Origin of the sequence: Pseudomonas sp. Y5-11, from assembly GCF_022368695.1 — a bacterium.
GTDB lineage: Bacteria > Pseudomonadota > Gammaproteobacteria > Pseudomonadales > Pseudomonadaceae > Aquipseudomonas > Aquipseudomonas parakoreensis.
Genome location: NZ_CP058974.1, coordinates 4,250,319 through 4,356,780 on the forward strand (window position 1 = coordinate 4,250,319; position 106,462 = coordinate 4,356,780).

Sequence of the window (106,462 nt, forward strand, 5' to 3'; positions counted from 1 at the left end):
GAACTCGGTCATCCAGTTGCCGCCGTAAATGAAAAAGGTCTGGCGCTGATTGACATCCCACCACGACAACAGCTTCGACCTGTCATCCAGCGCCGGGATGTTCACCGCACCGGTACTCTTCAGCACCGGGGTGGCGATGTAGGTCGCCGGCACGTGGTCAACCAGCGATGGCAGGTCGTAATGCGTCGGTTTGAGCATCGCCGTGCCCACCGACACTTCGGTGCTCAGTGTCTCGTTTTCGTGGATGCGGTAACTCGGGCTGCCGGCGGTGTTCAGACACAGGCTTTCGTTCCACAACGCCGGAAATTGCTGGCGAGTGAAATCCACGCAACGCTGATAAATCAGCATCACCTTGGCGAACAGTTCTTCCGGTGAGCCAAGTATCCCCGGCACGCCCATGCCCACAAACGGGTCGTAACCCATAAACCCGGCGAACACCAGGTGCTGCGGGTTGGCGCTGATCAGCGCGAGCATCTGCCTCAGCACACTCACATCACCGACCCCGCCGCGATGCAGGCCGACATCCAGCTCGATGTTGATCCGCATCCGTGTGCCCAATCCCTGCGCCAGCGCCAGGTACTGCTGCAGACGTTCGGGATTGTCGATCAGCCATTGCAGCTGCTTCGCCGGGTCGAACGGGCCTTTGTGGGTTTGATAGAACAGCTGTGCCGAACGCACCGGCAGCGGCTTGCCGAGCAGGATATCGGACTGGGGAAACATGACGGCATCGTGATTAAGGAACGGCTGGTGAAACGACATGAGCTTTTGCGTTCCGGCCCGTTGCGCGATGTAGCTCAACAGCCCCGGTGACGGCAGCGACTTTTCCACCAATCGCAATTGCTTGCCGCCGCGTCGCACCGACTGCATGACCACGTCGATGTTGTGGTCGAGGCGATCCAGATCGATCAAAAGCACCGGACGCATTGGTCCGTTGTCTTTCAACTCTTTATTCAGGGCGCGGAAATACTCGCTGTACGGGCCGCCATGATCGCCCGGTCGTAACCAGGCACCGACTCCCAGCAAAAAGGCGCCAACGCCCACGGTGCCCAGCATGAAACTGCGTCGATTGACCGCCATCAGCTCACCCCCAGAATTGACGACAGATGCGCGTTGAGAAAACGTCCGCTGGGGTCCAGTGCCTGGCGTACGTCGACAAACTCGCGCCAGCGCGGGTACAGCGGTTGCAGGGTGCGCGCATTGAGCGTGTGCAATTTGCCCCAGTGCGGGCGACCGTTGTACTTCCAGAAAATCGGTTCGATGGCGGCGAAGAAGTTGTGATGGTCCATCTGGTAATGCTGGTGCACCGAGATCGAACAGCTGTCGCGGCCCTCGAACATGCTCAGCGCAATGTCGTCGGCCTTGACGTAGCGGTACTCGATGGGAAACCAGGTGCGCAGGTCCTTGTCCTGAATCAGCTTGAGGATTTCGCGCAGGCAGGCCGGGCCGTATTCGGCGGGCACCGAGTACTCCATCTCGTTGAAGCGCACGGTGCGCACGTTGGCGTAGATGTCGAACGAGTCGCCGACCCGATCATCGAAACTCGCCAGATGCCGCAAACTGTTGAGCAACGAGGTGCGCAGGCCGGGGAAATCACTGCCGTACTTGTCGATCTTCTCGATCAGGGTCACGAACTCGTTGCCACCCTCCTCCTCGGGCGGGATCGGCGGCGTGGCCGGGTCGCCGGTTTCGTTGAGGGCGATGGACAAGGCGTAGTCGGAATGGGTGACCACGAGCATTTCCCAGTGCTGGTTGTCGCGGGTGTTCTTGTCGAGGTCTTCGAGCAACTCTTCGGTCCTGGCGATCCACTGGGTTTCCCGCAGACGATACGCCGGACGGTTTTGCAAGCGGATTTTAGTGGCAACACCCAACGCGCCGAGGGATACCCGGGCGGCATTGAATACGTCCGGATGACGCTGGCTGTCGCAGTCCAATACCTCGCCACTGGCGGTCACCAGTTGCATCCCGCAGACATGGGCCGAGTAAGACTGAAAGGTTTTGCCGGTGCCGTGAGTCGAGGTGGAAATGGCGCCGGCGAGGGTCTGGTAATCGATGTCGGCCATGTTCTGCAGGGCCTGGCCGATGTCCTTGAGCGGCTTGCCCATACGCGACATCGGCGTGCCGGCGGCGAATTCGGCTTGCAGGGTTTTCGGGTCGTGATCGAGCAGACCGTTGAAGTAGCTCAGCGACAGCAACGTGCCGTCGGTGGGCACCAGCGCACTGAAGGAATGCGCCGAGCCGACCGGACGAATCTTGCCCGGTGCCTGTTGGATGACTGCGATCAATTCATCCAGATTCTTTGGCGCTACCCGCGCCGCCGGCAGGCAACTCTGCCCGCCCGACCAGTTGCGCCAGGGAATCAGCCGTGGCGCGCGCATCAACTGGCCCAGCGCCGGATTGGAAGCCAGCGCGCTGAACGCGCCGACGATACTTGCCCGTTGCAACAACTGACGGCGTGTCAGATCCATGCTCATGCGCGCGCCCTTATTGTGGGAGGGGCTGATTGGCCATGAAGCCGATCAGTTGCAGGAATTGTTCTTCCGAACACTCGACGCACTGGCCCATCGGCGGCATGCCGTTGTAGCCGTTGATGGCGTGATCAAGCAGGGTGTCGGCGCCCTGCCGCAGGCGTGGTTCCCAGGCCTTGCGGTCGCCGGTCAGCGGCGCGTTGGCAGCCGGGTTGGCATGGCACAGCTGGCAGCTGTTGGCGTAGATCTGCGCCAGTGCCGGGTCGGAGGGCGTGGCGTTGTGGGTGGTCGCCGGCGGTGCGGCTTTTTCACCGCAGCCGCACAGTGCAACGGACAGCGCCAGCATTAAAGTGAGTGGGATTGCCCGCATAACGATCCTCGCCTGGGTAGCGCTTTTTGTTGTGATCACACCTTAAGGCAGGCACGGCAGCGGGTTGAGGGCATTGCGGGACAACGAGGGGGCCATCCGGGGCCACACCGATGCCCTCTGTAGGAGCTGCCGCAGGCTGCGATCTTTTGATCTTGATCTTCAAAAGCAAAGTCAAAAGATCGCAGCCTGCGGCAGCTCCTACAGGGACTGGTGTGAGCATTGCGGCTCTACTCCGGGACTTGGCGTGACATTCGCGTGACATTCGCGGGTTTAAATTCCCGCGTATTCAGGCGTATAACCTGTACTGACTTTTGGATCTGCATACGGACATCAATAGGGGGTAGCGACATGACCACAGCAAACATCCTTGGCAACCTGTTCCCTTCTGTCAGCGACATCCCGGAAAAATACCGCCTCGACGCTCAGGTCGAGCAACGCGAATACCTCGTCGATGGCGAACTGCGGCGCTGGGACGGCCCGCTGGCCACGGTACGCAGCCCGGTGTACCTGCACGGCGAGAATGGCGATGAACAAGTGATTCTCGGCAGCACCCCGCTGCTGGATGCCGACACCGCCCTCACCGCCCTTGATGCCGCCGTACGCGCGTACGATCGCGGTCAGGGCCTGTGGCCGACCATGCGCGTGGCCGAACGCATTCAGCACGTCGAAGCGTTCCTCGGCCGTATGCGTCAGCAGCGCGAAGCCGTGGTCAAATTGCTGATGTGGGAGATCGGCAAGAACCTCAAGGACTCGGAAAAAGAGTTCGACCGCACCTGCGACTACATCGTCGACACCATCAACGCGCTGAAAGAACTCGACCGCCGCTCCAGCCGGTTCGAACTGGAACAGGACACCCTCGGCCAGATTCGTCGCGTGCCGCTCGGTGTCGCGCTGTGCATGGGCCCTTACAACTATCCGCTGAACGAAACCTTCACCACGCTGATCCCGGCGCTGATCATGGGAAACACCGTGGTGTTCAAACCGGCCAAACTCGGCGTGCTGCTGATCCGCCCGCTGCTTGAAGCGTTCCGCGACAGCTTCCCCACCGGCGTGATCAACGTGATCTACGGCAGCGGCCGCGAGACTGTCAGCGCGCTGATGGCCAGCGGCAAGATCGATATTTTCGCCTTCATCGGCACCAACAAGGCCGCCAGCGACCTGAAGAAACTGCACCCGAAACCACACCGTTTGCGCGCCGCGCTGGGTCTGGATGCGAAGAACCCGGGTATCGTCCTGCCGGAAGTCGATCTGGACAACGCCGTCAGCGAAGCGGTCACCGGTTCGCTGTCGTTCAACGGCCAGCGCTGCACCGCGCTGAAGATCCTGTTTGTGCATGAGGATGTGGTCGACGCCTTCATCGAAAAATTCAACGCCAAACTCGCCACGCTCAAGCCAGGCATGCCGTGGGACAGCGGCGTGGCACTGACGCCGCTGCCGGAGTCGGGCAAGGTCGACTACCTGCACGGGCTGGTGGCTGACGCGCAGAGCAAGGGCGCGCAAGTGGTCAACCCCAATGGTGGCGAGAGTCGAGAGTCGTTCTTCTACCCCGCCGTGCTATACCCGGTGACGCCGCAGATGCGCGTGTACAACGAAGAACAATTCGGCCCGGTGGTGCCGATCGTGCCGTACCGCCACCTCGATACCGTGATCGATTACGTGCTGGAATCGGACTTCGGTCAGCAACTGAGCCTGTTCGGTACCAACCCGGTGGCGATCGGCCGACTGGTCGATACCTTCGCCAACCAGGTCGGGCGGATCAACCTCAACGCCCAGTGCCAGCGCGGCCCGGACACCTACCCGTTCAACGGGCGCAAGAACTCCGCCGAGGGCACGCTGTCGGTACACGATGCACTACGGGTGTTTTCGATCCGCACACTGGTGGCAACCAAGTTCCAGGACAGCAACAAGGAGCTGATCAGCGAAATCATTCGCGGCCGCGATTCGAGCTTCCTGACCACCGACTACATCTTCTGACGAGGACTTTGCACTGAGTACATTCAGCACCCACCGACTGCCACCGCTGCTGCGGCGAATCCTGCGTCCGTTGCTGGACCCGTACCGCCGCTACCGGCATGCCCGGCTGATCCACGCGGTACGGGTCGCGTTGGGGCTGCTGGCGACCATCCTGCTGACCACCGGCATCAACCTGCCCCACGGCGAGTGGGCGTCGGTGACCATGCTGGTGGTGATCGGCGGCTTGCAGCATCACGGCAACATCGGCAAAAAAGCCGCCGAACGCGCCACCGGCACCCTGATCGGTGCCGGCGTCGGACTGGTGCTGGTGGCGCAACAGGCATGGCTGGGCCTGCCATGGCTGACCTACTTTGCCATGGCGGTGGTCTGCGGATTCTTCTCCTATCACGCGATCGGCAAAGGCGGATACACCGCCCTGCTCTCGGCGATTACCGTCTTAATCGTTGCCGGTCATGGCGACAACCCGATCACCGACGGCTTGTGGCGCGGGGTCGACATCCTGATCGGCATCGCCCTGGCCCTCGCCTTTTCCTTCGCCCTGCCGCTGTACGCGGTGTATTCGTGGCGCTACAACCTGGCCGATGCCCTGCGCGACTGCGCCACGTTGTACGGGCGAATCATCAGCGGCCAACCGGTCAGCGCCGATGAACACCTGAAGCTGATGGGCAGGGTGACCGCGGTGATGGTGCAACTGCGCTCGCTGATGCCTTCGGTGTCCAAGGAAGTGAAAATTTCCATGACCGAACTGGACGCGATTCAACGCAACCTGCGCATGTGCGTCAGCACGCTGGAAATCCTCGGCAACACCCGCCCGGATGCGAACGACCCCGACGCCATGGCGCACCTGCAATCGGCACTGCGGGCCGAGCACCGGGTGATCCGCGTGCAACTGATCGGCATGGCCCGGGCCTTGAAGTCCGGCGCCACGCAGCGCCTGCAGCGCCCGCTGGAGTTGCCGGACGCCAGTCTCGACACTCCGGTCTACAGCACACTGGACGGTTACCGGTTGCTGACCCGACAACTGGCCGCGAACATTGGTGAACTGCGCCAACGCCTGGCGATGACGGCGCCGCGCTGGAACATCTGAGCCAGCGGAAAAATCCGTGTAACAAAGCGGACACCATCACTACAATGCGCCCACAACGGATGTGACATGGACGCATAAATGCAATTCAGGAAGAGTATCAACGCCCTGCGGGCACTGGCCGTGCTGTCGGTCGTGCTGTTTCATTTCAAGGTGCCAGGGTTCGAGGGCGGGTTTGCCGGGGTTGACGTGTTCTTCGTCATCTCCGGATTCCTGATGACCGGCATCATCGTCAATGGCGTGCAACAACAGAACTTTTCCCTCCTCGGCTTCTACGCCTCTCGCGCCCGCCGCATTATTCCTGCCCTGCTGGTGCTGTGCGTTACGCTGCTGGTCTTCGGTTATCTGTACCTGCCGCTGGACGACTTGCGCGAGACGATCCGCACGATCAAGAGCAGTCTGCTATTCAGTTCGAACTTCAGTTTCGCCGAAAGCGGCAATTATTTTGCCGCACCCCTGCACGAAAACTGGTTGTTGCATACCTGGTCACTGTCGGTCGAATGGCAGTTCTATCTGCTCTATCCCGTGCTGATCATGGGTTTGCACAAGTGCTTCGGCGCCGATAAAACCCGCTTTGCCCTGGTTGCCCTGGCGTTGATGTCGCTCGCGGCGTCCATCATCGTGACCCGCGTCAACCCGACGTTCGCCTTCTACATGCTGCCCACCCGCGCCTGGGAAATGATCGCTGGCGGCCTGGTTTTTTTGTTTCCGCTACGATTGAGCCCGCGCGGCGGCGCGATTTGCGAAAGTCTCGGCCTGCTGGCGATTGCCGTCAGTGTGCTGGGCTTTTCTGAAGCCGATCTGTGGCCGGGCTACCTGGCACTGCTGCCGGTGCTGGGGACGATGCTGGTGATTCACGGCAATACCCGGTCGGTGTTCAGCAGCAATTCTGCGCTGCAATTTGTCGGGAGTATTTCCTACTCGGTGTATCTGTGGCATTGGCCGCTGGTGGTGCTGCTGTACTTGTGCGGGCTGTTGACCAGTTGGCCACATGTGATCGGCGCGATCATCGCCTCGTTCACGCTCGGCACCCTGTCCTTCTACCTGGTGGAATCGAAGGTGAAGAAAGGTACGACCGCCACACGCACAGTCATCAAATTCGCGTCGCTGACGGTGGCTGTGGTTGCCGTGTCGGCAGTCACGTCGTCGCTGGTCAAGCAGCATCCCGATTGGCGCCCGGCGCTGGTCGAACTCGGTCAGCCGGAATACACCAGCAAACTGTATCCGCAGGAATGCTACCCCAACGCTTATGCAGCGGCGGATTGCAAACTCGGCACAGGCGAGGTGTCGGTGATTCTGTATGGCGACAGCCACGCGCAATCGACTGCAGCAGCGGTGCAGATAGATAACCCTCAAGCGGCGCTGTCTTGGTCACGGGGCGGTTGCCCGACCCTGGCGCACTTCGCCATGCACGACAAAACCGTCGAAAGCCAATGTCGAGGCTTCAATCAGGAAAAGCTGCAACAACTGAAAACCGCGTACGCCGGCGTGCCCGTGGTGCTGTTCAGCCGCGCGGCGCTGTACGCGGATTCAGGGCGGGAAAACAGCTATCGGATTTCCTTTCCCGAGCGTCAGGCCGCGTTTGCCGAAGCCTATACCGAAGAGTACGTCAGCACGGTCTGCTCAATCGCTGAAAACCATCCGGTGTATATCGTCAAACCGATCCCGGAAATGCCCTTCAGCGTCTACAAGGGTTTGAATCTGAATCAGCGGTTGTTCGGGCAAACCTCGGACATTTCCCTGCCGTTACAGGCTTACGAGAAACGCAATCGCATCGCCATCGCGACCATCGAAGCTGCGGCCAGCCGCTGTAACGCGACGGTAATCGACCCGACGCCGTACCTGTGCCCCGATGGCCACTGCATGGGCTCCATGGACGGCGTCCCGCTGTACTTTGACGACAACCATCTGGTGGATGCCGGCAATCAGCAGTTGAAAGGACTGTTCCGGGCTGTGATCAAACCGATCTGAGCTGACGCCGGGCTTTCAAGCCCCAGCCCTGTTGCATCCCGGCGGCGGCCAGCAGAATCGCCGCCACGCCGACCCATTGCAGGATTTGCAGGCGATGGCCGAAGGCAAACCAGTCGACGAAGATCGCCGCAATCGGGTAGATGAACGACAGCGCACCGGTCAGGGCGGTCGGCAGTTTCTGGATCGCGCCGTACAGCAGCACATACATCAGGCCGGTGTGGACGATGCCCAGCGTCACCAGACTGGCCCAGGCTCCGTGTGTTTGCGGCAAGCCGTTGAAGTGCGCGAACGGCGCAAGCAACAGCACTCCGGTGCAGACCTGGATCAGCGCGATCAGATGCGGCGGCGTGCCGGTCAGACGCTTGATGATCAGCGCCGCGATCGCGTAAAGCAACGCCGCGCCCAGCGCCAGCGCAATGCCCAGCAGATATTCGTGACCGCTCTCGCCCTGCCCGCCGTGGGCGCTGACGATCGCCAGCATGCCAAGGAAGGAAATCGCTAGCCAGAACAGTTTCTGCAAGGTGATTTTCTCGCCGAGAAACAGTGCCGCCAGGCCAACCAGCATGAACGGCTGCACGTTGTAGACGGCCGTCCCGATGGCAATTGAGGCCCGGGAATACGAAGCGAACAACAGCACCCAGTTGCCAACAATCGCGGCGCCGCTGAGGACGGCCAACAGGAACGTGGTACGGGTCAGAATGCCCGGACGCAGGAAGCCGAACGCGGCACAGATCAGCAGCAAGGTGCCGGCGCCGAACACGCAGCGCCAGAACACCACGTCCAGCACCGGCTGCCCGGAGACCAGCACGAACCAGCCAATGGTCCCGGAAATCAGCATGGCAGCGGTCATTTCCAATGAACCACGGCGGATTGAGTTGTCCATCATCGATCTCCCTAAACGTTTTGACGAAAGCGTGGGCAAAGTATGCCAAGCCGGCTCCCTGCGCCTCCAGCGCAAAAAGCAGGCTAAACTCGATTTTTGCCTTTTTTATCGCGGGTGGTTTCCCGCAAATGCCTTATGCCGGAGTTGCGCCATGACCGACGATATCGACCAGATCCTCATCAGCGCCCTGATGGAAGACTCACGCCGCTCGCTCAAGGCACTGGCGCAGATCAGCGGCCTGTCGTCGCCCAGCGTGGCCGAGCGCCTGCGCCGACTGGAGGAGCGCGGCGTGCTCAAGGGCTATACGGTTGAGATCGACCCGAAATGCTTCGGCTATCAACTGCAGGCCATCGTCCGGGTGAGACCGCTGCCGGGGCAATTGCAGGAAGTGGAACGACAGATCCTGTCAATTCCGGAATTCACCGAGTGCGACAAAGTCACCGGGGAGGACTGCTTCATCGCCCGCCTGCACGTGCGCTCGATGGAACAGCTCGACACCCTGCTCGACCGCCTCAACACGCTGGCCGAAACCAACACTGCGATCGTCAAGAAGACACCGGTCAAACGCCGCTTGCCGCCGATGGCGTGAGTGCTTTTTGCGCGTGTTCGGCGTAGATTGAGATTTTTCCGGCGAAGGATTGGCGGTAATGAAATTTCAGGCATTGATGCTGTCGGCAGTATTGCTCACCGGGTGCGGGACGGTGCAAACGGTTGCGTTCAGCGACAAGTTTTCCGTGGACCAGCTGAAAACCGAGAAAACCTACTGTGGCGCCGTTCCGCGCATTTACAGCGGTGCGACCTACGACTTTTGCATGCTGCACGCCGAAAAACCGGATGACGTCGACGCGTTCAATTACAACAATGCCTCTTTTGGCCTGGTGGTAGATGCCGCGGTTTCGGGTGTGCTGGATACATTTCTGCTGCCCTACACCATTTACAAACAACAGGCCGATGGCAGCATCGTGATCAACTGATCTGCTTTTCGCAGACAACAAAAAACCCGCCGATGCGGGTTTTTTGTTGTTTCAGGCCAGCGATCAGTCGTCGCGGCTCATGATGCCGAAGATCTGCAACAGGCTGATGAACAGGTTGTAGATCGATACGTACAGGCTGATGGTCGCCATGATGTAGTTACGCTCGCCACCGTGGATGATCGCGCTGGTCTGGAACAGAATGCAGACTGACGAGAACAGCACGAAACCGGCGCTGATCGCCAGTTGCAGGCCGCTGATCTGGAAGAACATGCTTGCCAGAGTGGCACCCAGCAACACGAAGAAACCGGCGGTGATGAAACCACCGAGGAAGCTCATGTCCTTGCGGGTGATCAGCACGTAGGCCGACAGACCACCGAACACCAGCGCGGTCATCGCGAATGCCGAACTGACCACTTCAGCGCCGCCCTGCATGCCCAGGTAACGGTTGAGGATCGGGCCGAGCAGGAAGCCCATGAAACCGGTCAGCGCAAAGGCGGAAACCAGGCCCCACGCGGAATCACGGAGTTTGTTGGTGAGGAAGAACAGCCCGTAGAAGCCGATCAGCACCACGAAAATGTTCGGGTAGCCAACACGCATCTGCTGGGCCACAAACGCCATCACACCGCTGAATGCGAGCGTGAGCGCCAGCAAGCCGTATGTGTTGCGCAGGACGCGGCTAACCTCTAGCTGCTCAGCCTGCACGCTGTTGTGAACTGCGTAATCCTGTTCGCGCATGGCGACACTCCTGTTGGTTTGAAACGTTCAGTGGCAAAGATCATAACAGACGCTCTGTAACAAGCCATGCACAGAGTTTGACAGTGTGTTTCATTCAGGTATTATGGCGCCCGCAACGCAAACGGAGGTGTGGCCGAGTGGTTTAAGGCAACGGTCTTGAAAACCGTCGACTGTAACAGGTCCATGAGTTCGAATCCCATCGCCTCCGCCATCTTATGTACGACAAAGCCCTGATTATTCAGGGCTTTGTCGTTTCTGACATTCGGAAATTTTGCTCATCTTTTTCTGGATGGTTTCCGCATCTTTTCAGTCATTTCGTCAAGCCGTGACGAATTGGCTGGCAGCCACTACCGTTACCTCAGTCGAATCGAAAGGGGCGGACTCGAGTCACCGATAGTGGCTAGCGATGGCCAGCCCATATGGTGAATAACCAGTTCTGGTTCACCTAACCCCCGTCAACCCGGCTCGTGCCATATCCAGCCAACAGCTGGTTACAGACTTATATCTGCGATTTGACTGGCTGCTGGAAGCAAGGGGCCGAGTCGATTACGAGTAGCATCTATTGGCCGAATGCGGTTTGCCCCAAAGGGCAGCAACCGGCCAAAAGCGATCGGTGAGTCACTGCGCGAGTCCAATCCGCTTCCACTGCCGCGCCTGATCGACGGCCAATAAGGGGTTTCACAGATGGCGGCGTCCTGATTGGACGCCGCCTCAGGTCATTACACGACCACGTTCAACAGCAACACCACAAGCAAACCGACCACGGCGACGATCGATTGCACCACCGAAATAGTCTTGGTGGCTTCGCCCATCGTCATGCCGAAGGATTCCTTCACCATCCAGAAACCTGCATGGTTGGCGTAGTTGAAGAACAACGAGCCGCAGCCAATGGACAAGGCCAGCAGCGGCAGGTTGAGGCTGGGATCAGCACCGGCAAGCGGCGCCAGCAAGCCGGCAGCCCCCACGATACCTACCGTGGCGGAACCGGTAGACACCGAAAGCAACATGGCGATCAACCAACCGAGGATCAGCGGAGGGAACGCCGACTGCTGAGTCAGATGCACAATCGCATCGCCCACCTTGGCGCTGGTCAGCAGTTCCTGAAAGGCACCGCCGCCAGCGATGATCATGATGATCGAGGCGATTGGCTTGAGGCTCTTGCCCAGCGAGTCGCGCAATTGCCCCGCATCGCCGCCGCGCGCGAGTACCAGACTGGCCCCGGCGAACAGCACGCCCAGCAGCATCGCTATCAGCGGATTGCCGAGGAAACCGGCCATTTTCAGCAGCGCATTGTCCTTGGCCAATACCATCTCGGCGACGGCATGGAACAGCATCAGGATCGCCGGCAGCAAAGCTGCCAGCACGCCAAGGTATACGCTGGGGCTTGGTTTATCGTCGGCTTTTTCAGCCAGGGTGAACTGATCCAGCAACACCTGATCGGGCCGAGTGCTCATGCGCGGGGAAATGAATGCGCCATACAATGGGCCGCCTAAAATCATGGCCGGGATAGCCGCCAGGAAGCCATAGAGCATGGTCGGCCCGACCGAGGTTTTCAGCGCGGCGATGGCCGTCAGCGGGCCAGGGTGCGGCGGAACCATGCCGTGCATGGCGGCCAGTGCGGCAATCACCGGAACGCCCACATAGATATACGCTGAACCCTTGAAGCGCGCCTGACTTTCCAGCTTGCGGGCCACGCTGAAGATCAGCGGCAGCATGATCACCAGGCCGACCTCGAAAAACATCGGTATGCCAATCACAAACGCGACCATCATCATCGCCCACGGAATCATCCGATCCGTTGTGCGCTTGAGGATGACCGCAGCAATCTGCTCGGTGACGCCAGCGTCAGCAAGAATTTTGCCGAGCATCGCCCCCAGCGCAATGACCACCCCCACTGCCCCCAGTGTCTTGCCGGCGCCGGTGACCAAGTGGGAGACGATGCCATCTGGCTCCATACCGGTTGCAAAGCCTACGCCGACGGAAACTACCAGCAAAGCCAGCAGCGGGTGCATTTTGAGGCGCGAGACGATCAGCGCTACCAGCACCAGGACGCTGATCAATGCGGTCAGTAACAGATCTATATCTAAGGGAGTCATGAAAGGTTCTCGGTTGGGCTGGTGCCCAAATTCTTGTATGTGGGTGAGATGAATGGCATCTGCAACGGCCAGGTTTCAGCGTTCGACTTTCTAAAAACCGAATAACCTTCGAGGCGCTTGCACCAGCAGCGAGTCGCTGGCTTGCGCCGAAAGTTCCAAGGCTTGCAACTGGTCGACGACGGTGGCGAAACCGATGCTTTGCTCATGCTGCGTATGCGGCCAGTCACTGCCCCATACCAACTGATGCAGGCCGAAGCTTTGTTCCAGCAACGGTAATGCCCTTCGAGCGAAATCAATGTTCTGTTGTGGCGTACCTCCCAAACGATAGATTCCCGATACCTTGATCCAGATCGGACTTTTCGATCCGGCCTCAAGCAACTCGCCAAACCCGGGCTGATCGAGACCCGCATTCGCGTCCGGCCGCCCAAAGTGATCGATCACCAACTTCACGCCGAACGGCGTCAATTGCTGGATCAGGCCCGGCAGTTCCTTGACTTCCCGGTGCAACTCGACATGCCAGTCGAGATCAGCGATATCGCTGAAAAACCCTTGCCAGGCACTGTCACGAAAATCAGGTAACGCCTTGCCGATCAGGTTCAAGCGCACGCCGACCACGCCCAGTCGAGCCATGTCATTCAAGGTAGAACGACTGACGCTTGGCTCCAGCACTACCACACCGCGCAACTGCTGCGGCGCGTGCTTCAACGCCGCCAACAGGTAGCTATTGTCGGTGCCAAGGAAACTGGGTTGCACCAATACACCGTGACTCAGACCATGCGTTTGCAAATGCTCAAGGTACTGGCCAAGCGTGGCGTCGTACTCAGGGGTGTAGCGCCGTGCACCGATCAGATGCAGATCACGGCTGAACACATGGGCATGGGAGTCGATGCCGGTGATCGACTTGGGGCGGGTATCTGACATGGGTTTTATCTACTGAAGGTTAGGATCATCACGCCCGAGCGCGTTGATTGCCGCTGATACCGGCCGAAACGGAGGTGGCATTGGCTTCAAGGTCCCTGCCCCGGGTTTCAGGCAGGCACAGTGCGGCAAACACCGCCACGCCGTAGGCGATCCCGGCATCGATACCAATCGCCGAACCCAGCGACATGGAGTCACTCATGTGCCCGACCAGGAATGGAAATACAGCGGACAGCACCCGGCCAAAGTTGTAGCAAAAGCCAACGCCGGCGCCACGTACATCGGCAGGGTAAAGTTCGTTGAAGAGCGCTCCCAGACTGGCCGGAATACCGGCGGCAAAGAACCCCAACGGGAACCCCAGGAACAGCATCTGCGTATTGGTCAGCGGCAAAAATACGTAGCACTGCACCGTGACCACGCAGCACAAGGCAAACAGCACAATGTTTTTACGACGGCCAATGCGATCGATCAAATAGCCGCTGGCCACACAACCACACCAGAAGGCGAAGATGATCACCGCCAGATACGCGCCCGAGTTCAGCACAGAGAGATTGCGCTCGGTCTTGAGGAAGGTCGGCAACCAGGTCATTACCGCGTGATAGCCACCGTGCGCGCCCAGTCCCAGCAGCCCGCCAAACAGGGTCACGCGAATCAGTTCCGGGCGAAAAATGCCGGCGAGCGACTTGAAGAAACTCTGCGGGATGGCGTTGTCTTTTTGCAGACGCTGGAAGCTGTCCGGCTCCTCAACGTTACGACGTACCCAGATGATCAGGAACGACGGCAGCAACCCGACAAGGAACATCACACGCCAGGCCATGTCCTGTGGCACCCAGGTATAGATCAGCGTGAACACCCCGACCGCCAGGCCCCAGCCCACCGCCCAGGCACTTTGCACAGTGCCCATGACCTTGCCGCGATAGTGCGGATTGATCGTCTCGGCCATCAGCACCGCGCCGGCCGCCCACTCCCCGCCAATCCCGAAACCCTGCAGCGCCTTGACCACCAACAGCTGATTGAAGCCCGTGACGAAGGCCGAGAGAAAGGTGAAGAACGAGAACCACACAATCATCAACTGCAACGTGCGCACACGGCCATAGCGGTCAGACAACGTCCCACCCACCCAGCCACCGAGTGCCGAGGTGACGAGGGTAACGCCGCTGATCAATCCGGCATCGCCCTTTGTCAGCGCGAAAGCGGCGATCAGCGCCGGAATCGCCAGACCGAACATTTGTACTTCCAACGCGTCGAGCGACCAACCGCCGAAGCAGGCCCAAAACGTTTTGCGCTCCCGAGGCGTGACTTGGCGATACCAGCTGAACATGATTCTTATCCTTATAGGTGTTACGCAAGGCAGCCGACAGCCAACCGCACCGCGACAGGGTCAGCTTTGGCAAACAAACAGAAATCGGGCGGCGATCTAGCCGCCGCAGAACGCTCCGCTACGCAGGCAGACGTCAGCGAATATCCACGCTGTAGCGAAAGTGCTCCGCGTGGCCGCGCGAGCGACGCCATTCCAGCGGGCTACCCGCGTAATCGCGGGCCAGACGCTCGATCACGATCACCGGACTGTTGACCGCTACCTGGAGCAATCGGGCATGCACGTCATTCACCGATTCAGCGGTCAGCGTCTCTTCGGCCGATGCAACAACCTGTCCGCATACTTCTTCGTAGATCGGATACAGCAGCGGTCCTTCGCGACTGAGGTCGATCTCCAGCAGCGCCTGAAACCGCTGGCGGGGCAACCAGATTTCTTCGGCGAGCACCGGCTTAACATCGAGCAGACGCACGCGAACAATACGAATGACCGGCGCATCGGCGGGCAACCCCAGTGCTTGCGCTACGGCCGACGGTGCGGCAACGGGCTCGATCGAGAGGATGCGACTCTCCGGGACCTGACGCTCACCGGAAACAGTCTGGAACCGGAAGAAACGGAACAATGAGGATTGAAACTGCGCCCGGCGAATGAACGTCCCTCGCCCTTGCTGACGCTCCAGAATGCCCTCACTGACCAACGCATCAATCGCTTTGCGCACCGTGCCGGTGGACAGTTGGTATTCCGCAGACAGCGCCGCTTCAGTAGGGATCGCCTCCCCCGGACGCCAGCGATTATTGGCGATCTGCTCAGCCAATTGGTCACGCAGGCGTTGGTACAGCGGGAGTCGGGCATCACTGGATAAAGAATTCATCGACTTATTCACCTTGTTATCTAGTCATCTATATGAATCTTGCGGCGAGTATTTGCCCAGATAACTTGCCTGTCAAGGAGGGGCTTTTCGTTCTGCTGACGAATGGCTGTCCCACTGCCCTTTTCATAGACATGTGGGGTTGAGCTGGCGATGTCAGATGCTGGCCGAATGTGGAGGGTCAGGAGTGACAGACGAAATGTGACGGCCGAGGATGACCGCTCCTGGCCGAAACCCGCCTGTCACGAAGGGCAACCACCGACCCAACTCTGCCGGTCATAACAGGCCTCTATCGACTCATAGCTACCGGTCGCCCAAAGTAGTTATCACCGTCGCAGCCTTTCAATGCGCCACTCCTGCGCGAGTAACGTCTAGCCAGTTACGGCTTTTTCTCAATAGCTTCGATGGCTGCCACATACGCATCATTGCCGATCCCGACTTGGCCCCACACCTCACGTTCTTCTCCACGTTGACGGTCATATTGTTCGTCAGCATCCCAAAGCGTGAGTATCTGGTTCGGAAAGCAGTACTCGTAACGGTCGAACTCATGGGGGCCAGAATCGTCCGAGGCAGCCATCAGTGAGAACAACTCAGCCGCAGAGGTAGCAAAAACATCAACTCCTTTAAACGTGAAGTTGAGTTGAGAGCTCCAGGAAACGCCTATGAACTGGACTTCATCGCTAGGGCCGTACTCAAGCTGGATTGAAGATTCGCAGAAATAATCGACGCGGCCATTGGAGTACTCCAGCTGGAATCCACTCACAGACATTGCTTCCCTTGCTGCGGTACGTGAAGCGCCAAGCCGTGCGGGGCCGATTGCTTCCAGCGGCAAAATCTCAAAAACAGGCATTCACAATGCTTCCTGAAAATGAACAACCTAATCATCAACCTGGTGCGATTTCAAAATGTTAAAGCGTCGTTCCCAAAGACCGCTTCTGGCCGGTAGCGGTCGGTTTCCCGATGTCCGCTTCTGACTGTTTCCTGCCTGTCACGACTGACTAGCGCAATCTCTCAGCGGATCGATGCCGTCGAGATTTCTGGTTCATCAATGATGAAACTTCTCCAACTTGAGATGGTGCGATCAACATGCTCAAATAAGTAATGGCCTTTTGCTACGGTACTCTCAATTGAAACAGAATCGCGGAATCATCCTATTTTTTTTGGCTATGACTTTGCTCTTTATCCTGGTACAGGTATGGCACGCAAAATCTGCCCAGGAAGAGAAAAAACAGGAGCGGGAGCGCCAACTCAAAGGGCTCGCGCTCATCATGAGTGTGCTGTCCGAAAAAGTATCTGATGACTCAACTCGCGTCGATTCTGTGACCTACAGCGATGAGGTCATGCGTATCTCTTACACACTCACAAAAGTTACCAAAGACGAAATCGATTCTGAAGAATTCACCAAAAATGCAAGAGCGATTGCAGCTTCTGCATTCTGTAATGAAAAAGGTTTGGGACAGTTCGTGAAATCGGGTCTTTCCATTGACCTCCTCTACAAAGATTCAACCCGTTCACCGATCGTCAATTTTCAGATAGGCAAGTCCGACTGCCTCTGAAGCCCCTTGAAGCCCGCCTCTCTCGCGGGCTTTTTTCTGCGTGTCGTGCCACAGTGAGTCCGCGCAACAGACACAACTTCCGGTGGCTGCATCAATCATTTCTGATCGGAAGATCTGTCAATCCCCTCACGCGCAGGCCAGTCAGTGGCGCGCCTTTCATCAATTGAGTCGTGCTTGTGTCTGCCGGTGTACAGGAAAACATAAGTCATTGGAGTCGCTTCAGCTCCGACAGGCAGACGACAGACAGCGGTGCTTGGCTCACCGGTCTTGACCTGCCTGCAAAATACAGTTGAAGCCTGACAAGCCGCTCAAGACCGTGAAAGCGTTTTCAGGCGCTCCACCAAAGCCGCTTCAAAAATGACGTACAGCTTTTCAGCATCGCCAGCACGCAAAACCTCACTGGTTTCCAGCCCCAGCACGAAGCCATCCGCACGCGCCCCCGCCTTCACCGCAATGATCATCGAATCTGCCCGGACAATCTGCGCCAGCAGCCGATCAGCTTCGCGCTGCATCTTCTCGCTCAACACTACGCCTTCCACTTTCTCACCTTGCCTTCAATGCGACATCGAACAAATGTGTGTTCAAGGCTACGCTGCCGATAACGGTGCCTCAAGCCACACGCAAACGATCCTTAATTATGGTAGCCATCAGACCCCTTCAAGTGAACGAATCCGTTTTGCCGGCAATCAAATGCGAAGTTTCAAACGCGTTTAGCCGTTGCCAGCTCGAACAATCATGACCGGAGAACACTGCATGCCTCTCAGTGACACCATTCACAGAGCGTTGCTAAGCGCAGAGGAACGTTCCTCTATCGCTGAAATTGAAGCCACTACCAATATTCTGCAACTGGTCACACGCATGACCGGGACGCGCTTTGCGGCGATCGCCAAATTCACCGACACGGAATGGATTGTCTGTTCCGCCTACGATCCGATCGAGCTTGGAATCCACACCGGTGACACGCTGGAACTGGAAACCACGCTGTGCAGTGAGTTTCGCAGAGACCCCCAAGTGCTGTTCGTGCCACAAATCAGTCGCGACGGCAGGTTTTCCACGCGTCCCGTGGTGAAGCAATATCTGATTGAAAGCTACGCCGGCGCGCCCATTTTTCTTCCCGACGGTCAACTGTGGGGCGCACTGTGTGCCTTGGACTCCAGGGCGGTCATATTCGACGACCCGGATCTGGCGGACACGTTAGGCCTGTTCGCGAGGCTGATCGGCTGCATCTTTTATTCGAATCTGACAGACGTCGGCAGCGGCTACAGCAAGAACGGTTGAAGTATTTTCGAATTACTAAAAAACAGCCCTGAATATTCAGGGCTGTTTCATTTCTGGCGTGGGAGATTGGCGCTCCATCCTTCAACACCCGCAGGAAACATCGACGTGGTGCGCAAAACCTGGTTCCAGGACAGGCGCTACGAGTCCGCCGCCCAAAAGCGGGCCGACGTTTGCATAGGGCTGAGCCGCACGCTGCCACTTGGCTTCTGAGCGAAACGCCGTTCCCCCCGTAATTGACTTTTATCAACCACTGACACGCTGTTCTCGCCAACATTGAAGCTGACGTGGCAGGGCGAAACCTCTGCCAACCACTGAGCGCTCCGGTTCGGGTTTCCGTGAGCCGCCGTCCATTCGCAAAGGAGAATTCAAAATGAGCAACTCCGTGAAGAAAATGCCGGTCACTACCGATACCAAAGACAAATCCCTTCAGCATCCGCTGACTGCAGACTTGTGGCGCCCTCTGGAAAAACTGCGCCAGCAGGTCGATCACCTGTTCGAAGACTTCAACCGCGGTTCGGGGTTTTCACCCTTTGGTCGTGGGCTGTTCGACGTCGAACCGCTCTGGCGGCGCGAACTGATCGGTCACGGCATGCCGGCCGTGGATATCAGTGAAAAGGACAAAAGCTACGAGATCACCGCCGAATTACCCGGCATGGATCACAAGAACATCGAGATCAAATTGTCGAACGGCAGCCTGATCATCAAGGGCGAAAAGAAAGAGGACAAGGAAGAAAAAAGGAAGGGCTACCACCTGAGCGAGCGTCACTATGGTTCCTTCGAGCGGGTCTTCAACCTGCCCAAAGGCGTCGACGCCGAGAAGATCGACGCGAGTTTCAGCAAAGGTGTGCTGAGTATCTCGTTGCCGAAAAAGCCTGAAGCCATGAAAGCGGACAAAGTCGTACCGATCAAGGGCGAGTAAGTTTCGCGCTGTCGTACCCCTTGCCGGGAAACCGGCAAGGTTTTTTTACTGCCACCCTTTGCACAACTGTCGCAAACGCTGGCCGCACGGACTCACTATTTGCGGCTGGCCTTTTCCAGCATCCGGCTGGCGCGTTCATTGGCCTCATCGGCCGTACGTTGTGCCTGACTGGCTGCAGCGGCTGCCTGATCCGCCCTGGAGTAAGCCGCGTCGGCACGGGATTGTGCCGCGCTTGCAGTGCTCTGGGCGGCGTCGATTCGCGTGTCCATTTCCTGCGCCTTTTTATTGCTGCACCCCGCGCTCATCGCCAAAAGGACGCTGAGCAGAACCACAGATAAACGCTTGTTCATGATGACTCTCCTTGGGTGATTGCGCCGGGAAAAGTCCGGCGCCCCCTGAAGTATCTGGCGTCAGCACGGCCGGCCTCTGATTTTTGTCAATGAACGGCCAACCGGCAGGCAACTGGATGTTGGCAGTGTTAATCACCGGTCGACACTGCAATAAACCCATCACGGCATTTGTCGCAGGCAGACGTCGCTGTCAGACCGCCAACAGGTTGCACGGCACCTGATAAAGAATATGTTCGGTGGTGCTGCCCAGCAGCTTGTCCAGCCCGTGGTATTGCACCCGGCCCATGACGATCACATCCACATGCTGTGCATCGGCGAACTCACTGAGTGCGGCAACCGGGTGGCCGACCACGAAATGCCGGCGCTCGGCGGGTACTCCATAGCGCTTGGCCAGGTCGATATACGCGCTCTCGAACTCTCTGCGCAGTTCCTTGGTCAGCTCTGAAACCGTCAAGCCTTCGCCCAGCTCCTCCAGGTACTCCTGCGAAATGTCGTAGGCGTACAACAGATGCAACTCGGCGTCACACTGGATCGCCATGGCCGTGGCCTGATCGATGATGCGCTTGTTCAATTGGTCGTTGACCGGGTCGCTTGCGGAGGCGTCGACCGCTGCCACGATCTTGCGTGGCAATGCCTGGCCTGCCCCGCCCAGCAGATAGACCGGGACCGGGCAATGACGCAACAGGTGCCAGTCCAGCGGGGTGAAGAAGGCGCGTTTGAGCAACGACTCATGCTGCACTTGCTTGATCAGCAGGTCGGGCATCATCTCGGTGACGAGGTCGAGGATCTCTTGCTTCATGTCATCCGACCAGGCGACTTCGACTGTCACGTCAATGCCTCTGTCGCGCAGGTTGCCGGTCTGATATTTGAGCCAGTCGCGATGATCCTGCAAATAGTTGGCCCGGGCTTTTTCCCGATCGCCTTCTTCAAGCAACCAGAGAATGTCCAATGACTTGACCAGCGCCACGATATGCAAGGTCGCCCCGCTGGCCTTGGCCAGCGCAGCCGCATGGCTGATCGCCGGAGAGCGGCGCAGAGCCGGATTGATCACCAGCAACAGACTTTGATATTGGCTCATGATTGTTCTCCAGTCGGATGAACCGTGCGGAACGGTCAAGATCGTCAACAGCGGATTTGAAGCGGTCACTCCTGCCGCTCGGTTGGAGGCACATCGGCAGCGGCACCCAGTTCGGCGCTGTCCCGGTACTCCGGCACTGACACCGACCAGCCCAGTTCCAGACTGATACGCCGCCGCAAAACGTCCGAGGCGTTGGGTTCGCCATGCACCACGTAGGTGTGTTTCGGTGCACGTTTGAAACCACGCAGCCACTGGATGATTTCATCGGCATCGGCATGCGCGGACAGGGTCTGCATCGGTACCACTTCAGCGCGGATCGGCACCTCCTGACCGTGGATACGCACTGACGGCGCACCGGCAACGATCTGTGCGCCCCGCGTGCCGCCGGCCTGGAAACCGGGCATCAGCAGCGAGTTGGCCGGGCTCGGCGCCAATGCCTTGAGGTGGTGCAGCACCCGTCCGCCGGTGGCCATGCCGCTGGCGGCAATGATCACGGCCGGAATGCGCTGATGATCGAGATCGATCGACTCTTGGGTCGAACGAATGAAACGCGTGCCTTGGCACATGCCCTCGCATTCTTGCAGCGACAACCGGTGCTCACTGCGAAAACGCTGATACAGACGCGTGACATCCGTCGCCATCGGGCTGTTGAGGTACATCGGCAGATCCGGAATCGCGTGTTTCTGCTTCAAGCGATACAAGTGATACATCAGCAGTTGCGCCCGACCGACCGCAAATGACGGTACCAGGGTAATGCCATGGCGCAACGCCGTGCGGTTGATCACGTCGGTCAGTTGTTGCTCGGGGTCGTCGTCAGGGTGCCGGCGGTCACCATAGGTCGACTCGATCAACAGGTAATCCGTTTGCTCGATGGTTTCGGGGGCAAACATCAACGGATCGTTGGGCCGCCCCAGATCGCCGGAGCAGACCAGCGTGACACCGTCGGCAACCACCTCGACCGTGGCCGCACCCAGAATGTGTCCGGCACCGCGCAGCAAGATGCTCAGACCGGGAACAATCTCGACCCGATGATGCAGCTCCACCGGCTGCAACAGTTTCAATGCCTGCTCGGCGTCCTGTTCGGTGTACAGCGGCAACGCCGGCGCATGCCTGGAAAAACCATGGCGGTTGGCGAACCCGGCTTCTTCTTCCTGCAGGCGCCCACTGTCGAGCAACAGGATTTTCACCAGTTCACAGGTTGCTGCGGTGGCATAGATCGGGCCACGGTAGCCGTTGCGCACCAGCACCGGCAGGTAGCCACTGTGATCCAGATGAGCGTGAGTCAGCACGATCGCGTCGAGATCCCGCACGGGCAGCTGGAAAGGATCCCAGTTGTGCAGGCGCAATTGCTTGTAACCCTGAAACAGCCCGCAGTCGATCAGCACATGCCGGTCGCGGTGATCCAACAGGTATTTGCTGCCGGTGACCGTGCCTGCCGCTCCCAGAAAGGTGATTCGCATGGCCGTCTCCTGAATGTGGATAAGAACGCCGACACTTTCAGCCCAAAACGCTGATTCATGGTGTTTCGAGATGGTTGCCGGCTATTTGCGATTGGCCTTCTCAGCCAGCCGTTTGGCACGCTCATTCGCTTCATCGGCAGCACGTTGCGCCTGTTCCGCCTTGAGCACCGCCTCATCGGCCCTCAGCCTGGCAGTCGCCGCGTTGTCTTCAGCGGACTCCAGCCGCGCGTTGAGTTCATCGGCCTGCCGATGACTGCAACCAGTGGTCGCTGCCAGCAGCACACTCAGCACCACAATCGGCAAGCGCTTGTTCATGGTTGTTCCCTCGATTGCTCACGACGGCAAAGGTCATGATTCGAGTATCTGGCGTTATCCGGTCACCACTCTGATCTTTGTCAAACAATCACCGACTTGCAGACGCCATCAGCCAATGCGAGGGCGAGGCCGGCATTGTTGATATACCTCAATGCGCGCGCGTCACCGCGGTGTAGAAAAACAACAGCAGGCACGTTTGACCGATCGACACCTACCTGAAAGAGGACACCGTCATGAGCGACTTGAACCTGCGCAAAAATATTCTCGAAGAACTCGAGTTCCAGCCGGAAATCGATGCCGCCAACATCGGCGTCACGGTGGAGGACGGTGTGGTCACCCTCAGCGGGCATGTCAAAAGCTATGCCCAGAAGGTCAGTGCCGAGCGCGCAGTGAAACGCATGAAAGGCGTGCGCGCAGTGGCTGAAGAGCTCCAGGTACGACTGGACAGGAATGCCGGCACCGCGGACGACACCATCGCTGCCCGGGCGCTGAAGATAATCCACTGGAGCTGCGACATTCCCGAAGGTGACGTCAAGGTCATCGTGCAGAGCGGACGCATCACCCTGGAAGGTGAAGTCGACTGGCAGTATCAGAAGGAAACCGTCGAGCGTTCGGTACGCAAGCTGTCCGGTGTGACCGGCGTGAGCAATTGCATCACCCTGCGTCCACGGCTGGATGTCTTCGATATTCAGCAACGCATCGAGGCCGCGCTCAAACGTAACGCCGAAGTCGATGCCCAGGACATTCACGTCAAAGTCGAAGGCGATGTGGTGCGGCTCGAAGGCCGGGCTCACCTGTGGCGCGAACGCCAGATCGCCGAGCGCGCGGCCTGGTCAGTGCCCGGCGTCGGCCGGGTCGAAGACCATCTGTTGCTGGCGTGACACGCTCTTCTTCCTGGAGCCAGGCCAATGCTTGCCGTCACACTGATCAACAGCCTGGTCGTGGTCATCGCGGTAGTGATCCACTATGAGTGTCTGCTGCGCCTGAATGACTGGATGCCGCGCCTGAAAATCTGGAGCCGGTTCAGAATCGTTGTCGGGGTGTTGGGCAGTCTGCTGGCCCATGCCATCGAGGTCTGGGCGTTCGCCGTGGTTTATTTCCTGATGTCCCGCGCGGGCGAATGGGGACAGCTGACCGGCAACTTCGACGGCTCTTTGATGGATTGCGTGTACTTCTCCTTCACGACGTACACGACCATCGGTTTCGGCGATATTTCGCCGGTCGGCCACCTCAAGTACCTGACGGGGCTTGAGGCCTTGACCGGCCTTGTCCTCATAACCTGGACCGCGTCGTTTCTGTTTCTGGAAATGCAGAAATACTGGAAGAACAAATAGCCACTCATGGCGTCTGGCGGGGTGTCCATTGCCAGTTGCGCACTTCGGGAAGGTCTTCGCCGTGCTCGATGAGGTACAGCTTGTGTTGCTCCATGACGGCCCAGTAACGCTCCCGCGCAACGTTTACGAGATCCTGCAGGCGTGGCACCCGCTCGATCACGTCCAGCGCCAGTCGGTAGCGATCAAGATCGTTGATCACGGCCATGTCGAACGGCGTAGTGGTCGCGCCCTCCTCCTTGAAACCTCGTACGTGAAAGTTGGCATGATTGGCGCGTTTGTAGACCAGCCGATGGATCAGCGCCGGATACCCGTGAAAGGCAAAAATCACCGGTCTGTCGACGGTGAACAGCGCATTGAACGCGCTATCCGACCAGCCATGAGGGTGCTGACTGGACGGCTGCAGCAGCATCAGGTCGACGATATTGACCACCCTGACGCGCAAGTCCGGCACATAGTCGCGCAACAGGGTCAAGGCGGCCAGGGTTTCCAGCGTCGGCACATCGCCGGCGCAGGCCATGACGACGTCCGGATCCTGATCATCGTGACTGGCCCACGCCCACCGGCCGCCACCTGCCTGGCAGTGTTGCTGTGCCGCGTCGATGCTCAGCCACTGCCATTCCGGTTGCTTGCCGGCGACGATGACGTTGATGTAATTACGGCTGCGCAGGCAGTGGTCGGCGACCGATAACAGGCAGTTGGCATCGGGCGGCAAGTAGATGCGCGCCACGTCCGGCTTCTTGTTCGCCAGCATGTCGATGAATCCCGGATCCTGATGCGAGAACCCATTGTGGTCCTGACGCCAGACGTGGGAGGTCAACAGCAGGTTCAGCGATGCCACAGGTTTGCGCCACGGCACCTCGGCGGCTGTCTTCAGCCATTTGGCATGCTGATTGACCATCGAGTCGACGATATGGACAAACGCCTCATAGCACGACAGCCATCCATGCCGACCCGTCAGCAAATAGCCTTCCAGCCAGCCCTCGCACACCTGCTCGCTGAGAATTTCCATCACCCGGCCGTCCGCCGACAGGTTCAGGTCGTCAGGTTCCAGCGGATCGATCCAGGTCTTGGCGCTGACCTCATACACCGCATCAAGGCGATTGGAGGCGGTTTCGTCAGGGCCAAACAGCCGAAAGTTGCGGCTGGCCAGGCTGTTTTTCATCACATCACGCAGGAATTCTCCCAGCACTCGGGTGGCTTCGGCGCGCAAAGTCCCCGGCCCAGCCACGCTCACGGCGTAATCGGCAAAACCCGGCAGGTCCAGCGCACGCAACATCACACCGCCATTGGCGTGGGGATTGGCACTCATGCGCCGGTGTCCGGTGGGCGCCAGCGCGGCGATTTCCGGCATCAAGGCACCTTGGGCATCGAACAATTCCTCGGGACGATAACGGCTCAGCCACTCTTCCAGTTGTTGCAAATGGAGCGGTTGGGTGAAGTCGGCCAGCGGCACCTGATGCGCGCGCCACGTGCCTTCAACCCGATGGCCGTCGACAAATCCGGGGCCGGTCCAGCCCTTGGGCGTGCGTAACACCAGCATCGGCCAGAGCGGCCGCGATACTGCCCTGGACGGCGGCCGTTGCCCTGCTTCGAGCTGAATCTGGCGAATCTTCAGCACGATGGTGTTGAGTGTCTGCGCCAATGCCTGATGCACTTGCGCCGGATCATCGCCCTCAACGAAAAAAGGATCGTAGCCATAGCCGTACATCAGCGCCGAGACTTCATCCTCGCTGATTCTGGACAGCAACGTCGGGTTGGCAATTTTGTAGCCATTGAGGTGCAGGATCGGCAGCACCGCCCCGTCACGCACAGGATTGAGGAATTTGTTCGAGTGCCAGCTGGCCGCCAGCGTGCCGGTCTCCGCCTCACCGTCGCCGATCACGCAGGCGACAATCAGGTCAGGGTTATCGAACGCGGCCCCATAGGCATGCGCGAGGCTGTACCCCAACTCCCCGCCCTCGTGAATCGACCCTGGAATCTGTGCCGACACATGACTTGAAATTCCGTACGGCCAGGAAAACTGCCGAAACAGGCGCAGCAGACCGTTGGTATTGCGCTCCACCGCCGGATAACACTCGGTATAGATGCCTTCCAGATAGGTCTGCGCCACGATCGCCGGCCCGCCATGACCGGGGCCGGTCACAAAAAACATGTTGAGGTCGTACTGTTTGATCAGCCGGTTGAGGTGGGTGTAGATCAGGTTAAGCCCCGGCGTCGTGCCCCAATGCCCCAGCAAACGCGGTTTGATATGAGCCCGGCGCAAAGGCTCCTTGAGCAGCGGGTTGTCCTTGAGGTAAATCTGCCCGACAGCCAGGTAATTGGCAGCGCGCCAGTAAGCGTCCAGGCCTTCCAGTTGTTGCGCATTGAGGAAATCGCTCATGAGGTTTACCGCCCCGGGGTTCGCTGAACAGAGATTCGTCCGTCGATTCTGAAAGCCTGAAACCTGCAAGACTTGATTTAAATCAAGCGCCGTCATCAGTGCTCCGGTTCTATGGGAAACAGACGCTGCAGGAGGGAGCGCAACTCAGCGCTTTCTTGCAACGCGAGGAGAATCATCGTGCGTGCCATGATCCTGTATTCACCCGGGCAACCGCTGCAATGCGAAGAACGGCCGATCCCCACGCCCACCGCGCAGCAACTGTTGCTCAGGGTACTGGCTTGCGGGGTGTGTCGTACCGATCTGCACCTGTTCGACGGCGAGTTGCCACAAGCGGTTCTGCCCCGCGTGCCGGGGCATGAAATCGTCGGAGAAGTCATCGCCGCAGGCGCCGATGTGGCAGTTGAATGGATTGGCCGGCGGGTTGGCGTGCCGTGGCTGGGCTGGACCTGCGGCGAATGCGTCTTCTGCCGCTCGGGGCGGGAGAACCTCTGCGATCAGGCGCAGTTCACCGGTTGTCAGCTGGATGGCGGCTATGCCGAATACACCGTCGCCGATCAGCGCTTCTGCTTTGCAATCCCGGATACGCTGAGCGACATTCAGGCGGCGCCGTTGTTGTGCGCCGGCCTGATCGGCTTTCGCGCCTTGCAAATGGCTCAGGGCGCGCAACACCTGGGGCTGTACGGATTTGGCGCGGCGGCACATCTGGCAATTCAGATTGCCCGCGGTCGCGGGCAACAGGTCTACGCCTTTACCCGAGCGGATGACCACGAAGGCCAGGCCTATGCACGCACCCTGGGCGCCGAATGGGCCGGGCCTTCGGATCAGCCGCCACCCCATGCGCTGGACGCCAGCCTGATCTTCGCGCCCGTCGGGGCGCTGGTGCCACTGGCGCTGTCCGCCACCGTCAAGGGCGGCTGCGTGATTTGCGCCGGCATCCACATGAGCGATATCCCCGCCTTTCCCTATCGTTTGCTGTGGGGCGAACGCAGCGTACGCTCCGTGGCCAACCTGACCCGTGAAGACGGCACCGCGTTTTTTGCGCAGTTGCAGCACACCCCCGTGCATTGCGACGTCACCCGTTTTGCCCTGAAGGACGCCAATCAGGCGCTGACGTGTCTACGCGGCGGGCACTTCAACGGCGCCATCGTACTGACGCCCTCAGACTCTGTGGGAGGCGCCCGACGCCACTGATTGACAACGTCCTGTTCGCCCCCCGTCACCACTCGGCCGGTACAAACCGGTTACGCCCCGCCGTCTTGGCGTTATACAGCGCTTGGTCGGCCACCTCGATCAAACCTGGCACGTGATCCAGTCGTGCCCCCGACGCCGCCGCAATCCCGATGCTCACGGTTACACGCCCGACCGGGCTGGAGGGGTGCGCAATATGCGCTTGCGCGAGGCGATCCAGGATCAATTGCGCGACGACCGTTGCACCGGCAACGTCGGTGTCCGGCATGATCACCGCCATTTCTTCTCCGCCATAACGCGCCAGCAGATCCGACGGGCGCCTTACGCAACCCTCGAGGATTCTGCCGACCCTCTGCAGACAAGCATCGCCGGCAACATGCCCGAATGAATCGTTGAACAGCTTGAAGTAATCGATATCGATCATCAGCAACGCCAGCGTCGTGCCGTCACGTTGGGCGCGCCGGGCTTCCATGGCGAGGCTCTCATCGAAGCAGCGCCGGTTGGCCAGACCGGTCAGGGCATCCTTCATCGCCAGCAACTCAAGCTGGCGATTGGAGGAGAGCAACTGCTGCTGCGTGCCACGCAATTGCTCTTCAGCCCTGGTACGCCGGCGGATATCCAGCATCAGGCACCAGCCGATCAGCCCGGTCAGCCCCAGCAATCCCGTGACCACCACAGCCGACAGCCAGGCTTCCATGCGCCACGCCGCGAGGGCCTCGCGCTTGCCGAGAGCGACGGTGGTAATCAGCGGCAGCCGGTCGCTCTTGCGGAAGGCGTAAAGCCGCTCGACGCCATCCAGGCTGGAGGTAAACGACGCGGTGCCGACGGATCGATCGACCAGATACTTCGCATAGATCGGCGACTTGGAAAAGTTGCGCCCCATGTCCTGCTCGCGGAAGGGATAGCGCACCAGCAACGTACCGTCGGTATAGGACAAGCCGATGGCGCCCTCCTGCCCCACATCGATCTTGCCGAACAGGCGCAGAAAGTTTTCGACCCCCAGCGTCACCGCCACCACCCCGGCAAATTCGCCGTGCGCATCGTTGAAACGGCGGCTGACGGTTATCACCCACTCCTGATTGGAGCGGCTCTGAATCGGCGGACCGATAAAGGTGTCGCGGCTCGGATCGTCGCGATGATGGATGAAGTAGGCGCGATCACGGCTGCTGGCCCCGGCCGGAATCGGTCGGTTGGACGACATCAGCCAGCGGCCCTGATTGTCGTAGATGGTGATGCCGCTGAGCTGCGGCATCAGCGGTTCCTGACGGTTGACCAGTGCACTCAGACGCTGGATCTGCGCGGGGCCACTGCCTTCGGTTTCCAGACGTTCGACGAGCCCGAGCAGCAGCAACGAACTCTGGCGCACAATGCCCTCGGAATAAGTCGCCAGCGCCTGGGTCAGGTTCAAGCCATGAACGTTGACTTCCTCCAGCGCACGCTCGCGAGAGGCCAACACTTTCCATACCGTCAGCGACGCGAGGGAACAGCCGATCACCAACAACAACAGCACTACCAAGCGGGTATCACGCTTCACATCACTACCTTTGGGCAAATCCGGTTTCCGTTCCTGCGGCGGGTCGACCGACTCGATGACTACAGCCGCTTGTCCTTGTCGCGGGCAAGGATACAAGTCGCACGGGCTTGCTGCAGCAACAGAATAGGTGGCGCAAAAAACACGCCGCAGACTTCAGAAAAGCCATCGCGCCTGGGGAAACGATGACAAGCATGCCAGACCAAACCATCGCCAGGCTTTCAGGACTGGACGGCTGAAGAGCGGCAGAAGCCAACTTTCTGACGCCTGTTTCACGACCCTTGGCCGAAGATTTGCCAAGCAAAAAAAATTGGCACTTTTGCACAACAAGTTGACATCCAAAAGCATGCCACGGGCGACCGATATCATTAGAGTATGCGCCCTTAAAAAGGAAAGGACTCTTGATGACTCAGTCACTCTCACGGCGCGTTGTGGCGATTACCGGCGCCCTGGGGAATCTCGGCGAGACCCTGGCGGACATGGCCGCCGCCCGGGGCGCGGATCTGGTGCTGATCGATCAGGCGACGATCACGCTGCCCAGTTCCCATAACCGACTGGTCCTGTCCGGCGTCGACCTGACTTCCTTTGCCGATTGCCAGAACGTCGCCCACCAGATCAATCGCTACTTCGGGCGCCTCGATGCATTGGTAAACGGCGCCGGCGGTTACGCGTGGGAGCCATTGCTCGGTGGTGCGATAGAAGCTTGGGATCGGCTCTACTCGCTGAACCTTCGAACCGCCTTGAATGCCAGCAAAGCCCTGCTGCCGTTGCTGCTGCAATCCTCAGCGGGGCGCATCGTCAATATCGGCGCGAGCATGGCAGCCAGGGCCGGACTGGGGATGGGCGCTTACGCTGCGTCGAAATCCAGCGTACTGCGCCTGACCGAAAGCCTCGCCGAAGAGCTCAAGGACATGAGCATCACGGTCAATGCCGTGCTACCGAGCGTGCTCGACACCCCGCAAAACCGTGAGGCCATGCCCGACGCCGAGCACCAGCGCTGGGTGACGCCCGCGCAACTGGCGGCGGTCATTCTGTTTCTGATTTCGGAACAGGCGTCTGCGGTCACCGGCACCGGCATTCCGGTGATCGGGCGCATGTAGGGTCTACTGACGCCGCGCGCCTTGGCGACGTCGCTTTCTTCACCTTTCGGAAAAGCAAGATCACCGGATGACCGGACTTCCCCTCCCCCCATGCGACCCGCCACTTCCAGCGCTGCTTTCGTGAACCACGTCCTTGATGTCGCCGAGCAACACGGTTGCGATAGCGACTGGCTGTTGCAGCAGACCGGACTCTCACGCGAGCAGTTGTCCGATTCGATTGTGCGCATTCCCATGCACCAACTGCGGACCTTGCTGGAACTGGCGGCGCGCAGCAGCGACCTGCCGCATTTCGGTCTGCTGGTCGGCGCCGCCGTGCGCCCCGGCACCTACGGCGTACTGGGTTATGTGCTGATGACCAGTGCGACGCTCGGCGAGTCGCTGAACATGATTCTGCGGTTCGGCAAGATCGTTTATGACAGCCCGTCCAGCCAGACCCGGATCGTCATCGGCGACGGCCGCGTGACCCTCGAAGATCAGCGCATCAATGAACTCGAGCCTTACTGCGCCCTGCATCAAGAAACATTAATGGCCGGCTGGGCAGCGTTCGGCCGCTGGTTGATCGCCAGCAACTCGCCGATGCTGGAGGTCAGAATGAGGCATCCGGCGCTCGGCGAGCCGGCACTCTACGAAGCGTTTTTTGGTTGTCCGGTGCAGTTCGAAGCCGGGAGCAACGCGCTGGTGTTCGCCGAATCGACCCTCTCGTCACGCATTCAGGGCGCCGACCCGCGCATGCATCGCAGCATGCTGCTGGAGGCCGACTGGCAGTTGTGTCTGTCGTACCCGGCATTTTCCGTGACCGACCGTTTGCGCGCCTTGCTCACCGAACAGTTGCCAACCGGCGATTTCAGCCTGAAAAGCCTGGCCCGACAGCTGGCGATTTCGCCGCGCACCTTGCAACGCAAACTGGCGGCGGAAGGGGAAAATTTCAATCAGGTGCTGGAAACCATGCGCATGGAACTGGCCGACCATTACCTGCGCCGCACCGAGACCAGCATCATGAACATCGCCCTGATGCTGGGTTACTCGCAGGCCAGTTCTTTCAGCCATTCCTTCCGTCAGGCGCGCGGGATTTCGCCGGTGGATTACCGCAAGTTGCTGCGCGCCAGATAAGCCCGATCACGGCTTCAGTTCCAGCAGCGGCTGGCCCTTTTTCACCACATAGGTTGCCAGTTCCACGCCGTGGTCCTGGCCGACGTTCCTCGCCACATGGGCCACGCCCGCCGGGATGAACAGTGAGTCGCCGGCCTTTAGCGTGACCGCCGGGCGCCCCTCCAGTTGATACTCCAGCGTGCCACTGAGCACATGCGCCACCTCGACACCCGGATGCGCATGCCGCGGCGCGGTGACACCCGGGTCGAAGTCGATACGCGCCTGGATCACTTCGCGATCCGCGTCCCCCAGGTCCTGACGCATCAGCTCGGTACGGCTCAGGCCCTGTTGCCAGCTCATGGCCTGAGCCTCCGCCGCCTGCGCCAGACCGGTGAATGAAACCAGTGCGGCCACAGTGGCCAGAATCAGTGTGCGTTGCATGCAATTGCCCTCTCGACAGTGGTGGTGTGAAGGCCTGCACTGTGAGCGCCGGGTGTAGCGCTGATGTGTCGAAAAACCCGGGTTTGGTCTCGCCGTGTATCGTGCGCACCGCTGAATACACGGCCGTACAAAACACACCGGCTGTGTATCACAGTGTGTACAGACGCCCCGGCGATACATGAACTTGAATCACCGCGTTTTTTCGACATGGGCCAGATACGTCCCGGCGTTCCAATGCCTGCAAGGTTTGCCGGGCTCAGCCCGCACCTGCCCCCGACAGGTTTGCCAAGGAGACTTCAACATGAAAAACGCAGCACTCAACCGTATGAACATCCTCGCCGTGGCGCTGTTCGGCGCGCTGGCGGCGACGCAAATGCCAACGGCCGCCGCCGCGCAGCCGACAACCGGCGACCACAACGTCAGCTATGCCGCCCCCTCGCCGTTCGGCCCGCTCAAGCATGTGCAGGCCGGCCTGCTGGATGTGGCCTACGCCGAAACCGGTCCGGCGCAGGGGCCGGTGGTGATTCTGCTGCACGGTTGGCCGTACGACATTCACAGTTACGACGAAGTCGCGCCGTTACTGGCCGCCAAGGGTTATCGGGTGTTGATGCCGTATGCGCGGGGTTATGGCGACACGCATTTCCTCTCGGATCAGACACTGCGCAACGGTCAACCGGCGGCACTGGCCAGCGACGTGATCGACTTCATGGATGCGCTGAATATCCAGCAAGCGGTACTCGGTGGCTACGACTGGGGCGCGCGTTCGGCGGACATCGTTTCGGCGTTGTGGCCGGAGCGGGTCAAGGCATTGGTCTCGGTCAGCGGCTACCTGATCGGCAATCAGGCTGCCGGGCAGAATCCATTGCCGCCCAAGGCCGAATTGCAATGGTGGTATCAGTTCTACTTCGCCACTGAACGTGGCCGTGACGGTTACCGCAAAAACACCCACGACTTCGCCAAGCTGATCTGGCAGCTCGCCTCACCGAAGTGGGCGTTCGATGACGCCACGTTCGACCGTAGCGCCAAAGCGCTGGAGAACCCCGATCACGTCGCGATCACCGTGTTCAACTACCGCTGGCGTCTGGGCCTGGTGCAGGGCGAACCGCAATACGCAGCGCTGGAACAGAAACTCGCCAGCGCCCCGTCGATCAGCGTGCCGACCATCACCCTTGAGGGCGATGCCAACGGCGCGCCGCACCCGGCGCCCGAGGATTACGCCAAGCGTTTCACCGGCAAGTACCAGTACCGCCTGATCAACGGCGGCATCGGCCACAACCTGCCGCAGGAAGATCCGCAGGCGTTCGCCCAAGCAGTGATCGACGCCGATCACCTCTGAGACCGAAGGCAGAAAACGCCTCGGTCTACTTGACCAGGCGTTTTTCCCTGGACGGTCGATACCCGAAAAACGCGCTGTAGCATTTGCTGAAATGGCTCGGCGAAACGAAACCACAGGCCACCAGCACTTCCATCTGCGACAGCTCGGTGTGCTGCAACAGGCGCCGGGCTTCAGTGATGCGCAATTCCAGGTAATAGCGTTGCGGCGTGGTGCCCAACTGCTCCTTGAACAAACGCTCCAACTGGCGCCGCGAGCGCCCGGCGTACACCGCCAGTTGCTCCAGCTCCAGCGGCTCTTCGAGGTTGGCGTCCATCAGTTTGACCACCTCGCGCAACGGTGCGCTGACGCAGAGGTTTTCATCCGGTTTGATCCGCCGATAGCGCGACTCCTCGAACGCCAGAATGTCCTCGATACCCTCGACCAGCGCCTTGCCGTGCAGGCCCTTGATCCAGTCCAGCGCCATGTGGAATGCGCCGGACGGGCTCGACGCCGTGAGCCGGTCGCGATCGATCACATAAGGTTCGCTGCTGACCTGGGTGGCCTTGGCAATTTCCGTGAGCGCCGGACGGTGTTCCGGATGAATCGCGCAACGGTAACCATCGAGCAGGCCGGCCCGCCCGAGAAACCACGCACCGTTCCACAATCCAGCCAGACTGACACCGCGTTCCGCTGCCGTGCGCAGCAGGCTGATCAACTCTTCGCTGGCCTTCAGCTCAGTGCGGTAACCGCCACACACCACCAGCAAGTCCAGATCCGCAAGGCTGGCGGCGTCAATCCGCGCATCCGGGCGAATCACCAACCCCAGGTCGCTGATCACCTCTCCCTCGCCCAGCCCGAACGTACGCGAGCTGAACAGTCCGGCGCGCAACAGATTGGCGGTGATAATCGTGTCCAGGGTCTGGGTGAAGGCCGGCAGCGAAAAATGCTCCAGCAACAGAAAACCGGTGCGGGTGATGCGGGTCTCGGCGGCTTGCTCATTCAGATAGCGGAGGTTTTTGCCCTTCATGCCTCCGCTGAATTGACGTCGTTCGATCAAGGTCTGGCCCATCGGTCATGTTGTTATGCGCCGATAGTTGGCTTGATGGGCCAAAGAGTCAATCACGCTTGCGGCTGATCACACACCTCGGTGAGCAATGACCGGCGCATGTTGCGCCATCAGCTCGACGATCCAGTCAATGAACACCCGCAGTTTCAGGCTGACATGCCGGTTCGGCGGGTACGCCACGTAGAGCGGCATCGGCTCGAGTTGCCAGTCCTCGAACAGCGGCACCAACTCACCCCGAGCCTGATGCGCGTGCGACATGTACCGGGGTAACCACAGCACGCCCATGCCGGCCAGACCTGCCGCAAGGTAAGCGTTGCCGTCATCGACGGCGAGTACGTGGCGGCCCTTGATCTGCAGGTGTTCGCTGCCATTGCGCAAGGCGTAAGGCACGGGTTTGCCGGTGCGCGCCCAGAGAAAGCCGACCACCCGATGAGGGGAGTCTTCCAGCTCGCGGGGATGCTGCGGCGTGCCGGCGCGGGCCAGGTAACTCGGCGCGGCGAAGACCCCGAGCTGCAGGTCGGCCACCCGCCGGGCCATCAGTGACTGATCGAGCAATTCACCGCCGCGCACCACGCAATCGACGTTCTCATCGATGATGTCAACGATGCGGTCACTGACCCCCATGTCGATCTGGATATCCGGATAACGCGCGTGAAACTCAGGCAACGCCGGCATCAGAATCAGCCTCGCCAACGGGCTTGGCACATCGACGCGCAAGCGCCCTCTGGGCAATGCCGAGGCGCCGGACAGACTGGTTTCGGCGTCGTCCATGTCGGCCAACAGTTTGATCACTCGCTCGTAATAGATCGCACCGTCGGCCGTGACGTTGACCTTGCGCGTGGTGCGGTTGAGCAACTTGACCCGCAGGCGTGCCTCCAACTGCTGCACCAGTTGCGTCACCGTGGTCTTGCTCATGTGCAAGGTCTCGGCGGCCTTGGTGAAACTGCCCGCCTCGACCACCCGGGCGAACGCCTGCATTGCATCGAAACGGTCCACTTCGCGCCCTCTGATTGTTTGGAAAATGCAAACAGTGAACGCCAAGGTTGCGCGTTTATCACCCCTGCGCAAGCCCCTAAAGTCACTCCATCAACAATCACCAAATAATGATGGAGACACCCATGACCCAACGCGACGTTGTTTTCCCGCCTGCCCGCCATGCGCTTTACGAGCGTCATCGTTATTCACCGGCCATTCGTTCCAACGGTTTTCTGTTCGTCTCCGGGCAAGTCGGCAGTCGTGAAGACGGTTCGCCGGAGCCGGATCTGCAGGACCAGGTACGCCTGGCCTTCAACAACCTCAATGCGATCCTCGAGGCCGCCGGTTGCAGCTTCGCCGATGCGGTGGACGTCACGGTGTTCATGATCGATCCGCAAGCGACCTTCGAAACCATCTGGGCCGTGGTCCCGGAATTCTGGGGCAGCGCGCCGTATCCGACGATTACCGCGGTCGGCGTGACCTGGCTGGCCGGGTTTCAATTCGAGATCAAGGTGATTGCCAGACTGCCGGAAAATCCTGCAGCGTAACCTCGGGTAAAACATCCCCGGACACCGCTGCTGGCCTTTGACAGTGCGGCTGCGTATAACCTCGCCGTTTCGTCTAACCTGATTGAGCGCCCGGGCGCGACACCGCGCCCGGTGGCGCTTAGAATGCGACGCTCATGAAACGGAGATTTCCATGCTCAAACGAACCCTGGCACTGACTGCTGGTCTGGCCCTGTCTTTTTCTGCTTTGGTGGCGCATGCCGCCGATGTGTTGCGGGTCAGTGCAATTCCCGATGAAGCCCCGACCGAATTGCTGCGCAAATTCGAACCGCTGGGGGCCTATCTGGAGCAGCAACTGGGCATGAAAGTGCAGTTCGTTCCGGTGGCCGACTACCCGGCAGTGGTTGAAGCGCTGGCGACCGATCGCCTCGACATGGCCTGGCTGGGCGGTTTCACTTTCGTTCAGGCACGCCTGAAGACCGACGCCACCACCCCGGTGATTCCGCTGGTGCAGCGCGAGCAGGATGCGCAGTTCACCAGCAAGTTCATCACTGCCGACCCGAACGTGAAGAGCCTGGCCGACCTCAAGGGCAAGACCTTTGCCTTCGGCTCCGTGTCGTCGACCTCCGGCAGCCTGATGCCGCGTTACTTCATGCTGAAGAACGACAACATCAAGCCTGAAGCCTATTTCAGCCGCGTCGCCTACTCCGGTGCGCACGACGCCACCGTCGCCTGGGTCCAGGCCGGCAAGGTCGATGCCGGTGTGCTGAACGCCAGCGTCTGGCAGAAACTGGTGGACGCCGGCAAGGTCGATACCAGCAAGATGCACGTGTTCGCCACGACCCCGGCCTACTTCGATTACAACTGGACCGTGCGCGGCACCCTCGACCCGGCACTGGCGGCGAAGATCAAGAAAGCCTTCCTCGACCTCGACCCGGCCAACCCGGAGCAGAAGAAGATTCTTGATCTGCAGGCGGCCAGCCGTTTCATCGACACCAAGCCCGAGAACTACAAGGGCATCGAGGAAGCTGCTCGCGCCGCCGATCTGTTGAAATGACCCTGAGCCTCAAACAAGGCCGCCTGCACCACGCCAATGGGGTCGACGCACTACGTGGCGTCGATCTGCAGATTGCGGCGGGTGAACAGGTGGCGATCATCGGTCCGTCCGGGGCCGGTAAATCCAGCCTGTTGAACCTGCTCGCCACCGCGTTACGCCCCAGCAGCGGTGAAATCGAGGTGCTCGGTGAACGCCCCTGGCACCTCCCCGCCCGTCAACGGCAACGCCTGCGTGCGCGCATCGGCCTGGTGCACCAAGCACCCCCGCTGCCGCCGCGCCAGCGCGTGGTGACGGCGGTGCTGGCCGGCAAACTCGGGCAGTGGAGTCTGGGCAAGAGCCTGCTCAATCTGCTGCATCCGACGGATATTCCCGGTGCCCGTGCCGCCCTCGCCCGCCTGGATCTGAGCGACAAACTCTTCGCTTACTGCCAGCAATTGTCCGGCGGCCAATTGCAGCGCGTGGGCATTGCCCGGGTGCTGTATCAGGCACCGGAGATTCTGCTGGCGGACGAACCGGTGTCGGCGATGGACCCGGTGCTCGCCGGGCACACCCTGTCGATCCTCTCGCAGCACGCGCGGGCGCATAACGTCACGCTGGTGGCGAGCCTGCATGCGGTGGAACTGGCGCTGGCACACTTTCCGCGCATCATCGGCTTGCGCGACGGCCAGATCCTGTTTGACAGCCCGGCCGAGCAGGTCAGCCGCGAAATGCTCGACACGCTGTACGCCAATGAGCAATTGCAAAGCCCGACGACGCCCAGTGCGCCGCTGATTGTGCAGATCCCGCGATGCTGACGGCTGATTCCCGCGACCCGGCCGCTGCGCCGCGACTGCTGCTGACCCTGCTGGCGATTGCCCTGCTGTGGCCGGGCATCCAGCTCAGCGAACTGGACCTTGGCGTGCTGCTGCACAGCGACAGCCAGACCGAAATGGGCCGCTTCATTTCCGGGTTCTGGCCTCCGGCGCATGACCACGATTTTCTCCAGTTACTGCTCAAGGCGACCCTGCAAACCCTGGCCATCGCCACCGCCGGCATGGCGTTGGCGTTGCTGCTGGCGGTGCCGGCCAGCCTGATAGCCAGCCGCGCGCTGTCGTTGTCGGCGGCGTCCCGCAGCGGTATTCCCAGTCGGCTCGGGCGCTTGCTGCGCTGGCCGGTGCGCGGGCTGCTGATCTTTTTGCGTAGCGTGCCGGAAATCGTTTGGGCGCTGCTGTTCGTGCGTGCCGTGGGCCTCGGCCCGGCGGCGGGTGTACTGGCGATCGCGATCACCTACAGCGGCATGCTCGGCAAGGTCTACGCGGAAATCTTCGAGTCCACTGACCAACGTCCGGCGCATGCCTTGATGCAAGCCGGCAGCGGACGGCTCGCCGGTTTTGCCTACGGAATCCTGCCCAATGTCGCGGCCGAGTTGCTGTCGTACACGGTGTATCGCTGGGAGTGCGCGATTCGTGCCTCGGTGGTGATGGGGTTTGTCGGCGCTGGTGGCCTCGGCCAGCAGATCGACCTGTCGCTGCGCATGTTCGCCAGCGGTGAAGTGGCGAGCATGTTGCTGACGTTCCTGATTCTGGTACTCGGTGCCGACCAACTCAGCCGCCTGTTGCGCTGGAGGCTGACATGAATCGCCTGTTCAATCTGTTGCTGATCGTCGGCATTGGCGTCGCGGTGATCGCCTCGTTCGGCTACCTCGAACTCGACCTCGGTGAACTGGGCAGCGCCACCAGCTTCAAGCAGATGGGGGCCTACGCGCAGCGCTTTCTCAGCCCGGACCTGAGCGTCACGCACTTGCAGGCGATCCTCAAGGGCGCGCTGGAAACCCTCGCCATGTCGGCCCTCGGCACCCTGCTCGCGGCCGTGTTCGGCATTCTCCTCGCGCTGCCCGCGGCCGGGCGTTTCGGCTGGCCGCTGCAAAGCGCTTCGCGCCTGTTGCTCAATGGTTTGCGGGCGATTCCGGAACTGGTGTGGGCGGCGCTGATGGTGCTCGCCGCCGGCCTCGGGCCGAATGCCGGCACTCTGGCGCTGGCCTTGCACACCACTGGCGTGCTCGGTCGACTGTTCGCCGAAGCGCTGGAAAATACCCCGCCGGAACCGGCCGAAGCGATCCGTTTGCAAGGCGGCAATCCCGTGCTCGCCTTCTGCTACGGCACCCTGCCCAACCTCGCCCCGCAATTGCTCGCCTATTGCCTGTATCGCTGGGAAAACAACATCCGCATGGCCAGCGTGCTGGGCTTCGTCGGGGCCGGTGGTTTGGGGCAGATGCTGTATGTCAGCCTCAGCCTGTTTCAAGAAGCGCAGGCCAGTACGGTGATTCTGGCGATGCTGATTCTGGTGCTGGGCGTGGACTCGCTGAGTGCCTGGAGCCGGCAGCGCTGGGTCAAGGCCTGACAGGCAAGCCTCACTGCGCCGTCGCCAACCGATACTGGCGCGGGGTGAATCCGGTCGACGCCTTGAACTGCCGGGTGAAAGCGCTGTGGTCGGTATAGCCGCACTGCAGCGCCACCTCGGTGATCGGCAACTCGCCATGCAACAGCCGATGCGCGTGCTCAAGACGCACTTTCTGGATCATCTGCCGCGGCGTCAGGTGGAACACCCGTTTGCAGTAGCGCTCCAGTTGCGCCACTGAAATTCCGGCGATGCGTGTCAGTTCGCTCAGGCTGACGCGCTGATTGAAGTTCGCCCGAATGTACTCGTCCACCGCCGCCAGTCGCTGATACGCCGGATGGGTTTCGCTGGCGGTTTGCAGGTCGACGGAAATGCCCGCCAGGCCAATGATCCGGTTATCACGATCGTACAGCGGACGCTTGTGGGTCAGGCACCAGCCGGGTTCGCGGCTGCCGTACAAATGCAGCTCCAGCTGATCCTCCAGCACCAATCCCTCTTCCAGCACGCGCCGATCCTGCTCGGTGTAGCCCGGGCCAAGTTGCGCCGGAAACACTTCGGCGCTGGTCTTGCCGAGTAACGGTCGCAGGTCTTTCAAACCGCAGCGCTGTACTAGCGTCTGGTTGGCCATGACGTAGCGTGCCTGCGGATCCTTGATGAAGATCGCCGCGTTGGGAATCACGTCCAGCATGGGCAACAGCAGCGCCATGCTGGCGAGCAGATCGTCGAGGCATTGCGCTCGGCTCGCTTCGTTCTGCTGGCTCAGGATCGCAAACGCGTTCTGCGTCATGACTGTCACTCCCCACTGTGCGCATTGGCTTGCGCGCAGATTGCCCGATGGCTGGCGGCCTGTCGAGCCGGGGCCTTGCCATGGGCCATTGTGCTGATTTCGTCATCGACACCGGCAAAAAACATCAATCGCGCAGCGCCTGACAAGTTCACTGTAGCGCCACTGCACGCCCCTCCAACAACCAACAAGAAGGCGACGCTATGACAGGCCAAGGCAAGTTCAAGAAACAACTTTCACTGATAGACCTCACGTTCATCGGACTGGGGGCGATCTTCGGTTCAGGCTGGTTGTTCGCCGCCAGTCATGTGTCGGCCATCGCCGGCCCGGCGGGGATTTTTTCCTGGCTGCTCGGTGGTTTCGCCGTGTTGCTGCTGGGCATCGTCTACTGCGAATTGGGCGCCGCGCTGCCCCGTGCCGGCGGCGTGGTGCGTTACCCGGTTTACTCCCACGGCCCGCTGCTCGGTTATCTGATGGGCTTCATTACGCTGATTGCGTTTTCCAGTCTGGTGGCGATCGAAGTGGTCGCCTCGCGGCAATATGCGGCAGCGTGGTTTCCCGAGTTGACCAAGGTCGGCTCCAGCGACCCGACCGTGCTCGGCTGGTTCGTGCAGTTCGGGTTGTTGTGTCTGTTTTTCCTGCTCAATTACCGCAGCGTGAAGACCTTCGCCATGGCCAACAATCTGGTCAGCGTGTTCAAGTTCATCGTGCCGCTGCTGGTGATCGGCGTGTTGTTCAGCTTCTTCAAACCGGCGAATTTCGAAGTGCACGGCTTTGCGCCGTTCGGCCTGTCCGGGATCGAAATGGCCGTGTCGGCCGGCGGGGTGATCTTCGCGTATCTGGGCCTGACGCCGATCATTTCGGTGGCCAGTGAAGTGAAGAACCCGCAACGCACGATTCCGATTGCGCTGATCCTGTCGGTGCTGCTCTCCACCGCGATCTACGTGCTGCTGCAGACCGCGTTCCTCGGCGGTATCCCGACCGAAATGCTCGCCAATGGCTGGGCCGGTGTCGCCAAGGAACTGGCCCTGCCGTATCGCGACATCGCCCTGGCACTGGGCGTCGGCTGGCTGGCGTATCTGGTGGTGGCCGATGCGGTGATCTCGCCCAGCGGTTGCGGCAACATCTACATGAATGCCACGCCGCGAGTGATCTACGGCTGGGCGCAGACCGGGACCTTCTTCAAGATCTTCACCCGCATCGATGAAAAATCCGGCATCCCGCGCCCCGCGCTGTGGCTGACCTTTGGCCTGTCGGTGTTCTGGACCCTGCCGTTCCCGTCGTGGGAAGCGCTGATCAACGTGGTCTCCGCCGCGCTGGTATTGAGCTACGCCGTGGCCCCGGTGTCGGTCGCCGCCCTGCGCCGCAGCGCGCCGGGCATGCCGCGTCCGTTCCGGGTCAAGGGCATGAATGTGCTCGGGCCACTGTCGTTCATCATCGCCGCGCTGATCGTCTACTGGTCGGGTTGGGGCACCGTGTCGTGGTTGCTCGGCCTGCAAATCCTGATGTTCGTGATCTACCTGCTGTGCGGGCGCATGGTGCCGACCGCGCACCTGAATCTGGGCCAGCAAGTGCGCTCTTCGGCGTGGCTGATCGGCTTCTACGCGCTGACCATCCTCCTCTCCAAACTTGGCAGTTTTGGCGGTATCGGCGTGCTCAGTCATCCGTTCGACACGGTGATCGTCGCGGCCTGTGCACTGGGCATCTACTACTGGGGCGCGGCCACCGGCGTACCGGCACACCTGATTCGTCTGGAAACCGAAGACGACGAAAGTGAAGCCGCTGAATCCTCCACCCATTCGGCAACGGGCCAGCGCCCTGCTCACGCCTGACCTTCACTCAAGGGACGAACCATGAAACGACTGCACATCATCGACTCCCACACCGGCGGCGAACCCACACGCCTGGTGATGAAGGGCTTCCCCGACTTGCCCGGCAACAGCATCGCCGAGCAGCGCGATGCCTTGCGCGAAGGCCACGACCAATGGCGCCGCGCCTGCCTGCTGGAACCGCGCGGCAACGACGTGCTGGTCGGCGCGCTGTACTGCGCGCCGGTCTCGCCGGACGCCACCTGCGGGGTGATTTTCTTCAACAACGCCGGTTACCTCGGCATGTGCGGCCACGGCACCATCGGCCTGGTCAACTCGCTGCATTATCTGGGCCGCATCGAACCGGGCGTGCACACGATCGACACTCCGGTCGGGCCGGTCAGCGCGACCCTGCACGAGGACGGCGCGGTGACCCTGGGCAACGTCCCGGCGTACCGCTACCGCAAACAGGTGCCGGTGGACGTGCCCGGTTACGGTCGCGTGTTCGGCGATATCGCCTGGGGCGGCAACTGGTTTTTCCTGGTTTCCGAACACGACCAGGACCTGCGGATGAGCAACGTCGAGGCCCTCACTGATTACACCTGGGCGATGCTCAAGGCCCTGGAAGCCCAGGGCATTCATGGCGAGGACGGCGCGCTGATCGACCACGTCGAACTGTTTGCCGACGACGCCCACGCCGACAGCCGCAACTTCGTCATGTGCCCCGGAAAAGCCTACGACCGCTCGCCCTGCGGCACCGGCACCAGCGCCAAACTGGCCTGCCTGGCCGCTGACGGCAAACTCGCCGAAGGCCAGGTCTGGACGCAAGCGAGCATCACCGGCAGCCAGTTCGAAGGTCGCTTCGAATGGCACGGCGAACGCGTGCGCCCGTTCATCACCGGGCGCGCCTACATGACCGCCGACGCCACCCTGCTGATCGACGAGCAGGACCCTTTCGCGTGGGGCATCTGACCTGCCCCGCTTTTTTACCGATCTGAATGAATGTCCCGAGGAGCTACAACAATGAGCGATAACATCTTCACTGGCTGCATTCCCGCGCTGATGACCCCGTGCACCGCCGCACGCAAACCGGACTTCGACGCCTTGGTCGCCAAAGGTCGCGAACTGATCGATATCGGCATGAGCGCGGTGGTTTACTGCGGCTCGATGGGCGACTGGCCGTTGCTGACCGAGGCCGAACGTCAGGAAGGCGTGGCGCGGCTGGTGGCCGCCGGGGTACCAACCATCGTCGGCACTGGCGCGGTCAACAGCCGTGAAGCGGTGTCCCACGCCGCGCACGCTGCAAAAGTCGGCGCCCATGGCCTGATGGTGATTCCACGCGTGCTGTCCCGTGGTGCTTCGGCGACTGCGCAAAAAGCCCACTTCGCCGCGATCCTCAAGGCCGCACCGAACCTGCCGGCGGTGATCTACAACAGCCCTTACTACGGCTTCGCCACCCGCGCCGAGCTGTTCTTCGAACTGCGCCGCGAGTATCCGAACCTGATCGGTTTCAAGGAATTCGGCGGCGGCGCCGACTTGCGCTACGCCGCCGAGAACATCACCTCGCAGGACGATGCCGTGACCCTGATGGTCGGCGTCGATACGCAAGTGGTGCACGGTTTCGTCAACTGCAACGCCACCGGCGCGATCACCGGCATCGGCAACGCTTTACCGCGCGAAGTCCTGCAACTGGTGGCGCTGAGCAAACAAGCGGCCAAGGGCGACGCCAAGGCCCGACGTCTGGCGCGCGAACTGGAAGCAGCGCTGGCAGTGCTGTCGTCGTTCGATGAAGGCTGCGATCTGGTGCTGTATTACAAGCACCTGATGGTGCTCAACGGCGACCGCGAATACGCCCTGCACTTCAACGAAACCGACGCCTTGAGCGATGCCCAGCGTCGTTACGCCGAGACCCAGTACGCGCTGTTCCGTCAGTGGTACAAAAACTGGTCCGCCGAGCAGAACCTCGCCTGATCGCAGTCCCTGCCCCGGTGCGATATCGGGGCCTCACCTCTTTTATCAAGGAAGCGCCATGACTCTGACAGGCCACATGTTGATCGGCGGCCAAGGCATTGCCGGCAGCCGTGAAGCGATCCGTGCGATCAATCCCGCCACCGATACGGTGCTGGAACCCGCGTACGCCGGGGGCAGCAGCGAGCATGTCGACCAGGCCTGCGAACTCGCGTGGCAAGCGTTTGATCCATATCGCGAGACGTCCCTCAGTGCTCGCGCCGAATTTCTCGAAACCATCGCCAATGAAATCGAAGCCCTCGGTGATGCGCTGATTGACCGCGCCGTGGCCGAAACCGGCCTGCCGCGCGCACGGATTCAAGGCGAACGCGGACGCACCTGCGGACAATTGCGCACGTTTGCCCGCACCGTCCGCGCTGGCGAATGGCTGGACGTTCGCGTCGATCAGTCACAACCACAACGTCAGCCACTGCCACGCGCGGATCTGCGCCAGCGGCAGATCGCGCTGGGGCCAGTGGCGGTGTTCGGCGCCAGCAACTTTCCGCTGGCGTTCTCCGTGGCGGGCGGCGACACCGCGTCTGCACTGGCCGCCGGTTGCCCGGTGATCGTCAAGGCGCACAGCGCGCATCCCGGCACAAGCGAACTGGTCGGCCAAGCGCTGGCTCGCGCCGTGAAAAAGTGCGCGTTGCCCGAAGGTGTGTTCTCCCTGCTGTTCGGTTCCGGCAATGAAGTGGGGATTGCGCTGATCAGCGATTGGCGCATCAGGGCTGTGGGTTTCACCGGCTCGCGCAGTGGCGGCCTTGCCTTGAGCCGAGCGGCGCAGGCACGGCCGGAACCGATTCCGGTGTACGCGGAAATGAGTTCGATCAATCCAGTGTTGTTGTTTCCCGCAGCGCTAGCCGCTCGCGGTGAGGCGTTGGCGCAAGGCTTTGTCGCCTCGCTGACTCAGGGCGCCGGGCAGTTCTGCACCAATCCCGGGTTGGTCATCGCTCGCCAAGGCGCGGCGCTGGACGCTTTCATCGCCGCTGCCGCCGAGCTGATCGAGCGCAGCCCCGCGCAGACCATGCTCACGCCAGGGATCTTCCGCGCGTATGAAACTGGCGTCGGCGCGCTGGCCGAACATCCGCAGGCACAACGCCTGGCGAGCGGTCTTGCAGCTGAAGGCCCTAATCAGTGTCAAGCGCAGTTGTTCCTCACTCAGGCGCAGAACGTCCTCGCTGACGTGCGCCTGCAAAGTGAAATGTTCGGCCCGGCGTCGCTGATCGTACGTTGCGCCAACGACGATGAAATCCGTCAGGTCTGCGAGCATCTCGAAGGCCAGTTGACCGCCACGCTGCAACTGGATGACGCTGATCTGGATCGCGCCCGGGCCTTGTTGCCGACACTGGAACGCAAGGCCGGACGCCTGCTGGTCAACGGCTGGCCGACCGGGGTCGAAGTGTGCGATGCGATGGTGCATGGCGGGCCGTTCCCGGCGACGTCGGACGCGCGCAGCACCTCGGTCGGCACCGCGGCGATTCTGCGTTTCCTGCGTCCGGTGTGCTATCAGGACTTTCCTGACGGTTTGCTGCCGCTACCGTTGCAACAGGCAAATCCGCTGCACTTGCGGCGCTTGCTCGACGGCCAGAGGGAAGCCTGAACATGCCCGACAACCTCACAGCGGACCACGCCGATATCGCCGTGATCGGTGCCGGCATCATCGGCGTCGCCTGCGCTCTGCAACTGGCGCGTCAGGGTAAACGGGTGGTGGTCATCGACAAGCAGCCGCCCGGTCATGGCGCCTCGTTCGGCAACGCCGGACACTTGGCCACCGAGCAGGTGTTTCCGATTGCCGACGCGTCGATTCTCAAGCGTCTGCCGGCGATGCTAATGGACCCGATGGGCCCGCTGCGCCTGGACTGGAAATACCTGCCGTGCGCCGTGCCGTGGTTCACCCGCCTGCTGCTGAACCTGCGTCCGGCGCCGTTCCGGCGCACCATCGCAGGCCTGCGTGCGCTCAACGAAAGCAGTCTGGACGCCTGGAAGCGCCTGCTGCACAGCATCGCCCGACCTGACCTGCTCAAGGAGGACGGCTCGCTGCTGGTGTTCGAGCGTGCCGAATCGCGTCAAGCCGTCGACGCCTTGCAGGCGCGCATGCGTCAGCAGCAGGTGCCGGTGGACTTCTGGTCCGCCAACGTCGTCAGGGAGCGCGCGCCGCAGCTCAGCGAGCAGATTCAGGGCGGGTTGTTCTACCCGCGTACCGGGCACTTTCTCGACCCGTATCAGGTGGTGTGTGAACTGGTGAGTGCGGCGAAAACGGCCGGCGTGCAGTTCATTCAGCAGGACGTTCAGGGCGGCCAGTTGCAGGCGCATGGCGTGTCGTTGCTTACCGATCAGGGGCGTTTCAGCGCGCGGCAGGTGCTGATCGCCTGTGGTGCGCATTCGGCAAAGCTCACCGCCGCGCTGACCGGCAAGCAGGTGCCGCTGGACACCGAGCGCGGCTATCACCTGATGTTGCCGCACGAGCACGGGCGCCTGCCGTTTGCGGTCACGTCACTGGAGCGCAAGTTCATCATGACGCCAATGACCGGCGGTCTGCGCCTGGCCGGTACCGTGGAGTTCGCCGGCCTGCAGCGCCCGCCGTTCATGCAGCGCGCCTGGCAATTGCATCGCTTGAGCAAGGGCTTGTTCCGCCATGATTTGAACGCTGAAGACGCGACGCCGTGGATGGGCTTTCGTCCGTCGCTGCCGGACTCGCTGCCGGTCATCGACCAGGTTTGCGACGGCAAGGTGCTGCTCGCCTTCGGCCATCAGCATCTGGGGCTGACGCAGGCGGCGGTGACGGCGCAAATGGTCGCGCAGCTGGTATCCCCTTCGGCAAACGCTGGCTTGCCGGCACAGGAGGCCTATCGACTGGAGCGTTTCTGAGATACCGATGAAACGTTTTTGGTTTCATACTGAGCGCCGACCTTGGCCCCGCGCATATGGAACCGACGATGACCTCAGCAATGGATACCCCCGAGCCGCAAGCGATCTGCAACCCCATCACCAGCAGCGCGATCTTCATCGTCGCCACGTTGCTGCCCGGGAACGACGCCGCCAGTCAGGTGCGCGGCTGGTGCGGCGACATCGCCGCCCTCACCCGTTCGGTCGGCAAACGCGTGCCCAACGGCAACCTGTCGTGTGTCTGCGGTTTCAGCGCCAGCGCCTGGGACTCCCTGTTCGGCAGCCCGCGCCCGGCCTCGCTGCATCCGTTTCGTGAGTTCGGCGTCGAGGGCCGCCGTGCGGTGGCGACGCCGGGGGACATTCTGCTGCACATCCGTGCCGAGCAGATGGACCTGTGTTTCGAACTGGCCACGCAGCTGTGCAGCGCAATCAACGGCGCTATCACGGTAGTCGATGAGGTGCAGGGTTTCCGCTACTTCGACATGCGCAGCATCATCGGTTTCGTTGATGGCACCGAGAACCCGGTGGGCCGCAAGGCCGATCACTTCACACTGATCGGCAACGAAGATCCGGCGTTCGAATCCGGCAGTTATGTGCTGGTGCAGAAGTACCTGCACAAGATGCAGGCGTGGAATGCGTTGAGCGTCGAGGCTCAGGAGAAGGTGATCGGCCGCACCAAACTGGCTGACATCGAACTCGGTGAGGAGGTCAAGCCGAGCAACTCCCACAGCGCCCTGACCACCATCACCAAGGACGGCCAGGAGCAGAAGATCCTGCGCGACAACATGCCGTTCGGTCGCCCGGGGGCTGGCGAGTTCGGCACTTATTTCATCGGTTACGCGCGCTCGCCGGAACCGATCGAGCAGATGCTGGAGAACATGTTTGTCGGCAAACCTGCCGGCAACTACGACCGTTTGCTGGACTTCAGCACGGCAGTCACCGGAGGTTTGTTTTTTGTACCATCAGCCGACTTGCTCGAAGACCTCGCGGAGCGCGAGCCCGAGCAGGCGTGACAGCGTTGTGCCACGCTCGCCCGTCACTCAGTGTGGCGCGCGCGGGATGGTTTTCAGCAGGTCTTCGGGGCTGATGTGGCCCACCACGCTGCCCGGCTGCGGCATGTTGAGGATGTGGCCTTTCATCTTGCCGATGATGTGCATCTCGCACGGCTTGCAGTCGAACTTCAGGGTCAGCACCTCGTCGCCGTGAATCAGCTGCATCGGCGCGACTTTGGTGCGCACGCCGGTCACGCCCTTGGCCTGTTTCGGGCACAGGTTGAACGAGAAACGCAGGCAGTGCTTGGTGATCATCACCGGCACTTCACCGGCCTCTTCGTGCGCCTCGTAGGCCGCATCGATCAGCTTCACGCCGTGGCGGTGATAGAAGTCGCGGGCCTTCTGGTTGTAGACGTTGGCCAGGAACGACAGGTGCGACTCCGGGTACACCGGCGGCGGCGTGGTTTCGGCCTTGCGGCTGCCACGCGGGTGCGCCGCAACGCGGGCGGCGGTCAGCGCTTCGATGACTTCACGGCGCAAGGCTTTGAGCTGCGAGTTCGGGATGAAGAACGCCTGCGGTGCGTCCAGTTTCACGTCGATGGCGTGATATTGCGTAGTGCCGAGCTGGCCGAGCAGATCCTGCAATTGCTCCAGCGCCTGCTCCGGCTTGTTGGCCACACCGAATGGGCCGTTCAAGGTCACGCTGGCACTGATGCCCTCTTCACTGGTGGCGGTCAGTTCCAGTTGCTCTTCACGCAGACGCGCCACCCAGCTCAGGGCCACGCGGCGTTCGGCGGAGGTCTTCAGCAGTGCCTGTTGCCAGTTGTGGTCGAGGTTGCGGTTCAGCGGATGGTTCGGGCGCAGCTTGTACAGGCCTTCGGGCATTTCGTTCGGCTCGACGCGGTAGCGGTAGCGCTTCTCGCCGTCTTCTTCGAACTCGCCTTTCGGCTCGGCGATGTTGGCGCGGAAACCCACCACTTCCCGCTTGACCAGCACGTTGAGGCCATCGCCGTTGGACAGCGGCTCCTGCGTCACCACCTGCATGTCACGCTTGCCGACTTTCTCGACGGTGCCCACCGGCAGGCCGGTGAAGGTCGGCGAGTCGAACGCGCCGATGTCGATCTTGCGATCGGTGACGAAGTAGTCGGTGCTGCCACGGTGGAAGGTCTTTTCCGGGTCCGGCAGGAAGAAATGCGCGGTGCGGCCGCTGGAAGCGCGGGCCAGATCCGGACGGTCTTCGAGCACATCGTCGAGACGCTGGCGGTAATAGGCCGTGATGTTCTTCACATAGCCCATGTCCTTGTAACGACCTTCGATCTTGAACGAGCGCACACCGGCCTCGACCAGCGCGCGGATGTTGGCGCTCTGGTTGTTGTCCTTCATCGACAGCAGGTGTTTTTCGTAGGCGATCACGCCACCCTTTTCGTCTTTGAGGGTGTACGGCAGACGGCAGGCCTGGGAGCAGTCGCCACGGTTGGCGCTGCGCCCGGTCTGCGCGTGGGAAATGTTGCACTGCCCGGAGAACGCCACGCACAGGGCGCCGTGGATGAAGAACTCGATGGCAGCATCGGTTTCATCGGCGATGGCGCGGATTTCTTTCAGGTTCAGCTCACGGGCCAGCACCAGTTGCGAGAAACCGGCCTGATCGAGGAACTTCGCCCGCTCCAGGGTGCGGATGTCGGTCTGGGTACTGGCATGCAGCTCGATCGGCGGAATGTCCAGCTCCATCACGCCCAGATCCTGAACGATCAGCGCGTCGACGCCGGCGTCGTACAACTGGTGGATCAGCTGGCGGGCCGGCTCCAGTTCGTTGTCGTGCAGAATGGTGTTGATGGTGGTGAAAATGCGCGCGTGATAACGGCGGGCAAACTCCACCAGTCCGGCGATTTCACTCACTTCGTTGCAGGCGTTGTGGCGCGCGCCGAAGCTCGGGCCACCGATGTACACGGCGTCGGCGCCGTGCAGGATGGCTTCACGGGCGATGGCCACGTCACGGGCGGGGCTGAGCAGTTCCAGGTGATGCTTGGGCAAGGACATAGTTTTTTTAGTCAGGCGGTCACGGTCAAGGCGCGCATTGTAGCCGCGAAACGCCCGAGCGGCACGCTTGTGCTGCCAAGTGGCAAATGTCCCGACGCCACTGAAAGACACATCCCCTGCGATAACCGGCTTGCCAGCGCTTAGGGTCTGTCAATTGCCGGATCGGTCGAACGTGTCCGGATCTTCGTCTTCAGGAAGATCTTCGTCCGGCTCTTCGGGAAACGTGGTGGTGTGCGCCGGGCTGTTGGGCTCAGGATGCGTGGGAACCGGGTCGAAACCGCCCTGCTCTTCACTGGGGAATCTGGGTGTGTTCATGAGGCACCTCGCAAAGAGTCGCTAAATGAAGACTCTGTACATTCGAGGTGCCGAGGGTGGTTGTCGTTCCAGTCAATCCGCAACCGTGGGTCGGCGGATCATCCGGGGATCAGGACGGCGCCTGCAAATGGCTGACTATTTCGTCCTTGACCTTCAGACGCTTCTCTTTGAGTTTTTTCAGTGCGTCGTCACTGGGGGCGTCCGAGGTGGCCGTTTCGGCCTTGACCACGTCGGCGTCAGCCTGGGAATACTTGTTGATCAGTGAATCCAGTCGTGGATCCTGGGTGCGTTTTTGCTGGATCTCTTCCTTCGTGCAGCTCAAGTCCTGAAACAGGTCATGGGGAACCGGCATGGAACACCTCCGTCAGTTGATCGGCAGCCAACGCGACCGATGCGTCAGCCCGTATCAGAATGGCCTCGGTTGAGGGGTTCTGTCGACCACCTGTCAGACCAGCGGTGGCCGTTCGTCGCCCTGTCGTAAACGCGATCAAACCTTTGCCTGCGCCATTGCCTCCATTACATAACGTCAACAAAAACCTGTGTGGAGAAATACCAATGGACGGATTCAACCTGCGTCACCTCGTTCTCGCTGTCGCGTTGAGCAGCGGCATGGGCAGTGCCTTTGCCGCCACTTCCAACAGTTTCGTCGACAATGCCGCAGCCGGTGGCATTGCAGAGATCGAGACCAGCCGCTTGGCTCTGGAAAAAAGCCAGTCGGCCGACATCAAGGCCTTCGCCAACATGATGATCACCGACCACGGCAAGGCCAACGATGAACTGGCGAGCATCGCCAAGGCCAATGACATCGAGGTGCCGGACAGCACCACCCTGGTCAAGCAGGCCAAGGAGAAGATCCTCGACATGCGTGACGAATCCTTCGATGCGGCCTACGCCAACAACCAGGTCAAAGCCCACGAAGAAACCATCGAATTGTTCAAGAAAGAAGCGAACACGGTGACCGACGACAAGGTCAAGGGCGCCACGGAATTGAAAGCCTTCGCGCAGAAGATGTTGCCGGCGCTGGAAAAACACCTGGCGGCCGCCAAAGAGTTGCAGGCCAAGCACCCAAGCAAGTAACCCGGGCGCTGTACAACGAAAGGCCGCATTGATTAATGCGGCCTTTTGTCATTTCAGCGTGATCAACCGCCGTCAGTATCGATGTCGGCATCGGTTTTCTCACCGGGCTTCGGACGATCGGGCTCAGGTTCGAAACCGGGGCTGAACTCGTTGTCGTTGTCGGTGTGTTTGTTCTTCTGGTCCACCGCAGGGTCAGCGCTCTGGACTTGTTCGCCCTCGCCCTTCGGCGGGATGGGTGAGCTCTGTCCCGGCACTTGCGGATCGATGGCCGGGTCGTTGCGATTGATCGGTTCGGCACCCGGTTGCTGCTGTTGCGATTGCTCGTTCATAGCCACCTCGTTTTTCTAATGCTGGCGCGACTCAAACCCGCCGGCCCTGAATGTTCGAAGCCGCTACACGGCCAACGTTCAAAACATCGCTGGTTTCAGGGGCGCCGACTACAGTTACCGGGGCCTTTCTTGCGCCAGATCAAAAATATCCTTGCGCAACCGAACAACTATTTTGAACGGCAAAGGTCACTGAGTTCGCACCGGTCACTTTTTACAGAACCGGCCCCCATACGCTACGGAGCAACAGGCACATGGCAGCACTGCAGAACAGCACATTCGATGCGATGAAAAACAAACAATCCCAACTGCTGAGCGAATGGATCAACGGCCTGGAAGCCAGCGGCGCCACCCGCAACCTCAAGGACCATGACCTGCAACAACAGACCAGCGAATTCCTGCAACTGGTGATCAATGGCTTGCAGGATGACAACGGCACCCACATCAATGCGCCGGGTTGGGAAGCCACCCGCCAGTTCCTCGAAAAGCTTTCCCACAGCCGCGCCCTGCTCGGTCAGGATTCGCAACAGACCGCCAGCTTCATTTTTGCGCTCAAAGGCCCGCTGTTTGCCTTGCTGCAAAGTCACTATCGCGAACAACCGGCACTGCTGGCCGAACAACTCTGGGAGATTTCCGAACTGTTCGACGCCTTCGGCATGCACACCATCCGTACCTTCCAGAAGTCCCGCGAAGCGGTGATCAAACGTCAACAGGAAGAATTGCTGGAGCTCTCCACGCCAGTGGTCAAACTGTGGGATGGCGTGCTGGCGCTGCCGATGATCGGCACCCTCGACTCGCAACGCACCCAGGTGGTGATGGAATCCCTGCTGCAACGCATCGTCGACACCGGTTCGGAAATCGCCATCATCGACATCACCGGCGTCCCCACCGTGGACACCCTGGTCGCGCAACACCTGCTGAAAACCGTGACCGCGATTCGTCTGATGGGCGCCGATTGCATCATCAGCGGCGTGCGTCCGCAGATCGCCCAGACCATCGTGCACCTGGGTCTGGACCTGCAAGGTGTGGTCACCAAGGCCAATCTGGCCGATGCCCTGAAACTCGCGCTCACCCGCCTGGGCATCAGCCTCGGCAAAGCGGTCTGAGCCGATGGAGCGTATTCCGATTCTTCAAATGGGCGACTTTCTGCTCGTCACCATCCAGGTCGACATGCATGACCAACTGGCCCTGACCCTGCAGGACGACCTGTCCGAGCGCATCAGCAGGACGTCGGCGCGCGGAGTGTTGATCGATATCTCGGCGCTGGACATGGTCGACTCGTTCATCGGGCGGATGATCGGCACCATCTCCGGCCTGTCAAAAATCATGGACGCCGAAACCATGCTGGTAGGCATGCAACCCGCCGTGGCAATTACCCTGGTCGAACTCGGCCTGACCCTGCCCGGCGTCAGCACCGCGCTGAACGTCGAGCGCGGAATGAAACTGCTGCAGGAACGAGTACGCCAACAATGACCGTACGCAGCAGCGGTACTCAACCGATCAGCATCGAGCAGGACGTGGTGCTCGCCCGGCAGACGGCGCGCAAACTGGCCACCGAATGCGGCATGCGGCTGATCGACCTGACCAAACTGGTGACGGCCGTTTCAGAGCTGGCGCGCAACACCATGGTCTACGGCGGTGGCGGCGACATGGATTGGCAGATCCTCGACGAAAACGCACGTGTCGGCCTGCGCCTGACTTTTCGCGATGAAGGCCCGGGCATTCCCGACATCAAACTGGCGATGACCGATGGCTGGACCTCCGGCAGCGGTCTGGGCCTGGGGCTTACGGGCGCGAAACGGCTGGTCGATGAATTCGAACTGGACACCGAGCCCGGCAAGGGCACTCGAATAACGATCACCCGATGGACATGAATATCGCTGGGTCGCTGACCCAGGTGCTGCTGATCGAAGACAGCAGCCAGATCGGCCACGCCCGGCGCACCGCGCAACGGCTCGCCGAGCAACATGGCTTCGATGCGACCGAAGCCGGACGTGTGGCGCTGGTCGCCACCGAACTGGCCAGTAATGTGCTCAAGCATGCCAGCCGTGGCGAGTTTCATCTGCGGCTGCTACCGCGAACCGGCGGCTTCGGCATCGAAATGCTTGCGGTCGATCGCGCTCAAGGCTTTGACCTGGACGCGTGCCTGACCGATGGCTTTTCCACCGGTGGCACCCAGGGCATCGGGCTGGGCGCCGTGGCGCGCCAGACCGACGTATTTGACGTTTATGCCGACACCCGTGGCGCGGTGCTGCTGGCGCGTTTGTATCCACGCGCAGACCGTCAGCCCGACCTGCGTTACGGCGTCAGCCAGTACTCACTGCACAACGATCCGGCGTGCGGCGACACTTGGCACCTGGCGTACAACGGTACCAACGTCAGTGCGCTGATCATCGACGGCCTCGGCCACGGTGAAGACGCCGAGCGGGCGGCCAAGGCCGGCGAACAGGTGTTCGCCCAGAGCCCGTTCGCCAGCCCGGTGCTGCTGATGGAGGACATGCACCGCGACATGATCGGCAGCCGCGGGGGTGCTGCCGCGTTCGCGCAGTTCAATGCCGCCCGCGACGGCCTGACCTTTACCGGCGTTGGCAACATCGGCGCCAGCCTGATCAGCGCCGACAAGTCGCGCGGGCTGGCCTCTCACCCGGGGATCGTCGGCGGCCAATACCGGAAAGCCCAGCCCTTTGACTATGCTCACGTGAACGGACATCTATTGATCATGTACAGCGACGGCCTGCAGTCCCGTTGGAATCTTCAAGACTACCCCGGTCTGGTGCACCGCCATCCCGCCGTGATAGCCAGCGTCCTGCACCGCGATTTCTGTCGCGGACGCGACGACGTAACGGTGCTGGTCGTTGCCCTGGAGGCCGCCCATGGCTGAGTCGCCCACCCTGAACGCGGCGGAGCAGGCTGCGCTGATCGCCCAGTTGCAAAGCGAGACCGCCGCCCTGCGCGACGAACTCGACGAAACCAACCAGGGCGTGCTTGCGCTTTACGCCGAGCTCGACACCCAGGCCGAACAACTGCGCCAGGCTTCGGATCTGAAAAGCCGTTTCCTGTCGTACATGAGCCATGAGTTCCGCACGCCGCTGGGTTCGATCCTGAGCGTCAACAGTTTGCTCGCCGACGAGCTCGACGGCCCGCTCAGCCCCGAGCAGCACAAACAAGTGGCGTTCGTCAGCAGCGCCGCCCGTGAATTGAGCGACATGGTCGACGACTTGCTCGATCTGGCGAAGATCGAAGCCGGACGAATCAGTATTTCTCCGGCGTGGTTCGACATGTTCGATCTGTTCAGCGCATTGCGCGGCATGTTTCGGCCGATCGTCGATGCATCGGCGGTTGATCTGATTTTCGAAGAGCCGGTCGGATTGCCGCGCCTGTACACCGACGACAAGAAACTCGCGCAGATCCTGCGCAATTTCATTTCCAACTCGCTGAAATTCACCACCCGTGGCGAAGTCCGGGTCTCGGCGCGCCTGGAAGGTGCGGACAGAGTACGTTTTGCCGTCAGCGACACCGGCATCGGTATCGCGCCGGAGCTGCATGGTGCATTGTTCGAGGACTTTTCTCAGGTCGACTCGCCATTGCAGAAACGCCTGCGCGGCACCGGTCTCGGCCTGTCGCTGTGCAAGCGCTTCGCCGCCCTGCTCGGCGGCGAGGTCGGAATGGACAGCAAGCCAGGGGTCGGCTCGACCTTTTTCGTGATCATTCCACTGGCGCTCGCTCTGGAGAATGTCGATGAAACGTGACATCCGTCTGCTGATCGTCGACGACAACGTCGCCACTCGCTACGCCTTGCGCCGGCGTCTGGAGCGCCATGGCTATGAGGTGCTGGAGGCCGGTACCGGCAGCGAAGGCCTGACACTGATCGCCAGCGAAGCGCTCGACGCCCTGATCCTCGACGTCAATCTGCCGGACATGAGCGGTTTCGATATCGTGCGCATTCTGCGGGCTGATGCGCATACCGCGCTGCTGCCGGTGATCCACGTGTCTGCCGCGTCGATCCAGACCGGCGACATCATCACCGGGCTGGACGCCGGGGCCGATGCCTACCTGATTCACCCGGTGGACCCGGACGTGCTATTGGCGACCCTGCGCACTTTGCTGCGAGTGCGTGATTCCGAAAATGCGCTGCGTGAGAGCGAGGCCCGGTTCCGCGAGATTTTCGTCAATGTCTCGGCGCCGATTGCCGTGCTCGATGCCAACCTGAAAGTGCATGAATGCAACCACGCCTTCACGCAAATGATTCAGGACAACCGCAACCCGCACACCCTCAGCGAATGCTTCGACGCTGACCAGGGCGCGATTCTCGACGAGTTGCGTCTGCGACTGGTCGATGGCGAGCGCTGGAAAGGCACGTTGAACATGCGCGTACAGGGCGAGATTCGTGAAACCGAGTGGCAGATTTCGCCGTACCGCACGCCGCAGCTCAGCCTGGTATTCGTCGAAGACGTCACCGAGCATCGCCACCGCGAACGCTCGCACCTGGCACAGCTGGACGACACCACCACACAACTGGCCAAGGAAGTCGCCGAGCGCGTGCGTGCCGAATCGCAGCTGCTGCAAGTGCAGAAAATGGACGCGCTGGGCAAGCTCACCGGAGGCATTGCCCACGACTTCAACAATCTGCTGACCGGGATCATCACCAGTCTGGAACTGATCCAGAAACGCGTGGCCGATGCGCGTCCGGACAAGGTGCAGTTCTACGCCGAAGCCGCACTGAATTCAGCGATGAGCGCCGCGTCACTCACTCATCGCCTGCTGGCCTTCGCTCGCCAACAGCCATTGGATACCCGACCGGTAGACATCAATGAGCAAGTGCGCTCGCTGGAAGAGTTGCTGATGCGCACCATCGGTGAACGCATCACGCTCAAACTTGAGCTGACCAACAAACCGGCGATTGCCCTGGTCGATCCGGTGCAACTGGAAAGCGCGGTGCTGAATCTGGTGATCAATGCCCGGGATGCGCTGCCCAGAGGCGGCAATATCTGGGTCAACACCTATGCGGCATATTCCCACGGCGACCCGAACCTGGCCGATGGTGCGTATGTGGCGCTGTCGGTGCGCGATGACGGCACCGGTATCGAGCACAGTGTGATCGACAAAGTGTTCGATCCGTTCTTCACCACCAAACCGCTGGGTCAGGGGACCGGTCTGGGGTTGTCGACGATCTACGGTTTCGCCCGCCAGTCCGGCGGCGATGCGCACATCCGCAGCGTGGCACGGCGCGGCACCGAAGTGACCCTCATGCTGCCGGCGACCAACGACCCGACCGGGGCCGATATCCCGGCGCCGAAAGTTGATCCGCAGGGCGCCGGTGAGCATGTCCTGATTGTCGAAGACATGCCGGCGGTGCGCATGTTCGTCACCGAAGTGCTGGAGGATGCAGGTTACCGCTGCACCCAGGCGGCGGATATCGAAACCGCGCTGGAGCGCTTGCAGAATGATCCGACCATCGACCTGTTACTGAGCGACGTTGGCCTGCCGCGCATGAGCGGTCGTGAACTGGCGGACGTGGCGCGGGGCTGGCGTGAAAGCCTGCCCATTCTGTTCATGACCGGTTATGCCGAGACCGCGATCAATCGTCAGGTATTCCTGGGCAGCGGCATGGAAATGCTGGTCAAGCCGTTCCAGATCAGCGAACTGCTGGACAAGGTCCGGCGCACGCTTGATGGCGCCTGAGCGGCCGCTTTCGCGAGCAGGCTCGCTCCCACACTGGCTCTGTGTAGATCACCCATCCTGTGCACACCACAAAATCCTGTGGGAGCGAGCCTGCTCGCGAAGGCGTCGGTACATTCATCCTCTCATTGCCTGACCTTCCGCTATCGCTGGCAAGCCAGCTCCCACAGGGCTGATGCCATCCGCAGGTATTGTGAACACCGCAAAAACCTGTGGGAGCCGGGCTTGCCCGCGATGGCGTCGGTACATTCCGTCTCTCATTGCCTAACATTCCGCTATCGCTGGCAAGCCAGCTCCCACAAGGTTTTTGTTGATCACCAGCCTTGTGCACACCACAAAAACTGTAGGAGCCAGCCTGCTGGCGATGGGGCCGGTCGGGACGGAGTCGCTATCGGCTCAAGGCCCGCGCCAGAAACGGCGCCGTCCGGCTCTTCTTGCTCGCTGCGACTTTCTGCGGTGTGCCGGCCACGACAATCCGGCCGCCCTGATCCCCGGCCCCCGGGCCGATGTCGATCACCCAGTCACTTTGCGCTACCACGCGCATTTCATGCTCGACCACAATGACCGTGTGCCCTGCCGTCACCAGGTTGTCCAGTTGTTCCAGCAGCCGATCGACATCCCGCGGATGCAAGCCGGTGGTCGGTTCATCCAGCACATACAAGGTCGCCCCGCGCTGATTGCGCTGCAGTTCGGTTGCCAGCTTGATCCGCTGTGCCTCGCCACCGGACAGCTCGGTGGCCGGCTGCCCGAGCCGCAGATAACCGAGGCCGATGTCTCGCAGCACCTCGAGCGAACGGCGAATTGCCGGCTGTTCGCCGAACACCTCGACCGCCTCATCCACGGTCAGTTGCAACACCTGCGCAATGCTCAGGCCTTGCCACTGAATCATCAACGTCTGCGGGTTATAGCGCGCGCCATGGCAGGTCGGACACGGTGCATACACGCTCGGCATGAACAGCAACTCAACGCTGACAAACCCCTCACCCTCGCAGGTCGGGCAACGGCCCTTGGCGACGTTGAAGGAGAACTGCCCGGCGTCGTACCCCGCCGCCCGCGCCTCGGGGGTGGCGGCGAACAGTTTGCGGACGTTGTCGAACAGCCCGGTGTAGGTCGCCAGATTCGAACGCGGCGTGCGGCCAATCGGCTTCTGATCGACCTGCACCAGTCGTTTGATCGACGCCAGCCCTGAAGTCACCTGACCGCTGCTGGCCTGCGGCGCGTCGTCTTCGAGACTGAGTTCTTCCGGCGCCTCTTCAATCACCGGCCGCCCGAGTTGCGCACCGACCAGTTCGAGCAACGCCTGACTGACCAGACTCGACTTGCCCGAACCCGATACCCCGGTCACCGAGGTAAAACAGCCCAGCGGAAATTCAGCGCTGAGGTTGTGCAGGTTATTGCGGCTGATCCCGTCAAGTTTCAGCCAACCGCTCGGCTTGCGCGCGGTGCGGGTCTGCCGCTGGCTCTCGGCAAACAGGTAGGCACGGGTCTGCGATTCGTCGATCTCGGCCAACCCGGCCGGAGGGCCGCTGTACAACACCTGCCCGCCCTTCTCGCCCGCCGCCGGGCCGACATCGATCAGCCAGTCGGCACGGCGCATGGTTTCCAGATCGTGCTCGACCACAAACAGCGTGTTGCCGTCGGCCTTCAGGCGCTGCAAGGCCTCGAACAGCGCCTCGCCATCGGCTGGATGCAGGCCGGCGGACGGCTCGTCGAGCACGTAGATCACGCCGAACAGCTGCGAGCCCAATTGTGTCGCCAGACGCAGGCGCTGCAGCTCACCGGACGACAAGGTCGGCGTGCTGCGCTCCAGCGCCAGGTAACCAAGGCCCAGATCGGTCAGGGTGCTCACCCGTTCCAGCAAGTCCTCGGCAATGCGCTGCGCCGCCAGACGCTTTTCCAGCGACAGGTTCGGCGTGTGGCGTACGTCCGGCGCGCTGGCGTGGCCACTGGCACCGTGGGCGACGCGTTGCTGACGCGCCTCGCGGGTTTGTGCATGGCTGAGGGTTTCACCGCTTTCCTCGGCCTGTTCCAGGTACGTCGCCGCGGCCACGGGCTTCAATACTTCGGCCACTTGCAGCAACGGCATCTGCGACAACTCGCCAATGTCGTATCCGGCAAAGGTCACCGACAACGCTTCACGCTTGAGGCGCTTGCCGTCACACAACGGGCACGGGCTGCCGAGCATGAATTGCGCAACGCGCTTCTTCATCAGCGCACTTTGCGAGTGGGTAAAGGTGTGCAGGATATAGCGCCGGGCGCCGGTGAAGGTGCCCTGATAACTCGGTTCCATCTTGCGTTTGAGCGCGACCCGGGTTTCCTCCGGGGTCAGCCCGGCGTACACCGGCACGGTGGGCGTTTCTTCGGTGAACAGAATCCAGTCGCGCTGTTTTTTCGGCAGCTTCTTCCACGGAATGTCGACGTCGATGCCCATGGTCACAAGAATGTCGCGCAGGTTCTGCCCTTGCCACGCCAGCGGCCAGGACGCCACGGCGCGCTGGCGGATGGTCAGGTCCGGATCGGGCACCATCAGCGCCTCGGTCACTTCGTAGACCCGGCCAAGGCCGTGGCACTCAGGACAGGCGCCCTGCGGCGTGTTCGGTGAAAAATCCTCGGCATAGAGCATCGGTTGCCCCGACGGGTAACTGCCGGCGCGGGAATACAGCATGCGGATCAGGCTGGACAAGGTGGTCACGCTGCCCACCGACGACCGCGTGCTCGGCGTACCGCGCTGCTGTTGCAAAGCCACGGCGGGCGGCAAGCCTTCGATGGCATCGACGTCCGGCACACCGACTTGATCGATCAGGCGCCGCGCATACGGCGCCACCGATTCGAAATAGCGCCGTTGGGCTTCGGCGTACAAGGTCGAAAAGGCCAGCGACGACTTGCCCGAACCGGAAACGCCAGTAAACACCACCAGCGCATCGCGGGGGATGTCGACGTCGACGTTCTTCAGGTTGTGCTCACGGGCGCCACGCACCCGGACCATGCCGGTAGGTGCTTTGGAATTACGCTTGGAAGTCATTGGCTGTCCCTGCAGAAAAAATAGGGGCGAAGCTGAACCCTGTGGTGAGGGGATTTATCCCCGATCAGCGGCGCAGCCGGCGCAGTCACTGCAAATGCCATATAGCTGGAAAAATGCAGGGGAGTGCTGCGCACTCCATCGGGGATGAATCCCCTCGCCACAGGGAATCGGGAATTGGCCAGCTAGGCACTGAGCACCGATCGAATCATCTGCAACAGTGACTCCGGGCCATACGGTTTGCTCAGCAAGTGCGTGTCCGGGCTCAACTGGTGGTTGCGTGAAATGATGTCGCGGGTGTGCCCAGAGGTGAACAGCACCGCCACGGGCGGCACCTGCACCTTGGCCCATGCCGCCAGATCGGAGCTTTTGATCAGCCCCGGCATCACCACGTCGGTGAAAATCAGATCCACTTCGATACCTTCCAGCAGCCTCTGCATCGCCACGTCGCCATTGCTCGCAGTCAGTACGCGGTAGCCTTCCTCGCGCAGCAATTCCACGGCCGAGGCGCGCACCGCGTCGTTGTCTTCGACCACCAGGATGGTTTCATGGCCGCCGCTCTGCTGCGGGTCGACGCTCGGCGTTTCATCAAGGACCGGACGCAGGCTGCGCGGAAAGTACAGTTGCACCCGCGTGCCTTCGCCCACGGTGCTGTCGATCTCGACATGGCCACCACTTTGTTTGACGAAGCCGAACACCATGCTCAAACCGAGCCCGGTACCCTGGCCGTCAGCCTTGGTGGTGAAGAACGGCTCGAATACCTGCTCAAGCATTTGAGGCGCAATGCCGACGCCGCTGTCGCTGACCATCACCCGTACGAAATCGCCGGCGACGATGCCTTTGCCTGCGCAAAAAGTGCTGTCCAGCCGCGTATTGATGGCGCTGAGGACAATCGTGCCCTCGCCTTTCATCGCGTCCCGGGCGTTGATCGCCAGATTGAGAATGGCGTTTTCCAGTTGATTGCGGTCGACGTTGATGTGCCAGGGGTCCTGCGGCAGTTGCACGTCGATCTGAATGGTTTCGCCCAGCGCACGCTGCAGCAATTCACCGACGCCGTCGAAGATCTGCCGTGGATCGCACACCGCCGGCGACAACGGTTGGCGCCGGGCAAAAGCCAGCAATTGTGACGACAGTTTCGCACCGCGTTCCACCGCTGCCAGCGAGGCGCTGACCCGGCGTTGCACGTTGGCATTGTCCGGCTCATGCCGCGCCAGCAAATGCAGGTTGCCGGCAATCACTTGCAGCAGGTTGTTGAAGTCGTGGGCCACGCCGCCGGTCAGTCCGCCGATGGCTTCAAGTTTTTGCGACTGGCGCAATTGCTCTTCCGCCGCCAGCCGGGCATCCACTTCACTGGCCACCCGCTGCTCCAGGTTGCGCGTGAATTTGAGCAGGGATTCTTCGGCAATCTTGCGTTCATGGATGTCGATCAACACCCCGGGGAAACGAAACGGCGCGCCGTGTTCGTCGAACTCGCAGGCGCCACTGGCGAGCACCCACAGGTAGCTGCCGTCCGCGCGCCGCACGCGGTATTCGGCGTTGTACGGCTCGCCGGTCTGCAGCGAATGATTGACCCGGTCCTGCACCCACGCCAGGTCATCCGGGTGAATCCGCGACTCAGTCAGGGATTGCGGCAGGTTGCTCAGATCCTGCTCCGGCGGATACGAAAACGTGCGAGCGAAACGCTCGTCCGCCGACAACACATTGTTCTTCACATCCCAGACAAACGAGCCGAGCAACGCCCCGGCATTCAGCGCCAGACGCACCCGTTCGTTGTCGGCCCGATAGGCGTCTTCTGCCGCCTGACGCAGGCGCTCGGAGCGCACCAACTCGGTGGTCTCGACCACCATCGCCATCACCCCGGAAGGCACGCCGTCGTCGTTGGCCACCGGGCTGTAATACAGATCCATCCAGACATCTTCAGGCACGCCATCGCGCAACAGCACCAGTTCCTTGTTGCGGTAGGACAAGGTGCCGCCCGCCAGACAGGTGTCAACCACATGCCGATTGAAGTCGGCGACTTCCGGCCACCCCAGTTCCACGGGTGCACCCAGCAGATACGGGTGGCGGCCGCCGGCAAACTGCGAGTACGCGTCGTTGTAGATCATGTACCCGGCGTGGCCCCAGAGCATGACCATCGGCAAGGGCGAGGCCAGCATCAATTGCACGGCGCTGCACAGGCTGGCAGGCCAGGTGTCGAGCGGGCCGAGTTCAGTGTGGCGCCAGTCGAACGCGCAAATGCGTTCGGCCATCTCGCCTTTCCAGCCGTCACAACCGTGGCTATCGGATAAAAACTGCATCGATTGACTCGGTGTCCTGTGGTGTTTGCCCGATATATCGCAACGCTGAACGGACGCAGCGCTCCTGTGTTTCGAGCGCCGTCGGTCGCATTGGTTTCATTGAAGGTATAGCCGATTTCTCGCAGCGCCCCGGGTTCAGACCCCGATCAGGTGTTTGAGCGGATGGTAGCCAGTTTTCATCTTCGCAGCGACGTCGAGAATCGCCTTTTCGACGCCATTGAGGTGCAGGCAGGTCAGCTCGATGGCGGCGTTCTGGTCGCCCGCCTCGATGTATTCGATCAGGCGCAGATGTTCGTTGTCGCGGCAGGCTTCGTGGCTGTCGTCATCCAGTGCGGCAACGTACAGCGAGGCGCGGGAAATCAGTTTCTGGAACCAGTCCAGCAGCACCGGATTATTGAGGCTGCGCGCCAGTTTGATATGGAACTCGCCGAGCAGGTGGATCAGTCGTTCATGATCGCCGGCGGCGTGGGCTTCATCTTCCAGCAACAGGTGTTTGCGCAGGTCTTGCATCGCCGCGGCGTCCTTGCGGCGGCACAGCTCGGTGACGATGCCGATCTCGATCAGCCGCCGGGTTTCGAACAGCGAGCGGATCTCTTCATTGCTCGGCAACGACACCGACGCCCCCTTATTGGGCTCGGTGGTGACCAGGCCATCGGCCTCCAGTTGCTTGAGTGCAGCGCGCACCGACGTACGGCTGACATTGAACAGTTCGGCCAGCGACGCTTCACCCAGCTTCATCCCCGGACGCAGCGAACGCTTGCTGATCGCCTGGTAAACCCCTTGGTAGACGCGGTCGACCGTGGTTTCCAGTTTCTTCTCGGTCATTCGAACACTCCTTTAGCCACAGGCAAACACGGTGTTCCAGAGTTTTGCGCTGTTTGCTTCGATAAGTGTGGCGCAGGATATCGCCTTTGGTGGCGAGATGCAGGGGATGAATCGCAAGTCAGGCGGGGGCAAGTGAGCGGGAGGCCGTCATGATGCAAAAAGATCGCAGCCTGCGGCAGCTCCTGCATTTGGGATGCGTTTCCCTGCAGGAGCTGCCGCAGACTGCGATCTTTTGATCTTCAGTCAGTACCGTACTTGGGCGAACGCGGACCGTACAACAGACCGGCGTGCTGACCGGCCGACAACAGACGATTGCTCGCCACACCGGCAATCGGATACCCGGCGTCGGTCGAACTGTTGATCACCTGCTTCACTGCGGCGGTAATCAGCATGCCGACCAGACCGCCACCGCTGTTGTTGCCGCCCTCTTCGCTCGACGCCCGCGCCGAACCGGTCCACAGCGTGGTGCCGGATTTCAGATCCACCAGTTTGGCGGTGGCGGTCACGGCGGTTTCGCTGCTGATGACCATGTAACGCGTACCGTACTCGGTCACGGTGATGTACAACGCAGCGTCGGCGCCGAAGATTTCCTTCAGTTTGTTCGCCGGAGCCTGATGGATGTCATCCGGTGTGGTCAGACCGTTCTGGCGGAAGGTTTCGTCCACCAGCGTGATCGGCAGTACGTAGTAACCGGCTTCAGCGAGTGGGAATGTCACCTGCGACAGCAGGCTGTACGACGCCTTCACGTCGGGCGAGGTGTTCAGCGGCGGCAGCACCAGAATGGTCTTCGGCCGTGCCTGCTTGTACGCCGAGTAATCCACGGTTTTCGGCGCGACGCAGCCACCGAGCACGGTCAGGGCCAAACCGGCGGCCAGCAGTTTCAGGGTGCGCGAGATCATTTGGCGTCTCCGGTCTTGGCGTTTTTAAGCAGAAAATCCATGTACGGGCCGGACTCGGGAAACAGCGCTTTTTCGGTGCGGAACTGCTGCACCATCTGATCGTCCTTGCCCATGCTCAGGTACAGCAGGCCCAGGTGCGCGTGATAGCCCGGCGGCACGGCCTTGCCGGTGGAACGGATCTTTTGCAGATCGCGCTCCAGGACTTCGGCCTGGGCTTCCTTCGGTTCTTCGCCTTTGAAGTATTCGTAGACCTGCGGTTGATAGTCTTCCCACTGGTACAGGGTTTTCGGGCTGCTGCAACCGGCCAGCAAGGCGCTGGCGGCCAGCGTCAGGGCCAGCAGCGACCGCGACAAAGTCAGATTCATGGGGTGTTGCTCCTTGCAATGAATAACGATCAGTTAGCCGGTTTCCAGGCACCGGCGTTCATGCCATCGACCAGACGATTGATCGCCTCGCGCATGGCCAGATCAAGGACTTTGCCGTTGAGGGTGGAGTCGTACGCGGCGGTACCGCCAAAACCGATGATTTCGCGGTTGGACAAGGCGTACTCGCCGGCGCCCTGCGTCGAATACACCACTTCGGAGGTGCTGATGTTGACGATGTTCAGGTTGACCTTGGCGTAAGCGACCTGAGTCTTGCCCCGGCCGAGAATGCCGAACAGTTGGTGGTCGCCGGTTTCCTTGCGGCCGAACTCGGTGACGTCACCGGTGACCACGTAATCGGCGCCCTTGAGGCGCTGGGCCTGGCCCTTGATCGCGGCTTCCTGCTGGATCTCGCCCATGTTGTCGCGGTCCAGTACCGAGAAACGGTTGGTCTGCTGCAGGTGAGTGATCAGGATGGTCTTGGCCTGGCCGCCGAGACGATCGACACCGTCGGAGAAGATCCCGCGCATGTAGCTGGAGCGGTTATCGAACTTGCCCACCGCCATCGGTACGCGAGCGCCGGTCCAGACTTGCGTGGCGCTCTCGACCTTGGCCACCGGCAGTGCGCGGGAGCTTTCGGTGGCGCAGCCGGCAAGGGAGCTGGCAAGGGTGCCGAGCACGGCAATCGCAACGCCTGAGACCAACATCCGGGAGATCATTCTCACTGTGCATTCCTTCTGAAAAAACGGTGTGTCCCGGCACGGCAAAGCGGTGGGGAGCAGGAAAAGGGGCGGCATTATGACAAAGTGCCATCATTCGCGACAGATTTTTTTGACGCCAATGAATTGGCTGATCTGAACACCACAAATCCCCCTCTGTAGGAGCTGCCGCAGGCTGCGATCTGTTGATCTTGTTTTTAAAAATCAACGTCAAAGGATCGCAGCCTGCGGCAGCTCCTACAGGGGATCGGTGTTAATGGAAGTCGCGGCTCTGTACGCGGATGCCGTCGAGCAGCGGACTCAGATCGCTCAGCCGCCCGGCGATCAGGTGCCGCACTTCGCCCTCACGCTCCCAGCGGCCGTCAACCTTGAGCAGTTGCGAGCCGACCAGCACCTGACGCTGACGCTCGGCCAGATCGCGCCAGACCACCACGTTGACGTTGCCGAATTCGTCTTCGAGGGTGACGAAGGTTACGCCGCTGGCGGTGCCCGGTCGCTGACGCCCGGTGACCAGCCCGGCGATGCTCACTGGCCGGCCGTGTTCCACGTCCAGCAACTCCTGTGAACTGCGGCAACGCCGGGCCTTGAGTTCGCCACGCAGCAACGCCAACGGATGCGGCCCCAGGGTGGTGCCAAGCGTCGCGTAATCGGCCTGCAAGTCCTCGCCGACACTCGGTTTGGGCAGCAGCACATCGGGCTCTTCCTGGCTCGGCAAGCCGGCAAACAGACCCAGCTGTTTCTGCACCCCGGCCACTTCCCAGCGCGCGCGATGCCGATGCCCGGCCATCCCGCGCAACGCCCCGGCATCGGCGAGCAACGCCTGGGCCCGACTGTCGAGCGCGGCCCGTTCGCCCAGGTCGGCGACATCGGCAAACGCTCCCCGCGCCCGCGCCGCCTCAATGCGCCGCGCATCGTCCTCGCGAAAGCCCTTGATCATCCGCAGGCCCATGCGGATCGCCGGTTGCGCGCCGCTGATCGGTTCCAGGCTGCAATCCCAGTCGCTGGCACGCACGTCCACCGGACGGATCTGCAATTGATGGCGGCGCGCGTCCTGAAGGATCTGATCCGGGCTGTAGAAACCCATCGGCCAGCTATTGATCAGCGCACAGGCGAAGGCTGCCGGTTCGTGGCACTTGAGCCAGCAACTGGCGTAGGTCAGCAAGGCGAAACTGGCAGCGTGGGATTCGGGAAACCCGTAACTGCCGAACCCCTTGATCTGCTCGAAGATCTGCGCGGCGAACTCCGGGCTGTAGCCGTTTTTCTTCATCCCGGCAGCCAGACGCTCCTTGTGCGGCTCCAGCCCGCCGTGGCGTTTCCACGCGGCCATCGAGCGACGTAACTGATCGGCCTCACCGGGGCTGTAGTCGGCGGCGACGATGGCGATCTGCATCACCTGTTCCTGAAACAGCGGCACGCCGAGGGTGCGCTTGAGCACCACTTCCAGTTCCGGTGAGGGATAGGTTTCCGGCTCTTCCTTGTTCCGGCGACGCAGGTACGGATGAACCATCCCGCCCTGAATCGGCCCCGGGCGGACGATGGCGACCTCAATCACCAGGTCGTAGAACTTCGTCGGCTTCAGGCGCGGCAGCATCGACATCTGCGCCCGCGATTCGATCTGGAACACGCCGATGGTGTCGGCGCGGCTGATCATCTCGTAGGTCGGTTTGTCTTCTGCGGGAATCGTCGCCAGGCTCAGATCCAGATGCCGATGCCGACGCAGCAAGTCGAAGCAGCGACGGATCGCACTGAGCATGCCGAGGGCGAGGATATCGACCTTGAGCAGCCCGACCGCGTCGAGGTCGTCCTTGTCCCACTGAATGATCGTGCGCTCGGCCATGGCCGCGTTTTCCACCGGCACCAGGGTGTCCAGTGGCTGTTCGGAAATCACGAAACCGCCGGGGTGCTGCGACAGGTGCCGGGGGAAGCCGATCAGTTGCCCGGTCAGGCTCAGCACCCGGCGCAGTACCGGGCTGTCGGGATCGAAGCCGCCTTCGAGCAAGCGTGCCAGCGGCGGTGTTTCATCGCTCCAGTGACCGCAGCAATCGGCCAGCGCATTGATCTGATCCGGCGGCAAGCCCAAGGCCTTGGCTACATCGCGCACCGCACCGGCGGCGTGGTAAGTACTGACCACCGCCGTCAGCGCTGCCCGCTGGCGACCATATCGGCGAAACACGTATTGCAGGACTTCTTCGCGGCGCTCGTGCTCGAAATCCACATCAATGTCCGGCGGCTCGTTGCGCTCCTTGGACATGAAGCGTTCGAACAGCAGCGTGGTGCGATCCGGGTCGATCTCGGTGATGCCCAAGGCAAAACACACCGCCGAGTTGGCCGCCGAGCCGCGGCCCTGACAGAGAATCCTTTGCTCGCGGGCAAAGCGCACCACGTCGTGCACGGTGAGGAAGTAGCTTTCGTAGCCGAGTTCGGCGATCAGTTTCAGCTCGTCATCAATTTGCTTGAGCACTTTGGCCTGTGGTCCTTGCGGCCAGCGCCAGGCAATACCTTCTTCGGTCAGTTGCCGCAACCAGGAACTACCGGTGTGTCCCTCTGGCACCAGCTCTCTCGGATACTCATAGCGCAACTCGCCAAGATCGAAGGTGCAGCGCCGCGCCAGTTGCACCGAGGCGTCGAGCAACGCTTGCGGATACAGCTCGCGCAACACCTCGAGGCTGCGCAGATGGCGCTCGCCGTTGGGATGCAGGCGCAACCCGGCCTCGGCCACCGGGACGTGATGGCGGATCGCAGTCATGGTGTCCTGCAAAGCGCGCCGGCCACGGGCGTGCATGTGCACATCACCGCTGGCCACGGCGGCAATCTGCAGCTGCTCGGCCAGACTCAGCAGCGCCGCCAGCCGCCGCTGATCATCCTGACCGCGATGCAACTGCACCGCCAGATACAGGCGCGCGCCGAAAGCCTGTTTCAGCCAGCGCCCCTCTTGCACGTCATCGACGCTGTCCGGCACCCACACGATGAACAGTCCCGGCAGCGGCTCGCTGAAATCCTCACGCAGCACCTGGTACTGGCCCTTCTGCGTGCGCCGCCGAGCCTGGGTAATCAAGCCGCACAAGGTCTGATAGCCCGCCAGATTCTCTACCAACAGCAGCAGTTTCGGACCGTTATCGATGCGCACTTCGCTGCCGATGACCAGCGGCAGTTCCACTGATTTCGCCGCTTGCCAGGCGCGGACGATCCCGGCCAGCGTGCACTCGTCGGTGATGGCCAGCGCCTGATAACCGTGTTTTTTTGCCCGCTGGAACAGCTCAAGGGCGCTGGAGGCACCGCGCTGGAAACTGAAGTTCGACAGGCAATGCAGCTCGGCATAACCATCGCTCATGCAAACCAGCCCTGCAGCCACAACGGGCCGCCCTCGCCCACTGCCCGATAGGCCCAGCCCTGCTGACCGGCGCGGTTCTGGATCAGGTAGTAATCGCGGCGCACGTCGTCACCGTCCCACCAGCCGGATTCGATGCGCTCCGGCCCCATGAGGATTCGCGCCGAACCTTCGGGCACGCTTTGCGGTTCGCCGAGCAACCAGCCCGGACGCTGCACACTCGGCAAACCACTGCAACGCTGCTTGTCGACGCCGTTCTGCCAGGCACATTCGGGGCGGTGGTCGGCCTGAAAGCGCAAACCCTGCACCGCGTCATCGCCGAGCCGTGCGCGCAGGCGTTCGCGCAACTGTTCCCAGGGCAAGGTCTGTTGCGGACGGTCATCGAACAGTTCCTGAAACTGCGGCACAAAACTCGGCAGGTCTTCGGCACGCAGGCGAAAACCACGCACCGGGGCCTCGACCTGCACTTGCTCCAGCCGCCCACGGGCCAGTTCAAAGAGCATCGCCGGATCGCGCTCGGCGCTGAGCAGGCCGACCTTGATCAGCGTGACCGGCAGCCCGGCGTGCTCCAGATGCAGGTCGAAACGCTGCACGCCGCTGTCACGTCCGCAGAGGAACGCCGACAGGTCAGCGGTCAAGCGGCGTAATGGGAACAGCAGCGCCTGATGCGACTGCACATCGAAATTGAGTTCAATGCGCACATCGAAACGATCCGGCGGCAGATAGAACGCCAGGGCCAGCGGACGCGCGCCAAACAAGGTGTCGAGGTGTTTGAGCATCGACGCTTCGAAACGCCGGGCCAGGGCCTGACGTGGCAGGCTCTGCAGCTGGCTCAGGTGGCGCAGGCCCATGCGCGTCAGCGCCGTGGCGACTTGCGGCTCCAGCCCGACGCGGTCGACGGGCAACTGCCCGAGGTGATGTTGCAGGGCTTCACCGTCCGGTACGACGAGACCGTCGTAGGCGTTGGCCAGCACCCGCGCCGCCACCGGATTCGGTGCCGCGACGATGCGATGGCGGAAACCCAGCTCGGTCAGTTCCTTGCGCAGCCGCGCTTCGAACTGCGTCCAGGAACCGAACAGGCCCAGACTGGATTCGATCTCGAACACCACGGTACGCGGGTAATGCACGCTGACCTGGGCGCTGAACCGATAAGCCCACGCGGCGAGAAATTGCTGCCAGTGCTCGACCTCGGCCAAGTCGTAGTCGGCGGTGGCAAAGCCTTTGCACAAGGCTTGTGCGGCGGTCATCGACTGGCCGGCACGCAGCCCGAGCTGGCGCGCCGCCGGATTGACCGCTTGCAGCACCCGGCGCTGGGCCGGGCCGCTGAGCAGCACCAACGGCTCAGCAGGATCGGCACGCTGACGCAACACCGCGTCGAGGGCCAATTGCGGGAACAGGATACACACCCAGCGCATGACGACCTCAGTGCCCTACGGCAAACGCAATCGGTGCCGTGCGCGCCAGTCCGCCCCGGCATTTGAGCACGCGCAACTGGGCCGGTCTGGCATCGATGGCAATCCGTAGCGCGGCCGGCGACGGGTTGACCGCCTCGCTCAGCGGGCGCCAGGCAAATGCCAGGGTCTGGCCGGTTTCCGCCGCCACCTGCAAGCGCCGCAACGCGCGGTCATCGGCCTTGTGCGGCCAGCACAGCACCGCGCCGCAACTGCCCGAACGCAGGCATTGTTCCGCCGCCCACAAGGCATCGCGTTCGCTGGCCTGGATTACCGACAACTGACGCAGATCGACCCCGGCGTTCGCCCACGCCTGCGGGTACGGTACGAACGGTGGCGCCACCAGCACGATGCGCTCGCCCGCCGCCGACAGCCGCGCCAGCGTCGGCCACACCAGTTGCAGCTCGCCAACCCCGGGCCCGGCCAGGAGGATTTCGCTCAGCGCCGCTTCCGGCCAGCCGCCGCTGGGCAACGCCGCATCGAGGGCGGCATGCCCGGTGGGTTGCGGGCTGGCCGCCGGTGGCGCAGGCCGGCCCTTCCAGACCTGGCCACCATTGAACAGCGTATCGAGTGCAACGACGGCGCCCATCAGCCTTGCCTCACCAGACCGCAGAACACCCCTTCGATGGCCAGGTCCTGATCGTCGCGCACGACAATCGGCTGGTACGCCGGGTTGCGCGGTAGCAGGCGCACTGTAGTGCCGACACGTTCGAAGCGTTTGATCGTCACCTCACCGTCGAGTCGCGCCACCACGATCTGGCCGTTGAGCGCCTCGGGATTGCGCTTCACTCCCACCAGATCACCGTCGAGAATGCCGTCCTCGATCATCGAGTCGCCCTGCACCCGCAACATGTAGTCGGGCGCACGGGAGAACAGCGCCGGGTCGAGCATCAAGCGGTTATGGATGTCGGCATCGGCACCGATCGGGGCGCCGGCGGCAACCCGGCCGAGCACCGGAATATCCAGCAGCTCCGGGCGCGGCGCTTGCCCAAGCAGGCGAATGCCCCGGGCCTGGTGCGGGTTGACCTCGATAAACCCGGCTTCGGTGAGCGCCAGCACATGCTTGCGCGCCACGCTGCGCGAGGCAAAACCAAAAGCCTCGCTGATTTCAGCGAGGCTTGGGGGCTGACCGTGTTCGGCGATGCGTTCGCGGATAAAGGTCAGAATGGCGGTACGGCGAGGAGTAAGATTGGTCATGGAGTACATTTGTACTCCTGTGGGATTTTACTGACAAGCACCGCCAGTCGGCCTGGATTGATCATTCACAAAAATCAAAAGATCGCAGCCTCGTTTCACTCGTCAGCTCCTACAAAGAAGACGACTCGGGTACCTGTAGGAGCTGCCGAAGGCTGCGATCTTTTGATCTTTTTTAAAAATCGCAGCCTGCGGCAGCTCCTACAGGGGAACGGGGCTTCAGTTGAGGCCGCGTTCGGCGAGGAAGGCGGCAATGTAATCGATGAACGCCACGACCTTGGCCGTGGCCCGCCGATGGCTCGGGTACACCGCGAGAATGTGCGGGCCGAAGCTGTCCGGGTCGATTTCGTAGTCAGCCATGACCCGTACCAGACGCCCGTCGGCGATGTACGGCGCGGCGCTCCACAGCGGTGTGTGCAGCAAACCGCGTCCGGCCAGGGCGCCGGCCAGCAGCAGGTCGTAATTGTCACTGCGCAACCGCGGCGCCGTCGGCTGTGGCAGGCTCAGGCGCTGGCCGTCGCGCTCGGCCCACCAGAACTCGCGACTGAGCAACGGGTGCTGATACAACAGCCATTCATGCTGCTCAAGGGTTTGCGGATTCACCGGCAAGCCCTTGCGCGCCAGATACTCCGGGCTGCCGCACAAGGCCAGACGATTGCTGCCGACCACCCGCGCAATCAGCCCCGGCAAGTCGTCATGGCCCTCGCGCAAGGCCAGGTCGTAGCCGCTTTCCAGCAGATTGACGAACGCGTCGCACAGATCCACTTGCAGGCTGATCTGCGGGTATTGCTGCAAGAAACCGTCGCACACCTGATCAAGAAACGCCCGCCCATAAGCCAGTGGCGCGGTGATTTTCAGGTTGCCGCGCAGACCGTGCTGCAATTGCTCGATCTCTTCGCCGGCCTCCTCCAGCCGCTGCAACACCAGCCGTGCGGTTTCCAGGTAGACCCGGCCGATTTCGGTCAGCAGGATCCGCCGCGTGCTGCGCTCGAACAGTCGCGCACCGAGTTCCGCCTCCAGGTGATTGACCGCTTTGGTCAGGGCCGACGGGGTCTTGCCCAGTTGCTCGGCCGCGCGACTGAAACTGCCGAGTTGCGCGGTGACCACGAACATTTTCAGTGCACCCAACTTGTCCATGCTTTTTCCATTCAGGCAAAAACGTTTTTCGTGAGGAAGGCGTTCTGTTGGCCAGTGTCAGCCACTAATCTGGCCATCAGACGCAATAACAAGGAAATCTTCAATGAAAAGATTCATCCCGAGCCTGCTGGTGAGCGCTATAAGTTTTGCCTCGATGGAAGCCATGGCCGCCACCGATCTGGTGCTGGTCAACGGCAAGATTTTCACCGCCGACCGTGCACAGCCAAAGGTTCAGGCGCTGGCCGTGGAGAACGGCAAAGTGCTGAAAGTCGGCACCAATGCGCAGATCAAGGCGCTGATCGAACCCGGAACGCAGGTGATCGACCTCGGCGGCAAGACCCTGATGCCAGGCTTGATCGACAGCCATTCCCACGCGATTTTCGGCGGTCTGGAAATGGTCTCGGCCAACATGGAGGACGAAATCGTCGCCCTCGATGAATTGCAAAAGCGTCTGCGCGCCTGGCGTGATGACGGCAAGGCGAAACACGGCGACGTGCTGAGCATCGCCGGCATGAGTTCAGCGTACTGGGCGCAGGCCGAAGCGCTGGGCAAGACTTTCAACCAGGGTGAATGGGCCGACGTGCCGGTGGTGTTCACCGGCAGTGACCACCACACCGCGTGGGCCAACAACGTGATGCTCAAGCGCGCCGGCATCGACGCGGCATTGCTCAAAACCCTGCCCGCTGCGGAAAAAGACACGATCGGCACACTGGCGAACGGTGAACCCAACGGTTTTCTGGTCGATGCTGGCTGGGACCGGGTCGCAGCCAAAATGCCGGTGCCGAGCCCGGCCGATATGCTCAGCGCAGCCAAATCCGCCGTGCGCTTCAACAACAGCCTCGGCATCACCGCGTGGATGGACCCCGCCGCCAACGCCGCACCGGGCGAGGCCGTGTTCGCGCTCAAACCCACCGAGAAAACCGTCGGCGTGCTGCCGGCCTACAAAGCGCTGTCGGCAAGCGGCGACATGAGCGTGCACGTCGCAGCGTTGCTGGTCGCCAACCCGAAAAGCCTGCCGGCCGATCTCGACACGCTGGATAAAGTGCGCCAACAGTTTCAGGGCATCCCCAATCTGACCCTGCCCGGGGTCAAGATCTTCGCTGACGGCGTGATCGAGTACCCGGCGCAGAGCGCGGCGATGATCGATCCGTACCGCAATTCGCACAAACAGGGCGAGCTGCTGATCGATCCAGCGCATTTCGGCGAACTGGTCAGCGCCATCGATCAACGCGGCTGGCTGGTGCACATTCACGCCATTGGCGACCGCGCGGTGCGTGAGTCGCTGAACGGTATCGAACGCGCGCGCAAGGATCGGCAGAGCGGCATCACCCATTCGATCACCCACTTGCAGATGGTCAACCCAAAAGAGTTCGCCCGCTTCAAGCCGCTGAACGTGATCGCTTCAATGCAACTGCTGTGGGCCAGCGCCGACGACTACACCACCGACATGATCAAGCCCTACGTCAGCGCCCTCGCCTTCCGTTATCAGTACCCGGCGCACTCGCTGCTGAAACAGGGCGCGACGATTGCCGGCGCCAGCGACTGGCCGGTGTCTTCACCCAACCCGTTCAATGCCATGGCTCAGGCCATCACCCGCGTCGGGCCGATGGGCGTGCTGAATGCCGACGAGCGTCTGGATCGCGAAACCATGTTTTACGCCTATACCGCCAACGCGGCGCGGACCATAGGCCTGGACAAACAGATCGGCTCACTGACGCCGGGCAAACAGGCCGATTTCATCGTGGTCGATCGCGACGTGTTCAGCGTCGACGAAAAGGCCCTGCATGACACCCGGGTGCTGCAGACCTGGTTCGCTGGCCGTCAGGTCTACACCGCCACCCCATAACAACTCGTTCCCCGTGTAGGAGCTGCCGAAGGCTGCGATCTTTTGATTTTTCAAGATCAAGATCAAAAGATCGCAGCCTTCGGCAGCTCCTACAGGTTTCCCTTTCTGCCCAAAAATAATCACAACACCGGGACTTCACATGAAAGCCTTGCCCTTGCTCGCCCTGAGTTCCTTGAGCCTGCTGCCCCTGAGCAGCCACGCAATTCCCTTGAGCGACGATTTCGCCATGCTGGTCGACCTGACGCTGGCCAGCGACTACCGAACCCGCGGTATCTCGCAAACCCAGAATGACCCGGCGGTGCAGGCCGGTCTGACGCTGGCCCACAGCAGCGGTTTGTACGTGGGGGCCTGGAGTTCCAACGTCGATTTCGGCGGTGGTCTGAAAACCCGGCAGGAAGTCGACTACTACGCGGGCTGGCTGTGGCAGGCCACCGAGGATGTCAGCCTCGATCTGGGCTACATCAAGTACGCCTACCCCAAGGAAAGCCAGTTCAACCAGAGCGAGGTTTACGGGATTCTCGGCGTCTACGGAGTGAAGCTGGCGGCGTATTACTCCAGCGATGCGCCGGGGATCGACAGCAAGCAGAGTTCGCTCTACAGCTATGTCGGTTATGAAACCGAACTGCCGTTCGACTCTGGCTTGAAACTGCGTTACGGCACTATGGATTTCAAGGATCCGCATTTGTACTCGGCGTCCGGGCATGGCGAGGACAGCTACCGCGAATGGGAGGTCAAACTGACGCACAACCTGGCCGGCGTGGTATTGGGCCTGAGCTACATCGATACCGATCTGTCGCAGAGCCAGTGTCTGAGCAACTGGGGGTTCAAGGATGTGTGCACGGCGACGGTGGTCGCCAGCCTGAGCAAATCCTTCTGACTCCCCGCCTTGTGTAGGAGCTGCCGAAGGCTGCTCCTACAGGGAACGGGGTTATTTGTTACAGGATGTTTACGAATTTTTTACTATTGTTCTTCTACAGTTACGCGCGTTACCGCGCGTGTTTTCTATTCTGTTAGAGGAATGTCTGTAATGGCTTTGGGCAAAGGACTGCGTTTACCGTCCATCACTTCCACCCGTCTGGTGCTGCTGTTTTCCCTGGCACTGGTGACGCTGTACAACCTGGCGACCTGGAAGGCGCTGGGGAATCTGATCACCTTGCAAGGCGCGCACAAACTGGCGTTTTTCGCCTCGTTCGGGCTGTTCCTGTGGGCGGCGATCACCCTGCTACTGACCCTGGTGTCGTTTCGCTGGACGCTGAAACCGGCGCTGACCGTGGTCGCCCTGCTCTCGGCCTGCGCCGCGTATTTCATGAACGAATACGGGATCACCATCGATACGGTGATGATCCAGAACGTATTCGAAACCAATCCCGCCGAGGCTGCCGCGCTGTTCAACGGCAAGCTGCTGGCTTACGTGCTGTTGCTCGGCGTGCTGCCAGCGGTGCTGATCTGGCGCTGGCCGGTGAGTTATCGACCGTTCTTTCGCGGCCTGCTCAACAAGCTGCTGGTGATCGCCGCCTGCGTGCTGGTGATCGGCGCTTCAGTGGGCGCGTTCTATTCGACTTATGCGCCGATCTTCCGTGAAGAAGACAAGCTCACCCATTTCATCAACCCGACCAATTACATCTACGCCATCAGCAAGTACACCAAGCAACGCCTGGGCATCAAAAAGCATTTTGTGGTGCAGGCCATCGGGGAAGACGCGGTGATGAGCGCCAAAGCCGCCAGCCGCGAGAAGAAGTCGCTGATGGTGTTTGTGGTCGGCGAAACCGCCCGCGCCGATCATTTTTCGCTGAACGGCTATGCGCGCGAGACCAATCCCGAGCTGAGCAAACTGGACATCCTCAACTTCACTCAGGTGCATTCCTGCGGCACGTCCACGGCGGTGTCGGTGCCATGCATGTTCTCGATGTTCCCTCGTGAGGATTACAGCGACAAGAAAGGCAAAACCTACGAAGGCCTGCTGGATATCCTGCAACGGGCCGGCGTGCAGGTGCTGTGGCTGGACAACAACAGCGACTGCAAGGGCACCTGTCTGCGCGTACCGCACCGCGACATCGCGAAGAACCAGCCGGGGCCGTTCTGCGACGGCAACAACTGCCTGGACGAAGCGCTGCTGGCCGACCTGCAAGGCTACATCGACAGCCTCAAGGGCCACGCGATCATCGTCCTGCACGCCGACGGCAGCCACGGCCCGGAATACTACGAGCGCTACCCGAAAAGCATGGAGCGCTTCGCCCCGATCTGCCACACCAACCAGCTGGGCAGTTGCAGCCGCGATGAACTGGTGAACGTGTACGACAACACCATCCTCTACACCGACCACTTCCTCGCCAAGGTCGTCGAGTTGCTCAAACGCAATCAGGATTCACTGGACACCTCGATGGTGTATGTCTCCGATCACGGCGAATCCCTGGGAGAAAACGGCCTGTACCTGCATGCGGCGCCGTATGCGCTGGCGCCCGAGGCGCAGACTCATGTGCCGATGGTGATGTGGTTTGGCAACAACACGCTGGCGCAGTTGGGGATTGATCGCGATTGCCTGCAAGGCAAGACCGGGCAGCCGGACCTGAGCCATGACAACCTGTTCCATTCGGTGCTGGGCTTGTTCGAGGTGAAGACCGCGCTGTATCAGCCGGGGCTGGATGTGTTTCGCGGATGCCGGCCAGCCATGACGGCTGCGCAATAATCCGGACATTGCACAAAACCCTGTGGGAGCTGGCTTGCCAGCGATGGCGGTCTGTCAGTCACATAGATGCCTGATATGCCGGCCTCATCGCTGGCAAGCCAGCTCCCACAGGGAAAGCAGTGTTCTCAAGAACTGAGTTGTGCCAAATAGTCCCACGGGTAAATCCCGCGTTGATGGCCGTCACTGAACACCAGTTGCACACCATAGCCCTGCGGGTTGATTTCGATCAGGCGAACACGCTCATCGACCCGCGGAGTCACACCTTTCAGGCGAAACGCGCGGCACTGCGAGCACGGGCACTGGCGACGCAGTTCGGCGTGGTTGAACAGCGATTCACGGCCGTCCGGCCAGCTCAGGCACAGTGTCCGTTCGCTTTGCGAGTTACTCACCGACAGCGGATTCATTGCAGCTGACTCAAGGCAATCCGCACCGCTTTGCGCACTTCCGGGTCACCGTCATCCTGCGCCGCCTGCAACGCCGCCACCGCGCCGCGATCATTCAACTCACCGAGGGCCAGCGCGGCCTCCTTGCGCAGGTTGCTGATGCGATGACCGAGGGTTTCGATCAGGGCGTCCAGCGCTGCAGCGAAGCGCAAACGCCCGAGGCTGCGGGTGGCGCGCAGGCGCACCTGCCAGTAGTCATCGCCAAGGGCTGCGATCAATGCCGGGCCGGCGTCGCTGTGGCCGACTTTACCCAGGGTTGTTGCCGCCTCTTCGCGCACTTGCCAGGCGTGATCGTGCAAGGCCTGACGCAGCGCCGGCAATACCTCGGCGCCAGATGCCAGACCGAGAGCCCCGGTGGCGGCGCGGCGCACTTCGGTGTCCGGGTCGGCGCTGGCCAGTCGCGCCAATGCCGGCAGTGCGTCGAGCTGCTTGAGCCAGCCGAGCACGCCGATGGCTTCGCGGCGCACGCTGGCGTCGGCATCATCAAGTGCCGCGACAGCAGCAGGCGCTGCAGCGGCGAAACGCAGTTCGCGCAAGGCACGGAACGCGGCGATCCGCACACTGACTTGCGCATGATCGGTCCACGGCAGAATCACCCGGCCGGCGGCTTCAGATTTAAGCAGACTCAGACTTTGTGCGGCGGCGGCCTGCACGGCTGGAGACGGATCGGTCAGCGCCTGGCACAGCGCAGCCACCACCGGTTCGTCTTCCCACGCTTCCAGCAGCCGCGCGGCTTCGGCGCGGACGTCTTCAGCCGGATCATCGGTCAGCCTTTCGACCAGCCACAGCAGGCCGTCCGGTTCTTCCAGGTCTGCCAGCTCGATCAGGGCAATGCGCCGCACACCGGCATCGTCAGCGGTCAGACGCGGTTGCAGGGCGAGGATGTCATCGTTATCGGTCACAGCAAAAAATGAGGTCATAGGGCAAATCGCGGCAAGGGGTTTTCGGGCGGCAGGCCGAGCGGGTTGAGGCGCGGCAGCGGTCGGGAGTTGTCGTGGCGCAGCAGGTCGAGGCAATGGCGCTTGAGGCGGGAGAATTCGGCGCTGGTCACCAGCTCAGTGGTACGCGGACGCGGGAAGTCCAGGCGCAGGTCTTCGATGATTCGCCCCGGACGTGCGCTCATCACCAACAGTCGATCGGCGAGGAACAACGCCTCGTCGATGTCGTGGGTGACGAACACCACGGTGGTGCGAATCCGCGTCCAGATGTCCAGCAACAGCTCCTGCATGTTCAGGCGGGTCAAGGCATCCAGCGCGCCGAACGGCTCGTCCATCAGCAACAGCCGTGGACGGTTGACCAGCACCCGGGCGATTTCCACCCGTTGCTGCATACCGCCGGACAGCTGATCCGGCCAGCTTTCGGCAAAGCCTTCAAGGCCCACCAGTTGGAGGATTTCATCGGCTGCGCGAAGGCGTTCGGTTTTGCCGAGGCCGCGCATTTTCAGGCCGAAAGCCACGTTGTCGCGTACCGTGCGCCACGGAAACAGCGTGTGATGCTGGAACACCATACCGCGCTGCGGCGACGGCCCAGACACCTCGCTGCCATCGACTTTAAGGCCGCCAGAGTGGGCGTGCAGGTGCCCGGCCAGTGCACCGAGCAAGGTGGATTTGCCGCAACCGGACGGGCCGAGAATGCACACGAACTGGCCCGGTTCGATCTGGCAGTCCAGACCTTGCACGGCTTCGAAAGCTCGTTGGCCTTCGCCGAGCACGATCGACAACTGGCGAATATCAATCCGCCCTTCCGGGGTTTGCATCGCGCTCATCAGGCTTTTCCTCGTGGTCGGTGCCAGGGCGTGAACAGCCCGCCCAGGCGTTTGATCAACAGGCTGCTGCCCATGCCCAGCACACCGATCAGCAGCATGCCGACGACGATGTCGGCGTAGTTCTGGATGGTGTAGGACTCCCAGGTGTAGTAACCGATACCGAACTGGCCGGAGATCATTTCTGCCGTCACCAGACAGAACCACGAGGTGCCCATGCCGATGGCCAGGCCGGTGATGATGCTCGGTGCGGCGCCAGGCAAGACCACTTCCAGCAGCATCGCCCGACGCCCTGCCCCGAGGCTTTTTGCCGAAGCGATCAACCGCCGGTCGACGCCTTCGACACCGTGCACGGTGTTAAGCAGGATCGGGAACAGCGCGCCGGTGAAAGTGATGAACACCATCGACAGCTCCGACGACGGGAACATCAGGATCGCCAACGGAATCCACGCCACCGCCGGGATCGGCCGCAGCACTTCCAGTGGTGGCAGCAGCAAGTCTTCAGCCCATTTCGAGCGGCCGATGGCCAGACCCAGAGCGATGCCGATGAAAAGTGCCGCGAGGTAACCGGCGAACACGCGGCTGAGACTGGCGCTCAGGTGCTGCAGCAGCTTGCCGGAATCGCCCAGGCCCAACGCCGCTTCGATCACCGCCGATGGGGTGGGCACGTTGGCGAAAGTGACCAGACCGAGATTCAAGTGGTGGCTGGCGGCGAGTTGCCAGAACAACAGGCAGAGCAGCAACGACGCCGTTCTTGGAATCCAGCGTAAATAGGATCGGTACACAATTCTTCCTCTCAACCGAGATCCCCTGTAGGAGCTGCCGAAGGCTGCGATCTTTTGATCTTGCTTTTTAAAATCAAAGTCAAAAGATCGCAGCCTTCGGCAGCTCCTACAGTGACCGAGGTGTTCTGCGGGTTAGCGGGCAGCTACGGCCTGGGTTGTGGCATCGGTAAAGTCGAAAACCTTGCCGCCCTGCGCCGCCGCATAGTGCTGCGCCTGGCCCTTGAGCAGGAACGCACTCAACCGCCCCTTGGCATCGCTGGCAAACCACGCCTGATCGGCGAGCAACTTGATCCCGCTGTCACTGGCCTGGGCATACACCGCGCGGATGTTTTTGCCTTCCTGCTTCAACGCGGCCAGCGCAGTGAAAGCGGATTCGGCGGAGGCGTACTGGCGTACTTTGTCTTCGCCGCGCACCCAGATTTCGGCGACGTGGCTAAAGTCCGTGATGGTTTTGCCAGTCGCCGCATCCACGGCTTTCAACGGCGTTTGCGCGTAGTTGGCGAGTTGCGCGCTGTAGTCCAGGTTCGACGCCTTGAAGGCAGCGCGGATGTACTGATCGTCGATGAAGGTGTTGAGGTCGAGGCCGCGATCGGCTTTCTTCAGCAGCTTCAGGGTGTCGATCGCCGTCCCCACGGCCTGGCGGTATTCCGGCTTCCAGCTCAGGTCGCGGGTCTGCACGCCCAGCGGGCCGTGGAACAGGTAGTTGACCTCGGCATCGACGCCGGTGACCTTGGCGATCAGCTCGCTGTACTTCTCAGGCTCAGCAGCCAGCAACTGGTTGGCCTCGATGCTTGCGCGCAGGTAGGCGATGACGATTTCCGGGTACTGTTTCGCATAGGCCTGATCGACCAGTGCGCCGTGAAAAGTCGGCGCACTGGCCTGGGCGCCGTCGTAGATCTTGCGGGCGAAACCACGGCTGGGGAACAGTTCGGCGAACGGCACGAAGTCGGCGTGGGCGTCGATCTTGCCGGCCTGCAACGCGGAGCCGGCGACTTCCGGTGGCTGGGCGATGATGTTCACGTCCTTGAGCGGGTCCCAGCCCTGCTCCGCCACCGCGCGCAGCAACATGCCGTGGGCGGTTGAAGCAAAGGGCACCGAAATGGTCTTGCCCTTGAGCTCGCTCAGCGCCTGCACCCCGGACGCGCTCGGCACCACGATGCCGTTGCCGCTGCCCTTGATGCTGCCCGACAGCACGCTGATGAACAGGCTGTGCTTGCCGGCGGTTTCGAACGCCACCCCGTTGAATGCGCCGGGGAAATCGGCCATGGCGCCGAAATCGAGTTTGCCGGCGACCATCTCGTTGGTCAGCGGCGCGCCGCTGGTGAAGTTTTTCCACTGCACATCGTACTTCGCGTCTTTGTAGGCGCCGTCGTGCGGCAGGTATTTGTCGAGCAGGCCGAGCTCACGAATCAACAGACCACCGGCGGCGCAGTTGATGGTGGTGTCCTGGGTGCCGATGGCAATGCGGATGGTTTCGGCCGAGGCCGACAGGGTGAATGAAGCCAGTACCAGACCGGCGAGTGCTGCACGCAACATGGTGTGTTTCCCCTCGAATCATTGTTGGATGTTCGTCTCCGCCGCGATCAGGGCGCGGTGGGAAACGAGGGGGTTTCGGTTTTTCCAGCGTCCGGGTGTTCCGGATGGCTTATGGCTTGCCACAAATCCCCTGTAGGAGCTGCCGAAGGCTGCGATCTTTTGATCTTGTTTTTTTAAATCAAAATCCAGATCAAAAGATCGCAGCCTTCGGCAGCTCCTACAGGGGGCGGGGTCAGCGCAGTAAATAGGGGATGTCGACCTTTACGGCACCGGTCGGGCAATCCTTTTCACAGGGCATGCAGTACCAGCATTCATCGAACGCCATGTAGGCCTTTTGTGTGGCCGGGTTGATCGCCAGCAGGTCCATCGGACAGACGTCGACGCACACGGTGCAGCCCTTGTCGGCGATGCATTTGTCCTCGTCCACGGTGACCGGGGCGTTGGAGCGGAAGAAGATTTCCTGGGCTTGATAGGCCATGGTTCGGACTCTCTCTGGTGATGCATCAAGCGGCAAAAGCGCCCACTCGCAAGCGGTCGTAAGCCTGCATGTCTTCGGCATCGAGCGCGATGATGTAAGGCTCGACGGGTTTCTTGAAACTGGTCATCCGGCCGTCGTCACCCTTCTTCAGGTGGCAGTGGCAGAACCATTCGCTGTCGTTGCGCTGCGGATGATCGACGCGGTAGTGGTACAGGCCCCAGCGACTCTCGGCGCGGAACAGCGAGGCGCGCGCGGCCATTTCGGCGCAGTCGCGGATCACGCTGGTTTCCATGGCGCGCATCAATTCGTGGGCGTTGTTGGCCTTCATCTGCCCAAGGTCGCGTTCGATGTCGCTGAAGCGCTGCAAGCCGATCTGCATTTTTTTGGTCACTTTCGGCGGTTGCAGGTAGTCGTTGACGAAGCGTCGCAGCTTGTACTCGACCTGCGCCGGAGGCAGACCGTGTTCACGATCCAGCGGCGCGTAGACCCGCGCTTTCTCTGTTTCGATCTGCACGGCGTCCAGCGTCGAGAACTCGCGCCCGACGACAAAATCCGCCGCGTTCTGCCCGGCGAACCAGCCGTAAGTGAACGCGCCGAGCATGTAGTTATGCGGCACGGCGGCCATGTCACCGGCCGAGTACAAACCTTTGACCGAGGTCTCGGCGCGCTCGTTGACCCACACCCCGGACGCCGAATGGCCGCTGCAAAAGCCGATCTCGGAGATGTGCATCTCGACCATCTGCGTGCGGTAATCGGTGCCGCGATTGGCGTGAAACTGGCCGCGACTCGGGCGTTCGTTGCTGTGCAGGATCTCTTCGATGTTCTGGATGGTTTCCTCGGCCAGGTGATCGAGTTTGAGAAACACCGGGCCGTTGCCGCTTTCCAGTTCCTGGTGGAACTCCCACATCATCTGCCCGCTCCAGTAGTCGCACTCGATGAAGCGTTCGCCCTTGTTGTTGGCGGTATAGCCGCCGAGCGGGCCGGTGACGTAGGCGCAGGCCGGGCCGTTGTAATCCTTGATCAACGGGTTGATCTGGAAGCACTCGAGGTTCGCGAGTTCGGCTCCGGCGTGATAGGCCATGGCGTAGCCGTCGCCGGCATTGGTCGGGTTTTCATAGGTGCCCATCAGGTAACCGGAGGACGGCAGCCCCAGGCGACCGGCCGCGCCGCAGGCGAGGATCACCGCTTTGGCCTTGATCACATGGAAGTCGGCGTTGCGGCAGTCGAAACCCATCACGCCATTGACCGTGCCCTCCTCGTCGGTCAGCAAACGGGTGCAAACGAGGCGATTGGTGATGCTCACCCGCGCCCGTTTCAACTGGCGGTAAAGGACTTTTTTGATGTCGTGCCCTTCCGGCATCGGCAGCACGTAGGCGCCCATGTGGTGGACTTTTTTCACCGCGTAATCGCCGGTCTCGTCCTTCTCGAACTTCACCCCCCAGCGATCCAGCTGTTCGATGGTTTCAAAACTGTGAGTGGCGTAGGCGTACACCGCGGCCTGATTGACGATGCCGTCGTTGGCGATGGTGATTTCCTTGGTGTACTGCTCCGGCGTCGAGTGCCCGGGGATGATCGCGTTGTTCAGGCCGTCCATGCCCATGCTGATCGCGCCGCTGCGCTTGACGTTGGCCTTGTCCACCAGCAACACGCGCAAATCACGGTTCTTTTCTTTGGCCTTGATCGCCGCCATCGGCCCGGCAGTGCCGCCGCCGATCACGACGATGTCGTATTCCTGCTCCAACGTGTTGCGCGTCATGCCTGCTCCCCTTTTTGCCGGTCGATCCGCAGGCGGTACTGGAACGCATCGCCACGGTAGTAAAGGTGTTCGAAGTCCAGCGGCTGGCCGTCGGCGTCGTGGGTCAGGCGCTCAATGCGCATGATCGGCGAGCCGGCTTCGACGTTCAGCGCCTGGGTCAAATCGCTGTCGGCCAGTACCGCGTCGATCGCCAGATCCGCGTGGCCGAGGGCAATGCCGCAGTCGTTTTCCAGAATCAGGAAAATGTCGCGCGTCACCAGATCCGCCTTCTCCAGGCGCTCGCCGATGGCTTTGGGCAGGTAGGTGATTTCCAGCGAAATCGGTTCACGGTTGATCAGGCGGACGCGTTTGATCTGCGCCACAGTCTCGCCTTCCGCGACCTGCAGGCGCTCGGCCACACGTTTGTCGGCAGGAATGAATTTGAAGCTGCGCAGGCGGTTGATCACCTCGTAACCGCGCCCGGTCATGGACTCGGCGAGGCCTTGCAGGCTGCTGACGTTCTGGAAGGTTTTCGGCTTGGCGACGAACGTGCCTTTGCCGTGGATCTTGAAGATCAGCCCTTCTTTCTGCAGATCGCCCAGTGCCTGACGCACGGTGATGCGGCTGACTTTGAACAGCGCGCCGAGCTCGCTTTCGGAAGGCATTTGGCTGTCTTGCGGGTATTCGCCGTCAAGAATGCGGGCGCGCAGCACGTCGCGCAGTTGCGTGTGCAGCGGGACACTTGCCAGGGACAGTACGTTATCGGTCATCACGGAATCACTTGTCATAACGAGTTATGACGTGATCTTAGAGACGTTATGACAAGCTTGAGAAATATTGTTTGGGCATAACCTTAGACGCGCTGTTGAAAAGCAAAGATCGCAGCCTTCGGCAGCTCCTACAGTTTGAAAATGCGATCCCCTGTAGGAGCTGCCGAAGGCTGCGATCTTTTGACTTTAGCGTTTGAGGATCTGATCCATCACCCAGTCGGTCTTGACGGCTTGCTCGGCGACGGCCGGATGCTGCGAATCCCCCCGAATATGCGCATTCATGCCCAGCACGTGGTGCCACTGAATGTGCTCGTGATGCGCGATCTCCAGGCTGATCTGCTCATCGGCGAACAGCTGCACCGGATGTTCGTCAAACACGGAGAACGCGATGCGCCCCTGACTGCCGATCATCTCCACGCGGTCCTCGCGCCGATCCGCGACAAAACTCCAACAGCCCATGCCCAGTGCTCCGGAGGCGAAGCGCCAACTGGCACTGACCGCGTCTTCCGCCGCATACAACCCGGCTTGCCGGGCGGTGAAACCGGCGACTTCAACGATGTCGCCGAGCAGGTACTGAAACAGGTCAAAACCATGGCTGGCCAGATCGGCAAAGTAGCCGCCACCGGCGACGCTCGGGTCGGTTCGCCAATTGGCGCTGCCGTCCAGATCCGCTGCCGAGGGGGCTTTGGTCAGCGTCCAGCTCAGGTGTCGTACCTCACCGATGCGGCCCTGCGCCAGCCATTGCCGCACTTGAGCAAAACGCGGCAACGACCGGCGGTAGTAGGAAACGAAAAGGTGCAGACCGGCGTCGGCAAACGCCTGCTGCATCTCGCGGCTTTGCCCGGCGTTGAGCGCCATCGGTTTTTCGACGCAGCAATGCTTGCCGGCGGCAGCGACTTTCAGGCTGTAGGCGTGGTGGCTGTCGGGTGGCGTGGCGATGTACACCGCGTCCACCTCGGGGTCGTTGATCAGCGCATCGACATCGGTGTAGATCCGGGCGATGCCATGGCGCGCCGCGTAATCGCTCACCGCTTCGAGGCGCCGGCCCATCACCGCCACCAGCGCTGAACCCGGGGCCTTGTAGAAGGCCGGCCCGCTCTTGCGCTCGGCGACGCTGCCGCAGCCGATCATGCCCCAACGCACCACGTCCATGGTCAAACCCTCCGTGCTTGCAAAACCTCAGCCCAGGTGCAGCGCGCGCAGATCGAGGTGGCCGTCCTTGATGGGCGGGCACCAGTAATAGCCGCCGGTAATCGGTCGGCTGATGCGGTACAGACCATCAGCGATACCGTCTTCCAGACCGCTCATGCGCCGCAGTTGCGCCTCGAAGGCGTCCAGCGAGAACCCGAAGGCGAGGAACATCAGACCGGCCCGGTCACCTTCAATCCATGGCATCGAACGGCGCACGACGAAGGCTTCGGGGGCGAAGCTTTCCTGGGCGGTGCGTTTGACGTGGGCAGAGACTGGCGCATCGTCGATCTCTTCGTTGTCGCTCAGGCGTCGGCCCATGATGTTGTCTTTGTCTTCGCCGGACAATTGATGAAAACCCTTGAGGTCGTGCTGCCACTGCTGGATCGCGGCGAAGCTGCCGCCGACCAGACCTTCTGCGCCCTCGCCCAACAAGGCTGCAGCGATGGCGGCTTCGTCGTGCGGGTTTTCGGTGCCGTCTTCGTAGCCGGTCAGGTCATGGCCGTCCTTGTGGCGGAAGGCTTCCTGCCTGTCGACCAGGCGCAGCGCCGGGGCCAGTGCGGCCTCGACGGCGTTGCAGCGGTTGAGCAGTTCGCCACGGTCGTCACCATGCAGCCAGACCCACAGCGCGTGCTGGGTAGAGGGGTTTTCCACGCCGACGCCGGTCATGGCCGGGAAGCTGCGCAGTCCATCAATCTGTACGTTCAGCGCCTTGGTCAGGGATTCACCGAAACCGACCACCGCCGACTTGCCGTCCACCAGGCTCAGCAGGTTGTCGATCGCCTGCGGCAGTGCTTCAACCGACGCCAGAGCGAAAAACAGGTGACGCGCTTGTGCAGGAACGGGGGTGGCGAGAATGCCCGGCTGGTAGTAACTCATGTGAACTCCTTGGGAAAGTGCGCGGGAGTTTACCTGTAGCCGGAGATTTTGTGGGGGCTCTGACAGTCAAAAGATCGCAGCCTTCGGCAGCTCCTACACCGATCCCTGTAGGAGCTGCCGAAGGCTGCGATCTTTTGATCTTCAGGGAGTTACGATGCTCTCCTGGCGCCACGCACTCGGGCTCATCCCGGTCCAGCGCTTGAACGCCCGGCGAAAACTGCGCACGTCGCTGTAGCCGACTTCTTCGGTGATGCGTTCAATCGGCATGTCCGGATTGGCCAGCAGACTCAGGGTCCGCGCCTGCCGCACCTGTTCCAGCAGCGCTTCGAAGGTCAGTGCGTGCTCGGTGAGGCGCCGGCGCAAAGTGCGGCTGCTCATGTTCAGGTCGCCGGCGATTTTTTCGATATGGCTGCCCCGGCTCAGGTCCCGGGCAATCGCCCGTTCCACCGCCTGAATCAAATCGAGTTTCTGGTGCACCTGCGCCGCTTCCAGCTCCAGCAAGGCAACCGCCTGGCGCAGCGCCAGCGAATGATGATTGGGCAAGTTGACGTCCAGCCACTGAACATCGATCAGCATGCGATTGTGCAGACAACCGAAACGCACATCGGGCCCGAGCAAGCGGTGGTATTCGCTCAGGTAATCCGGCGCGGCGTGCACAAACTCCACGGCAATCGGCTTGAATTCACTGCCGGCCAAGGCCCGGCCATACACCAGCAGGCTGGCAAAGAATTCTTCGACGGCGAACACCTGAACCTCGGCGAACGGCAAGCGGCACTCGGCGTCGAGGTGCACCTGATCACCCGCCACATCGACGCTGGACACCACGATTCCGCCGGAGGTGTGCTGATGGCGGATGCCGAGGGCAAAGGCATCGCGCAAGGTCTTGCACAGCGACAGCACGTGCCCGAGCAGCCCCAGCGTACCCAGCACATTCTGCGCGCCGACCCACAACCCCAAACCCTGATTGGGCAACACTTTGAGCGCGCGCTGAATCATTGCCACAGCCTGGCGATAGGAAATCCGTTGCGCCGGATCCTGCAGATCATCGAGGGTGAAGCCCAGGCCACGGCACAGGCTTTGGGGGTCGATGCCTTTGTTGTGCACGACTTCGGCGAGGGTTTGCAGGAGAAACGGCGAGACCAGCGCCAATTCAAAAGTGGGGTCTTGGACTTTTACGTTCATGGGGACTGACATTCCGGATCACGCTTGATTGTTATTTTTGTTACCGGTTATGTCGAAGGAAGTTAGCACAGGGTTGGCCGACTGTCCGCAGAAGTCCCCCTAACTGTCCGCCAATACCCTGCCCCGTCGGGCCTCTAGCGCTTATTTCTATGGTGCCGGACGTTTCGCGTACCGGCGCCACGTCCCACCACAATAATAATGAGGACAGCCATGAGCCCGAACCGCGCCACTTTTCCCTTGCGTCTGGCACTGACTTTGCTCGGTTGCACCGCGTCCTTGTCGGCCTTGGCCACCGAAGCCGGCGTCGACAACATCGGCCCCGGCACCGACGGGTTCTTCATGCTGCCGCTGGAAGTCGACAGCCTTCCGGAGAACATGGTCGCGTTCAACCTTTACTACAACCATTACAAGTCGACCAAGCTCAACATCAGCTCGTTGGGCGGCAAGGTGCCGAATGTCGACATCGAATCCACGGCGGTCATTCCGCGCATCGATTACCTGAGCCCGGTACGCGTGTTCGGTGGACGCCTGGCCGGCTACATCGCCCAGCCCTGGTTGAAGCAGGAAGTGTCGGTATTCGGTCTCAGCGATACTCGCGAAGGCATGGGCGACACCACGATTGCACCGATCATCCTGTGGGACATGGGCAAGCACCTGACCCTCGGCGCCGCCCTGGAAATCACGGTGCCCACCGGTGAATACAGCGTCGATCGGCTGGCCAATACCAGCAACAATTTCTACACCTACAAGCCGCTGTTCTCGTTCACCTGGCTGCCGACCGACAAGACCGAGGTTTCACTCAAGACCACCTACAGCTTCAACGAAAAGAACAAGGACACCGACTACAAGTCCGGACAGATTTTCCACTTCGATTATTCGGCCAGTTACAAGATCACCGACGATGTGATGCTCGGTATCAACGGCTATTACCTCAAGCAGACCACCGACGACAAACAGTACGGCCACACCGTGCAATTCGCCGGGCAGGATGTGGACGATGGCGTGCGCGGCCAGGTCTTCGCGATTGGCCCGGCGTTGCACTTCACCTTCCTCAAATACGCCAGCGCGGAGATTCGCTGGGCCAAGGAGTTTGACGTGGAGAACCGGCCGGAAGGCGACATGCTCTGGGCCAAGGTCAGCATCCCCTACGCCTTCTGACCTCGACCTGTAGGAGCTGCCGCAGGCTGCGATCTTTTGGCTTTGGTTTTTACAAGCCAGATCAAAAGATCGCAGCCTGCGGCAGCTCCTACACAGACGGCGGTGTTGTGGAGGAATCCGATGACAACGTGCGTCGATTTTCCCTTATGGGCAAGGGAAACGTCTGACATCTTTCCCGCCAGCGCTTCGGGATACTGCGCACTTCGTCTTGCCAGTGACGACAGCGAGCCACATCCCCCCTTAGACTGCTTCACATTGATCATGGAGGTCACTATGAGCGCCGAACTTTCCCTTATCGTTTCAGACTTCGAAACCCCAGAGCAGGCCGCCAGCTACGATCGCTGGTTCCGGGCACAGGTACAGGCCTCGATGGATGATCCGCGGCCCAACATCCCCCACGAGCAGGTGATGGCCGAAATGCGCGCCCTCATCGAATCGAAACTCAACAAAAACAGTGCGGGTTGACTGGCGACCTGAAGCTCGCACTCAACTCTGGCAAACCCTGAACTACATCGCTGACCGTAACGCCGTGGCGGCCAGTCAACTGAACGCCGCCATCGAAGCGGCTACCTCCGCCCTCCCACTTCACCCCTACCTTTATCGCTTCGGCAAGGTCGCCGGTACACGGGAAATCGTTGTCCATCCCAACTATGTCGTGGTTTATCGGGTGACCGACCGGATCGAGATTCTCAACCTTTTGCACGCTCGACAGGCGTATCCCTAAGCCTTCCGCTCCACACAAAAAAAGGGCGACCCACCGGCCGCCCAAAGTACTGCACGAGAGTCTTTTACAACGTCAGTTGCCCACGCTCCTCCTCGGTCAGCTGCTGTTTCGCCTGTTCATCCAGCACCCCGGCGCCCAGCACCTGCACCGGGCTGTCCGGGTTGTATCCGGTCGTCGGCGCACGGCTGGCGCCATCGCGGTTTGGCGCCAGTTGCTCGTTACCGAAACTCAGCACCTGCACGGTGAACACCGACGCCTGATTCTGCCGCGCTGCTGCCTGCTGCTGACGGGCCACGTCTTCAGCGGCCTGGGTGGCTGAAGAGGCAGCGGAGCTTGCCGAGGTGATCGCGCCGGTATTCACCGAAGCCACCAGCGGTACGCCACTGGTTTTGCCCTGCACCGCGATGTTGGCGGCGTTGACCACGGTCAGCGCGGCGATGTTGACGTTGCCCGAGACACGAATCCCCGCCTCGCCCGCATCAATGGTGCCCAGCGGGGCGATCAGGTCGATGTCGCCGGGTGCGACTTCGGCAATCGGGTTGAGTGTGGCGATACCCGCACCGGTGCTCGGCACCGATGGCGACAGGGTCACGTTGCCCCAAGTGTCATAGACGCGTTTTGGCGGGGTGTAGACCACGGTGGTTTTCGAGCCGCGACCGGCGTTGATGTCGCCCTCGGCCGACCAGCCGAGGATCGAGCCGCCGAAGGTCGTCATGATCCGGCTCTGCCCCAGCAGAATGCTGCCCTGCGAGTAGAGCTGAATGTTGCCCGAACCCTGCGTAATGATCCCCGCCGTGGACGGTGGCGCCGCGCCTTCGATGCCGAACACCTGACCGCCGCCCGGCGTGAGCATCTGGATGTCGCCGCCGAACAGGGTCTTGACCCCGGCGCCGCCGTACAGCGTGATGTCGCCGTCGTAGCGGATCGGATTGCCCGCCACATCGGTGCTCGGGAACAGCGCCGCAATGGCGTTGCGACCACGCAGGTAACTGCCTTTGCGCGGGCCATCGACGTCGTTGTATTCCAGGCCACCGGCGCGCAGTTCGGCGAAGTACACCTGCCGCGCAAAGATCGCCTGCTCGGCACTTGGCAGCGCGGCATAGAAAGCCTGTGCCTGCTCTGCGTTGCCGCTGAAGCCGTAGCCGAGGGTCAGCCAGCTCTGCAACTCGTCGAGGTAGGTCTTGACCACCTTGCCCGGCTGGCTGTTGAGAGCGGCATTCGGATTGGCAAGGTTCTGCGGGCTCAGGTAACGCGCGATGAACCTTGTGTAATCCGGCCCCTGCGCGCCCGTGCCCGCCTGCAATACCACGCTTGCACCGGGCTGCGTATCCCCGGCCACTATCGCGCCGAGGCTGGTAATGCTGGCGCGATTTTCCATCAGGATGTTGCGCCCGGCATTGATATCCAGCGTGCCAGGGCCGGCGATATCGAAGCTGCTGTAGAGAATGTCGCGACCTGCCGAGACGCGCGATACATCTCGCACGTCGTTATGAACGAACAGGTTGCCGGTCGAGGTAATGCCCTCCTGACCGACGCCCATTTCCTCGGGCTGCACGGCTGTCGGTTGGCCCAGGTGGGTTCCGGATGCCACGATGTCACGTCCGGCAATCATCCAGACAGGGCCTGCTGCTTCGTACCAAGTGCGTTTCGAGGTATCGAAACTCAACGTCTCGCCACTGCGTACCCCCACCAGATCGCCGGTCAGGGCATAGAACCGTGCGGGCCCCTGCACTTCACTCAAACCGGAATAGCTGTCGGGCCCAAAAGCGAACAACGGATAACGCGAATTACCTTCCGGTTTAACACCGTCACTGCCGTAATTGCTGTTGAGTGGCTTGTTGGGGTTATTGCCGGCAAAGGCCAGGAATGACGGCCTGAACGGGGTGGCGATGGCCAGTGGGCTGGCACCCGACTGATTGATCGCATAGCCGCCGGCGTAGATCGAGTCCCCGGCCAACAGTTCGAGTTGTCCGGATGTCGAAGGGGCCAGTAACAGTGAATAAGCGGTTGTCCGTGACAAGTCACGCTCGCTGTAAGCCGCCGATGGCCCGGCATAAATCGCCCCCTGCGCCGCCACCGCCCGAAGAATCGACGGGTACACAAAACGTCCATCGGTGGGCGACGAGTTGGCGCCGCTCACAGGGGATAGATTGGCCTCGGTCTCGGCCAATTGAGTACTCGGCGTGAGATTGCCTCCAGCGGAAAAAAGATTGATGGCGGTGTGATCAGTCCACAGCGAGAAGCCGCTCAGGATGCCACCAGTGCGGATATTGCCGTTGTCATCAAGCAGTGGCGTGGCATTGAGCAGGCGCACACGTCCGGGATCTGCCGCACCGCCCAACACCAGGTCTCCTCGGGTACTGAGGCTCATGCCCGAGTCGCCGGGAATCAACACCAGGCCACCGGAGGCGTTGCTGGTCGTCGAGGTGAACGGATCCAGCGGTCGGGTTTCACGGACATCATGCAACTGCGAGCTGGCACCGTATTGCAGATTGAGGCCGCCCAGCGCCCCTCCGGTCAATTGCGCCGCACCGCGCAAGTTGATCAGTGCGCCTTGCAGGTCGTGCCTCGGCGGCTGAGTCCCGCTATCCCCGGCCCGCGCTTGCAGCGATGGGTTGAATGCGCCGCCAATGCGAATGTCCATATCGCCACCGCCAGTCATCTGCACGCTGCCATCGTCGGCGACACGCCCGGTGCTGCCCACGGCAACGATCAGCCCTTGGCTGCGCGGATAATTGACCGCATCGCCCAACGGTCTGAGCATCCCGGCGTCGCCACCGGCACGCAGGCTGATGTTGCCGCCGCCCAGGGTGCCGAATCCGGTGAAGCCGACCAGGTAAGGTTCGGTATTGCCGTCAGGCGTCATCAACCGAGTAGCGTAACTGCCAAAGTTGATCCACCACGCTGTGGGCACATCCGGGTTGCCCGTGCCTTGGCGCCACAGCCAGTTACCCATTGCCACACTGGCGATCTGTTCGCGGAAACCGCCATTCACCGATTGTGCTTTTGTGCCGACGGAATCACCGGAAACCGAGCCACCGGCATTGATGTGCAGATTGCCACCCAATTGCGGATACCAGGCCTGATAGAGGCTGTCGCTGCCACCGTCGACCCATTTTTCATAAGCGGCACCCGCCGTGCCCAACACCGAGTTATTGTCCGAGAGATGCCCGCGTTTCTGGTTATACAACGGGTCGACATTCGATGACTGTGTACCGGCGGTGTACACGCCGAAAGGCGAATCCATGCTCAGGTTGCCGGCAGCCATCAGATCGAGATCGCCAGTACCGGTGCGCAGAACACTGAACATCTGCGTATGGGCCTTGGCCGTTTTCCCCGGATTGTTGCCGATGCACAGCTCTGGCTGCAGGTCACAAATGAATTGAGCCTCTTCGGGAACCGGTTCGTAGTCCGGCCCCATTCCGCTACCTGGCGCCCAGACCCAACGGGCCATGGGTACGCACAAGTCGGCAATCTGCTGACAGTACCCGAGCATGTCATCAGGGACCGGCTCGTAGGGGGTAAAGAAGGGATTATCCGGAGCCCAGACCAGCTTGCCCGCCGCCGTGGTGATGTTGACGCCGTAATGACTGTCCGCCAGCCGCAGATTGCCTTCAGGGGTCAGCGGTTTGACCGCACGGCTGTCGGCCGCAGCAAGATCTGCACCGGCGACCACACGCATCGACCATGAGGCACTGCCCGACGGCAGCATGCTGGCCAGCGCCCAGTTCTTGCCTTGTTGTGTGCCGTTGAACGGGCGCAACTCGATCAGCGAAGTGCCTTCGGCGAGCTTCACATCGGTCATCGACGGAATCAGCGAGCCGCGCAACAAGGCCAGTTCGCCCTTTAACTTCACCCCGGAGAACGTAGTCAGGTCTGCATCGTAAACGCTGGGCAACGGCACTCCCTTGGGCCAGTTCATCGCTTGCAGGGCGGTGGCCTTGTTCAAACGGATCCCGGCACCCAGGCGTGTGTCGGCAGGCAACGTCACACTGTCGCTGAGCAGCGTACCGGCGGCGTACAGCAGATGACCGCTGCTGTCGTGGATCGCCCCCGCCAGCACGGTGCCGGCGCTGAAGGTATACGCCTCACCCAGCACCGCCTGAGTCGGCAACAACGTGCCACTGGCCAACACTGCGCCCTGAATGGTCACGTCGTAATTGAGCGTGGCGCCTATCGGGAACTGTGTCCCTTCAGCCAGCGAAACACCGCTGCCCGGCACGATCAGATCGCCACCGAACGGCTGCACACCGGCAATCAGTTTCCAGCCGGCATCGTCCTGGGTTTCCGGTGGCGGCGCGAAGCCGTCGTTGATGCTGCCGTAAATATCGAGGTTGCCACCGGCACGAATCACCAGACTGCCCGCTTCCCCGGAACCATATACGGAGGGGTTCAGCTGCGTGTGCGGATTGAGACTGGCGTAGCGATAACCGGACAAATCCAGATCGCCCTCCACCACCAGATCACCGTCAGCCGTCTTGCTGGCGATTTCCACGCCCGGGCGCAGATGGAATGCATCGGCGTAAGTGACGTTGTTCAGCCCGGCGAGTTTGCGTTGCAGCAGATCGTTATTGCCCAGTGCCGCGTTGATAAAGTCAGTGCTGTCGCCATGAATGCGTTCGAGCATGGCTTGATCGATGACTTGATACGGCCGGCCACTGACCGCCTGATCGCCACCATCGCGGGCATCGGTGTAGCGGCGCATACCGTTGAGGCCGATGGAGCGTGCGCCCTGAATGGTCAGCGCACCGCTGGCGTCGATGGCGATGTCATTGCTGCCCAGACGCGGCGCGTTCAGCTCCAGCGTACCGCGCAGCATTCCATCGTGTTGCCCGGCGAGGACACCGGGCACGGCATCGGTGCCGTGACGCAGGTCGATGCGCGCACCGCTGCCCAGCGTGAGCAAACCATCGCCGGAATTCAGTTCGACCGTGGCGCGGTTGGGTGCATCGATGATCTTGCCGTAGCTGTCGACACGCAGCACGCGACCATGGGCATCGAGCACGCTGCTGCCAGCCAGGGTCAGGCCATTTTTCGCCGACAGGCGAATGCTGCCGACACGCTCGCCGCTGGCATCGATCAGACCGGCCACCGTCAGGCTGCCATTGTCCACCGACACATTGACCTCACCGGCCTTGAGACCGTCGCCGATCACCAGGTTGCCTTGTTTGAGTTGCAGGCTGCGGCTGCCGTAAACCTGCCCGGCATTCAAGCGCTGATTGAGCGCGGCGAACTGCTCGGTGGCGTCACCGCCCAGACGCTGTGCGCGAATGTCCACGCCACCGGCCTTGTACGGCACCAACGTGCCGCCGGCGTCGTAATAACCGCTGCTGCCGCCGGCAATCTCGCCTTGCAGATCGACCGTTCCGGCCGCATCGGCCACTGCGATGACGCTGAGATTACCGGCCTGATTGTTCGTCGCCGACAGATCGATCCGCGAGCCCGCAGCCTGACGGATATTGCCGTTGGCGCTGTACAGCGAGACGTCGCCGCCCCAGCTGTACTTGCTGACATCGTTGAACGGCAAGGTCCGCCCGGCCATGTCCAGCACGGCACGAGTGCCCAGCGTCAAATCGCCCTCGGACTTGACGGTCAACTTGCCGCTGGCCAAGGCGATACGGCTGTCCAGCACGATGTCGCGGGCTTCAAGATTCAACTCCGCACCCAAGGCATTCGCCACCCCGGCAGCCCCGGCGCCGCTGAGTGTCAGGCTGTTGCCGGCCTTGAGCAGGCTGACCGATGCCGCCTCACCGGTGAGCAACGGCGTGCGCAGGTTCAGATTGCCGCCGCTGTAGCGGTAACCCTTGAGCGGATCGTACGCGCCCTGCTCCTGATACACCGCCAGGCTGCCCTTGTGATTGGCGGTGATGCGCTCGCTGGCGCTGAGGTTGACGTTGGCAAAACCCAGCGCCAGACGATTGTTCTGATCCAGCCCGCTGGCCTGAGGCATCGGGCCGTAACCCAGCTCGATCCGCTGGGCCTGAATATCCAGCGTGCCGCTGCCCGTACCGGCGCCACCGGTGATGACGCTGCCGGGGCTTTGCGTCGCACCGTTCCAGATCAGGTTGGCCGTACGAATGCTCGCCACATCGTTGGCATCGCCCAGGCCGTAGATCGCCGGGGTGACCAGCAGCAGGTTCTGCAGTTTGCTTTGGCCGGTCTGCGGATCGATTGTGTCGAGGCTCACGCTGCCGAAGAAATTGAAGGCATCGCGGGTGGTCAGGCTCAGGGTTTCCAAGGCCGGCGCGGCAAACTGCGTATCACCGCGCAGCAAGCGGTCGAGTACGTTCTGGTTCAGCGTTAGACCGGCCGGCACGCGACTGCCGGCCGCCGCCAGTGCTTCGGCGCTGCCGGCATTGACCGCACCGACCGACAGTGCCAGATGACGGGTGCCGAAACGCACCGCTTCACCGAGTTCGAACTGGTTATCGGTGGCGGCAGTGATGCTGCCGTTCGAATAGAGCAGCGCCGGATCGTTGCAGGATGAGGTGGCACACACGCCAATCCGGATGCTGCCCGCACCGCTGATGCCGCTGGCCGCTTCCGGCGCCAGCACATGAGTCCAGCCGTTGGACACTACCAACAGGCTCGAAGCTTGCGGCTGGTAGAAGTAGCCGGACGTTGAATCGAAGGCCACATTGCCACGCCCCAGGGTGTTGATCCCGGCGCCCGCTTCGACCGTGATGCCACCGGTGGTCGAGGTGGTGCGCAACACGACTTCCGGCGCAGACAGGATGGCCCCTTCACGCAGCGTGATGTTGTCCGAGGCCCCCAAAAACTTGATGATGTTGCCCGTCGTGTTGTAAATCACCTCCGGCAGCGCACCGAGCGTCAGACGTCCGGCATTGAGGTTGTTCAGCGTGTCGGCGTACACCGACACGCCACTGAAACCCGGCGTCGGCGCATGCCCCGCAGCGAGCACCTCGAACTCGGCGCCGGCGTAACCGCCGCGTAACGCCGCCGTGCCGATCAGCCCACCCTCGGCGGCATCAAACAGCGCTCGCCCATCGAACTGCAACGCAGTGTCGTGCTTGCCCCCCGTGCTCAGGCGCAGATCGAGCACCTTGCCGTCCATTGGCGCCAACGCACGGGGCACGCCACGCCGGGCGGCATCGCTGCGGATGAACTGGGTGAACGACGTTTCGTTGTACTGCGAGTAACGGCGCAACACCTCAGCCGACGTCAGGATCACCTGATTGGCCAGACTGTCGCGCAGTCCGGTGTTGGCAATCGACATCTGCCCGCTGCTGGTCCACGAACCGTTGCGCAGTTGCAACGCTGCCGTCGTCGCAGCCGGCGTCGCCTGACCGTTGACCTCAACCCGGAATGCGCCCGGCAACAAGGCAAAGGTGGATGGCAGCAGCGTGTAAGTCCCCGCCGCCAGCCCCGGCACGCCGGCGCCAATAGTGACCTGCTGGCCGATGCGCGGATCGACCGCTCCGGCTTCGGCCAGGATCGGCGCGTAACGGCTCTGTTTGCCCGGCACGATGGCGTAGACCGGATTACTCGCCAGCCCCGGCAGACTGAAGGTGCCATCGGTGGCATTGCGCACCAGCGGATTGAAGCGCGCATCGGTAGAACCGCCACGTCCGGAAATGAAACCGGCGCCGCGAAGATCGCCACCGCCGGACAGATCGATCAGCGCACCGTTCTGCACCTCGATGTATTGCCCACCGATCGCCACGCCGTTTTTATCGCCCGTGATGCCGTTCAACACCACCGATTTACTGTTGTAGAGATAGTCGATGCCATCCGTGGTGCCACCGTATGGCATGACCAGACCGGCGCCGCTGACCGACGTGGTGCTGCCCGACAGCAGTCGAACCTCATGACTGGTGGTCTGCAAATCGTCACCCAGAACAATCTTGCCCAGCGGGGCCCGCACCACCCCGCCCTGCTCGATGTACGCCGCGGAAAAACTCAGATTGCCGAATACCGAATACGGCACCTCAGCGGGTGCCGCACCGTGGCTGCTGATCCGCAGCGTATGGTCGGACACCGCAACGGCGCCCTGATAGCCAACGCGCACTTCAGCCTGGACATCACTGGCGGGATAGATTTGTGCAGCACCGAGGTTCAAGTCACCCGGCGTCCACAACCGGGTTTTTTCGGCACCGTCGTTGGGCGCGAGGAAACGCAGATCGCCACGACTGTCGAGACTCACCTGACCAAATGCCCGTCGGCCATACGCAACCGCCGGCGCGCCGAGTTGCAGGATCGAACCCTGTGTACCGAACGACAGGCCATTGCCCACATCCAGCAGGTCGGCTGATGCGTTGAAGGTCGCGTCCGACAATTGTGTCGTCGGATTATTGGTCAATCGCGGCCGTATCAGGCCGAAGCCGGCGTGGTAAGTGCCCACGCCGGACAGACGCAGGTACGGCGCGCTCAAATCGACGCGGGTCGTACTCGCGGAGACGTCGGCCAGCGACAACGCCCCGGCGTACAGCGTCAGGCTCTGGTTCATGTGCAGATTGACGTCGCCGGCAAACGACAGCAAACCGTTGCTCAACAGGCTCAGGTTATCGAAGCCGCCCGCCATCAGGCCGTCTGCGCTCAAGCGCGTCTGACCGTAGCGCAGGCCAGCGGCGCCCTCGCCCGGACGCAGATCCGGCGCGAGCGGTTTGTCCGCAGGTGCCTGGCCAATGATCATCTCTCGCGGCGCCCGCACGGCATTGCTTGCCGAATCAACGTACAGCGGTGTCTCAAGCGCAATGTCCAGACGACCGCCGGCAGCCCCGACACCGCCCGCCGCTGCACGCAGGTGGCCCTCAAGGAACAGGCCGTTGTAGGAACCCAGGCTGATCCGCCCGCCGTCGGTTGCGACGCGGGTCGGCCCTTGGCCGGCGATATCCAGAACGGTCTCGCTGCCGGAAGCCTCCAGCCGGGCGCCTTCACGGACGATCACATAAGCATCGGCGGCCGTGGCAGTGGCCAGTTTCGCATCGATTTCACCGCCGATGATGATGCTGCCACCCTTGGCGACCTGACCGTAAGTGCGGCCCAGCGCATCGACTGCCGTATTGGCGCGTCCGGCGACATCCAGCACAGCCTGTTCACCGATCCAGATGGAACGGTCATGTGCGCTCGGATCGGCCACGACAATGGAGGTCGCCGGTTTGTTCGAACCGAACTGTTGTTGACGGATATCAATCGTGCCGCCCCAGGCATTCAGCTCACCTTCCACGGTGATCTGCCCGGCACCGCGCAGTTTGATGCTCTGCCCCGGATCGACGCTGATCCGCGAGCCGCGGCCCAGAGTCAGGGGGCTGTTGGCGGCATCGATCAAACCGATCAGGCTGGCCCCGCCCTGCAACGTCAGGCTGGCGCCGGCGCGTTGGGTCAACAGGCCCTTGGTCGGGCTTTCCTGGAACAGCGTCGGTGTCCACAGCTCCAGCGCCGTTTGCGGATCGACACCACTGACCTGATTCGGCGCGGCATCAGCGAAACGGTACACCGGCATGTGCACATCGATCGCCGTACCTTCAGCAACGTCCAGCCCATTCAGGCCAATCAGGTTGTAGGCGGAAAAGCCCTTGCGCAACAGATCGGCAGACAGCTGCAGGGTATTGTCGGCCAGCGCCTTGTCGGTCTGACCGATGAGAATCCTGTTGGCCTGCACCGTCAGCGTGCCGCCGCCCGTGACACCGTAGCCACGCAGATCGCCCGCAAGGTTCAGGTGGGTTTCACCGGGCGCCGAAATCGCACTGGATTCCAGCGTCAGGTCGCCGCCCTTGCCACCCCGGGTCTTGCCGTTGGCCAGCACAGCGCCACCGGAGGAAACATCGAGCAGACTGCCCGCGCCAAGGTCGATATCGCCGCTGCTGCGGATCGATACCAGGCCACCATTGAGAGACGCCAGGCTCGCACCGTCATCCGGGTTGCTGCGCAGGTTGCTCCATACACCACGGGTATCGAGTTGCACACCGTCGGCCACAGTGACTTGCGTCGCCTTGCCGACCTTCGCCGTTAGCCGAGTGTCAGCGGTATCGCTACTGAGAAACTGATTGAGCACATTGCCCAGACGCAGGCTACCGCCACGCGCGGTCAGGTCGGCGCCGATCTGCACATCCGGGGAATACAGGGTGATGTCGCCACCGTTGTCGACCGTGAGCGCACCGTGAACGGCAATCTGATCCTTGGTCGAAACCTTGAGCGCACCGAGGTGGAATCCGTTGAGCAGATCGTTATCGAGATAGAGCTTGCCCTTGCGGGCATCGGACACCGCGCCGGTCAAGTCCAGATCGTTGCCGGCAACCGGGCGCGTGCCACCGATCTGCACCTGATCGAGCAAGGGATTGAGGGTGTAGAGCAGGCCATTCGACGCCGCGACGAAGGTCGGGTCGTAACTGCCGACGATCAACTGCGCCCGCCGGGCCAGCGCGGTCTGGCTCTGCTGATAGCCGTCGAGCAGCGGTTTCGGCGCCTGATTCTGCCGTTCGCCCTGATACACCTCGCCGATCATCTGCCCGTCAAGCACGGCGCTGGTCGTGGAAACCACCAGTTGCCCGGCATCGCGGCCCACGGTGTAACCCGACTCGAAACGCGAGCGCGGGGCAATCAGCGGGCTGTAGTAATAGCTGGTCTGACCCCAGCGTTCGCTGCTGTCTTCATAGCCTTTGTACAGGCCGGTGTAGAGCAGATCCCCCGGCGCGCGCGACACCTCATACAACTTGCCGTCGGCGCCACGCAGCCAGCTCTGGCGGATCTCGCCGCTCTGCACATCCAGGGTGCCGCCGGACAGGTTGATCAACGAACCTTTTTCCGTGACCACGTCGTTGCCGGCAAAACTCACCGTGCCGCCCTGAGCCATCCATTCGCCGACGCTGTGCCCTTGGGTGCCCAGATAACCGCCGACTTCGAGCAAACCGCCCGCCGTGTACCAGCGATCCGTGGCGTAGCCGTTGGTGCCGGCCGGCACATACACCAGCTCGCGCACATCGACCCAGATGTCATTGCTGTTGAGCGCGCCTTTCTCGCGGTTGACTGACGCATCACGCTGCTCGTTACCCTGCACGTTGATCTTGATGCTGTTGTTTTCCATCGCCACTTTGACGCCGAGGGCACCGGCCACGTCGATCATTGCGCCGTCGCGCACCAGGCTGCGGCGCTGTGCGCTGACCGCAACCTGACCGCCGGTGGCCAGGGTGATCGAGCCGTTCTGGAACTCGACACTGCCACCGCTCTGAATCTCGACGCGTGACTGATCGCCACGGATCCGGTTATTGGCCGTGACGCCCGTCAGCGCGGCCTGATGCTGGCTGTCGAGGGCGGTCATGTCGCTGCTGTCGAGCATGATCGCCGTCGCACTGCCCTGCCCCAGCGTCACGCTGCCGTTGGTATCGGTGATCGGGTTGGTGAGGTGAATCGTGCCCCGCGTCGCCACTGACGTGCTGGCGAGCAATACGCCGTTTTGCACGACCTCGTGCCCCGTCAGAGTGATGTCGCCGGTGGCAGACTGGATCAGTCCGTTGTTAGTGACTTTGCCCGCAACGGCACCGGCCTTGAAGCCCGGAATGACTTCGCTGCCGAATGTGCTGGACAGCGCATTGCCCTCGGTGCCCGAGCCCTTGCGGATGTAGAAACGGTCGCCGGCCGCCAGCACGGTCTGGCCCTTGACGGTGTTGATGCTGCCATCGTTCTGCACTTCATTGCCGAGCAGCAAGGCATAACCCCCGGCAGCGGTAGACGATGCCGGTTTGTAGGTGTCGATGGAGGCACCGCGTTCCACCAGCACTTTGCCAGCGGCATCGGTGAAGGTCGGCTGAGTGCCGGTGCTGTCGAAGTACAAGCCACGATCACGGAACTGGATATCGGTGATGTTGGCGGCAGCGGCCACCAGGTTGCGCACGTTGACTTGGCTGCTGCCGCTGAACACGATGCCATTGCGGTTGATCAGCATCACCGTGCCGTCGCCCTTGATCTGGCCCTGAATCTGGCTGGCCCGGGCATTCGGGTCGTTAACCCGGTTGAGCACCGCCCAGTTGGACTGTTGGGCGAATTCAACGGTGGTGTTGCGGCCGACGTTGAAGGTTTCCCAGTTGAGGATTGCCTTGTCGGCGGTCTGCTCGATTTTCACTGTGGTCTTGCCGTCGGCCTGGGTCTGTTGCGGGCCCTTGGCGTTCTGCCAACCCTGGGTCAGGCTGTTATCGATTTTCAAACCGCCCTCGCCCAGACCGTCCGGTACAAACTGTACCGTGCCCAACGCAGCAGCGCGTCCGGCCGCCTGCGCCGCTTGTTGCGCGGCAATCGCGGCGACGGTGTTGTTCAGGGTCTGGATCGAACGCTGCAATTGCGCATTGGCTTTTTGTTGCTGGGCCAATGGCGGTGTCATCCCCGGCAATCCGCCAACGCTCGGACGCGCCGCTGCGGCCTGCTGCGCCGCACCTTTGGCAGCAAACCAGCCCGAGCTGAACGCCGTCTGCGCCTGCGCGCTGCCCGCCACCAGACACAACGCCACTGCGTGCGCCAACGGCTTGAGCAACCACAGCGCCGGCTCGACGGTTTCACGCTTGGAGGACAGAACGTTGGTACAACGGGATGGGCGAGCGAGCATCACTACGAGATCCTTTTTGATTGCCACACTTGGGTTGCCAAAGATGCCGCAGGCCTGCAAAAACCTGCTGTTACGACATAGGCCGTTGGCGAGGGGCGCGACCGAACGGATGTCACACAAACTTCATGTTCGGCGTGTATCCGAGCCAAAAAAAATGACGGCAACCCCAAGGTTGCCGTCATCGGTGTTACGACCGCGCGAGCTTACAAAGGACGGCCGATAGCGTTGCAGACGCTGGCGTTGTTGATGTCCAGGTTGTTGCCCGACGTGTTGGTGATGAAGTTGGCGGTCACAGCAGTTTTCCAGGCGTTAGGCACGGCGACGAACTTGTGGGCCTGAGTCGCAGTGTTGTTGCCCGGGTTGCTGTAGTGCTGAGTCAGGAAGGCTTTGACGTCCGCGGCCACGGCTGCATCCTTGTAGCACTGACCGAAGATGAAGTTGGTGTAGGCAGCCAGTTTGTAACCCGAAGCCGGGTTAGCCACCACGGGCGACCAGTTGGCAGGGTTTGCAGCCTGGGCCGGGGTCGAAGGAGCGGACACCGACGACAGTGCCAGGGTGACGTTGAGCGAAGTTGGCTGAACGCCGTTAACACGAGCAACAACAGCGTTGCTGGTGGCGTCGACACCGTCCGGACCGACATAACCGATCGAGCCGTCAACCGCGTTCACGGTAGTGGCGACATCAGAAGTGTTGGCGACGCCGACCCAGTTCGACGGCAGTGTCGAACCGGCTGGCAGACGCGCGTTGGTGAAGGTGGAGCTGGTGGCGAACTGAGTCGGGCAGACCGAGTTCAAGTGACGGCTGAGGATTTCCGAAGTGCCGCTGGAAACGTTGCGGTACACAACGCGAATCGGCGTGGTGTCGGTCGTGCCGAGCAGCTGGCCCCAAGTGGTTTTGGCACCGGAGAACGCATCGCACAGTTGAGCGCTGGTCAGGTTCAGTGCGGTCTGGCCGGCTTTTTTGTACGGGATGGCAACCGAAGTGGCCACCGACGGCAGTTGAATCAGCGGGCCGTACGAAGCGCCGTAGGTGGTGTTGTAAGTGTTGATTTCCGCAGCGCTGAGGATCGAATCGCTACCGGCGAAATGCACGGTGCCGGTGGTGCTGAAGCCGGCCGGGTTGTTGGTCAGGAAAGCGGTCTTGCCGGCCCCGCTGCCCACGGCGGCGTAGCTGAAGTTGGCAGGCAGGATGCTGTCGGCCGAACCTTTGTACAGTGCGGCTGGCAGGGTGGCACCGCCACCGGTAACGGCCATGGCCTGGGCGGAAGCCAGAGCGGCGACGGTCAGGGAAGCGGCGATCAGAGTGCGCTTGAACATGAAGAATCTCCTTTTCAACGATGGTTGTGAACACAGGTTTTCAGGGGTCTTGCATGACACTGGGAAGACTCACCGCTGACCTTCGCAAGCGGGGCCCGGGGTTAAGTCGCAGTGAGAAATTCGCAGTTTCCGGTGACAGATAAAGGAAAAAACCTCGGGAGCTGCGCGAGGTATTTCAGGGGGTTTTCTCGGGTGTTTGCGGGGGATTGCGCGGCGTCTGGATCGTGGGTTTGGCTGAAACTGGCTGCAGCCGTTGCGGGGTGGTTGCAGATGACAGAAAGGAGAACCCGAGGATGGTTCTTTTGAGGCTCGGGTGATGCTGAAGTCCTGGTAAAAAAGTCTGAGTTATTTGTTGTTCTGCATGGCCCTATCGCTGGCAAGCCAGCTCCCACAGGTTTTGATGTTGTGACGCAGGTCGCATTAACAACACTGCCCCCTGTGGGAGCTGGCTTGCCAGCGATGAGGCCAGGGCAGACCACATCAATCGCAGCTACTGCACCAACTGGTTGATCTCAATGATCGGCAACAACACCGCCATCACAATCACCAGCACTACCCCCCCCATCACCACAATCATCAGCGGTTCGAGCAACGCGGTCATGCCCATCGCCCGCCGTTCGATATCCCGCGACAGGGTTTGCGCCGCACGTTCGAGCATCGGCGGCAGCGCGCCGGTTTTCTCGCCGCTGGCGATCAGGTGAATCAGCACCGGCGGGAACACGTTCTCTACCCGCAGCGCCGCCGCCAGGTTCACCCCTTCACGCACCTTGGCCGTGGCGTCGCTGACGCTCAGGCTCAAACGATCATTGGATAGCGTCTGCCGCGCCGCCTCCAGCGCCCGCAACAACGGCACCCCGGCACCGCCGAGAATCGCCAGGGTCGAGGCGAAACGCGCAGTGTTCAGGCCCAACACGAAACGCCCGATCAGCGGCAATTTCAGCACCCGATGATGCCAACTCAAGCGCGCCGCCGGATTGCGCAGGTACAGGCGCCAGCTCCAGAACGCCCCGGCCATGATCGCCGCACACAACCAGCCCCATGCGCGAATGAAATCACTGGCGGTGAGCATCGCCAGGGTCAGCCCCGGCAAGTCCTGCCGCGCCTGGGAAAACGCACTGACCACCTGCGGCACCACGTAACTGAGCAAGAAAATCACGATGCCGATCGACACCAGCCCGACCACACCGGGATAGATAAACGCGGTGAGAATCTTGCCGCGCAGGTTGTTGCGTTCTTCGATGTAATCCGCCAGCCGCTCCATGACTTGCGCCAGATCGCCGGACTCCTCCCCTGCAGCGATCAACGCGCGGTAGATCTCCGGAAAATCCCGTGGTCGTGTGGCCAGTGATTCGGCCAGACGCATGCCGCTGCGCACGTCGGCGCGCACCGCGCTGAGCGTGTGGGCGATGTGTTTTTTCTCGGCCTGCTCCACCGTCGCGCTGAGCGCAGCCTCAAGCGGCAGGCTGGCGCCGAGCAGACTCGCCAGTTGCCGGGTGGCCCAGGCCAGATCGTTATCCGACATTCGCGCACTGAACAAGCCACTGCCGCCGCCATGCTGGGCGACGTTGCTTTCCTTGTGCACCGACAACGCGGTCAATCCACGACTGCGCAACACGCCGAATGCCGCGCCTTGGCTGTCCGCCTCGAGGTGCCCGGATTCGATCTTGCCAGTGGCATCGGCAGCTTCAAAACGATAGCGATTCATCAGGCGTCCCGCGTCACACGGAGAATTTCTTCCGGGGCGGTGGCGCCGCTGCGAATCCAGCGCTCGCCGTCCTCGCGCAGGCTGAACATCCCGGCCTTGGCCGCTGCCGCGCGCAAGACCTGCTCCCCTGCCCCTTGGTGAATCAGCGTGCGGATGTCGTCGTCGATGCAGAACAATTCGTGGATGCCGGTGCGTCCGCTGTAGCCGGTGTGGTTGCAGGCGGCGCAGCCCACTGGCCGCCACGTGCCCGGTGCTGCAGGATCTTCCTGCTTGCACTGATTGCACAGCCGTCGCACCAACCGTTGCGCCAACACCCCGAGCATCGACGAGGCCAGCAGAAACGGCTCGACGCCCATGTCGATCAAGCGGTTGACCGCCGACACCGCGTCGTTGGTGTGCAGCGTCGCCAGCACCAGATGCCCGGTGAGCGAGGCCTGCACGGCGATTTGCGCGGTTTCCAGGTCGCGGATCTCACCGATCATGATGATGTCCGGGTCTTGCCGCAGGATTGCCCGCAGCGCCAGGGCGAAGGTCATGTCGATCTTGGCGTTGACCTGAATCTGGCTGATCCCCGGCAGGTCGTATTCCACCGGGTCTTCGACGGTGAGGATGTTGCTGGTGCTGGCATCCAGTCGCGCCAGCGCGGCGTAGAGACTGGTGGTCTTGCCGCTGCCGGTGGGGCCGGTGACCAGCACGATGCCGTGCGGTTGGCGGATGAGGTGATCGAGTTTGGCCAGCACCTGCGCGTCCATGCCGAGGGTTTCCAGATGCAGGCGCCCGGCCTGTTTGTCGAGCAAGCGCATCACCACGCGCTCGCCATGCCCGGTGGGCACGGTGGAGACGCGAATATCAATCGGCCGCCCGGCCACACGCAGCGCGATGCGGCCGTCCTGCGGCAAGCGTTTTTCGGCGATGTCGAGCTGGGCCATGATCTTGATCCGCGACACCAGCGCACCGTGCAATGCCTTGCGCGGCGACACCACGTCGCGCAGCGTGCCGTCGACCCGATAGCGCACCACCGAATGGGTTTCGAACGGTTCGATATGAATGTCGCTGGCCTCATCGCGCGCGGCTTGAGTGAGCAAGGCGTTGATCATGCGGATCACCGGCGCGCCGTCCTGAGTGTCGAGCAGGTCAGTGATTTCCGGCATGTCCTGCATCAGGCGGTCGAGATCGACTTCGTTTTCTGCCGCACCGACCACAGCGGCGGCGCTGCCTGTATCGGCGTAGGCCGTGGCGAGCAGGCCGTCGAGTTCATCGTCGCGCACGCGCCGGAGCGACGTCTCACCGAACTGCCGCCGCACCTCGCTGATCGACCAGCCGGGGGTCGATGGGCATACGGTCAGCACACCGTCGCACAGCAGAATGCGCTGGGCCTTGGCCCAGGCGTAGGGAAGCGAACTCATCTACACCCTCCCCCCATGGCAATACATTCCCGTGTAGGAGCTGCCGCAGGCTGCGATCTTTTGCTTTTAAAGATCAAAAGATCGCAGCCTTCGGCAGCTCCTACAGGTCCAACGTCGTCCCGGCTCTCTATGGTGAGGGGAATTCTTGTGGTGAGGGGATTTATCCCCGATGGGCTGCGCAGCAGCCCCGAAACCTGA

General features: G+C 61.6%; 89 protein-coding genes and 1 tRNA gene (1 of these 90 running past the window's edge). 39 read left to right on the forward strand and 51 right to left on the reverse strand.

Annotated elements, in window-relative coordinates; all coding sequences use genetic code 11:
• From HXW87_RS18600 to HXW87_RS18610, 3 genes are all read right to left on the reverse strand, one after another.
• Positions 1–1,053, reverse strand: partial view of a DSD1 family PLP-dependent enzyme gene (locus tag HXW87_RS18600; RefSeq protein ID WP_239779170.1) — the 5' portion only. Its footprint begins 207 nt before the window's first position; only the first 1,053 of its 1,260 coding nucleotides appear in the window; the start codon lies at positions 1,051–1,053; its stop codon lies beyond the left edge, outside the window.
• Between the two features lie 23 nt (positions 1,054–1,076).
• Positions 1,077–2,405 carry a D-arabinono-1,4-lactone oxidase gene (locus HXW87_RS18605; RefSeq protein ID WP_182400975.1) on the reverse strand — a complete coding sequence of 443 codons (1,329 nt, stop codon included), beginning with the start codon at positions 2,403–2,405 and terminating at the stop codon, positions 1,077–1,079.
• 76 nt (positions 2,406–2,481) lie between these two features.
• Positions 2,482–2,835 carry a c-type cytochrome gene (locus HXW87_RS18610; RefSeq protein ID WP_239777308.1) on the reverse strand — a complete coding sequence of 118 codons (354 nt, stop codon included), beginning with the start codon at positions 2,833–2,835 and terminating at the stop codon, positions 2,482–2,484.
• A 348-nt stretch (positions 2,836–3,183) separates the two neighbouring features.
• Between HXW87_RS18610 and HXW87_RS18615 the strand changes: the two genes are divergently transcribed.
• From HXW87_RS18615 to HXW87_RS18625, 3 genes are all read left to right on the forward strand, one after another.
• Positions 3,184–4,809 (forward strand): NADP-dependent glyceraldehyde-3-phosphate dehydrogenase, encoded by a 1,626-nt coding sequence (locus HXW87_RS18615; RefSeq protein WP_182400965.1) that lies wholly within the window; start codon positions 3,184–3,186, stop codon positions 4,807–4,809.
• A gap of 46 nt (positions 4,810–4,855) precedes the next feature.
• Complete coding sequence (locus tag HXW87_RS18620; RefSeq protein ID WP_239779171.1) at positions 4,856–5,896, forward strand: FUSC family protein; 1,041 nt, start codon at positions 4,856–4,858, stop codon at positions 5,894–5,896.
• A gap of 78 nt (positions 5,897–5,974) precedes the next feature.
• A complete protein-coding gene (locus HXW87_RS18625) occupies positions 5,975–7,864 on the forward strand; it encodes an acyltransferase family protein (protein ID WP_239777316.1) in 1,890 nt (629 codons plus the stop codon).
• On the opposite strand, the gene HXW87_RS18630 is transcribed toward HXW87_RS18625, so the two are convergent.
• On the reverse strand, positions 7,851–8,747 hold the full coding sequence (locus HXW87_RS18630; RefSeq protein ID WP_121185196.1) for a DMT family transporter: 897 nt from the start codon (positions 8,745–8,747) through the stop codon (positions 7,851–7,853). The genes HXW87_RS18625 and HXW87_RS18630 overlap by 14 nt on opposite strands.
• Positions 8,748–8,898: 151 nt before the next feature.
• Here HXW87_RS18630 and HXW87_RS18635 point away from each other — a divergent pair, with 151 nt between their 5' ends.
• Positions 8,899–9,336, forward strand: a complete 438-nt coding sequence (locus HXW87_RS18635; RefSeq protein ID WP_007915449.1) for an Lrp/AsnC family transcriptional regulator — start codon at positions 8,899–8,901, stop codon at positions 9,334–9,336.
• Positions 9,337–9,394: 58 nt separating this feature from the next.
• Entirely contained in the window at positions 9,395–9,721 is a 327-nt protein-coding gene (locus HXW87_RS18640) for a YceK/YidQ family lipoprotein (protein WP_131670327.1), read from the forward strand.
• A gap of 63 nt (positions 9,722–9,784) precedes the next feature.
• On the opposite strand, the gene HXW87_RS18645 is transcribed toward HXW87_RS18640, so the two are convergent.
• Positions 9,785–10,456, reverse strand: coding sequence for a Bax inhibitor-1/YccA family protein (locus HXW87_RS18645; RefSeq protein WP_027613775.1), 672 nt, complete (start codon positions 10,454–10,456; stop codon positions 9,785–9,787).
• 123 nt (positions 10,457–10,579) lie between these two features.
• On the opposite strand from HXW87_RS18645, the gene HXW87_RS18650 reads away from it, so the two are divergent.
• Positions 10,580–10,667: transfer RNA gene (locus HXW87_RS18650), tRNA-Ser, on the forward strand.
• Positions 10,668–11,175: 508 nt separating this feature from the next.
• On the opposite strand, the gene HXW87_RS18655 is transcribed toward HXW87_RS18650, so the two are convergent.
• The 5 genes from HXW87_RS18655 to HXW87_RS18675 form a co-directional block, all read right to left on the reverse strand.
• Positions 11,176–12,552 carry a gluconate:H+ symporter gene (locus HXW87_RS18655; RefSeq protein ID WP_095666709.1) on the reverse strand — a complete coding sequence of 459 codons (1,377 nt, stop codon included), beginning with the start codon at positions 12,550–12,552 and terminating at the stop codon, positions 11,176–11,178.
• Between the two features lie 90 nt (positions 12,553–12,642).
• Positions 12,643–13,473 (reverse strand): amidohydrolase family protein, encoded by an 831-nt coding sequence (locus HXW87_RS18660; RefSeq protein WP_047294085.1) that lies wholly within the window; start codon positions 13,471–13,473, stop codon positions 12,643–12,645.
• A gap of 28 nt (positions 13,474–13,501) precedes the next feature.
• Positions 13,502–14,791, reverse strand: coding sequence for an MFS transporter (locus HXW87_RS18665; RefSeq protein WP_047294083.1), 1,290 nt, complete (start codon positions 14,789–14,791; stop codon positions 13,502–13,504).
• A 133-nt stretch (positions 14,792–14,924) separates the two neighbouring features.
• Positions 14,925–15,656, reverse strand: coding sequence for a GntR family transcriptional regulator (locus HXW87_RS18670; RefSeq protein WP_047294081.1), 732 nt, complete (start codon positions 15,654–15,656; stop codon positions 14,925–14,927).
• 376 nt (positions 15,657–16,032) lie between these two features.
• Positions 16,033–16,503: a hypothetical protein gene (locus tag HXW87_RS18675; protein ID WP_239777318.1), complete on the reverse strand. Its 471-nt coding sequence runs from the start codon at positions 16,501–16,503 to the stop codon at positions 16,033–16,035.
• A 277-nt stretch (positions 16,504–16,780) separates the two neighbouring features.
• On the opposite strand from HXW87_RS18675, the gene HXW87_RS18680 reads away from it, so the two are divergent.
• Positions 16,781–17,209, forward strand: a complete 429-nt coding sequence (locus HXW87_RS18680) for a hypothetical protein (protein ID WP_239777321.1) — start codon at positions 16,781–16,783, stop codon at positions 17,207–17,209.
• A 308-nt stretch (positions 17,210–17,517) separates the two neighbouring features.
• On the opposite strand, the gene HXW87_RS18685 is transcribed toward HXW87_RS18680, so the two are convergent.
• Entirely contained in the window at positions 17,518–17,748 is a 231-nt protein-coding gene (locus HXW87_RS18685) for a hypothetical protein (protein WP_027613841.1), read from the reverse strand.
• 214 nt (positions 17,749–17,962) lie between these two features.
• Here HXW87_RS18685 and HXW87_RS18690 point away from each other — a divergent pair, with 214 nt between their 5' ends.
• Both HXW87_RS18690 and HXW87_RS18695 read left to right on the forward strand, forming a co-directional pair.
• Positions 17,963–18,487 carry a GAF domain-containing protein gene (locus HXW87_RS18690; protein ID WP_047294079.1) on the forward strand — a complete coding sequence of 175 codons (525 nt, stop codon included), beginning with the start codon at positions 17,963–17,965 and terminating at the stop codon, positions 18,485–18,487.
• Between the two features lie 370 nt (positions 18,488–18,857).
• Positions 18,858–19,406, forward strand: coding sequence for an Hsp20/alpha crystallin family protein (locus tag HXW87_RS18695; RefSeq protein WP_047294077.1), 549 nt, complete (start codon positions 18,858–18,860; stop codon positions 19,404–19,406).
• A 95-nt stretch (positions 19,407–19,501) separates the two neighbouring features.
• Here HXW87_RS18695 and HXW87_RS18700 read toward each other — a convergent pair whose 3' ends face one another.
• The 4 genes from HXW87_RS18700 to HXW87_RS18715 all read right to left on the reverse strand — a co-directional run bounded on the left by HXW87_RS18700 (position 19,502) and on the right by HXW87_RS18715 (position 22,609).
• Positions 19,502–19,756 carry an Lpp/OprI family alanine-zipper lipoprotein gene (locus HXW87_RS18700; protein WP_239777329.1) on the reverse strand — a complete coding sequence of 85 codons (255 nt, stop codon included), beginning with the start codon at positions 19,754–19,756 and terminating at the stop codon, positions 19,502–19,504.
• Between the two features lie 190 nt (positions 19,757–19,946).
• A complete protein-coding gene (locus HXW87_RS18705) occupies positions 19,947–20,834 on the reverse strand; it encodes a universal stress protein (protein ID WP_239777333.1) in 888 nt (295 codons plus the stop codon).
• A gap of 65 nt (positions 20,835–20,899) precedes the next feature.
• Positions 20,900–22,294, reverse strand: a complete 1,395-nt coding sequence (locus HXW87_RS18710; protein WP_239777335.1) for an MBL fold metallo-hydrolase — start codon at positions 22,292–22,294, stop codon at positions 20,900–20,902.
• 81 nt (positions 22,295–22,375) lie between these two features.
• Positions 22,376–22,609 (reverse strand): Lpp/OprI family alanine-zipper lipoprotein, encoded by a 234-nt coding sequence (locus HXW87_RS18715; protein ID WP_047294072.1) that lies wholly within the window; start codon positions 22,607–22,609, stop codon positions 22,376–22,378.
• Between the two features lie 233 nt (positions 22,610–22,842).
• Between HXW87_RS18715 and HXW87_RS18720 the strand changes: the two genes are divergently transcribed.
• Positions 22,843–23,490 (forward strand): BON domain-containing protein, encoded by a 648-nt coding sequence (locus tag HXW87_RS18720; protein WP_239777343.1) that lies wholly within the window; start codon positions 22,843–22,845, stop codon positions 23,488–23,490.
• A gap of 27 nt (positions 23,491–23,517) precedes the next feature.
• On the forward strand, positions 23,518–23,943 hold the full coding sequence (locus HXW87_RS18725; protein WP_047294069.1) for a potassium channel family protein: 426 nt from the start codon (positions 23,518–23,520) through the stop codon (positions 23,941–23,943).
• Positions 23,944–23,947: 4 nt separating this feature from the next.
• On the opposite strand, the gene HXW87_RS18730 is transcribed toward HXW87_RS18725, so the two are convergent.
• Positions 23,948–26,323, reverse strand: a complete 2,376-nt coding sequence (locus HXW87_RS18730) for a phosphoketolase family protein (RefSeq protein ID WP_239777345.1) — start codon at positions 26,321–26,323, stop codon at positions 23,948–23,950.
• 177 nt (positions 26,324–26,500) lie between these two features.
• Between HXW87_RS18730 and HXW87_RS18735 the strand changes: the two genes are divergently transcribed.
• The gene (locus HXW87_RS18735; protein WP_239777347.1) at positions 26,501–27,514 is read left to right on the forward strand and encodes a zinc-dependent alcohol dehydrogenase family protein; all 1,014 of its coding nucleotides are present in this window, start codon (positions 26,501–26,503) and stop codon (positions 27,512–27,514) included.
• Between the two features lie 25 nt (positions 27,515–27,539).
• Here HXW87_RS18735 and HXW87_RS18740 read toward each other — a convergent pair whose 3' ends face one another.
• Complete coding sequence (locus tag HXW87_RS18740) at positions 27,540–29,045, reverse strand: sensor domain-containing diguanylate cyclase (protein WP_239777349.1); 1,506 nt, start codon at positions 29,043–29,045, stop codon at positions 27,540–27,542.
• A 401-nt stretch (positions 29,046–29,446) separates the two neighbouring features.
• On the opposite strand from HXW87_RS18740, the gene HXW87_RS18745 reads away from it, so the two are divergent.
• Together HXW87_RS18745 and HXW87_RS18750 are read left to right on the forward strand one after the other, a co-directional pair.
• Positions 29,447–30,142, forward strand: a complete 696-nt coding sequence (locus HXW87_RS18745) for an SDR family NAD(P)-dependent oxidoreductase (RefSeq protein ID WP_239777358.1) — start codon at positions 29,447–29,449, stop codon at positions 30,140–30,142.
• Between the two features lie 120 nt (positions 30,143–30,262).
• Positions 30,263–31,252, forward strand: coding sequence for an AraC family transcriptional regulator (locus tag HXW87_RS18750; protein ID WP_230679373.1), 990 nt, complete (start codon positions 30,263–30,265; stop codon positions 31,250–31,252).
• A gap of 6 nt (positions 31,253–31,258) precedes the next feature.
• On the opposite strand, the gene HXW87_RS18755 is transcribed toward HXW87_RS18750, so the two are convergent.
• The gene (locus HXW87_RS18755) at positions 31,259–31,672 is read right to left on the reverse strand and encodes a cupin domain-containing protein (protein WP_182404434.1); all 414 of its coding nucleotides are present in this window, start codon (positions 31,670–31,672) and stop codon (positions 31,259–31,261) included.
• A gap of 301 nt (positions 31,673–31,973) precedes the next feature.
• Here HXW87_RS18755 and HXW87_RS18760 point away from each other — a divergent pair, with 301 nt between their 5' ends.
• The gene (locus HXW87_RS18760) at positions 31,974–33,008 is read left to right on the forward strand and encodes an alpha/beta hydrolase (protein WP_239777360.1); all 1,035 of its coding nucleotides are present in this window, start codon (positions 31,974–31,976) and stop codon (positions 33,006–33,008) included.
• Between the two features lie 25 nt (positions 33,009–33,033).
• Here the strand turns inward: HXW87_RS18760 and HXW87_RS18765 are convergent, their stop codons facing one another.
• Positions 33,034–34,056 (reverse strand): GlxA family transcriptional regulator, encoded by a 1,023-nt coding sequence (locus HXW87_RS18765; RefSeq protein WP_047294052.1) that lies wholly within the window; start codon positions 34,054–34,056, stop codon positions 33,034–33,036.
• Between the two features lie 66 nt (positions 34,057–34,122).
• Positions 34,123–35,049 (reverse strand): LysR family transcriptional regulator, encoded by a 927-nt coding sequence (locus HXW87_RS18770; protein WP_239777363.1) that lies wholly within the window; start codon positions 35,047–35,049, stop codon positions 34,123–34,125.
• Positions 35,050–35,171: 122 nt separating this feature from the next.
• On the opposite strand from HXW87_RS18770, the gene HXW87_RS18775 reads away from it, so the two are divergent.
• The 5 genes from HXW87_RS18775 (at position 35,172) to phnE (ending at position 38,970) form a co-directional block, all read left to right on the forward strand.
• Positions 35,172–35,576, forward strand: a complete 405-nt coding sequence (locus HXW87_RS18775) for a RidA family protein (protein WP_047294050.1) — start codon at positions 35,172–35,174, stop codon at positions 35,574–35,576.
• Positions 35,577–35,727: 151 nt separating this feature from the next.
• Positions 35,728–36,591, forward strand: a complete 864-nt coding sequence (locus tag HXW87_RS18780; RefSeq protein WP_239777364.1) for a putative selenate ABC transporter substrate-binding protein — start codon at positions 35,728–35,730, stop codon at positions 36,589–36,591.
• Positions 36,588–37,385, forward strand: coding sequence for an ATP-binding cassette domain-containing protein (locus HXW87_RS18785; protein WP_239777368.1), 798 nt, complete (start codon positions 36,588–36,590; stop codon positions 37,383–37,385). The genes HXW87_RS18780 and HXW87_RS18785 overlap by 4 nt, the downstream gene beginning before the upstream one ends.
• Positions 37,379–38,206 carry an ABC transporter permease subunit gene (locus HXW87_RS18790; RefSeq protein WP_047294048.1) on the forward strand — a complete coding sequence of 276 codons (828 nt, stop codon included), beginning with the start codon at positions 37,379–37,381 and terminating at the stop codon, positions 38,204–38,206. Before HXW87_RS18785 ends, HXW87_RS18790 begins: the two co-directional genes overlap by 7 nt.
• On the forward strand, positions 38,203–38,970 hold the full coding sequence (gene phnE / locus HXW87_RS18795) for a phosphonate ABC transporter, permease protein PhnE (RefSeq protein WP_239777370.1): 768 nt from the start codon (positions 38,203–38,205) through the stop codon (positions 38,968–38,970). Before HXW87_RS18790 ends, phnE begins: the two co-directional genes overlap by 4 nt.
• 10 nt (positions 38,971–38,980) lie before the next feature.
• Here phnE and HXW87_RS18800 read toward each other — a convergent pair whose 3' ends face one another.
• Positions 38,981–39,754 (reverse strand): AraC family transcriptional regulator, encoded by a 774-nt coding sequence (locus tag HXW87_RS18800; protein ID WP_047294045.1) that lies wholly within the window; start codon positions 39,752–39,754, stop codon positions 38,981–38,983.
• A 200-nt stretch (positions 39,755–39,954) separates the two neighbouring features.
• On the opposite strand from HXW87_RS18800, the gene HXW87_RS18805 reads away from it, so the two are divergent.
• The 6 genes from HXW87_RS18805 to HXW87_RS18830 all read left to right on the forward strand — a co-directional run bounded on the left by HXW87_RS18805 (position 39,955) and on the right by HXW87_RS18830 (position 47,465).
• Entirely contained in the window at positions 39,955–41,583 is a 1,629-nt protein-coding gene (locus HXW87_RS18805; RefSeq protein ID WP_239777372.1) for an APC family permease, read from the forward strand.
• Between the two features lie 21 nt (positions 41,584–41,604).
• Positions 41,605–42,531 carry a 4-hydroxyproline epimerase gene (locus HXW87_RS18810; RefSeq protein ID WP_131670311.1) on the forward strand — a complete coding sequence of 309 codons (927 nt, stop codon included), beginning with the start codon at positions 41,605–41,607 and terminating at the stop codon, positions 42,529–42,531.
• A gap of 51 nt (positions 42,532–42,582) precedes the next feature.
• Positions 42,583–43,530, forward strand: a complete 948-nt coding sequence (locus HXW87_RS18815; protein WP_047294039.1) for a dihydrodipicolinate synthase family protein — start codon at positions 42,583–42,585, stop codon at positions 43,528–43,530.
• A gap of 58 nt (positions 43,531–43,588) precedes the next feature.
• On the forward strand, positions 43,589–45,166 hold the full coding sequence (locus HXW87_RS18820) for an aldehyde dehydrogenase (NADP(+)) (RefSeq protein WP_239777374.1): 1,578 nt from the start codon (positions 43,589–43,591) through the stop codon (positions 45,164–45,166).
• Positions 45,167–45,168: 2 nt separating this feature from the next.
• Positions 45,169–46,434 carry an FAD-dependent oxidoreductase gene (locus HXW87_RS18825; protein WP_131670309.1) on the forward strand — a complete coding sequence of 422 codons (1,266 nt, stop codon included), beginning with the start codon at positions 45,169–45,171 and terminating at the stop codon, positions 46,432–46,434.
• 68 nt (positions 46,435–46,502) lie between these two features.
• Positions 46,503–47,465: a Dyp-type peroxidase gene (locus HXW87_RS18830; protein WP_239777376.1), complete on the forward strand. Its 963-nt coding sequence runs from the start codon at positions 46,503–46,505 to the stop codon at positions 47,463–47,465.
• A 27-nt stretch (positions 47,466–47,492) separates the two neighbouring features.
• Here HXW87_RS18830 and HXW87_RS18835 read toward each other — a convergent pair whose 3' ends face one another.
• The 3 genes from HXW87_RS18835 to HXW87_RS18845 all read right to left on the reverse strand — a co-directional run bounded on the left by HXW87_RS18835 (position 47,493) and on the right by HXW87_RS18845 (position 50,148).
• A complete protein-coding gene (locus tag HXW87_RS18835; protein WP_131670307.1) occupies positions 47,493–49,481 on the reverse strand; it encodes a U32 family peptidase in 1,989 nt (662 codons plus the stop codon).
• Positions 49,482–49,631: 150 nt separating this feature from the next.
• On the reverse strand, positions 49,632–49,796 hold the full coding sequence (locus HXW87_RS18840; protein ID WP_179294925.1) for a hypothetical protein: 165 nt from the start codon (positions 49,794–49,796) through the stop codon (positions 49,632–49,634).
• A 109-nt stretch (positions 49,797–49,905) separates the two neighbouring features.
• Positions 49,906–50,148, reverse strand: a complete 243-nt coding sequence (locus HXW87_RS18845; RefSeq protein WP_042559423.1) for a DUF465 domain-containing protein — start codon at positions 50,146–50,148, stop codon at positions 49,906–49,908.
• 203 nt (positions 50,149–50,351) lie between these two features.
• On the opposite strand from HXW87_RS18845, the gene HXW87_RS18850 reads away from it, so the two are divergent.
• Positions 50,352–50,873 (forward strand): DUF4142 domain-containing protein, encoded by a 522-nt coding sequence (locus HXW87_RS18850; protein ID WP_121185148.1) that lies wholly within the window; start codon positions 50,352–50,354, stop codon positions 50,871–50,873.
• A gap of 62 nt (positions 50,874–50,935) precedes the next feature.
• Here HXW87_RS18850 and HXW87_RS18855 read toward each other — a convergent pair whose 3' ends face one another.
• Positions 50,936–51,202: a hypothetical protein gene (locus HXW87_RS18855; protein WP_047294029.1), complete on the reverse strand. Its 267-nt coding sequence runs from the start codon at positions 51,200–51,202 to the stop codon at positions 50,936–50,938.
• A 251-nt stretch (positions 51,203–51,453) separates the two neighbouring features.
• Between HXW87_RS18855 and HXW87_RS18860 the strand changes: the two genes are divergently transcribed.
• Genes HXW87_RS18860 through HXW87_RS18885 form a run of 6 tightly spaced genes read left to right on the forward strand, consistent with a single transcriptional unit; the run spans position 51,454 to position 56,881 of the window.
• On the forward strand, positions 51,454–52,305 hold the full coding sequence (locus HXW87_RS18860; RefSeq protein ID WP_047294027.1) for an STAS domain-containing protein: 852 nt from the start codon (positions 51,454–51,456) through the stop codon (positions 52,303–52,305).
• A gap of 4 nt (positions 52,306–52,309) precedes the next feature.
• Entirely contained in the window at positions 52,310–52,672 is a 363-nt protein-coding gene (locus HXW87_RS18865; protein ID WP_041072523.1) for an STAS domain-containing protein, read from the forward strand.
• Positions 52,669–53,073, forward strand: a complete 405-nt coding sequence (locus HXW87_RS18870; RefSeq protein WP_041072521.1) for an anti-sigma regulatory factor — start codon at positions 52,669–52,671, stop codon at positions 53,071–53,073. The genes HXW87_RS18865 and HXW87_RS18870 overlap by 4 nt, the downstream gene beginning before the upstream one ends.
• Positions 53,070–54,080, forward strand: a complete 1,011-nt coding sequence (locus HXW87_RS18875) for an ATP-binding protein (RefSeq protein WP_239779172.1) — start codon at positions 53,070–53,072, stop codon at positions 54,078–54,080. Before HXW87_RS18870 ends, HXW87_RS18875 begins: the two co-directional genes overlap by 4 nt.
• On the forward strand, positions 54,073–54,948 hold the full coding sequence (locus HXW87_RS18880; RefSeq protein WP_239777386.1) for an ATP-binding protein: 876 nt from the start codon (positions 54,073–54,075) through the stop codon (positions 54,946–54,948). The genes HXW87_RS18875 and HXW87_RS18880 overlap by 8 nt, the downstream gene beginning before the upstream one ends.
• Entirely contained in the window at positions 54,938–56,881 is a 1,944-nt protein-coding gene (locus HXW87_RS18885; protein WP_121185143.1) for a response regulator, read from the forward strand. The genes HXW87_RS18880 and HXW87_RS18885 overlap by 11 nt, the downstream gene beginning before the upstream one ends.
• A 385-nt stretch (positions 56,882–57,266) precedes the next feature.
• Here the strand turns inward: HXW87_RS18885 and HXW87_RS18890 are convergent, their stop codons facing one another.
• The 11 genes from HXW87_RS18890 to HXW87_RS18940 form a co-directional block, all read right to left on the reverse strand.
• Positions 57,267–59,900 carry an excinuclease ABC subunit UvrA gene (locus tag HXW87_RS18890; RefSeq protein WP_239777388.1) on the reverse strand — a complete coding sequence of 878 codons (2,634 nt, stop codon included), beginning with the start codon at positions 59,898–59,900 and terminating at the stop codon, positions 57,267–57,269.
• A 182-nt stretch (positions 59,901–60,082) separates the two neighbouring features.
• On the reverse strand, positions 60,083–62,194 hold the full coding sequence (locus HXW87_RS18895; protein WP_239777395.1) for a hybrid sensor histidine kinase/response regulator: 2,112 nt from the start codon (positions 62,192–62,194) through the stop codon (positions 60,083–60,085).
• A gap of 135 nt (positions 62,195–62,329) precedes the next feature.
• Entirely contained in the window at positions 62,330–63,019 is a 690-nt protein-coding gene (locus HXW87_RS18900; protein WP_239777397.1) for a GntR family transcriptional regulator, read from the reverse strand.
• 239 nt (positions 63,020–63,258) lie between these two features.
• Positions 63,259–63,918: a DUF799 domain-containing protein gene (locus tag HXW87_RS18905; protein WP_027613674.1), complete on the reverse strand. Its 660-nt coding sequence runs from the start codon at positions 63,916–63,918 to the stop codon at positions 63,259–63,261.
• Positions 63,915–64,283 carry a DUF4810 domain-containing protein gene (locus tag HXW87_RS18910; protein WP_003225593.1) on the reverse strand — a complete coding sequence of 123 codons (369 nt, stop codon included), beginning with the start codon at positions 64,281–64,283 and terminating at the stop codon, positions 63,915–63,917. The genes HXW87_RS18905 and HXW87_RS18910 overlap by 4 nt, the downstream gene beginning before the upstream one ends.
• A gap of 29 nt (positions 64,284–64,312) precedes the next feature.
• Entirely contained in the window at positions 64,313–64,999 is a 687-nt protein-coding gene (locus HXW87_RS18915; RefSeq protein ID WP_177325722.1) for a CsgG/HfaB family protein, read from the reverse strand.
• A 253-nt stretch (positions 65,000–65,252) separates the two neighbouring features.
• Entirely contained in the window at positions 65,253–68,330 is a 3,078-nt protein-coding gene (locus tag HXW87_RS18920; protein ID WP_239777399.1) for an error-prone DNA polymerase, read from the reverse strand.
• Positions 68,327–69,742 (reverse strand): DNA polymerase Y family protein, encoded by a 1,416-nt coding sequence (locus HXW87_RS18925; protein WP_239777400.1) that lies wholly within the window; start codon positions 69,740–69,742, stop codon positions 68,327–68,329. Before HXW87_RS18925 ends, HXW87_RS18920 begins: the two co-directional genes overlap by 4 nt.
• A 7-nt stretch (positions 69,743–69,749) precedes the next feature.
• On the reverse strand, positions 69,750–70,367 hold the full coding sequence (gene imuA, locus HXW87_RS18930) for a translesion DNA synthesis-associated protein ImuA (RefSeq protein WP_085710132.1): 618 nt from the start codon (positions 70,365–70,367) through the stop codon (positions 69,750–69,752).
• Entirely contained in the window at positions 70,367–70,984 is a 618-nt protein-coding gene (lexA, locus tag HXW87_RS18935) for a transcriptional repressor LexA (protein WP_239777416.1), read from the reverse strand. The genes imuA and lexA overlap by 1 nt, the downstream gene beginning before the upstream one ends.
• Before the next feature lie 207 nt (positions 70,985–71,191).
• Positions 71,192–72,109 carry a LysR family transcriptional regulator gene (locus HXW87_RS18940; protein ID WP_121185129.1) on the reverse strand — a complete coding sequence of 306 codons (918 nt, stop codon included), beginning with the start codon at positions 72,107–72,109 and terminating at the stop codon, positions 71,192–71,194.
• Between the two features lie 103 nt (positions 72,110–72,212).
• Here HXW87_RS18940 and HXW87_RS18945 point away from each other — a divergent pair, with 103 nt between their 5' ends.
• From HXW87_RS18945 to HXW87_RS18955, 3 genes are all read left to right on the forward strand, one after another.
• On the forward strand, positions 72,213–73,955 hold the full coding sequence (locus HXW87_RS18945) for an amidohydrolase (protein WP_239777417.1): 1,743 nt from the start codon (positions 72,213–72,215) through the stop codon (positions 73,953–73,955).
• Between the two features lie 139 nt (positions 73,956–74,094).
• Entirely contained in the window at positions 74,095–74,832 is a 738-nt protein-coding gene (locus tag HXW87_RS18950; protein ID WP_121185125.1) for a TorF family putative porin, read from the forward strand.
• A 150-nt stretch (positions 74,833–74,982) separates the two neighbouring features.
• The gene (locus tag HXW87_RS18955) at positions 74,983–76,641 is read left to right on the forward strand and encodes a phosphoethanolamine--lipid A transferase (protein WP_239777419.1); all 1,659 of its coding nucleotides are present in this window, start codon (positions 74,983–74,985) and stop codon (positions 76,639–76,641) included.
• A gap of 125 nt (positions 76,642–76,766) precedes the next feature.
• Here HXW87_RS18955 and HXW87_RS18960 read toward each other — a convergent pair whose 3' ends face one another.
• The 11 genes from HXW87_RS18960 to HXW87_RS19010 form a co-directional block, all read right to left on the reverse strand.
• Complete coding sequence (locus HXW87_RS18960; RefSeq protein WP_047293983.1) at positions 76,767–77,045, reverse strand: DUF971 domain-containing protein; 279 nt, start codon at positions 77,043–77,045, stop codon at positions 76,767–76,769.
• Entirely contained in the window at positions 77,042–78,004 is a 963-nt protein-coding gene (locus tag HXW87_RS18965) for a HEAT repeat domain-containing protein (RefSeq protein ID WP_239777421.1), read from the reverse strand. The genes HXW87_RS18960 and HXW87_RS18965 overlap by 4 nt, the downstream gene beginning before the upstream one ends.
• On the reverse strand, positions 78,001–78,849 hold the full coding sequence (locus HXW87_RS18970; RefSeq protein ID WP_239777422.1) for an ABC transporter ATP-binding protein: 849 nt from the start codon (positions 78,847–78,849) through the stop codon (positions 78,001–78,003). The genes HXW87_RS18965 and HXW87_RS18970 overlap by 4 nt, the downstream gene beginning before the upstream one ends.
• Positions 78,849–79,631, reverse strand: a complete 783-nt coding sequence (locus tag HXW87_RS18975; RefSeq protein WP_239777424.1) for an ABC transporter permease — start codon at positions 79,629–79,631, stop codon at positions 78,849–78,851. Before HXW87_RS18975 ends, HXW87_RS18970 begins: the two co-directional genes overlap by 1 nt.
• Before the next feature lie 132 nt (positions 79,632–79,763).
• Positions 79,764–81,167, reverse strand: a complete 1,404-nt coding sequence (locus HXW87_RS18980) for an ABC transporter substrate-binding protein (protein WP_239777436.1) — start codon at positions 81,165–81,167, stop codon at positions 79,764–79,766.
• 232 nt (positions 81,168–81,399) lie between these two features.
• Positions 81,400–81,645, reverse strand: coding sequence for a ferredoxin family protein (locus HXW87_RS18985; RefSeq protein ID WP_042559450.1), 246 nt, complete (start codon positions 81,643–81,645; stop codon positions 81,400–81,402).
• Positions 81,646–81,670: 25 nt separating this feature from the next.
• Positions 81,671–83,401: a fumarate reductase/succinate dehydrogenase flavoprotein subunit gene (locus HXW87_RS18990; protein WP_239777437.1), complete on the reverse strand. Its 1,731-nt coding sequence runs from the start codon at positions 83,399–83,401 to the stop codon at positions 81,671–81,673.
• Complete coding sequence (locus tag HXW87_RS18995; RefSeq protein ID WP_041062347.1) at positions 83,398–84,150, reverse strand: GntR family transcriptional regulator; 753 nt, start codon at positions 84,148–84,150, stop codon at positions 83,398–83,400. Before HXW87_RS18995 ends, HXW87_RS18990 begins: the two co-directional genes overlap by 4 nt.
• 186 nt (positions 84,151–84,336) lie before the next feature.
• Positions 84,337–85,302, reverse strand: coding sequence for a Gfo/Idh/MocA family oxidoreductase (locus HXW87_RS19000; protein WP_239777439.1), 966 nt, complete (start codon positions 85,300–85,302; stop codon positions 84,337–84,339).
• A 27-nt stretch (positions 85,303–85,329) separates the two neighbouring features.
• Positions 85,330–86,217 carry a Dyp-type peroxidase gene (locus HXW87_RS19005; RefSeq protein ID WP_047293972.1) on the reverse strand — a complete coding sequence of 296 codons (888 nt, stop codon included), beginning with the start codon at positions 86,215–86,217 and terminating at the stop codon, positions 85,330–85,332.
• Between the two features lie 141 nt (positions 86,218–86,358).
• On the reverse strand, positions 86,359–87,399 hold the full coding sequence (locus HXW87_RS19010) for an AraC family transcriptional regulator (protein ID WP_239777441.1): 1,041 nt from the start codon (positions 87,397–87,399) through the stop codon (positions 86,359–86,361).
• 210 nt (positions 87,400–87,609) lie between these two features.
• Here HXW87_RS19010 and HXW87_RS19015 point away from each other — a divergent pair, with 210 nt between their 5' ends.
• From HXW87_RS19015 to HXW87_RS19025, 3 genes are all read left to right on the forward strand, one after another.
• On the forward strand, positions 87,610–88,557 hold the full coding sequence (locus HXW87_RS19015; protein WP_095666762.1) for a transporter: 948 nt from the start codon (positions 87,610–87,612) through the stop codon (positions 88,555–88,557).
• A 273-nt stretch (positions 88,558–88,830) separates the two neighbouring features.
• Positions 88,831–89,022 carry a hypothetical protein gene (locus HXW87_RS19020; RefSeq protein ID WP_003225628.1) on the forward strand — a complete coding sequence of 64 codons (192 nt, stop codon included), beginning with the start codon at positions 88,831–88,833 and terminating at the stop codon, positions 89,020–89,022.
• Positions 89,012–89,281 carry a type II toxin-antitoxin system RelE/ParE family toxin gene (locus HXW87_RS19025; RefSeq protein ID WP_045122487.1) on the forward strand — a complete coding sequence of 90 codons (270 nt, stop codon included), beginning with the start codon at positions 89,012–89,014 and terminating at the stop codon, positions 89,279–89,281. Before HXW87_RS19020 ends, HXW87_RS19025 begins: the two co-directional genes overlap by 11 nt.
• A 64-nt stretch (positions 89,282–89,345) precedes the next feature.
• On the opposite strand, the gene HXW87_RS19030 is transcribed toward HXW87_RS19025, so the two are convergent.
• The 4 genes from HXW87_RS19030 to gspE all read right to left on the reverse strand — a co-directional run bounded on the left by HXW87_RS19030 (position 89,346) and on the right by gspE (position 106,264).
• Positions 89,346–101,837 (reverse strand): filamentous haemagglutinin family protein, encoded by a 12,492-nt coding sequence (locus tag HXW87_RS19030; protein WP_239777451.1) that lies wholly within the window; start codon positions 101,835–101,837, stop codon positions 89,346–89,348.
• 203 nt (positions 101,838–102,040) lie between these two features.
• Positions 102,041–103,153, reverse strand: coding sequence for a substrate-binding domain-containing protein (locus HXW87_RS19035; RefSeq protein WP_047293964.1), 1,113 nt, complete (start codon positions 103,151–103,153; stop codon positions 102,041–102,043).
• Between the two features lie 490 nt (positions 103,154–103,643).
• Positions 103,644–104,858 (reverse strand): type II secretion system inner membrane protein GspF, encoded by a 1,215-nt coding sequence (gspF, locus tag HXW87_RS19040; RefSeq protein WP_239777459.1) that lies wholly within the window; start codon positions 104,856–104,858, stop codon positions 103,644–103,646.
• Entirely contained in the window at positions 104,858–106,264 is a 1,407-nt protein-coding gene (gspE, locus tag HXW87_RS19045) for a type II secretion system ATPase GspE (RefSeq protein WP_239777472.1), read from the reverse strand. The genes gspF and gspE overlap by 1 nt, the downstream gene beginning before the upstream one ends.
• Between the last annotated feature and the right edge of the window lie 198 nt (positions 106,265–106,462).

Bases quoted from the DNA above. Each gene is read 5' to 3' on its own strand.
- HXW87_RS18745 (WP_239777358.1), top strand. From the start codon at position 29,447: ATGACTCAGTCACTCTCACGGCGCGTTGTGGCGATTACCGGCGCCCTG.
- HXW87_RS18705 (WP_239777333.1), bottom strand. From the start codon at position 20,834: ATGAGCCAATATCAAAGTCTGTTGCTGGTGATCAATCCGGCTCTGCGC.
- HXW87_RS18910 (WP_003225593.1), bottom strand. From the start codon at position 64,283: ATGAATCTGACTTTGTCGCGGTCGCTGCTGGCCCTGACGCTGGCCGCC.
- HXW87_RS18825 (WP_131670309.1), top strand. From the start codon at position 45,169: ATGCCCGACAACCTCACAGCGGACCACGCCGATATCGCCGTGATCGGT.
- HXW87_RS18785 (WP_239777368.1), top strand. From the start codon at position 36,588: ATGACCCTGAGCCTCAAACAAGGCCGCCTGCACCACGCCAATGGGGTC.
- HXW87_RS18715 (WP_047294072.1), bottom strand. From the start codon at position 22,609: ATGAACAAGCGCTTGCCGATTGTGGTGCTGAGTGTGCTGCTGGCAGCG.
- HXW87_RS19030 (WP_239777451.1), bottom strand. From the start codon at position 101,837: ATGCTCGCTCGCCCATCCCGTTGTACCAACGTTCTGTCCTCCAAGCGT.
- HXW87_RS18700 (WP_239777329.1), bottom strand. From the start codon at position 19,756: ATGAACAAGCGTTTATCTGTGGTTCTGCTCAGCGTCCTTTTGGCGATG.
- HXW87_RS19000 (WP_239777439.1), bottom strand. From the start codon at position 85,302: ATGGACGTGGTGCGTTGGGGCATGATCGGCTGCGGCAGCGTCGCCGAG.
- HXW87_RS18900 (WP_239777397.1), bottom strand. From the start codon at position 63,019: ATGACCGAGAAGAAACTGGAAACCACGGTCGACCGCGTCTACCAAGGG.
- HXW87_RS18800 (WP_047294045.1), bottom strand. From the start codon at position 39,754: ATGACGCAGAACGCGTTTGCGATCCTGAGCCAGCAGAACGAAGCGAGC.
- HXW87_RS18690 (WP_047294079.1), top strand. From the start codon at position 17,963: ATGCCTCTCAGTGACACCATTCACAGAGCGTTGCTAAGCGCAGAGGAA.
- HXW87_RS18920 (WP_239777399.1), bottom strand. From the start codon at position 68,330: ATGAGCGATGGTTATGCCGAGCTGCATTGCCTGTCGAACTTCAGTTTC.
- HXW87_RS18835 (WP_131670307.1), bottom strand. From the start codon at position 49,481: ATGTCCTTGCCCAAGCATCACCTGGAACTGCTCAGCCCCGCCCGTGAC.
- lexA (WP_239777416.1), bottom strand. From the start codon at position 70,984: ATGTACTCCATGACCAATCTTACTCCTCGCCGTACCGCCATTCTGACC.
- HXW87_RS18655 (WP_095666709.1), bottom strand. From the start codon at position 12,552: ATGACTCCCTTAGATATAGATCTGTTACTGACCGCATTGATCAGCGTC.
- HXW87_RS19005 (WP_047293972.1), bottom strand. From the start codon at position 86,217: ATGAGTTACTACCAGCCGGGCATTCTCGCCACCCCCGTTCCTGCACAA.
- HXW87_RS18660 (WP_047294085.1), bottom strand. From the start codon at position 13,473: ATGTCAGATACCCGCCCCAAGTCGATCACCGGCATCGACTCCCATGCC.
- HXW87_RS18780 (WP_239777364.1), top strand. From the start codon at position 35,728: ATGCTCAAACGAACCCTGGCACTGACTGCTGGTCTGGCCCTGTCTTTT.
- gspE (WP_239777472.1), bottom strand. From the start codon at position 106,264: ATGAGTTCGCTTCCCTACGCCTGGGCCAAGGCCCAGCGCATTCTGCTG.
- HXW87_RS18830 (WP_239777376.1), top strand. From the start codon at position 46,503: ATGACCTCAGCAATGGATACCCCCGAGCCGCAAGCGATCTGCAACCCC.
- HXW87_RS18775 (WP_047294050.1), top strand. From the start codon at position 35,172: ATGACCCAACGCGACGTTGTTTTCCCGCCTGCCCGCCATGCGCTTTAC.
- HXW87_RS18885 (WP_121185143.1), top strand. From the start codon at position 54,938: ATGAAACGTGACATCCGTCTGCTGATCGTCGACGACAACGTCGCCACT.
- HXW87_RS18720 (WP_239777343.1), top strand. From the start codon at position 22,843: ATGAGCGACTTGAACCTGCGCAAAAATATTCTCGAAGAACTCGAGTTC.
- HXW87_RS18790 (WP_047294048.1), top strand. From the start codon at position 37,379: ATGCTGACGGCTGATTCCCGCGACCCGGCCGCTGCGCCGCGACTGCTG.
- HXW87_RS19015 (WP_095666762.1), top strand. From the start codon at position 87,610: ATGAGCCCGAACCGCGCCACTTTTCCCTTGCGTCTGGCACTGACTTTG.
- HXW87_RS19020 (WP_003225628.1), top strand. From the start codon at position 88,831: ATGAGCGCCGAACTTTCCCTTATCGTTTCAGACTTCGAAACCCCAGAG.
- HXW87_RS18840 (WP_179294925.1), bottom strand. From the start codon at position 49,796: ATGAACACACCCAGATTCCCCAGTGAAGAGCAGGGCGGTTTCGACCCG.
- HXW87_RS18895 (WP_239777395.1), bottom strand. From the start codon at position 62,194: ATGCAGTTTTTATCCGATAGCCACGGTTGTGACGGCTGGAAAGGCGAG.
- HXW87_RS18875 (WP_239779172.1), top strand. From the start codon at position 53,070: ATGAATATCGCTGGGTCGCTGACCCAGGTGCTGCTGATCGAAGACAGC.
- HXW87_RS18625 (WP_239777316.1), top strand. From the start codon at position 5,975: ATGCAATTCAGGAAGAGTATCAACGCCCTGCGGGCACTGGCCGTGCTG.
- HXW87_RS18630 (WP_121185196.1), bottom strand. From the start codon at position 8,747: ATGGACAACTCAATCCGCCGTGGTTCATTGGAAATGACCGCTGCCATG.
- HXW87_RS18765 (WP_047294052.1), bottom strand. From the start codon at position 34,056: ATGGGCCAGACCTTGATCGAACGACGTCAATTCAGCGGAGGCATGAAG.
- HXW87_RS18670 (WP_047294081.1), bottom strand. From the start codon at position 15,656: ATGAATTCTTTATCCAGTGATGCCCGACTCCCGCTGTACCAACGCCTG.
- HXW87_RS18940 (WP_121185129.1), bottom strand. From the start codon at position 72,109: ATGGACAAGTTGGGTGCACTGAAAATGTTCGTGGTCACCGCGCAACTC.
- HXW87_RS18925 (WP_239777400.1), bottom strand. From the start codon at position 69,742: ATGCGCTGGGTGTGTATCCTGTTCCCGCAATTGGCCCTCGACGCGGTG.
- HXW87_RS18710 (WP_239777335.1), bottom strand. From the start codon at position 22,294: ATGCGAATCACCTTTCTGGGAGCGGCAGGCACGGTCACCGGCAGCAAA.
- HXW87_RS18905 (WP_027613674.1), bottom strand. From the start codon at position 63,918: ATGATCTCGCGCACCCTGAAACTGCTGGCCGCCGGTTTGGCCCTGACC.
- HXW87_RS18665 (WP_047294083.1), bottom strand. From the start codon at position 14,791: ATGTTCAGCTGGTATCGCCAAGTCACGCCTCGGGAGCGCAAAACGTTT.
- HXW87_RS18815 (WP_047294039.1), top strand. From the start codon at position 42,583: ATGAGCGATAACATCTTCACTGGCTGCATTCCCGCGCTGATGACCCCG.
- HXW87_RS18990 (WP_239777437.1), bottom strand. From the start codon at position 83,401: ATGACGCGCAACACGTTGGAGCAGGAATACGACATCGTCGTGATCGGC.
- HXW87_RS18730 (WP_239777345.1), bottom strand. From the start codon at position 26,323: ATGAGCGATTTCCTCAATGCGCAACAACTGGAAGGCCTGGACGCTTAC.
- HXW87_RS19010 (WP_239777441.1), bottom strand. From the start codon at position 87,399: ATGAACGTAAAAGTCCAAGACCCCACTTTTGAATTGGCGCTGGTCTCG.
- HXW87_RS18635 (WP_007915449.1), top strand. From the start codon at position 8,899: ATGACCGACGATATCGACCAGATCCTCATCAGCGCCCTGATGGAAGAC.
- HXW87_RS18915 (WP_177325722.1), bottom strand. From the start codon at position 64,999: ATGATCTCCCGGATGTTGGTCTCAGGCGTTGCGATTGCCGTGCTCGGC.
- HXW87_RS18675 (WP_239777318.1), bottom strand. From the start codon at position 16,503: ATGCCTGTTTTTGAGATTTTGCCGCTGGAAGCAATCGGCCCCGCACGG.
- HXW87_RS18610 (WP_239777308.1), bottom strand. From the start codon at position 2,835: ATGCGGGCAATCCCACTCACTTTAATGCTGGCGCTGTCCGTTGCACTG.
- HXW87_RS18725 (WP_047294069.1), top strand. From the start codon at position 23,518: ATGCTTGCCGTCACACTGATCAACAGCCTGGTCGTGGTCATCGCGGTA.
- HXW87_RS18645 (WP_027613775.1), bottom strand. From the start codon at position 10,456: ATGCGCGAACAGGATTACGCAGTTCACAACAGCGTGCAGGCTGAGCAG.
- HXW87_RS18945 (WP_239777417.1), top strand. From the start codon at position 72,213: ATGAAAAGATTCATCCCGAGCCTGCTGGTGAGCGCTATAAGTTTTGCC.
- HXW87_RS18890 (WP_239777388.1), bottom strand. From the start codon at position 59,900: ATGACTTCCAAGCGTAATTCCAAAGCACCTACCGGCATGGTCCGGGTG.
- HXW87_RS18955 (WP_239777419.1), top strand. From the start codon at position 74,983: ATGGCTTTGGGCAAAGGACTGCGTTTACCGTCCATCACTTCCACCCGT.
- HXW87_RS18950 (WP_121185125.1), top strand. From the start codon at position 74,095: ATGAAAGCCTTGCCCTTGCTCGCCCTGAGTTCCTTGAGCCTGCTGCCC.
- HXW87_RS18845 (WP_042559423.1), bottom strand. From the start codon at position 50,148: ATGCCGGTTCCCCATGACCTGTTTCAGGACTTGAGCTGCACGAAGGAA.
- HXW87_RS18810 (WP_131670311.1), top strand. From the start codon at position 41,605: ATGAAACGACTGCACATCATCGACTCCCACACCGGCGGCGAACCCACA.
- HXW87_RS18965 (WP_239777421.1), bottom strand. From the start codon at position 78,004: ATGACCTCATTTTTTGCTGTGACCGATAACGATGACATCCTCGCCCTG.
- HXW87_RS18865 (WP_041072523.1), top strand. From the start codon at position 52,310: ATGGAGCGTATTCCGATTCTTCAAATGGGCGACTTTCTGCTCGTCACC.
- phnE (WP_239777370.1), top strand. From the start codon at position 38,203: ATGAATCGCCTGTTCAATCTGTTGCTGATCGTCGGCATTGGCGTCGCG.
- HXW87_RS18980 (WP_239777436.1), bottom strand. From the start codon at position 81,167: ATGTTGCGTGCAGCACTCGCCGGTCTGGTACTGGCTTCATTCACCCTG.
- HXW87_RS18820 (WP_239777374.1), top strand. From the start codon at position 43,589: ATGACTCTGACAGGCCACATGTTGATCGGCGGCCAAGGCATTGCCGGC.
- HXW87_RS18695 (WP_047294077.1), top strand. From the start codon at position 18,858: ATGAGCAACTCCGTGAAGAAAATGCCGGTCACTACCGATACCAAAGAC.
- HXW87_RS18850 (WP_121185148.1), top strand. From the start codon at position 50,352: ATGGACGGATTCAACCTGCGTCACCTCGTTCTCGCTGTCGCGTTGAGC.
- HXW87_RS18870 (WP_041072521.1), top strand. From the start codon at position 52,669: ATGACCGTACGCAGCAGCGGTACTCAACCGATCAGCATCGAGCAGGAC.
- HXW87_RS18860 (WP_047294027.1), top strand. From the start codon at position 51,454: ATGGCAGCACTGCAGAACAGCACATTCGATGCGATGAAAAACAAACAA.
- imuA (WP_085710132.1), bottom strand. From the start codon at position 70,367: ATGGGCGCCGTCGTTGCACTCGATACGCTGTTCAATGGTGGCCAGGTC.
- gspF (WP_239777459.1), bottom strand. From the start codon at position 104,858: ATGAATCGCTATCGTTTTGAAGCTGCCGATGCCACTGGCAAGATCGAA.
- HXW87_RS18760 (WP_239777360.1), top strand. From the start codon at position 31,974: ATGAAAAACGCAGCACTCAACCGTATGAACATCCTCGCCGTGGCGCTG.
- HXW87_RS18855 (WP_047294029.1), bottom strand. From the start codon at position 51,202: ATGAACGAGCAATCGCAACAGCAGCAACCGGGTGCCGAACCGATCAAT.
- HXW87_RS19035 (WP_047293964.1), bottom strand. From the start codon at position 103,153: ATGTTCAAGCGCACTCTGATCGCCGCTTCCCTGACCGTCGCCGCTCTG.
- HXW87_RS18970 (WP_239777422.1), bottom strand. From the start codon at position 78,849: ATGAGCGCGATGCAAACCCCGGAAGGGCGGATTGATATTCGCCAGTTG.
- HXW87_RS18995 (WP_041062347.1), bottom strand. From the start codon at position 84,150: ATGACCGATAACGTACTGTCCCTGGCAAGTGTCCCGCTGCACACGCAA.
- HXW87_RS18755 (WP_182404434.1), bottom strand. From the start codon at position 31,672: ATGCAACGCACACTGATTCTGGCCACTGTGGCCGCACTGGTTTCATTC.
- HXW87_RS18960 (WP_047293983.1), bottom strand. From the start codon at position 77,045: ATGAATCCGCTGTCGGTGAGTAACTCGCAAAGCGAACGGACACTGTGC.
- HXW87_RS18615 (WP_182400965.1), top strand. From the start codon at position 3,184: ATGACCACAGCAAACATCCTTGGCAACCTGTTCCCTTCTGTCAGCGAC.
- HXW87_RS18985 (WP_042559450.1), bottom strand. From the start codon at position 81,645: ATGGCCTATCAAGCCCAGGAAATCTTCTTCCGCTCCAACGCCCCGGTC.
- HXW87_RS18880 (WP_239777386.1), top strand. From the start codon at position 54,073: ATGGCTGAGTCGCCCACCCTGAACGCGGCGGAGCAGGCTGCGCTGATC.
- HXW87_RS18805 (WP_239777372.1), top strand. From the start codon at position 39,955: ATGACAGGCCAAGGCAAGTTCAAGAAACAACTTTCACTGATAGACCTC.
- HXW87_RS18640 (WP_131670327.1), top strand. From the start codon at position 9,395: ATGAAATTTCAGGCATTGATGCTGTCGGCAGTATTGCTCACCGGGTGC.